This window comes from Ruegeria sp. A5, from assembly GCF_056543005.1.
Map to the genome: position 1 here is coordinate 57,672 of NZ_JBQGAV010000004.1, position 110,932 is coordinate 168,603.

Annotated in this window: 115 protein-coding genes and 1 pseudogene (2 of these 116 only partly in view); 61 read left to right on the plus strand and 55 right to left on the minus strand. The window is 56.9% G+C overall.

The window, feature by feature from the left end:
• The 6 genes from ACR0AY_RS10515 to ACR0AY_RS10540 all read right to left on the minus strand — a co-directional run.
• Positions 1-405, minus strand: partial view of an L-iditol 2-dehydrogenase gene (locus tag ACR0AY_RS10515; RefSeq protein ID WP_170392708.1) — the 5' portion only. Its footprint begins 369 nt before the window's first position; 405 of the gene's 774 nt are visible here — the first part of the coding sequence; the start codon lies at positions 403-405; its stop codon lies off the left edge, out of view.
• Positions 402-1,406 (minus strand): ABC transporter ATP-binding protein, encoded by a 1,005-nt coding sequence (locus ACR0AY_RS10520; protein ID WP_170392707.1) that lies wholly within the window; start codon positions 1,404-1,406, stop codon positions 402-404. Before ACR0AY_RS10520 ends, ACR0AY_RS10515 begins: the two co-directional genes overlap by 4 nt.
• A gap of 11 nt (positions 1,407-1,417) precedes the next feature.
• Positions 1,418-2,248 (minus strand): carbohydrate ABC transporter permease, encoded by an 831-nt coding sequence (locus ACR0AY_RS10525; RefSeq protein ID WP_010443328.1) that lies wholly within the window; start codon positions 2,246-2,248, stop codon positions 1,418-1,420.
• A 12-nt stretch (positions 2,249-2,260) separates the two neighbouring features.
• Positions 2,261-3,127: a carbohydrate ABC transporter permease gene (locus ACR0AY_RS10530; protein WP_170392706.1), complete on the minus strand. Its 867-nt coding sequence runs from the start codon at positions 3,125-3,127 to the stop codon at positions 2,261-2,263.
• A gap of 109 nt (positions 3,128-3,236) precedes the next feature.
• Positions 3,237-4,541, minus strand: a complete 1,305-nt coding sequence (locus tag ACR0AY_RS10535; protein ID WP_170392705.1) for an ABC transporter substrate-binding protein — start codon at positions 4,539-4,541, stop codon at positions 3,237-3,239.
• Between the two features lie 95 nt (positions 4,542-4,636).
• Positions 4,637-5,662 (minus strand): LacI family DNA-binding transcriptional regulator, encoded by a 1,026-nt coding sequence (locus ACR0AY_RS10540; RefSeq protein ID WP_170392704.1) that lies wholly within the window; start codon positions 5,660-5,662, stop codon positions 4,637-4,639.
• Positions 5,663-5,783: 121 nt separating this feature from the next.
• Here ACR0AY_RS10540 and ACR0AY_RS10545 point away from each other — a divergent pair.
• From ACR0AY_RS10545 to rpsD, 4 genes and pseudogenes are all read left to right on the plus strand, one after another.
• Positions 5,784-6,488, plus strand: a pseudogene (locus tag ACR0AY_RS10545) (FGGY family carbohydrate kinase); the annotation flags it as partial.
• 9 nt (positions 6,489-6,497) lie between these two features.
• On the plus strand, positions 6,498-6,983 hold the full coding sequence (locus ACR0AY_RS10550; protein WP_480454202.1) for an FGGY-family carbohydrate kinase: 486 nt from the start codon (positions 6,498-6,500) through the stop codon (positions 6,981-6,983).
• 1,588 nt (positions 6,984-8,571) lie between these two features.
• Positions 8,572-8,886 (plus strand): hypothetical protein, encoded by a 315-nt coding sequence (locus ACR0AY_RS10555; RefSeq protein ID WP_480454129.1) that lies wholly within the window; start codon positions 8,572-8,574, stop codon positions 8,884-8,886.
• Positions 8,887-9,098: 212 nt separating this feature from the next.
• On the plus strand, positions 9,099-9,719 hold the full coding sequence (rpsD, locus tag ACR0AY_RS10560; RefSeq protein WP_170392466.1) for a 30S ribosomal protein S4: 621 nt from the start codon (positions 9,099-9,101) through the stop codon (positions 9,717-9,719).
• A gap of 123 nt (positions 9,720-9,842) precedes the next feature.
• Here the strand turns inward: rpsD and ACR0AY_RS10565 are convergent, their stop codons facing one another.
• Positions 9,843-10,304: an Lrp/AsnC family transcriptional regulator gene (locus ACR0AY_RS10565; RefSeq protein ID WP_170401903.1), complete on the minus strand. Its 462-nt coding sequence runs from the start codon at positions 10,302-10,304 to the stop codon at positions 9,843-9,845.
• A 103-nt stretch (positions 10,305-10,407) separates the two neighbouring features.
• Here ACR0AY_RS10565 and ACR0AY_RS10570 point away from each other — a divergent pair, with 103 nt between their 5' ends.
• The 4 genes from ACR0AY_RS10570 (at position 10,408) to ACR0AY_RS10585 (ending at position 14,708) form a co-directional block, all read left to right on the plus strand.
• Positions 10,408-11,823 carry an aminotransferase class V-fold PLP-dependent enzyme gene (locus ACR0AY_RS10570; protein WP_170512541.1) on the plus strand — a complete coding sequence of 472 codons (1,416 nt, stop codon included), beginning with the start codon at positions 10,408-10,410 and terminating at the stop codon, positions 11,821-11,823.
• Between the two features lie 64 nt (positions 11,824-11,887).
• Positions 11,888-12,973 carry a histidinol-phosphate transaminase gene (gene hisC / locus ACR0AY_RS10575; RefSeq protein WP_480454132.1) on the plus strand — a complete coding sequence of 362 codons (1,086 nt, stop codon included), beginning with the start codon at positions 11,888-11,890 and terminating at the stop codon, positions 12,971-12,973.
• The gene (locus tag ACR0AY_RS10580; protein WP_170512537.1) at positions 12,970-13,890 is read left to right on the plus strand and encodes a prephenate/arogenate dehydrogenase family protein; all 921 of its coding nucleotides are present in this window, start codon (positions 12,970-12,972) and stop codon (positions 13,888-13,890) included. The genes hisC and ACR0AY_RS10580 overlap by 4 nt, the downstream gene beginning before the upstream one ends.
• Positions 13,887-14,708 (plus strand): extensin-like domain-containing protein, encoded by an 822-nt coding sequence (locus tag ACR0AY_RS10585; protein ID WP_480454134.1) that lies wholly within the window; start codon positions 13,887-13,889, stop codon positions 14,706-14,708. The genes ACR0AY_RS10580 and ACR0AY_RS10585 overlap by 4 nt, the downstream gene beginning before the upstream one ends.
• Here the strand turns inward: ACR0AY_RS10585 and ACR0AY_RS10590 are convergent.
• Complete coding sequence (locus ACR0AY_RS10590) at positions 14,705-15,706, minus strand: DUF2125 domain-containing protein (protein ID WP_480454136.1); 1,002 nt, start codon at positions 15,704-15,706, stop codon at positions 14,705-14,707. The two genes, ACR0AY_RS10585 and ACR0AY_RS10590, sit on opposite strands and share 4 nt — an antisense overlap.
• Before the next feature lie 67 nt (positions 15,707-15,773).
• Here ACR0AY_RS10590 and ACR0AY_RS10595 point away from each other — a divergent pair, with 67 nt between their 5' ends.
• The 3 genes from ACR0AY_RS10595 (at position 15,774) to ACR0AY_RS10605 (ending at position 19,234) form a co-directional block, all read left to right on the plus strand.
• On the plus strand, positions 15,774-16,304 hold the full coding sequence (locus ACR0AY_RS10595) for a gamma-glutamylcyclotransferase (protein WP_170512532.1): 531 nt from the start codon (positions 15,774-15,776) through the stop codon (positions 16,302-16,304).
• Between the two features lie 68 nt (positions 16,305-16,372).
• Complete coding sequence (locus tag ACR0AY_RS10600) at positions 16,373-17,551, plus strand: biopolymer transporter ExbB (RefSeq protein WP_170512531.1); 1,179 nt, start codon at positions 16,373-16,375, stop codon at positions 17,549-17,551.
• A gap of 3 nt (positions 17,552-17,554) precedes the next feature.
• A complete protein-coding gene (locus ACR0AY_RS10605; RefSeq protein WP_170512529.1) occupies positions 17,555-19,234 on the plus strand; it encodes a peptidoglycan -binding protein in 1,680 nt (559 codons plus the stop codon).
• 87 nt (positions 19,235-19,321) lie between these two features.
• Here ACR0AY_RS10605 and clpA read toward each other — a convergent pair whose 3' ends face one another.
• Together clpA and gloB are read right to left on the minus strand one after the other, a co-directional pair.
• Positions 19,322-21,646, minus strand: coding sequence for an ATP-dependent Clp protease ATP-binding subunit ClpA (gene clpA, locus ACR0AY_RS10610; RefSeq protein ID WP_170401887.1), 2,325 nt, complete (start codon positions 21,644-21,646; stop codon positions 19,322-19,324).
• A 174-nt stretch (positions 21,647-21,820) separates the two neighbouring features.
• Entirely contained in the window at positions 21,821-22,588 is a 768-nt protein-coding gene (gene gloB, locus ACR0AY_RS10615; protein ID WP_170512527.1) for a hydroxyacylglutathione hydrolase, read from the minus strand.
• Positions 22,589-22,649: 61 nt separating this feature from the next.
• Between gloB and ACR0AY_RS10620 the strand changes: the two genes are divergently transcribed.
• From ACR0AY_RS10620 to ACR0AY_RS10655, 8 genes are all read left to right on the plus strand, one after another.
• Entirely contained in the window at positions 22,650-23,384 is a 735-nt protein-coding gene (locus tag ACR0AY_RS10620; RefSeq protein WP_170401881.1) for a methyltransferase domain-containing protein, read from the plus strand.
• A 302-nt stretch (positions 23,385-23,686) separates the two neighbouring features.
• Positions 23,687-24,247, plus strand: coding sequence for a F0F1 ATP synthase subunit delta (locus tag ACR0AY_RS10625; RefSeq protein WP_170392445.1), 561 nt, complete (start codon positions 23,687-23,689; stop codon positions 24,245-24,247).
• Positions 24,248-25,786, plus strand: coding sequence for a F0F1 ATP synthase subunit alpha (atpA, locus tag ACR0AY_RS10630; protein ID WP_170392443.1), 1,539 nt, complete (start codon positions 24,248-24,250; stop codon positions 25,784-25,786). It begins immediately after the preceding gene.
• A gap of 15 nt (positions 25,787-25,801) precedes the next feature.
• Positions 25,802-26,680, plus strand: a complete 879-nt coding sequence (locus ACR0AY_RS10635) for a F0F1 ATP synthase subunit gamma (protein ID WP_170512526.1) — start codon at positions 25,802-25,804, stop codon at positions 26,678-26,680.
• A gap of 20 nt (positions 26,681-26,700) precedes the next feature.
• On the plus strand, positions 26,701-28,125 hold the full coding sequence (gene atpD, locus ACR0AY_RS10640) for a F0F1 ATP synthase subunit beta (protein WP_039537698.1): 1,425 nt from the start codon (positions 26,701-26,703) through the stop codon (positions 28,123-28,125).
• A 12-nt stretch (positions 28,126-28,137) separates the two neighbouring features.
• Positions 28,138-28,548, plus strand: a complete 411-nt coding sequence (locus ACR0AY_RS10645; protein WP_170392439.1) for a F0F1 ATP synthase subunit epsilon — start codon at positions 28,138-28,140, stop codon at positions 28,546-28,548.
• Positions 28,549-28,665: 117 nt separating this feature from the next.
• Positions 28,666-29,016 (plus strand): H-type lectin domain-containing protein, encoded by a 351-nt coding sequence (locus tag ACR0AY_RS10650; protein WP_170512524.1) that lies wholly within the window; start codon positions 28,666-28,668, stop codon positions 29,014-29,016.
• A 103-nt stretch (positions 29,017-29,119) separates the two neighbouring features.
• Positions 29,120-29,812, plus strand: coding sequence for a nitroreductase family protein (locus tag ACR0AY_RS10655; RefSeq protein WP_170512523.1), 693 nt, complete (start codon positions 29,120-29,122; stop codon positions 29,810-29,812).
• Between the two features lie 52 nt (positions 29,813-29,864).
• Here ACR0AY_RS10655 and ACR0AY_RS10660 read toward each other — a convergent pair whose 3' ends face one another.
• On the minus strand, positions 29,865-30,884 hold the full coding sequence (locus ACR0AY_RS10660) for a ribose-phosphate pyrophosphokinase (RefSeq protein ID WP_170392433.1): 1,020 nt from the start codon (positions 30,882-30,884) through the stop codon (positions 29,865-29,867).
• Between the two features lie 108 nt (positions 30,885-30,992).
• On the opposite strand from ACR0AY_RS10660, the gene ACR0AY_RS10665 reads away from it, so the two are divergent.
• Positions 30,993-31,592 carry a 2-hydroxychromene-2-carboxylate isomerase gene (locus ACR0AY_RS10665; RefSeq protein ID WP_170512521.1) on the plus strand — a complete coding sequence of 200 codons (600 nt, stop codon included), beginning with the start codon at positions 30,993-30,995 and terminating at the stop codon, positions 31,590-31,592.
• Positions 31,593-31,611: 19 nt separating this feature from the next.
• Here ACR0AY_RS10665 and ACR0AY_RS10670 read toward each other — a convergent pair whose 3' ends face one another.
• The 7 genes from ACR0AY_RS10670 to ACR0AY_RS10700 all read right to left on the minus strand — a co-directional run bounded on the left by ACR0AY_RS10670 (position 31,612) and on the right by ACR0AY_RS10700 (position 37,726).
• Positions 31,612-32,646 (minus strand): threonine aldolase family protein, encoded by a 1,035-nt coding sequence (locus ACR0AY_RS10670; RefSeq protein WP_170512519.1) that lies wholly within the window; start codon positions 32,644-32,646, stop codon positions 31,612-31,614.
• On the minus strand, positions 32,646-33,119 hold the full coding sequence (locus ACR0AY_RS10675) for a YcgN family cysteine cluster protein (RefSeq protein ID WP_170512517.1): 474 nt from the start codon (positions 33,117-33,119) through the stop codon (positions 32,646-32,648). The genes ACR0AY_RS10670 and ACR0AY_RS10675 overlap by 1 nt, the downstream gene beginning before the upstream one ends.
• Positions 33,116-34,048: a bifunctional riboflavin kinase/FAD synthetase gene (locus tag ACR0AY_RS10680; RefSeq protein WP_170392424.1), complete on the minus strand. Its 933-nt coding sequence runs from the start codon at positions 34,046-34,048 to the stop codon at positions 33,116-33,118. The genes ACR0AY_RS10675 and ACR0AY_RS10680 overlap by 4 nt, the downstream gene beginning before the upstream one ends.
• Positions 34,049-34,108: 60 nt before the next feature.
• The gene (locus ACR0AY_RS10685) at positions 34,109-34,552 is read right to left on the minus strand and encodes a MaoC family dehydratase (protein ID WP_074736482.1); all 444 of its coding nucleotides are present in this window, start codon (positions 34,550-34,552) and stop codon (positions 34,109-34,111) included.
• Between the two features lie 100 nt (positions 34,553-34,652).
• Complete coding sequence (locus ACR0AY_RS10690; protein ID WP_170512515.1) at positions 34,653-35,528, minus strand: TIGR01459 family HAD-type hydrolase; 876 nt, start codon at positions 35,526-35,528, stop codon at positions 34,653-34,655.
• Positions 35,529-35,725: 197 nt separating this feature from the next.
• Entirely contained in the window at positions 35,726-36,646 is a 921-nt protein-coding gene (locus ACR0AY_RS10695) for a manganese-dependent inorganic pyrophosphatase (protein WP_170512514.1), read from the minus strand.
• 99 nt (positions 36,647-36,745) lie between these two features.
• On the minus strand, positions 36,746-37,726 hold the full coding sequence (locus ACR0AY_RS10700; protein WP_170392419.1) for a TraB/GumN family protein: 981 nt from the start codon (positions 37,724-37,726) through the stop codon (positions 36,746-36,748).
• A gap of 121 nt (positions 37,727-37,847) precedes the next feature.
• Here ACR0AY_RS10700 and ACR0AY_RS10705 point away from each other — a divergent pair, with 121 nt between their 5' ends.
• The 6 genes from ACR0AY_RS10705 to ACR0AY_RS10730 all read left to right on the plus strand — a co-directional run bounded on the left by ACR0AY_RS10705 (position 37,848) and on the right by ACR0AY_RS10730 (position 43,668).
• Positions 37,848-38,522, plus strand: a complete 675-nt coding sequence (locus ACR0AY_RS10705) for a DUF2161 family putative PD-(D/E)XK-type phosphodiesterase (RefSeq protein ID WP_170512512.1) — start codon at positions 37,848-37,850, stop codon at positions 38,520-38,522.
• 174 nt (positions 38,523-38,696) lie between these two features.
• The gene (gene groES / locus ACR0AY_RS10710; protein ID WP_010441779.1) at positions 38,697-38,984 is read left to right on the plus strand and encodes a co-chaperone GroES; all 288 of its coding nucleotides are present in this window, start codon (positions 38,697-38,699) and stop codon (positions 38,982-38,984) included.
• A gap of 55 nt (positions 38,985-39,039) precedes the next feature.
• Positions 39,040-40,683 carry a chaperonin GroEL gene (gene groL, locus ACR0AY_RS10715; protein WP_170392413.1) on the plus strand — a complete coding sequence of 548 codons (1,644 nt, stop codon included), beginning with the start codon at positions 39,040-39,042 and terminating at the stop codon, positions 40,681-40,683.
• 182 nt (positions 40,684-40,865) lie between these two features.
• A complete protein-coding gene (locus tag ACR0AY_RS10720; protein ID WP_170512510.1) occupies positions 40,866-41,708 on the plus strand; it encodes a DMT family transporter in 843 nt (280 codons plus the stop codon).
• A gap of 38 nt (positions 41,709-41,746) precedes the next feature.
• Positions 41,747-42,520 carry an alpha/beta fold hydrolase gene (locus tag ACR0AY_RS10725; protein WP_170512508.1) on the plus strand — a complete coding sequence of 258 codons (774 nt, stop codon included), beginning with the start codon at positions 41,747-41,749 and terminating at the stop codon, positions 42,518-42,520.
• Complete coding sequence (locus ACR0AY_RS10730) at positions 42,517-43,668, plus strand: alpha-D-ribose 1-methylphosphonate 5-triphosphate diphosphatase (protein WP_170512506.1); 1,152 nt, start codon at positions 42,517-42,519, stop codon at positions 43,666-43,668. Before ACR0AY_RS10725 ends, ACR0AY_RS10730 begins: the two co-directional genes overlap by 4 nt.
• Before the next feature lie 62 nt (positions 43,669-43,730).
• Here ACR0AY_RS10730 and ACR0AY_RS10735 read toward each other — a convergent pair whose 3' ends face one another.
• From ACR0AY_RS10735 to ACR0AY_RS10750, 4 genes are all read right to left on the minus strand, one after another.
• Entirely contained in the window at positions 43,731-44,798 is a 1,068-nt protein-coding gene (locus ACR0AY_RS10735) for a 5-(carboxyamino)imidazole ribonucleotide synthase (protein WP_480454204.1), read from the minus strand.
• A gap of 2 nt (positions 44,799-44,800) precedes the next feature.
• Positions 44,801-45,556, minus strand: coding sequence for an NAD(P)-binding domain-containing protein (locus tag ACR0AY_RS10740; RefSeq protein WP_480454139.1), 756 nt, complete (start codon positions 45,554-45,556; stop codon positions 44,801-44,803).
• Positions 45,553-46,038 carry a 5-(carboxyamino)imidazole ribonucleotide mutase gene (gene purE, locus ACR0AY_RS10745; RefSeq protein ID WP_480454141.1) on the minus strand — a complete coding sequence of 162 codons (486 nt, stop codon included), beginning with the start codon at positions 46,036-46,038 and terminating at the stop codon, positions 45,553-45,555. Before purE ends, ACR0AY_RS10740 begins: the two co-directional genes overlap by 4 nt.
• A gap of 76 nt (positions 46,039-46,114) precedes the next feature.
• Positions 46,115-46,339: a YdcH family protein gene (locus ACR0AY_RS10750; protein WP_010441787.1), complete on the minus strand. Its 225-nt coding sequence runs from the start codon at positions 46,337-46,339 to the stop codon at positions 46,115-46,117.
• A gap of 165 nt (positions 46,340-46,504) precedes the next feature.
• Between ACR0AY_RS10750 and ACR0AY_RS10755 the strand changes: the two genes are divergently transcribed.
• From ACR0AY_RS10755 to ACR0AY_RS10765, 3 genes are all read left to right on the plus strand, one after another.
• On the plus strand, positions 46,505-46,918 hold the full coding sequence (locus ACR0AY_RS10755; protein WP_010441788.1) for an Hsp20 family protein: 414 nt from the start codon (positions 46,505-46,507) through the stop codon (positions 46,916-46,918).
• Positions 46,919-46,923: 5 nt separating this feature from the next.
• Positions 46,924-47,148 carry a DUF1150 family protein gene (locus ACR0AY_RS10760; RefSeq protein WP_170392397.1) on the plus strand — a complete coding sequence of 75 codons (225 nt, stop codon included), beginning with the start codon at positions 46,924-46,926 and terminating at the stop codon, positions 47,146-47,148.
• An 83-nt stretch (positions 47,149-47,231) separates the two neighbouring features.
• Positions 47,232-48,110: a PhzF family phenazine biosynthesis protein gene (locus ACR0AY_RS10765; protein WP_170512499.1), complete on the plus strand. Its 879-nt coding sequence runs from the start codon at positions 47,232-47,234 to the stop codon at positions 48,108-48,110.
• 72 nt (positions 48,111-48,182) lie between these two features.
• Here ACR0AY_RS10765 and ACR0AY_RS10770 read toward each other — a convergent pair whose 3' ends face one another.
• The 4 genes from ACR0AY_RS10770 to trxB form a co-directional block, all read right to left on the minus strand.
• Entirely contained in the window at positions 48,183-49,901 is a 1,719-nt protein-coding gene (locus tag ACR0AY_RS10770; protein ID WP_170512497.1) for a bifunctional sulfate adenylyltransferase/adenylylsulfate kinase, read from the minus strand.
• A 189-nt stretch (positions 49,902-50,090) separates the two neighbouring features.
• Positions 50,091-51,746: an adenylate/guanylate cyclase domain-containing protein gene (locus ACR0AY_RS10775; protein ID WP_480454142.1), complete on the minus strand. Its 1,656-nt coding sequence runs from the start codon at positions 51,744-51,746 to the stop codon at positions 50,091-50,093.
• A gap of 102 nt (positions 51,747-51,848) precedes the next feature.
• Positions 51,849-52,307 carry an RES family NAD+ phosphorylase gene (locus tag ACR0AY_RS10780; protein WP_170512493.1) on the minus strand — a complete coding sequence of 153 codons (459 nt, stop codon included), beginning with the start codon at positions 52,305-52,307 and terminating at the stop codon, positions 51,849-51,851.
• Between the two features lies 1 nt (position 52,308).
• Positions 52,309-53,250, minus strand: coding sequence for a thioredoxin-disulfide reductase (gene trxB / locus ACR0AY_RS10785; protein ID WP_170512491.1), 942 nt, complete (start codon positions 53,248-53,250; stop codon positions 52,309-52,311).
• 227 nt (positions 53,251-53,477) lie between these two features.
• Between trxB and ACR0AY_RS10790 the strand changes: the two genes are divergently transcribed.
• The gene (locus ACR0AY_RS10790; protein WP_170392385.1) at positions 53,478-53,978 is read left to right on the plus strand and encodes an Lrp/AsnC family transcriptional regulator; all 501 of its coding nucleotides are present in this window, start codon (positions 53,478-53,480) and stop codon (positions 53,976-53,978) included.
• 118 nt (positions 53,979-54,096) lie between these two features.
• Here ACR0AY_RS10790 and ACR0AY_RS10795 read toward each other — a convergent pair whose 3' ends face one another.
• The 4 genes from ACR0AY_RS10795 to lgt all read right to left on the minus strand — a co-directional run bounded on the left by ACR0AY_RS10795 (position 54,097) and on the right by lgt (position 58,309).
• Positions 54,097-54,879 (minus strand): Hint domain-containing protein, encoded by a 783-nt coding sequence (locus ACR0AY_RS10795; RefSeq protein ID WP_170392383.1) that lies wholly within the window; start codon positions 54,877-54,879, stop codon positions 54,097-54,099.
• 723 nt (positions 54,880-55,602) lie between these two features.
• Complete coding sequence (pgeF, locus tag ACR0AY_RS10800; RefSeq protein WP_170636063.1) at positions 55,603-56,361, minus strand: peptidoglycan editing factor PgeF; 759 nt, start codon at positions 56,359-56,361, stop codon at positions 55,603-55,605.
• A complete protein-coding gene (locus ACR0AY_RS10805; protein ID WP_170512487.1) occupies positions 56,358-57,425 on the minus strand; it encodes an SAM-dependent methyltransferase in 1,068 nt (355 codons plus the stop codon). Before ACR0AY_RS10805 ends, pgeF begins: the two co-directional genes overlap by 4 nt.
• Positions 57,422-58,309, minus strand: a complete 888-nt coding sequence (gene lgt / locus ACR0AY_RS10810) for a prolipoprotein diacylglyceryl transferase (RefSeq protein ID WP_170512485.1) — start codon at positions 58,307-58,309, stop codon at positions 57,422-57,424. Before lgt ends, ACR0AY_RS10805 begins: the two co-directional genes overlap by 4 nt.
• 97 nt (positions 58,310-58,406) lie before the next feature.
• Between lgt and ACR0AY_RS10815 the strand changes: the two genes are divergently transcribed.
• The 5 genes from ACR0AY_RS10815 (at position 58,407) to ACR0AY_RS10835 (ending at position 61,600) form a co-directional block, all read left to right on the plus strand.
• Positions 58,407-58,655: an accessory factor UbiK family protein gene (locus ACR0AY_RS10815; RefSeq protein WP_170512483.1), complete on the plus strand. Its 249-nt coding sequence runs from the start codon at positions 58,407-58,409 to the stop codon at positions 58,653-58,655.
• Positions 58,656-58,969: 314 nt separating this feature from the next.
• Complete coding sequence (locus tag ACR0AY_RS10820; protein ID WP_010441802.1) at positions 58,970-59,470, plus strand: type III secretion system chaperone family protein; 501 nt, start codon at positions 58,970-58,972, stop codon at positions 59,468-59,470.
• Between the two features lie 33 nt (positions 59,471-59,503).
• Positions 59,504-60,319 carry a pyrroline-5-carboxylate reductase gene (proC, locus tag ACR0AY_RS10825; RefSeq protein WP_170512482.1) on the plus strand — a complete coding sequence of 272 codons (816 nt, stop codon included), beginning with the start codon at positions 59,504-59,506 and terminating at the stop codon, positions 60,317-60,319.
• Positions 60,312-60,650, plus strand: coding sequence for a tRNA-binding protein (locus ACR0AY_RS10830; protein WP_170392371.1), 339 nt, complete (start codon positions 60,312-60,314; stop codon positions 60,648-60,650). Before proC ends, ACR0AY_RS10830 begins: the two co-directional genes overlap by 8 nt.
• Complete coding sequence (locus ACR0AY_RS10835; protein ID WP_170512480.1) at positions 60,650-61,600, plus strand: 2-hydroxyacid dehydrogenase; 951 nt, start codon at positions 60,650-60,652, stop codon at positions 61,598-61,600. The genes ACR0AY_RS10830 and ACR0AY_RS10835 overlap by 1 nt, the downstream gene beginning before the upstream one ends.
• Here the strand turns inward: ACR0AY_RS10835 and ACR0AY_RS10840 are convergent.
• On the minus strand, positions 61,597-62,175 hold the full coding sequence (locus tag ACR0AY_RS10840) for a thymidine kinase (protein ID WP_170401790.1): 579 nt from the start codon (positions 62,173-62,175) through the stop codon (positions 61,597-61,599). The two genes, ACR0AY_RS10835 and ACR0AY_RS10840, sit on opposite strands and share 4 nt — an antisense overlap.
• A 355-nt stretch (positions 62,176-62,530) precedes the next feature.
• Here ACR0AY_RS10840 and ACR0AY_RS10845 point away from each other — a divergent pair, with 355 nt between their 5' ends.
• Positions 62,531-62,992: a hypothetical protein gene (locus tag ACR0AY_RS10845; protein ID WP_170392365.1), complete on the plus strand. Its 462-nt coding sequence runs from the start codon at positions 62,531-62,533 to the stop codon at positions 62,990-62,992.
• 93 nt (positions 62,993-63,085) lie between these two features.
• Here the strand turns inward: ACR0AY_RS10845 and ACR0AY_RS10850 are convergent, their stop codons facing one another.
• Together ACR0AY_RS10850 and ACR0AY_RS10855 are read right to left on the minus strand one after the other, a co-directional pair.
• Complete coding sequence (locus ACR0AY_RS10850; protein ID WP_170512478.1) at positions 63,086-63,853, minus strand: hypothetical protein; 768 nt, start codon at positions 63,851-63,853, stop codon at positions 63,086-63,088.
• Between the two features lie 157 nt (positions 63,854-64,010).
• A complete protein-coding gene (locus tag ACR0AY_RS10855; RefSeq protein ID WP_170512475.1) occupies positions 64,011-65,135 on the minus strand; it encodes a beta-ketoacyl-ACP synthase III in 1,125 nt (374 codons plus the stop codon).
• A 154-nt stretch (positions 65,136-65,289) separates the two neighbouring features.
• Between ACR0AY_RS10855 and ACR0AY_RS10860 the strand changes: the two genes are divergently transcribed.
• Genes ACR0AY_RS10860 through ACR0AY_RS10870 form a run of 3 tightly spaced genes read left to right on the plus strand, consistent with a single transcriptional unit; the run spans position 65,290 to position 69,843 of the window.
• Complete coding sequence (locus ACR0AY_RS10860) at positions 65,290-65,757, plus strand: MarR family transcriptional regulator (protein ID WP_170392361.1); 468 nt, start codon at positions 65,290-65,292, stop codon at positions 65,755-65,757.
• A complete protein-coding gene (locus tag ACR0AY_RS10865) occupies positions 65,754-66,791 on the plus strand; it encodes an efflux RND transporter periplasmic adaptor subunit (RefSeq protein ID WP_170512473.1) in 1,038 nt (345 codons plus the stop codon). The genes ACR0AY_RS10860 and ACR0AY_RS10865 overlap by 4 nt, the downstream gene beginning before the upstream one ends.
• Positions 66,792-66,801: 10 nt before the next feature.
• Entirely contained in the window at positions 66,802-69,843 is a 3,042-nt protein-coding gene (locus tag ACR0AY_RS10870; protein WP_170392357.1) for an efflux RND transporter permease subunit, read from the plus strand.
• Here the strand turns inward: ACR0AY_RS10870 and ACR0AY_RS10875 are convergent, their stop codons facing one another.
• Positions 69,844-70,254: a VOC family protein gene (locus ACR0AY_RS10875; protein ID WP_170401773.1), complete on the minus strand. Its 411-nt coding sequence runs from the start codon at positions 70,252-70,254 to the stop codon at positions 69,844-69,846.
• A 102-nt stretch (positions 70,255-70,356) separates the two neighbouring features.
• On the minus strand, positions 70,357-73,701 hold the full coding sequence (gene carB / locus ACR0AY_RS10880; RefSeq protein WP_170512471.1) for a carbamoyl-phosphate synthase large subunit: 3,345 nt from the start codon (positions 73,699-73,701) through the stop codon (positions 70,357-70,359).
• Positions 73,702-73,878: 177 nt separating this feature from the next.
• Between carB and ACR0AY_RS10885 the strand changes: the two genes are divergently transcribed.
• The 4 genes from ACR0AY_RS10885 to aspS all read left to right on the plus strand — a co-directional run bounded on the left by ACR0AY_RS10885 (position 73,879) and on the right by aspS (position 78,131).
• Positions 73,879-75,006 (plus strand): aminodeoxychorismate synthase component I, encoded by a 1,128-nt coding sequence (locus ACR0AY_RS10885; protein ID WP_170512619.1) that lies wholly within the window; start codon positions 73,879-73,881, stop codon positions 75,004-75,006.
• Positions 74,961-75,608: an aminotransferase class IV family protein gene (locus ACR0AY_RS10890; protein ID WP_170512469.1), complete on the plus strand. Its 648-nt coding sequence runs from the start codon at positions 74,961-74,963 to the stop codon at positions 75,606-75,608. Before ACR0AY_RS10885 ends, ACR0AY_RS10890 begins: the two co-directional genes overlap by 46 nt.
• Before the next feature lie 116 nt (positions 75,609-75,724).
• Positions 75,725-76,276, plus strand: a complete 552-nt coding sequence (locus ACR0AY_RS10895; RefSeq protein WP_480454145.1) for a CPBP family intramembrane glutamic endopeptidase — start codon at positions 75,725-75,727, stop codon at positions 76,274-76,276.
• A 79-nt stretch (positions 76,277-76,355) separates the two neighbouring features.
• Positions 76,356-78,131 (plus strand): aspartate--tRNA ligase, encoded by a 1,776-nt coding sequence (gene aspS, locus ACR0AY_RS10900; protein WP_480454147.1) that lies wholly within the window; start codon positions 76,356-76,358, stop codon positions 78,129-78,131.
• A 232-nt stretch (positions 78,132-78,363) separates the two neighbouring features.
• Here the strand turns inward: aspS and ACR0AY_RS10905 are convergent, their stop codons facing one another.
• Positions 78,364-79,080 (minus strand): response regulator, encoded by a 717-nt coding sequence (locus tag ACR0AY_RS10905; protein WP_170512463.1) that lies wholly within the window; start codon positions 79,078-79,080, stop codon positions 78,364-78,366.
• A 134-nt stretch (positions 79,081-79,214) separates the two neighbouring features.
• Here ACR0AY_RS10905 and mce point away from each other — a divergent pair, with 134 nt between their 5' ends.
• Positions 79,215-79,619 (plus strand): methylmalonyl-CoA epimerase, encoded by a 405-nt coding sequence (gene mce, locus ACR0AY_RS10910; protein ID WP_010441821.1) that lies wholly within the window; start codon positions 79,215-79,217, stop codon positions 79,617-79,619.
• 5 nt (positions 79,620-79,624) lie between these two features.
• Positions 79,625-79,900 (plus strand): DUF1467 family protein, encoded by a 276-nt coding sequence (locus ACR0AY_RS10915; protein ID WP_170392343.1) that lies wholly within the window; start codon positions 79,625-79,627, stop codon positions 79,898-79,900.
• Between the two features lies 1 nt (position 79,901).
• Here the strand turns inward: ACR0AY_RS10915 and ACR0AY_RS10920 are convergent, their stop codons facing one another.
• From ACR0AY_RS10920 to ACR0AY_RS10930, 3 genes are all read right to left on the minus strand, one after another.
• Positions 79,902-80,600, minus strand: a complete 699-nt coding sequence (locus ACR0AY_RS10920; protein ID WP_170401754.1) for an EI24 domain-containing protein — start codon at positions 80,598-80,600, stop codon at positions 79,902-79,904.
• Complete coding sequence (locus tag ACR0AY_RS10925; protein ID WP_170512462.1) at positions 80,597-81,175, minus strand: nitroreductase family protein; 579 nt, start codon at positions 81,173-81,175, stop codon at positions 80,597-80,599. Before ACR0AY_RS10925 ends, ACR0AY_RS10920 begins: the two co-directional genes overlap by 4 nt.
• Positions 81,176-81,311: 136 nt before the next feature.
• Positions 81,312-81,560: a hypothetical protein gene (locus tag ACR0AY_RS10930; RefSeq protein ID WP_170392337.1), complete on the minus strand. Its 249-nt coding sequence runs from the start codon at positions 81,558-81,560 to the stop codon at positions 81,312-81,314.
• Between the two features lie 121 nt (positions 81,561-81,681).
• On the opposite strand from ACR0AY_RS10930, the gene ACR0AY_RS10935 reads away from it, so the two are divergent.
• The 5 genes from ACR0AY_RS10935 to ACR0AY_RS10955 all read left to right on the plus strand — a co-directional run bounded on the left by ACR0AY_RS10935 (position 81,682) and on the right by ACR0AY_RS10955 (position 83,614).
• Complete coding sequence (locus ACR0AY_RS10935; protein WP_170392335.1) at positions 81,682-82,383, plus strand: M48 family metallopeptidase; 702 nt, start codon at positions 81,682-81,684, stop codon at positions 82,381-82,383.
• On the plus strand, positions 82,383-82,751 hold the full coding sequence (locus ACR0AY_RS10940; RefSeq protein ID WP_170512460.1) for a YigZ family protein: 369 nt from the start codon (positions 82,383-82,385) through the stop codon (positions 82,749-82,751). The genes ACR0AY_RS10935 and ACR0AY_RS10940 overlap by 1 nt, the downstream gene beginning before the upstream one ends.
• 68 nt (positions 82,752-82,819) lie before the next feature.
• The gene (locus tag ACR0AY_RS10945; RefSeq protein ID WP_170420623.1) at positions 82,820-83,071 is read left to right on the plus strand and encodes a DUF6455 family protein; all 252 of its coding nucleotides are present in this window, start codon (positions 82,820-82,822) and stop codon (positions 83,069-83,071) included.
• A gap of 17 nt (positions 83,072-83,088) precedes the next feature.
• Positions 83,089-83,352: a DUF6455 family protein gene (locus tag ACR0AY_RS10950; protein WP_480454149.1), complete on the plus strand. Its 264-nt coding sequence runs from the start codon at positions 83,089-83,091 to the stop codon at positions 83,350-83,352.
• Positions 83,353-83,356: 4 nt separating this feature from the next.
• Entirely contained in the window at positions 83,357-83,614 is a 258-nt protein-coding gene (locus ACR0AY_RS10955) for a DUF6455 family protein (protein ID WP_170512454.1), read from the plus strand.
• A gap of 3 nt (positions 83,615-83,617) precedes the next feature.
• Here the strand turns inward: ACR0AY_RS10955 and ACR0AY_RS10960 are convergent, their stop codons facing one another.
• Complete coding sequence (locus ACR0AY_RS10960; RefSeq protein ID WP_010441831.1) at positions 83,618-83,860, minus strand: CDGSH iron-sulfur domain-containing protein; 243 nt, start codon at positions 83,858-83,860, stop codon at positions 83,618-83,620.
• 215 nt (positions 83,861-84,075) lie between these two features.
• On the opposite strand from ACR0AY_RS10960, the gene ACR0AY_RS10965 reads away from it, so the two are divergent.
• Both ACR0AY_RS10965 and ACR0AY_RS10970 read left to right on the plus strand, forming a co-directional pair.
• Positions 84,076-84,264, plus strand: a complete 189-nt coding sequence (locus tag ACR0AY_RS10965) for a hypothetical protein (protein WP_255611743.1) — start codon at positions 84,076-84,078, stop codon at positions 84,262-84,264.
• A gap of 135 nt (positions 84,265-84,399) precedes the next feature.
• Positions 84,400-84,756, plus strand: a complete 357-nt coding sequence (locus ACR0AY_RS10970) for a diacylglycerol kinase (RefSeq protein ID WP_170512452.1) — start codon at positions 84,400-84,402, stop codon at positions 84,754-84,756.
• 16 nt (positions 84,757-84,772) lie between these two features.
• Here ACR0AY_RS10970 and rimO read toward each other — a convergent pair whose 3' ends face one another.
• Positions 84,773-86,170, minus strand: coding sequence for a 30S ribosomal protein S12 methylthiotransferase RimO (gene rimO, locus ACR0AY_RS10975; protein ID WP_170512450.1), 1,398 nt, complete (start codon positions 86,168-86,170; stop codon positions 84,773-84,775).
• A gap of 93 nt (positions 86,171-86,263) precedes the next feature.
• Between rimO and ACR0AY_RS10980 the strand changes: the two genes are divergently transcribed.
• Positions 86,264-88,192, plus strand: a complete 1,929-nt coding sequence (locus ACR0AY_RS10980) for an AsmA family protein (protein WP_170512448.1) — start codon at positions 86,264-86,266, stop codon at positions 88,190-88,192.
• Positions 88,193-88,243: 51 nt separating this feature from the next.
• Here ACR0AY_RS10980 and ACR0AY_RS10985 read toward each other — a convergent pair whose 3' ends face one another.
• The 4 genes from ACR0AY_RS10985 to ACR0AY_RS11000 are packed head-to-tail and all read right to left on the minus strand — an operon-like array spanning position 88,244 to position 92,818.
• Positions 88,244-89,740 carry a phosphomannomutase/phosphoglucomutase gene (locus tag ACR0AY_RS10985; RefSeq protein WP_170512447.1) on the minus strand — a complete coding sequence of 499 codons (1,497 nt, stop codon included), beginning with the start codon at positions 89,738-89,740 and terminating at the stop codon, positions 88,244-88,246.
• A 15-nt stretch (positions 89,741-89,755) separates the two neighbouring features.
• A complete protein-coding gene (gene kdsA, locus ACR0AY_RS10990; RefSeq protein WP_170512445.1) occupies positions 89,756-90,589 on the minus strand; it encodes a 3-deoxy-8-phosphooctulonate synthase in 834 nt (277 codons plus the stop codon).
• Between the two features lie 5 nt (positions 90,590-90,594).
• A complete protein-coding gene (locus ACR0AY_RS10995) occupies positions 90,595-92,181 on the minus strand; it encodes a capsule biosynthesis protein (protein WP_170512443.1) in 1,587 nt (528 codons plus the stop codon).
• On the minus strand, positions 92,159-92,818 hold the full coding sequence (locus ACR0AY_RS11000) for an ABC transporter ATP-binding protein (RefSeq protein ID WP_170392311.1): 660 nt from the start codon (positions 92,816-92,818) through the stop codon (positions 92,159-92,161). The genes ACR0AY_RS10995 and ACR0AY_RS11000 overlap by 23 nt, the downstream gene beginning before the upstream one ends.
• Before the next feature lie 208 nt (positions 92,819-93,026).
• On the opposite strand from ACR0AY_RS11000, the gene ACR0AY_RS11005 reads away from it, so the two are divergent.
• Positions 93,027-93,614: a uracil-DNA glycosylase family protein gene (locus ACR0AY_RS11005; RefSeq protein ID WP_170512441.1), complete on the plus strand. Its 588-nt coding sequence runs from the start codon at positions 93,027-93,029 to the stop codon at positions 93,612-93,614.
• Entirely contained in the window at positions 93,607-94,395 is a 789-nt protein-coding gene (locus ACR0AY_RS11010; protein WP_170401714.1) for an SseB family protein, read from the plus strand. The genes ACR0AY_RS11005 and ACR0AY_RS11010 overlap by 8 nt, the downstream gene beginning before the upstream one ends.
• A gap of 9 nt (positions 94,396-94,404) precedes the next feature.
• Here ACR0AY_RS11010 and yghU read toward each other — a convergent pair whose 3' ends face one another.
• On the minus strand, positions 94,405-95,280 hold the full coding sequence (gene yghU / locus ACR0AY_RS11015) for a glutathione-dependent disulfide-bond oxidoreductase (protein ID WP_170401711.1): 876 nt from the start codon (positions 95,278-95,280) through the stop codon (positions 94,405-94,407).
• Positions 95,281-95,523: 243 nt separating this feature from the next.
• Here yghU and ACR0AY_RS11020 point away from each other — a divergent pair, with 243 nt between their 5' ends.
• Positions 95,524-96,042 (plus strand): YHS domain-containing (seleno)protein, encoded by a 519-nt coding sequence (locus ACR0AY_RS11020; RefSeq protein WP_170392303.1) that lies wholly within the window; start codon positions 95,524-95,526, stop codon positions 96,040-96,042.
• 61 nt (positions 96,043-96,103) lie between these two features.
• On the opposite strand, the gene ACR0AY_RS11025 is transcribed toward ACR0AY_RS11020, so the two are convergent.
• Positions 96,104-96,781, minus strand: a complete 678-nt coding sequence (locus ACR0AY_RS11025) for a J domain-containing protein (RefSeq protein ID WP_480454152.1) — start codon at positions 96,779-96,781, stop codon at positions 96,104-96,106.
• Between the two features lie 188 nt (positions 96,782-96,969).
• The gene (gene metF, locus ACR0AY_RS11030; protein WP_170512439.1) at positions 96,970-97,836 is read right to left on the minus strand and encodes a methylenetetrahydrofolate reductase [NAD(P)H]; all 867 of its coding nucleotides are present in this window, start codon (positions 97,834-97,836) and stop codon (positions 96,970-96,972) included.
• Positions 97,837-97,930: 94 nt separating this feature from the next.
• On the opposite strand from metF, the gene ACR0AY_RS11035 reads away from it, so the two are divergent.
• Together ACR0AY_RS11035 and ACR0AY_RS11040 are read left to right on the plus strand one after the other, a co-directional pair.
• The gene (locus ACR0AY_RS11035) at positions 97,931-98,836 is read left to right on the plus strand and encodes a LysR family transcriptional regulator (RefSeq protein WP_170512437.1); all 906 of its coding nucleotides are present in this window, start codon (positions 97,931-97,933) and stop codon (positions 98,834-98,836) included.
• Positions 98,837-98,931: 95 nt separating this feature from the next.
• On the plus strand, positions 98,932-99,717 hold the full coding sequence (locus tag ACR0AY_RS11040; protein WP_170512435.1) for an inositol monophosphatase family protein: 786 nt from the start codon (positions 98,932-98,934) through the stop codon (positions 99,715-99,717).
• A gap of 59 nt (positions 99,718-99,776) precedes the next feature.
• Here the strand turns inward: ACR0AY_RS11040 and bhcD are convergent, their stop codons facing one another.
• From bhcD to bhcA, 4 genes are all read right to left on the minus strand, one after another.
• A complete protein-coding gene (bhcD, locus tag ACR0AY_RS11045) occupies positions 99,777-100,742 on the minus strand; it encodes an iminosuccinate reductase BhcD (protein WP_170512433.1) in 966 nt (321 codons plus the stop codon).
• 72 nt (positions 100,743-100,814) lie between these two features.
• Positions 100,815-101,978, minus strand: coding sequence for a 3-hydroxy-D-aspartate aldolase BhcC (gene bhcC / locus ACR0AY_RS11050; protein WP_170392290.1), 1,164 nt, complete (start codon positions 101,976-101,978; stop codon positions 100,815-100,817).
• Positions 101,979-101,989: 11 nt separating this feature from the next.
• Positions 101,990-102,961 carry a beta-hydroxyaspartate dehydratase BhcB gene (gene bhcB / locus ACR0AY_RS11055; RefSeq protein WP_170512431.1) on the minus strand — a complete coding sequence of 324 codons (972 nt, stop codon included), beginning with the start codon at positions 102,959-102,961 and terminating at the stop codon, positions 101,990-101,992.
• 11 nt (positions 102,962-102,972) lie between these two features.
• Positions 102,973-104,163, minus strand: coding sequence for an L-aspartate--glyoxylate aminotransferase BhcA (gene bhcA / locus ACR0AY_RS11060; protein WP_170512430.1), 1,191 nt, complete (start codon positions 104,161-104,163; stop codon positions 102,973-102,975).
• Positions 104,164-104,366: 203 nt separating this feature from the next.
• Here bhcA and ACR0AY_RS11065 point away from each other — a divergent pair, with 203 nt between their 5' ends.
• Entirely contained in the window at positions 104,367-105,188 is an 822-nt protein-coding gene (locus tag ACR0AY_RS11065; RefSeq protein ID WP_170401678.1) for an IclR family transcriptional regulator, read from the plus strand.
• A 7-nt stretch (positions 105,189-105,195) separates the two neighbouring features.
• Here the strand turns inward: ACR0AY_RS11065 and ACR0AY_RS11070 are convergent, their stop codons facing one another.
• A complete protein-coding gene (locus tag ACR0AY_RS11070; protein WP_170512427.1) occupies positions 105,196-105,939 on the minus strand; it encodes a rhomboid family intramembrane serine protease in 744 nt (247 codons plus the stop codon).
• 42 nt (positions 105,940-105,981) lie between these two features.
• On the minus strand, positions 105,982-109,380 hold the full coding sequence (gene putA, locus ACR0AY_RS11075; RefSeq protein WP_170512425.1) for a bifunctional proline dehydrogenase/L-glutamate gamma-semialdehyde dehydrogenase PutA: 3,399 nt from the start codon (positions 109,378-109,380) through the stop codon (positions 105,982-105,984).
• 103 nt (positions 109,381-109,483) lie between these two features.
• Between putA and ACR0AY_RS11080 the strand changes: the two genes are divergently transcribed.
• The gene (locus ACR0AY_RS11080; RefSeq protein ID WP_170401672.1) at positions 109,484-109,960 is read left to right on the plus strand and encodes a winged helix-turn-helix transcriptional regulator; all 477 of its coding nucleotides are present in this window, start codon (positions 109,484-109,486) and stop codon (positions 109,958-109,960) included.
• Between the two features lie 40 nt (positions 109,961-110,000).
• Entirely contained in the window at positions 110,001-110,561 is a 561-nt protein-coding gene (locus ACR0AY_RS11085; protein ID WP_170401669.1) for a tetratricopeptide repeat protein, read from the plus strand.
• A gap of 61 nt (positions 110,562-110,622) precedes the next feature.
• Here ACR0AY_RS11085 and ACR0AY_RS11090 read toward each other — a convergent pair whose 3' ends face one another.
• Positions 110,623-110,932: the end of a PhoX family protein gene (locus tag ACR0AY_RS11090; RefSeq protein ID WP_170512423.1), read on the minus strand. 1,580 nt of this gene lie beyond the right edge of the window; 310 of the gene's 1,890 nt are visible here — the last part of the coding sequence; its start codon lies off the right edge, out of view — the gene reads right to left on this strand; the stop codon is at positions 110,623-110,625.

Genomic DNA, 110,932 nt, shown 5'->3' on the forward strand with positions numbered 1-110,932 from the left:
GATCCGACCTTTGGTCCCGTGCTCGATCATGTGCCGGGCGACCGCTTGCATCGTGAACAAAGCACCCGAGACGTTGATGTCAAAAACGCGGTTGTAGTCTTCCCGCTCAATCTCAACGATTGGGGCGGCGGTGAAGATTGCCGCATTGTTGATCAGAATGTCGATAGGGCCGAAATGTGTAGCGGCTCTTGCGACGGCCTCATCTATGCTTTGTTGGTTTGTCACGTCCATCTCGATGGCGAATGCAACCTGACCCAATTCTGCGGCGGCGTCTTTCGCACGCTGGATGTCGATGTCGGCGATGGCAACACGCGCGCCTTCTGCAACATAAGCTTTGGCAAAGGCCAATCCGATGCCTCGCGCAGCCCCGGTGATCAGGGCGGTTTTGCCTGCCAAGCGTGTCATTCGATCCGCAAGCCTTTCGCGTCAAACCGATGGATGACATCTGCACGCGGTGTCAGGTGAATTCGATCCCCATGGCGGAAGCCGACCTCACCATCTGCGCGGACGGTAATGGTTTCGGCCAGGCCGGTCTCGTGGACGTGAAAAAAGGTGTCCGATCCCAAGTGTTCTGAAACGCTGACGATCCCGGACCATTCACCTTCAGTTTCCGAAACCGCGATGTGTTCCGGGCGAATACCGATTGTTTGTGCACCGTGTTTCGCCGCCTCTGGTCCTTCGATGAAGTTCATTTTGGGCGAGCCGATGAACCCTGCAACAAACAAGTTGCGCGGCGTCCGATATAATTCAAGCGGGCTGCCGACCTGTTCGATCACACCGGCCTGAAGCACAACGATCTTGTCGGCCATTGTCATGGCTTCAACCTGATCGTGCGTCACGTAAATCATCGTTGTCGCCAGACGTTCGTGCAGTTCGCTGATCTCCAGCCGCATGCCGACGCGCAGCGCCGCGTCTAGGTTTGAAAGGGGCTCGTCGAACAAGAATGCCGCGGGCTCACGAACAATGGCGCGACCAATGGCAACGCGCTGGCGTTGCCCACCGGAAAGCTGTCCCGGGCGGCGGTCGAGATAATCGCTCAGGTTCAGGACGCTTGCCGCGCCTTCGACCCGCTTGTCGATTTCGGCCTGATCCAGCTTGGCCATACGCAAGGGAAAGGCGATGTTCTTGCGCACACTCATATGCGGGTACAGAGCATAAGACTGGAACACCATTGCCAGACCACGTTTGGCGGGTGGTACGTCGGTTGCATCCGCGCCATCAATGTCGATGGAGCCCGAAGTGATGTCCTCTAGCCCCGCAATGAGCCGCAACAGCGTGGACTTGCCACAACCAGAGGGCCCAACGAAGACGGTGAATTCACCGTCCTCGATAGTCAAATCTAGTGGTGGAATGACCTCTACGTCGCCGAAGCTTTTGGTCACTGACTTGAGTTGGATACGTCCCATAGTCGTCTTCCTTATTTCACAGCGCCGAAAGTCAGGCCGCGGACAAGTTGTTTCTGGCTGAACCAGCCAAGGATGAGGATTGGTGCGATCGCCATGGTCGATGCCGCGCTGAGCTTGGCGAAGAACAGGCCTTCGGGGCTGGAATAGCTGGCGATGAATGCGGTAAGCGGCGCTGCGTCAACGGCAGTCAGGTTGAGCGTCCAGAATGCCTCGTTCCAGGCAAGAATGAAGTTCAGTAGCACGGTCGAGGCGATGCCGGGCACGGCCATGGGTGTCAACACATAGAGGATTTCCTCTTTCAGCGTGGCACCATCCATCCGGGCGGCTTCCAGAATCTCACCGGGGATTTCACGGAAATAGGTGTAAAGCATCCAGACGATGATCGGCAGGTTGATCAGCATCAGCACCACGACCAGCCCTCCGCGCGTGTCCAGTAGACCCAACCGGATGAACAGCAGATAGATCGGGTAGAGAACACCCACCGCGGGCAGCATCTTGGTGGACAGCATCCACAGCAGGATGTCCTTGGTACGCTTGGACGGCACGAAGGCCATGGCCCATGCTGCGGGCACTGCGATGATCACGCCCAGAATGGTTGATCCACCTGCGATGATCACCGAATTCCACAGGAACCGCATGTAATCCGAGCGTTCCTGTACGATTGCATAGTTCTCGAGCGTCCAATCGAAGTTCAGGAACAGCGGTGGGCTGGCGATCGCCTGAGCTTCGGTTTTGAAGCTGGTCAGGATCGTCCAGAGGATCGGGAAAAAGATCAGCAGACCAACGGCCCAGGCAAGGGCGGTGTTCAGCGATTTACGACGGGATGTGACGGCGCGGGCCATGGTCGTTCCTCCTCACGCGTCCAGGTTTTTGCCGACGATGCGCATCAGGAAGATGGCAACGATATTGGCAAGGATGATGGCGTAGACACCTCCGGCTGATCCAAGGCCGACATTCTGGCTTTCCAGCACGCGCTGGAATATCAGGTAGGTGAGGGTTCGGGTGCCGAAGGCGCCGCCGGTGGTCACGAAGATTTCGGCGAAGATCGACAGAAGAAAGATCGTCTGGATCAGGATCACGATGGTTATCGCGCGGCTCAGATGTGGCAGGACGATGTGATAAAAGCGTTTCAGGACTGGCGCACCATCCATTTCGGCTGCTTCCAGCTGTTCACTGTCCAGTGACTGAATTGCGGTCAGCAGGATCAGTGTCGCGAAGGGTAGCCACTGCCATGAGACGATCATGATGATCGAAGTCATCGAGGCCTCGGATAGCCATGAGATCGGCTCGGCCCCGAAAAAGCGCCATAGATGGGCCAGCAACCCATTCACAGGATCCATGAACATGTTCTTCCACACCAACGCAGACACCGTGGGCATGACAAAGAAGGGAGCGATCACGAGGATACGGACAACGCCCTGACCCCACATGGGTTGATCCAGCAGCATCGCTAGTAGAATGCCTAGAATTACGGTGATCACCAAGACGCCGCCTACGATCATCAACGTCGCTTGCACCGCGGGCCAGAAGGAGCTGGACGAGACGAACCGGACATAGTTGTCGAACCCGACCCAGCCCAAGTCGCCACCGCGAAGGGGCAGATACTTCTTGAAGGAAAAATACAGCGTCATCGTCAGGGGCACGAGCATCCAGCCAAGTAGCAGGACCACTGCGGGTGCCATCATCAGGCGCGCGACGGATCGGGAATGTTGAGTTGCCATGACGCAAACCCTCTCTGTTCAGGCATAACCAAAGCCTGCGAGAAAAACGCGAGTTGTGGAAGGGTAGAGCGGGGGGCAGACCTCTGCCCGCCCGCCGGGGAGGGATGCCTCAGTAGCCTGCGGCTTCCATTTCTTCGGTGGTGAAGGCCTGCGCTTTGGCGAGTGCTTCGTCCACTGACTGCTGTCCGGCATAAACTGCCGAGAACTCCTGACTTACTTGCGTAGCGATACCGGCAAACTCGGGGATCGCGACGAACTGGATACCCGTGTATGGCGTCGGCTGTGCGCAGCAATTCTGTGGATCGGCCATCAGGATCGACTCTAAGGTCATGTTCGCAAAGGGAACTTCCTTGTAGTTCGGGTTCTCATAGAGCGAGGTTCGCGCACCCGGCGGCACATTGGCCCAGCCTTCATTTTCGGCCACCAACTCAATGTAGTCTTTCGAGGTCGCCCATTCGATGAATTGCTTTGCCGCGTCCTCTTGCTGCGTGCCCGCTGGGATCGCTAGCGCCCAGGCCCACAACCAATTGGCGCGTTTATCTACGCCTTCCGAGTTCGGTGCCAGTGCAAAACCAACCTTGTCTGCCACTGTTGAGTCGTCAGGATTGGTCACGAAGGATGCCGCGACGGTTGCGTCGATCCACATGCCACACTTGCCCTGCTGGAACAACGACAGGTTTTCATTGAACCCATTGGTGGCGAAGCCTGCCGGGCCAGATTCATTCATCATGTCGACGAAGAAAGTGAGCGCTTCTTTCCATTCCGGCTGATCGAACTGGGGCTTCCAATCCTCGTCAAACCAGCGCGCGCCGAAGGAATTGCCTGTCACGGTGATAAAGGCGCCGCCTTCACCCCAACCAGCCTTGCCACGTAGGCAGATACCGTTGATGTCATTGTCCCGATCCGTCATCGCAGCGGCAGCTTCGCGGATGAATTGCCAGGTAGGCGCGTCGGGCATTTCAAGGCCGGCCTGTTCCATCAGGTCAGTGCGGTACATGATCATCGAGCTTTCACCATAGAATGGCGCTGCGTACAGCGTCCCTTCATGGCTTAGGCCCCCCGCCATTGCGGGCAGAATGTCCCCGACATCGTAGTCTTCGGACAAACCATCTAGCGGAACCAACCAGCCATTCGCGCCCCAGATGGGCGTCTCGTACATGCCGATGGTCATGATGTCGAACTGACCGCCCTTGGTCGTGATGTCGGTGGTGACGCGCTGACGCAGCACGTTCTCTTCCAGCGTTACCCATTCGACGTCGATACCGGTCGCTTCGGTGAATTTGTCAGTATAGCCCTGCATCCGGATCATGTCGCCATTATTCACGGTGGCGATCGTGATGGATTGCGCGTGGGCTGCGGCCGTAGCGACGAATGTCAATGCAGTCGCCGCGCGAAGTGCGTGCTTCAGATACATCCCTGTCCTCCCTGAGCTTGGATGTCGTGCAGAGAGCGTAGAGTGTAAATTGTCGCGCCGTCAATAAAAACTTTACGCGCGTTAAAATTATCGAGCTATGCCGAATTCCTTAATACGAGCCGCGCAGGGAAAAGGGTTTCTGTTCGCGCCTCAAATTCTCCCCCGTTTTCAATGAGTTCGAACAGCGTTTCGACACTTCTTCCGGCTACGTTGTCGTAGTCATGCGCAGCTGTGGTCAGAGAAGGGCAGGTGAATTTTGCGAACGGATGATCGTCATTTGAGGCCACGCGCAGCGTGCAATCGTTCTTGCGTCCGACCCGAATCCCCTGTTCGTAACAGGCCGCAAGAAAGCCAATTGCCAGTCGGTCATTGCTGCATAGAACTGAATTCGTCCTCAATTGACGCTCGTCCAGAACTTTCAACGCGCCCCGGTGACCGATTTCTTCAAATGCCCAGCCTATGCCGTCGACTTTGATGATATGAGGCTCGAACCCGAGACGCTCCATCACCTCAACATAGGCTTTTCGACGTTTGTTGGCGTTCGGATTCGCAGGCGTACGCATTTCAAAGAAAGATGGCGGTTCGCCCGTGCGGGTCATGTATTCGACCGTTTGTGACACAAAACTGAAATTGTCCGATCCAACAAAGGCAGCCCCCAAACCATCCAGGTTACTGTCAAATAAGACCGTTGGCACGTTGGCACAGAATTTCTCGATCGCGGATCGGTCCGAGATACGCCCCAAAGGGGCTAGCAAAACCCCGGCGGGTTTCAGGGATTGCAGGCCGTCCAGAATTTCGTTCTCGAGCTTTTGCTCGCCATGTGAGCTGAAGAGAGACGGTCGATAGCCCGCCGCGATGCAGGATTGTTCCAGATACCGTGCGATTTCTGCAAAGAAAGGGTCAGACAAATAGGGTACGACGATGCCGATATTCTTGGTCAGCTTTCGGTTCTGGTTCACCGCATAAATGTTAGGGCGGTAATCAAACCGTTCGAGCGCTTCTTCGATGCGCGCCCTTGTCGTCGGGCGAACACTTTCGGGATCATGGAAATATTTGGATACTGTGGGCCGCGAAATGCCGCTGAGGGCCGCGAACTCTTCCATATTCTTAATCTTGGTCATGCTAGTCTGCCTGCGGATCATAGCCGCCTTGATTTTATCGTATCTTTACATATTCTTTGCGCGCGCTAAAAAATCAATAGCCAGACGGTCTCCGAGTAGTTGAACGGGGCGAGGGGTTTGAGTGTATCTCGGGATCGATATCAGAACTTCGGCTGTCAAGCTTGCCTACGCGGATAGGGACCGGATTCTCGCGACATCTTCGGTGGGGATACAGACATCTTCACCCCAGCCCGGCTGGTCTGAGCAGCACCCGGACCTTTGGTGGAAGGCGACAGTAGACGCTTTGAACCAACTTGTAGGCCGAATTGGATTGTCCGAAATCAAGGCCGTCGGATTGTCCGGTCAAATGCATGGTGCCGTTTTGCTGGACCGCGATCTGCGTCCGATCCGCCCGGCGATCCTTTGGAATGACAGCTGATCAGCACGCGAGTGTGATGAACTGCGTGCGGCCGAACCACAGATTGGACAGATTGCGGGTGTCCTGCCCTTGCCAGGCTTTACCGCACCTAAGATTGCAGGGCTTAGACAACATGAGCCCGAACATTACGGTCGACTTGCCCATATCCTGCTGCCCAAAGACTACATCGGCTTATGCCTGCATGGAGAATTGGCAACCGATACGTCCGATGCGGCCGGAACAATGTGGCTCGATCAGGCGTCGCGCAAATGGAATGCCGCTGTCACCGAAGCCACATTTGTAAAGCCCGACTGGTTACCGCCAGTATTCGACGGTCAAACGGTTGTTGGGAAAGTGACCGCACGTGCTGCGGCAGAGACAGGGCTGAAACCCGGTATTCCCGACGTGGCTGGAGGAGGGGACGCGGCAACAGGGGCGGTGTCATTGGGTGCTACCGAGCCAGGGCGTGGGTTCATCTCACTTGGGACATCCGGTCAGCTATTTGTGGCTAATCGAAGTTATAAGCCTAACCCTGAACGCTATGTTCATGCTTTTGCACACACGCTGCCCGATCGTTGGTATCAAATGGCTGCGATGCTGAACGGGGCAAGGCCCATTTCATGGATTGGGGATCAGTTGGGGCTGACTTCTACCGAAGTTGTCGCGCTTGCTGAAACGGTCAACGGTGATCGCGTTCCGATTTTTCTGCCCTATCTGACGGGTGAACGCAGCCCGCACGGAGACCCAAGTATTCGGGCCAGTTTCTTTGGACTGGAGGATTCAACAACACGTACTGACATCTGCCGCTCTGTAGTTGAGGCAATTGCGTTTAGCTTTGCCGATGCAGCGCTCAGTTTTGGTGACACAATTGACGACCTGCCCGAATTGGCCGCCATAGGAGGAGGCAGCCGATCAGAATTGTAGCTGGTTTGATCGCAACGGTGATTGGAAAACCCATTGTACGATCCGAAGGTGCGGATTCCGGTCCGTCATATGGCGCAGCCCGGCTCGTGGCGTGCGGTGTCAATGCGTTGACCCTATCCGATCTTGGCGATCAGCCTCCAACAACGGACAGGTTTGAGCCCGTCCACATAGCTGGACTGTACGAGCGATTGGCGAGGTTTCGTAGGTTTTACAATGCAGCGAGCGCGGCTGGATAGCTATCTTCTTAGTTTGCTAAGTACCTGCGTCGCCTCTTTCCCTACGGTGGGTGATGCAAGTAATAACTGTCAAGGAAGTTCAAACCCATTTGATCGACACAATTACAAGTTCAAATGCTAAAACGCGAGGGATTCATTAAGCACGTTATCGGTAAAGCCGCATTAAATGGAGTTGCCTCAGCTTGCATCGACTCTGATTCGGTCGATGAATTTCTCAAGTAGCACGATCGCAAAGCAAAACCTGTATCTCTTCTTTTGAAGAGTGTGCGCCCCATATAAAGGCCGCTGATATCTCAACGCGGTCCTCGCGGGAGGTAATCAATTGGCTTCTTTCTGGGGAACTTGAAGAAGCCGAGATTTCGATAGGAACACTTGGGTGTTATGCGGTTCACCTCGGTCCAACATAGATAATCAGGAAGCTTCCAGACTCGAACACCCAATTGAGACGCGAAGAACCGGCGCAAGTACTGAGGTTTAGTCCTATTGCGATGAAGCGGTTGAGCGAAGGAACTTATGAACGACGATCGTATAGTCCTGAAGCCGGTACCAGTAAGCTCGGCAAGCCCAAGAGCTATTCCAACGATGAGGTCGATCAGTCTCATTAACGTATGCGACGTTGGGAGAATGGATCAGGGATTCAGGGCTATGTCATATTTAGTATCTGAAACGATTCCGCGGAAAAACATCAGACAAGTCGGGGATCCAGAGAAGATCATTATACATCTTTTCAAATGAAGGGTCGCATTAGCAGCCTTAAAAAGCTGATAGATTGCCGAAACGAGGTTGGGTTTTGTGAGGCTTCTTGTGTCCGCAGGTTGGATAGTTGCAACATTTTGCTGGTCAAAATTGCAAAGTACTTCGCGTACAACGGCTCATTTGGGCTGAAAACAACGGTTATTGGTAGAGTAGATTGTCTCGAGTTGCACACGGATGCTGGTTTTTATACCGACAGTCATAAGCTGGTCATCTTCGCGGCCTTCGGATCGAAGCGAACACAACACTGTGCGCCAGACGTTCAACAACATTCGACGAAAAGTATCAATATGAGGCTGTTCTTTAGCAACATTTTCGTGATTGCTACATTTCGGTCTCTTTTCCGCCCATTTTTTCGTTGATACACAAGCACAGTTACTTGTGGGATGAGTAAAAGTGCGGGCGGACAGATGAGAACCGGTTGTAACGGTCGGATAGCAATATTTTGGACACAGACGGAAGTTGACGGGCTTGAGGCGGCGCCTTTGGCCCACTTGCGCGTTGGTAGCTCTTGGTCCTGGAGGGGGCGAGGGGTCCAACTCGCCGCAAGTGCTGACCAAGTTGCGCTGCACGCAGGCTCCACCGGTCTGGGATCTATTTTGGCGGCCAGAGCCAGTTTCACCAACCCCGGCGAGATCAACGAATGTGCCAAGATCGAGTTGTCAAACGGGGCTCAGACTTTTGTTGCCGAGCTGGTGCGTGAGGTGAACGAAGCGTCACTGGTGCTTGTGTTTGAGGATGGATACCCTGAGCCTGATCAAGACTTCTGGGTCAGTTCGGCAGCTTCGCATATTGAACCTGTTGAGATTGACAGCGGTTATGACGACAAGGTTGTCGTGTTCCCGGCGGCTCGTGCAAATGCAAGTTCAGTGCCGGTAAGTCTATCAAATACTGCCGGTTGGGCCGCTGAATAACGGATACTTCTCAGAAAGATTCCAACTCTAAGCAGAAATCCTACCCTTTGCTTGCTCTGGCGTGTTGACTCTGGCCGAAGCAGGGATATAAGCGCGGCTTCATTGGTGTTGGTGGCCCCCGCGAGGGGATGCCTGTCATGGGGGAAACCTCAAGAGGACAACGCCCTTCATAGTGGCCCATCGGGGCCTCGATCTAAAGAAGGAGATCAGCCGTGACCAAACGCACGTCTGCCAAGTACAAAATCGACCGCCGGATGGGCGAAAACATCTGGGGTCGTCCGAAATCCCCGGTTAACCGTCGTGAATACGGCCCCGGCCAGCACGGCCAGCGCCGCAAGGGCAAACTGTCTGACTTCGGTCTGCAGCTGCGTGCCAAGCAGAAGCTGAAAGGCTACTACGGCGACCTGACCGAGAAGCAGTTCCGCCGCATCTATGCAGAAGCTGAGCGTGTCAAAGGCGACACCGGTGAAAACCTGATCGGTCTGCTGGAGCGCCGTCTGGACGCAGTTGTTTACCGCGCCAAGTTTGTTCCGACCGTGTTCGCCGCACGTCAGTTCGTGAACCACGGCCACGTTAAAGTGAACGGCAAGCGGGTCAACATCCCGTCCTACCGCGTCAAAGAAGGCGACGTTATCGAAGTGCGTGACAAGTCCAAGCAGTTGGCCGTTGTCCTGGAAGCTGTCGGCTTGGCCGAGCGTGATGTGCCTGACTACATCGACGCCGACCACTCGAAAATGACCGCGACTTTCGTGCGTGCACCGGGCCTGAGCGATGTGCCTTACCCGGTTATGATGGAACCGAACCTGGTCGTCGAATTCTACGCGAAGAACTAATCTTCGCCGACCTGTTGAGTTTAAGGGCCGCGCTTTCAGCGCGGTCTTTTTTGTTTTGATGGGGCTCTGCCCCAGTCGCTGCGCGACTCCCCCGAGATATATTTGGCCAGATGAAGAGGCGGATCAGATAGGAAGCGGGCGACTTTCGGCAATGGCCTCCATTGCGAAATAGGAGGTGACGCTGTCCAGTTCGATCTTATCGATGAGGCGTTGATAGACTTTGTCGTAAGAGGCCATATCTTCTGTAACGACCTTGAGTTGATAGTCATAGTCGCCGCCAATGCGATGGAAATCGACCACTTCAGGAATGGTCAGGACATGACTGCGAAAGGCCTGCAACCATTGGGCAGAGTGGTGGCGCGTGCGCAGCATGACGAAAACCACCAGATTCAGCCCAAGCTTTTCACGCGCGATGCGCGCCGTAGAACCTTGCAGGACACCTGTGTCGTTCAAGGCCTTTATTCTTCGCCAGCAGGCATTTTGGGACAGGCCGACCCTATCTGCCAATTCTCGCTGGGAAAGTGTTGCGTCTTTTTGCAGTTCCTTCAGAAGACGCGTGTCAATTTGATCTAATTTTTTCTCCATATAATCTCATATGACACAAAACTCGGACATATAAAGCATAAAATTGTGAGGTTTCCACAGGATGGATCAATCATATTGGAGTTAGCAATATGGAGCCTGTGTAATGACCTTGTCCAACTTTCGCGCAGAAATTCAATCTGCTGCTCACGGAAATACTCTGCGTGATGGGCTGATCGGTGAGGGGGTACTCATCCCGGGTCTGCATGGGGACGTGCCGCTTGTGTATGCGGACTACGTTGCCTCGGGTCGCGCGTTGCGACAGGTCGAAAATTTCGTGGCTGAGCATGTGTTGCCGTTCTATGCCAACAGCCACACCGAAGCCTCCTATTGCGGTTCCTATATAACCCGTTTGCGCCGCGAGGCGCGGGCCGAGATTGCCCGCATAGTTGGCGCCAAGGAAGAGGACGCGGTGATCTTTACCGGGTCTGGCGCTACAGCGGGTCTCAACCGGCTGGTTAGTCTGCTGGGAGTGCAAGAGGCTAATCAGCCGGTCGTTTTGATCGGTCCGTATGAGCATCATTCGAACATTCTGCCGTGGCGTGAAAGCAAGGCGCGGGTGATCGAGATTTCAGAAGCCGTTGACGGCGGTCCCGATATGCGGGCGCTAAAGGCCGTGCTGATCGAACACGCAGATTCCGATCTTGTGATTGGGTCATTCTCAGCGGCGTCAAACGTCACCGGCATCATCACCGACCCTGATCCAGTGACGCGGATGCTGAAAGAGCATGGTGCGCTTGCGGTATGGGACTATGCGGGTGGTGGACCTTATTTGCCAATGGACATGGGGCCGGAAGATGCGCGGAAGGACGCGATCGTTGTCTCTCCGCATAAGTTTCCGGGTGGGCCGGGGGCGTCGGGTGTTCTGGTCGTTAACCAATGCGTTGTGAAGCGGACGTGTCCGAGTTGGCCCGGAGGTGGGACTGTCAGCTTTGTCTCGCCTTGGCGGCACGACTACAGCGCCGATCTCGCGACACGGGAAGAGGCGGGTACACCAAATGTGATCGGAGACATTCGTGCGGCCCTGGCCTTCATTGTCAAGGATGCGGTCGGAACGGATGAAATCGCACAGCGTGAGGCGCAGTGTAACCGCATGGCGTTGGATGGGTGGTCCGACAACCCACATCTGACATTGCTAGGTGCCGAGAATGCACACCGCCTGCCGATATTCTCGTTCCTCGTGTGTGATCGGAATGGGCAGCCGGTGCATCAGCAGCTGTTTACCCGGATGCTCAGCGATATCTACGGCATCCAGGCACGTGGCGGCTGTGCCTGTGCCGGACCCTATGCGCATCGTTTGCTGGGCATTGATCGGGCAACGTCGGAAGAATTGCATGCGGCCCTGTCGGAGGGTGAGGAAATGAAGAAACCGGGTTGGGTGCGGTTGAATTTCTCTTACCTCATGAGCGAAGAGACCGTTCAGTTCATTATCGACAGCGTTAACGAGCTGTCGCGCCGGACCGAGGAGTTCGTCCCATTCTACAATGCCGATCCGGCGACGGCGCGCTTCAAAGCGGCGTAAGATAATTGCCGCTTTTCTCAACCCGTTGAGAAAGGTATGAGGGGCCAAGCTAGTGGAGCCCCTCATGAACCAGATCACACCTCAACCCGGCATAATGGACATCGCGCTGTATCAGGGCGGACAGTCGCATGTTGACGGTGTTGCGGATGTCATCAAGCTGAGTTCCAACGAAAACCCATTTGGGCCAAGTCCCAAGGCGATCGAAGCGGTGCGCGAAAGTGCCGTTTCGCTGCATCGTTATCCCAGCACCGATCATGCCAGCCTGCGCGCCGCAATTTCTGAACGGCACGGACTGGATGCCAATCGGGTCATCTGCGGTGTCGGCAGTGATGAAGTGTTGCAGTTCGTAGCGCAGGCCTATGCTGGTCCGGGTGATGAGGTGATATATACCGAGCATGGATTCTCCATGTATCCGATCATCGCGCGAATGGCTGGCGCGACCCCGGTCATGGTGCCCGAGAGAGATCGCCGTGTAGACGTAGATAGCATCCTTGCTGCGGTCACTGGGCAGACACGGATTGTCTTTGTGACCAATCCGGGAAATCCTACTTCAACCATGATCTCTGACGCCGAATTGCAGAGGTTGGCGGATGCATTGCCAGCCGATTGCCTGATGGTGCTGGATGGTGCGTATGCCGAATTTGTCGATGGTTTCGATGGAGGCGCAGGGCTGGTGGACCGGTTTAGCAATGTCATCATGACCCGGACTTTTTCGAAAGTGTACGGTCTAGGTGGGATGCGCGTTGGCTGGGGCTATGCGGCGAAAGAGATTATTGATGTGCTGAACCGCGTTCGTCAGCCGTTCAACCTGTCGCTGACGGCTCTTGCGGCGGCCGAGGCCGCCGTGCGGGATGAGGAATATCTGCGGTTCTGCCTATCTGAAAATTCACGCCTCCGGATTTGGTTGTCTGATGAACTGGCGAAGGTTGGCGTCGCATCTGATGTGTCATGCACGAATTTCATCCTCGCCCGCTTTGCTGACAGGGCCGAGGCGGAAGCCTGCGATGACTATTTGAAAACGCAGGGTTTGATCGTGCGGCGGGTCACGGGCTACAACCTGCCAAACGCGCTGCGGATCACCGTAGGTGACGAAATCGCCTGCGGCCGCGTGGTTGCAGCGATTACTGCGTTCAAAGGGGGCGCTGCATGAGCCAGATTTACGACCGTGTTGCGCTGATCGGGTTGGGCCTGATTGCATCGTCCATGTTCTGGGCGATCAAACGGGCTGGGCTTGCGGGGGAAGTGACGGGCTATGCGCGATCCGAGGCAACCCGCGAGACGGCCCGCCGGATCGGCCTTTGTGACCGGGTTTGCGAGACCGCGCAAGAGGCGGTCGAGGGTGCTGATCTGGTGGTTCTGTGTGTTCCGGTTGGCGCAATGGGACCGGTAGCGCAGCAGATTGCGCCGGTTCTAAAACCCGGTACCACCGTGTCCGACGTAGGGTCGGTAAAGCGTCACGTGATTGACGCAGTCTCACCACACATACCTGATGGCGTTCATTTCATTCCGGCGCACCCACTGGCTGGGACCGAGCATTCCGGGCCTGAATCGGGATTCGCCGAACTGTTCGACAACCGTTGGAGCCTGTTGGTGCCGGTCGAAGATTCCGACCCGGATGCGATCGCTCGCCTGCGGGCTTTGTGGGAGGGTCTGGGATCGAATGTCGATGAGATGGACGCCGCGCATCATGATTTGGTGCTGGCGGTCACCTCGCACGCACCTCACCTGATTGCCTATACGATGGTGGGAGTTGCGGATGATCTCCGGCGGGTTACAGACACCGAAGTCATCAAGTATTCGGCAGCTGGTTTCCGCGACTTCACCCGCATCGCGGCTTCGGACCCGACGATGTGGCGTGATGTGTTTCTGACCAACAAAGACGCAACGCTGGAGATTCTGGGCCGGTTCACGGAAGAGCTCTTTGCGCTTCAGCGGGCCATCCGCACAGGTGACGGAGAGCAATTGTTCGATTACTTTACGCGCACAAGGGCGATCCGCCGCGGCATCATTGATGCGGGCCAGGATACGGATGCGCCAGATTTCGGGCGGGGAAAAACATCGACATGAGAAAGATCGGTTGCAGCCATTTGATTTTCTGCGTTGCTTTGGCAGCAACGACTGCAAATGCGGCGGCGCCTGAAACTTCTATTGTGCCGTTGACGCGCCCGGAGACCACCCATGCGATGGTGGCAATCGTCACCCCCAACATCCGGCCGGTGCTACGGCCCGCTTCGCCGCAGGTAACAGCCGCTGCAGCCCGTCCCGCTGAATTACCATTGCTCGGGCCCGAGAATTCGATCCGTCCGTTTGTGCGCCCGGAAGCGCTGGAACAGCGCGTCTTCCTTAAGAAACGCAAGCTGCGCAAGGGTTCGGTCTGTGGCGATATCGACATTCAGGGCAAGGCGGTTGGACGTGTGAAGGGCAAGATCAAAGCCTGCGGGATCAAGGATGCGGTGCAGATCACTTCGGTTTCAGGGGTTAGGCTGAGCCGCCCGGCGACGATGGATTGCGGTACGGCGCAGGCGCTCAACAAATGGGTCGATAAAACCGTCAAGCCCACGTTCAAACGCCGCGGTCCGGTGATCGAGCTGCAGGTTGCCGCGCATTATGCCTGTCGCACGCGGAACAACCGCAAAGGGGCGCGGATATCAGAGCACGGTAAAGGGCGTGCCATCGATATTTCGGGCTTCAAGATGGCCGATGGCGAGGTGGTGACAGTTCTGAATGGCTGGCGCAAAAACCCGTCCAAGAAGCAGCTGACCAAGGTCTGGCGCGGCGCGTGCGGGCCGTTTGGAACGGTTCTCGGACCAAACTCAGATCGCTATCATCGGGATCATTTCCACCTGGATACCGCGCGCTATCGCAGCGGTACCTATTGCCGTTAACGCAGAACCAGCCGCGGGGCGGGGCCAAGGGGCAATGGGCCCAAAGCAACGAATCCGTCTCGGAAATTCAGTTGTAGATCCAGCGCATCTGGGTTGCCCCCCAATCCGGCCATGAACCCCAATGCGCGGGTTACCGGATCGACGGCTTGATCTGGCAGTGCACCTGCGGCGTTTGCCATCGCGATCATATCGCGCCAGTTTTCCGCCTTCATCGCGATTTCACCTGTCGGGATGCCCTGTTCGTCAACTTCCAGTTCTCCGGTGGCGAATAGACGCAGCTCACCCCATTTCATTTCTGCCAAACGCAAATCAATCGCAATGGGTTGGGGGCGGCGCTGCTCAAGTGCGGTGCGGTCCCAGGGTTTGTCGAAAGTGACAAACATATCCATTTCCAGCGTTTCGAACGATTGCGGCAAGGTCGAAGCCGAACGCATCAGGCGGCGAAGATCGTCGCCGGGGGTGAATCCGTCGATCTTAGCCGCGATCCCGTAGCTTTCGGGCGCTCCGGATTGCTCCATCACAAGGCTCAGCGTCTGGCCCCCGGCTTGCGGATCGCCTTCGGTGGTCAGCAGCCAGCGCTTTGAGGTCAGCGCCATTTTCTCAAGCACCAGCGCGACGCCGGGTTGAAGATGCAATTCGGCCTGTAGCTCTTCGGCCTGAACGGTCGTGGTCTGGTCGAAATAGGACAGGCGCTGCGGCGAGCTGGCAAATCGCAGCATCTGGCGACCGGGCCAAATTGCCGGGCTTTGGAATTCGATCCAGTCCGCGCTCCATGCTGTTCCGTTAACCGGATCGGCCAAGGCGGGATTGTTCAGGCGCGTGATGTGCTGAAACGGATATCCGGCCGTCGTGACATCCGAGAAATCGGCCTGCCAGCCCAATTCCTGTTGCCGGTCAAACCAACCGGTCAGGGCGTTTCGCAGCCCATAACCGGCGACAAACCAGTAGGCGCTCCACGCGAGGGCGACAAATACAAAAACGCGTATCAGACGGCGCATGATGAATGGCCCTTTTTCCTGCCTCGGATTTGATGTTTATAGGGCCAAACAGGCAAGGACCAGTGCAATGACGATGTGGGTATTCGGATATGGATCGCTGCTGTGGAATCCGGGTTTCCCGGTAGCCCGCAGTGAACGTGCCACTTTGCATGGCTATGCCCGGTCTTTCTGTATGCGTTCGATCCACCATCGCGGCACCGAGGAAGATCCAGGCCTGGTGCTGGCGCTAGACGAGCAGCCCGACGCGCTCTGCACTGGTTTGGCACTGTCTGTCGAGGCGGGCCACGAAGAGCGCACGTTGGCGGAACTGCGTGAGCGCGAGCTGATCTCATCAGCCTATCTGGAACGCATGTTGGACGTGCATCTGGATTGCGGGCAGATCGTGAACGCGGTGACTTACGTCATCGACGCTCATCACGTTCAATATTGCGGCGGGCTGCCTCTAGAAGAGCAGGCCCAGATCATCGCCCACGCGGTTGGCGGGCGCGGTCCAAATACCGAATATCTCTACAATACTGCCTCGCACTTGACTGAGATTGGACTGCATGATCCTGATCTTGAGTGGTTGTCGCAACGGGTACGGACAATCAGTGCATAAACTCTTGGCGTCACGGGGCGAACTTCGATAGGTTCAGCCCAGAGCAGACAATACCAGGAGCCACGCGCATGGCGCAGGCACAACAGGGCGTGAGACCACATTTCTCACAACCGATCCGTCAGATTTTGATGATGCTGATCGCAATAGGGCTGTCAGGACTTGGCGTGTTCATGGCGTTGCCTTATGTGCTGCCTGTTATTCAGGCCAATCTGTATCTTAACGGGTTCATTCTGCTGGTCTTTGTCATCGGTGTTGCGGCCTGTTTTCTGCAGGTCACACAGCTGATCGGTTCGGTTCGCTGGATCGAAGCCTTTGCCGGAGGGGTCGAGCGTGACGATGTACGCCCACCGCAGTTGCTTGCTCCGCTGGCCTCGCTGCTAAGGGAACGCGGCGCGCGGTCGCAGATCAGTTCCAGTTCCACCCGATCGATCCTCGATTCCGTCGCCGAACGGGTCGAGGAAGAGCGTGAGATCACCCGCTACATCACCAACGTGCTAATCTACCTAGGCCTTCTGGGAACATTTTTTGGCCTGGCCACCACCGTTCCTGCCATCGTTGATACGATCCGCAGCCTGAACCCGCAGGAAGGTGAAGAAGGTCTGGCCGTCTTTAACCGTCTGATGACAGGATTGGAGTCGCAGCTGCAGGGTATGGGCGTTGCTTTTGGGTCGTCATTGCTGGGTCTGGCCGGTTCATTGATCGTCGGCCTGCTGGAACTGTTCGCGGGCCATGGCCAGAACCGGTTCTATCGCGAGTTGGAAGAATGGTTGTCCTCGATCACCCGCGTTGGCTTTGCTGCGGGCGATGAGGGCGGTGCGGAACTGGCCGTGCTGACCCCGGTTCTGGACGCCATGTCCGAGCAGATGGATGCACTGCAGGATATGTTCTCGGCGCAAGAGGTTGATCGCACGAACGTCTCGACCAAACTGGGACATTTGGTCGATGTCATCGGGGAAATGAACCAGCGGCAGGCCCAAACCGAAGGTGTGACGGCTGCGCTTGAGCGTGTGGCGCTGGGGCAGGACGCATTGCTTGATCACATGCGCGAACATGGCGCGGGTGAGGGGATCGATGCGGAAAGCCGCATGCGCCTGCGGTCGATGGATGTACAGTTGCTGCGTATCCTCGAAGAGATTTCCGCGGGTCGCCAGGACAGCATGAACGAGCTGCGCAAGGATTTTGAGCTACTGGTCAAAGCATTGACCTTGCCACGGGGCGCCGTACGTACGCCGCCAGAAGGAGAGTAACCCATGGCGCTGTCCCGCCGCACAGGTCAACGATTCTCGGGCTCGGTCTGGCCCGGCTTCGTGGATGCGATGACGGGATTGTTGATGGTGCTGACCTTTGTGCTGACCATCTTCATGGTCGTGCAATTTGTGCTGCGCGAAACCATCTCGGGGCAAGAGGATGAACTGACGGCCCTATCCGACGAAATCGCCGCGCTTGCCGGGGCGCTGGGTCTGGAAGAGCGGGAGAACAACCGCCTTCAAGCGCGCCTTGGAAACTTGAACGCCACTCTGAATCAGGTCGAAGATGATCTGGCGCAGGCACAAACCCGAATAACCGATTTTGAAGCCCAGGTTGCTGCTTTGCTGGCCGATCAGGCACGCGCGCAGGGCGATATTGCTGCGCTGGAAACGCAACGAGATGAGTTGCTGAATGAACAAGATGCCCTGAATCTTGCACTTACCCAAAGCCGACAGGAAATCGACGCTCAGGCCGAAGCCGCCCGCCTTGCTGCGGCTCGACGTGAAGCACTTGAAGCTTTGGTGGCCGAGCTTGAAACCAATGAAGATGCACAGGCAGCTCAAATTTCCGAGTTGGAGCAGCAACTGACCGAGGAAGAGGCCGCCCGCCTGGCCGAAGCCGCCGCTGCCGAGGCGCTGCGTGATCGTCTGCAAAATGCAGATGCCGAACTGACAGCGATGACCTTGGCGCTGGAGGCGCAGCGAAAGGAAGCCGAGGATACCCTGACTTTGCTTGCTGCGGCACAGGCTGCCAAGGCAGAGCTTGAGCGTCAGTTCGGTGAGATCAATGCCGAAGAACTGAGGGCACAATTGCAAGCCGCATTGGATGCCCAAACCCAGGCGCGGGCAAATGCAGACGAACAAAGATCGCTGGCCGAAGAGCGCGCGGCGCTGCTGGCGCTCGCTCGGGATGCGCTTGCGTCGGAACAGGAAATCTCGACCGAAGCGCAACGTCAGACTGCGCTGCTGAATCAGCAGATGGCCGCCTTGCGTAGCCAGTTGGGATCGCTGCAAGCTCTGTTGGACGATTACGAAGACCGCAACGCAGCCGCTGAGATCCAGATACAGACGCTGGGCCAGGATCTGAACGCCGCTCTGGCGCGTGCGGCCTCGGAAGAGCGTCGTCGCCGACTGCTGGAAGAGGCTGAACGCATCCGGCTGGAGGCCGAGGCCGAGAAATTGGCGGGCCAAAATCAGGAACTTGCGGCGCAGGCTGAGGATTTGCAGCGCTATCGCTCGGAATTCTTCGGACGGCTGCGCGATGTGCTGGGTGATCAGGATGGTGTGCGCATCGAAGGTGACCGCTTCGTGTTCTCGTCGGAGGTGCTGTTTGCCACCGGGTCCGCAAACCTGTCTGCGGAAGGCCGTCAGGAGGTTGCCAAAGTTGCCAATATCCTGCGAAGCGTTGCCGCCGAAATACCCGAGGGTTTGAACTGGGTCATTCGTGTCGATGGGCATACCGACAATGTGCCATTTGCAGGCGGCGGACGATATCGCGACAACTGGGAGCTCAGCCAGGGCCGAGCACTTTCTGTGGTGCGCTATATGGTTGATGCACTGGGCATTCCACCTGATCGGTTGGCGGCAAACGGGTTCGGAGAATTCCAGCCTGTTAATCCCGCCGACACACCCGAAGCGCGCGCCCAGAATCGTCGGATCGAGTTGAAGCTGACAGAGCGGTAAGGCTGGTACGAACCACCTCGGATTACCTGGCAAACATGAAAAACGCCCACCGAGGAGGCGGGCGTTTTTCGTTATAGAAGCCGTGGGTTAGTCCGCTGTTAAAAGCGGGGGCTTGTCGCCCGGAATGCGGGGCTGATCGGGGCCTAGGATTTCCAGGTTCAGCTCGCCCTTCTTCATCGAGACGCGGACCACCCCGCCTTTGGCCAATTTGCCGAAAAGCAGTTCCTCAGCCAGAGGTTTCTTGATGTGTTCCTGAATGACACGACCCAAAGGACGCGCACCCATCTTGTCATCATAGCCCTTGTCGGCCAACCATTCGGCAGCGCGGGGCGTCAGATCGATGGTCACGCCACGATCCAGCAATTGCGCTTCAAGTTGCAGGACAAACTTCTCAACGACCTGCAAAATGACCTCTTTCGGTAGTGGTGCAAATGAGATCACAGCGTCCAGGCGGTTGCGGAACTCCGGCGTGAACATACGTTCGATCGCTGCGGTATCCTCACCTTCGCGCCGGTCGCGGCCAAAGCCGATGGCGGCTTTCGCCTGCTCCTGCGCACCTGCGTTCGATGTCATGATCAGGACCACGTTGCGGAAATTCACCGTCCGGCCATTGTGGTCGGTCAATTCGCCGTGATCCATCACCTGCAACAGGATATTGAATACGTCCGGGTGCGCTTTTTCGATCTCATCAAGCAACAAGACGCAATGTGGGTGCTGGTCGACACCGTCGGTCAGCAAACCACCCTGATCAAACCCGACATAACCCGGAGGCGCACCGATCAGACGGCTGACCGCGTGCTTCTCCATGTATTCCGACATGTCGAAACGCAGCAGTTCAACACCAAGCGTGTCAGCCAACTGTTTCGCCACCTCTGTTTTGCCAACACCGGTGGGGCCAGCGAACAGATAGTTGCCGATGGGTTTTTCGGGCTCACGTAGACCGGCGCGCGCCAGTTTGATCGCACTGGATAGCGCTTCGATCGCTTCATCTTGACCAAACACCACGCGTTTCAGCGAGGTTTCGAGATCTTTGAGAACCTCGGCATCATCCTTGGTGACGTTCTTGGGTGGGATACGCGCAATCTTGGCAACCACCGCCTCGATCTCTTTGACGCCGATGGTCTTGCGACGTTTGCTTTCGGCCAGCAGGTGCTGCGCTGCCCCGGCCTCATCGATCACGTCGATGGCCTTGTCGGGCAGTTTGCGGTCGTTGATATAGCGCGCCGACAATTCGACAGCTGTCTTGATCGCGTCGGCAGTATATTTGATCGAGTGATGCTCTTCGAAATACGGTTTCAGACCGCGCAGAATTTTGACACTGTCCTCGACCGACGGCTCGTTCACGTCGATTTTCTGGAATCGGCGGCTCAGCGCGCGGTCTTTTTCGAAATGCTGACGGAACTCTTTATACGTGGTCGAGCCCATGGTGCGCAGTTTGCCACCCTGAAGCGCTGGCTTCAGCAGGTTCGACGCATCCATCGCACCGCCCGAGGTTGCACCCGCTCCGATCACAGTGTGAATCTCGTCGATGAAGAGAACCGCATCAGGGTGCTCTTCCAATTCGGTCACAACCGCTTTCAGACGCTCTTCGAAATCGCCGCGATAGCGAGTTCCTGCAAGCAGGGCGCCCATATCAAGCGAGTAGATGGTGGTTTCCGACAACACGTCCGGGGCCTCGCCTGCAACGATCTTATGCGCCAGACCTTCGGCGATGGCGGTTTTGCCGACACCGGGGTCACCTACCAGCAGCGGGTTGTTCTTGCGTCGGCGACACAGCACCTGAATACAGCGTTCAACCTCGTCCGAGCGTCCGATCAGCGGATCTACATCACCGGCGCGTGATTTGGCGTTCAGATCAACGCAATATTTGCCAAGCGCGCTTTCTTTCTGCTCGGCGTCACCAGAGGTCGTCTGAGCCTCTTCTTCGGCTTCATCAGCACCCGTAACAGGACGATTCTCTCCATAGGCCGGGTCTTTGGCCACACCATGTGCGATGAAGTTTACCGCGTCATAACGGGTCATGTCCTGCTCTTGCAGGAAATAGGCTGCGTTGCTTTCACGTTCGGCGAAGATGGCCACCAGTACATTGGCCCCGGTCACCTCTGTGCGGCCAGAGCTTTGAACGTGGATCGCGGCGCGCTGAATGACACGCTGGAAGGCTGCAGTCGGTACTGCTTCTGACCCGTCGATATCAGTGACGAGGTTTGACAGATCTTCGTCGATGAATTCGACCAAGGTGCTGCGTAACTCGTCTAGATCGACGCTGCACGCTTTCATGACGCGCACCGCATCGGGTTCTTCCAACAGCGCCAGCAGCAGATGCTCTAGCGTTGCGAATTCATGTCGCCGTTCATTCGCCGCCGCAAGGGCCGCGTGGATGGCTTGTTCAAGTGTGCTCGAGAATGAAGGCACGCGGGTGCTCCTCTGTATTGGGCCGGAAGGGGGCGGGCTGCAGGCCGGATCCCCATCCCAACCATGTCCTCATACTATTAGAGTTTGGTTGATCCCGCCCCGGCTTCAAGGGTTTTCTTTCACTTGACAGTCACATTTGTTGTGACCGTGGCCGTGATTGGGGCTTGAAATGGGTTAAAAGCTGTCTTTTTGGGCTCGAATTTCGGCGAATACGGACACGGGATCAGAGTTTTCCATGCCCAGATGGGCCTGAATCGCCGGATCAGTGGCCCTTAGAAACGGATTTGTCGCCTTTTCCAGGCCTAAAAGCGAAGGCACAGTAGGTTCTCCGGCAGCGCGGGCGCGATTAATATCGGCCACGCGGTCAAGCAAGGCTGGGTTGTCGGGATCGATGGTCAGGGCGAACTTGGCGTTTGCCTGTGTGTATTCGTGGCCTGAGCACACGATTGTTTCATCGGGCAGGGCCGCCAACTTGCTGAGAGAGGCCCACATTTGCGCAGGCGTGCCCTCGAACAATCGCCCACATCCCAGCGCCATCAGGCTGTCAGCGGTGAATACAACGCCAGTTTGGGGCATGTAGAATGCAATGTGCCCAATTGTGTGCCCGGACACATCAAGAACCTCGACCGGCTCACCGCCGATATAAAATGTGTCACCTTCAACCACCGCCTGATCGAGTTTTGGCAACCGATGCTCATCTGCTTTTGCGCCGATCACACGCGCGGGCTGTTTCGCCAGAATGTCGCCCAGCCCGTCCACATGATCCCAATGATGATGGGTCAGCAACACATGGCTTAGCTGCCAGCCGCGCGAATCCAGTTCAGCCAGAATCGGAGCTGCCTCTGGCGCATCGATCAAGGCAGTCTCACCGCTGGCCGGATCATGGGCGAGAAAGGCGTAATTATCGCTGAGGCAAGGAATGGTGACGATCTCAAGAGGCATGGCCTTTTGCCCTTTCATTGCTAGACTGCGCCCAGCTAAGCCGATTGACCGGGTGTCCGCAATGCATCTTGATGTGCAGGATCTGAGGAATTTCTACTATCGCAGCACCCTGGGGCGCGCGGCCCAGGCAGCGATCCGTGGTCGGTTGGTGGATCTTTGGCCCGAAGCCAAGGGGCAAACTGTGGTCGGATTTGGTTTTGCCGTACCTTTATTGCGGCCTTACCTCAAAGATGCGCGCCGTGTGATTGGTCTTATGCCTGGTCCGCAGGGTGTAATGCCATGGCCTGCGGGGATGCCCAATGTTTCCGTTCTGACCGAAGAGACGATGTGGCCAATCGAAACTGGCCATGTGGATAAACTCGTGGTGATGCATGGTTTGGAAACTTCAAACCGACCCAGCCAATTGCTGGAAGAATGCTGGCGCGTTCTGGGGCCCGGAGGGCGTGTGCTATTTGTCGTACCGAACCGGGCCGGGCTTTGGTCGCGCTCAGACCGGACGCCGTTTGGCTTTGGGCAGCCCTATTCAACTACCCAATTGGAAAACCAATTGCGCGCGCACCACTTCGTCCCTGAAAACCATTGCTCGGCGCTTTACCTGCCGCCTTCGTTCCGTCGGTTCTGGCTAAAATCAGGTAGCCTGATCGAGAAGACTGGACAACGCATCCCAACCGTCATGGCCGGAGGCGTGCTTATGGTTGAGGCCAGTAAACTCATTCGCCCGCCTAGCGGGAGCGTTACCAAAGACACAGCGAAGCGCCCGATCAAAGCGTTGGATGGTTTGTTAAAGCCTGCGTGACAGTCCGGCGCATTTTGAACGGAAAAAATGCGGGAAAAAGGTCACAGGAATCGCAAAAACCTGCATATTCGTAACATTTTTCAACTGCCTCAATCGGTCCAAAGGGTCGCAGTTGGGTTAAGTGTATGAAAAATAATAATTTGTGGATAAAACTGTTACCGCTATAGCGTATTGCTTGGTTGGAACACCTCTGCTACATCCCCGGTGATTTTGATCCCCGCCCTAAATGGACGGGGTTTCCTCACGCCCCAAGGTAGCGGCCGCTACTCAAAATCGGGGCCTCAAATATCGGAAGGGTGGACGTGTCCGAACCAGCTTCGATTTCCACTGGCATCGCCGAGCGCTATGCCACCGCGATCTTCGAGATCGCCAAAGAGAATAATGACCTTGCAGGTCTGGAAACCGGAATCAACGATCTGGCAGCAGCATTGGGTGACAGCGCTGAATTGCGCGACCTGATCGCATCGCCTTTGGTTTCGCGCGCCGAACAGGAAAGCGCAATCACCGCTGTTGCGGACAAGATGGGCCTGCATGCCATCCTGCGCAATACGCTGGGTCTGATGGCGCAGAAACGTCGTCTGTTCGTTGTACCGCAACTGGTGCAGGTTCTGCGCGACATGCTGGCTGACGAGCGTGGCGAGGTGACCGCCGATGTCGCCTCGGCCAAGGCGCTGACCAAGACCCAAATGGATAAACTGTCCAAGACGCTGTCCGAGCGTGTGGGCAAGACCGTGACAATCAATGCGACCGTTGATGAAAGCCTCATCGGCGGTCTTGTCGTTAAAGTGGGCTCGAAAATGATCGATAGCTCGATCCGTTCGAAGCTGAACTCCCTACAGAATGCAATGAAAGAGGTCGGATAAATGGGAATCCAAGCTGCAGAGATTTCTGCAATCCTGAAGGACCAGATCAAGAATTTTGGTCAGGAAGCCGAAGTGGCCGAGATCGGCCGCGTGCTGAGCGTCGGTGACGGGATTGCCCGTGTATACGGCCTGGACAATGTGCAAGCCGGTGAGATGGTCGAATTCCCCGGCGGCATCATGGGTATGGCGCTGAACCTGGAAAGCGACAACGTCGGTGTTGTTATCTTCGGTTCCGACCGTGACATCAAAGAAGGTGACACTGTTAAGCGCACCAACTCGATCGTGGACGTTCCGATCGGTGACGAGCTGCTGGGCCGCGTTGTTGACGGTCTGGGCAACCCGCTGGACGGCAAAGGCCCGATCAACGCGACCAAGCGTGGCGTTGCAGACGTTAAAGCGCCGGGCATCATTCCGCGTAAATCGGTTCACGAGCCGATGGCAACCGGCCTGAAATCGGTTGACGCAATGATCCCAATCGGCCGTGGCCAGCGTGAGCTGATCATTGGTGACCGTCAGACCGGTAAAACCGCCGTTGCTCTGGACGCGATCCTGAACCAGAAAGTTTACAACGACGCAGCAGGCGACGACGAGTCGAAGAAGCTGTACTGCGTGTACGTTGCGATCGGTCAAAAGCGTTCGACCGTTGCTCAGCTGGTGAAGAAACTGGAAGAGTCCGGCGCGATCGACTACTCAATCGTTGTGGCGGCAACCGCGTCCGACCCGGCACCGATGCAGTTCCTTGCACCTTACGCCGCAACCGCGATGGCCGAATACTTCCGTGACAACGGCCGCCACGCGCTGATCATCTATGATGACCTGTCGAAGCAGGCTGTGTCCTATCGTCAGATGTCGCTGCTGCTGCGCCGTCCGCCCGGACGTGAAGCCTATCCTGGCGACGTTTTCTACCTCCACTCGCGTCTGTTGGAACGTTCGGCAAAGCTGAACGAAGACTTCGGTGCGGGCTCGCTGACCGCTCTGCCGGTTATCGAAACTCAAGGTGGTGACGTTTCGGCGTTTATTCCGACCAACGTGATCTCGATCACCGACGGCCAGATCTTCCTGGAAACCGAACTGTTCTATCAGGGTATCCGCCCCGCCGTGAACACCGGTCTGTCGGTTTCGCGTGTGGGCTCCTCGGCTCAGACCAACTCGATGAAGTCGGTTGCCGGTCCAGTTAAGTTGGAACTGGCTCAGTACCGCGAAATGGCTGCCTTTGCGCAGTTTGGTTCTGACCTCGACGCCGCGACCCAGCAGCTGCTGAACCGTGGTGCGCGTCTGACCGAGCTGATGAAACAGCCGCAGTACTCGCCGCTGACCAACGCTGAAATCGTCTGCGTAATCTTCGCCGGTACCAATGGTTACCTCGATAAGATCGACGTGTCCGATGTTGGTCGTTACGAAGCTGGCCTGCTGGCGCACCTGCGTGGCAAGCACGCGGATCTGCTTCAGTGGATCACGGACGAAGATCCCAAGATCAAGGGTGACGCTTCCGACAAGATCAAGGCTGCGCTGGACGAATACGCCGCAACCTTCGCTTAAGGGAGAGGCGGGCATATGCCAAATCTTAAGGACCTTAAAAACAGGATCGAGTCGGTCAAATCGACCCGCAAGATCACCAAGGCCATGCAGATGGTCGCGGCTGCAAAACTGCGTCGCGCCCAGGAATCTGCCGAAGCCTCGCGTCCCTATGCCGAGCGGTTCAATGCCGTGATGGCGGGGCTGGCGGCTTCGGTCGGGGGCAGCGACAGCACCCCCAAGCTGCTCCGTGGCACGGGCAGTGATGATGTCCATCTGCTGGTTGTTATGACAGCTGAACGCGGCCTGTGTGGCGGCTTCAACTCGAACATCGCCAAGCTCGCTCGCCAAAAGGCGGACGAGTTGCGCGCCAAAGGCAAGACGGTCAAGGTTTTGACCGTCGGCAAAAAAGGCCGCGACGCGCTCAAGCGTGATTTTAGCGATCTGTTCGTTGGACATATCGACCTGAGCGAGGTCAAGCGTCTGGGGTATTCCAACGCGCAAGACATCGCCAAGGACGTCCTGTCTCGTTTCGACGGGGGTGAGTTCGACGTTGCCACGATCTTCTACTCGAAGTTCGTCAACGTTGTGACCCAGATCCCGACGGCACAGCAGGTCATCCCCGCCTCGTTCGAAGACGAAGCGACGGGTGACGACAGCGGTGCGGTATTCGACTACGAGCCCAGCGAAGAGGCCATCCTGGCCGACCTGCTGCCCAAGGGGGTTGCCACCGCGATCTTCTCGGCTCTGCTCGAAAACGGAGCGTCTGAACAGGGTGCACGGATGTCCGCAATGGACAACGCGACACGCAACGCGGGTGAGATGATCGACAAGCTGACGATCCAGTTCAACCGCTCGCGTCAGGCCGTGATCACCAACGAGCTGATTGAAATTATTTCCGGCGCCGAAGCGCTGTAGAGACATACCGGAGACGAAACATGGCGAATGCAAAAGGCAAAGTCACACAGATCATCGGGGCCGTCGTCGACGTGCACTTCGAAGATCAGCTGCCTGAAATTCTGAACGCGCTGGAAACCACCAACAACGGCAAGCGCCTGGTGTTGGAAGTTGCTCAGCACCTGGGTGAAAACACCGTCCGTACCATCGCGATGGACGCGACCGAGGGTCTGGTCCGCGGCGAAGCCGTGACCGACACTGGCGCACCGATCTCGGTTCCGGTTGGTAACGCCACTCTGGGCCGCATCCTGAACGTGGTTGGCGAGCCGATCGACGAAAAAGGCCCGGTTGAAGCAACCGAAGCCCGTGCGATCCACCAGCCTGCACCGACTTTTGACGAACAGTCGACCGAGTCGGAAGTTCTGGTAACCGGCATCAAGGTTGTTGACCTGCTGGCCCCATACGCCAAAGGCGGTAAGATCGGCCTGTTCGGCGGCGCCGGCGTTGGTAAAACCGTTCTGATCATGGAACTGATCAACAACATCGCAAAAGTGCACTCGGGCTTCTCGGTGTTCGCGGGTGTTGGTGAACGGACCCGTGAAGGCAACGACCTGTACCACGAGATGATCGAATCGAACGTTATTAAACCGGACAACCTGTCGGAATCGCAGGTGGCCCTGGTTTACGGTCAGATGAACGAACCTCCGGGTGCGCGTGCGCGTGTTGCTCTGACCGGTCTGACCCTGGCCGAGCAGTTCCGCGACCAGTCCGGTACTGACGTTCTGTTCTTCGTCGACAACATCTTCCGCTTCACGCAGGCGGGTTCCGAGGTTTCGGCTCTGCTGGGTCGTATTCCTTCGGCGGTGGGCTACCAGCCGACCCTGGCAACCGACATGGGTGCCCTGCAGGAACGCATCACCTCGACCAAGTCGGGCTCGATCACGTCCGTGCAGGCGATCTACGTGCCTGCGGACGACCTTACCGACCCTGCGCCGGCAACCTCGTTTGCGCACTTGGACGCGACCACCGTTCTTAACCGTGCGATCTCGGAAAAGGGTATCTACCCTGCGGTTGACCCGCTCGACTCGACATCGCGTCTGCTCGACCCGGCCATCGTTGGTGAAGAGCACTACAAGGTTGCGACCGACGTTCAGCAGATCCTCCAGCGCTACAAGTCACTGCAGGACATCATCGCCATCCTCGGCATGGACGAACTGTCGGAAGAGGACAAACTGACCGTGGCACGTGCCCGTAAGATCGAGCGCTTCCTGTCGCAGCCGTTCGACGTGGCCGAAGTCTTCACCGGTTCGCCGGGCGTTCAGGTTCCTCTGGATGTGACCATCGCGTCGTTCAAAGCGGTTGTCGCTGGCGAATACGATCACCTGCCCGAAGCGGCCTTCCTGATGGTTGGCGGCATCGAAGAAGTGATCGCCAAAGCGGAGAAGATGGCCGCAGAAGCCGCCTAAGGAGTATCCCTGATGGCAAACACGATGCAATTCGACCTCGTCAGCCCCGAGCGGAGCCTTGCTTCGCTTAGCGCGACGGCGGTCCAGATTCCCGGCGCGGACGGGGATATGACGGCAATGCCCGATCATGCTCCCACTATCACCACGCTGCGCCCGGGCATCCTGAAGGTCGAAGCACCCGAAGGCTCCAGCGAATACCTGGTCACCGGTGGGTTTGCTCAGATCAATGGTGATGGCCTGTCGGTTCTGGCCGAAAAGGCCATTCCGGTTGCTGAAGTAACACGTTCGCATCTGGACGATCTGATCGCTGACGCCCGCGCCTCGCACGAGGCAGCCAAGGCCGGTGACGATCAGACCATCGTCGACGATGCTGCAAAGTTGCTGGCTGACATGGAAGCCCTAGGAACGCATATGAGCCTGTAAGGGTTCATGACATTCTGATCACTTGGAACGGCCCCGTATACGCGGGGCCGTTTTTTTGTCGTGATTTTGCCATTCGCTGAAGTTAAGCTGCAGGAATTGAACAATAAAAGACGATAGATGAAAAAGTTTCAAACCCATCCCATCGGCATTGATCAGGGCGAGGAGGTCTTGTTTTCCGATTTCGCCGATGGTGGCGCGATGTGGACTGGTGAGGGCCCGCGTGAGCGTCGCGTAAGCATCCGTTTTTCAGAAGTGTTCCGCTCTGTGCCAATCGTCCAGATAGGCGTGGTGCTTTGGGATGTGGATACGTCCTCCGCTTTACGCGCTGAAGTTCAGGCCGAAGATATAACGCCGGAAGGATTCAATGCGGTGTTTCGCACCTGGTCTGATACGCGTATCGCCAGAATTCGGGTGAATTGGACCGCAATTGGAGATGTTTCGCATGAAGACGATTGGGATATCTCGTGAAGCAGGCCTGTTCGTGACATAAGATTGCGCACCTTCGCGCGTCGTCCCATAAAGAAGACTGGCCACCCCAAATAGCGGCTAACGCAACCGGAGGATCTTATAGGTGTTTGCACGAGATCATATCGAATACGAAGCCTTGGACCTTCCGGATCGTATGGACTTGTCTGATGAAGAAATGCTGGCCGAAGCGCGAGCGTTCTACGACAAGATGAAACGCCGCCATACCGTGCGTGACTATTCGGACCGGCCCGTCGAGCGCACGGTCATCGAAGAGTGCATTCACGCAGCCGGAACAGCGCCCTCAGGAGCCAATCATCAGCCCTGGCACTTTGTGGCAATCTCGAACCCTGAGATGAAGCGCCGTATTCGGGAAGAAGCGGAAGCTGAAGAGCGCAGGTTTTATGAAGGCGGTGCCGGGGATGAATGGCTGAAGGCGCTTGAACCAATCGGGACTAACGATCAGAAGCCGCATCTGGAAGACGCACCGTGGCTGATAGTGATTTTCGCCCAACGTTGGGGTCATTTCGATGATGGAGATCGGTTCAAAAACTACTACGTGCCTGAAAGCACGGGCATTGCCACGGGCTTTTTGTTGACGGCGCTGCACCATGCAGGGCTGGTATCGCTGACCCACACACCCAACCCGATGAAATTCCTGAATAAACTGCTAAACCGCCCTGATCATGAAAAGCCTATTATGATCGTAGCTGTAGGCCACCCGCAAGACGACGCGAAGGTGCCAAAAGTTGCAAAGATGAAAAAACCGTTGGAAGAAATCATGACGGTCGCCGAATAGGCAGGCCGTCATGAATTCAGACATTATCAATAGTAGTCAGCAGTTTTTTCGATCAATCCATATGATAAAGTGACTCGTAGATCGGCGTCAGTGTCTTGTCTTCGAACAGCGATGATACGCTGGTGCCATTCCAAATGTTCAGGATCGCCTGCGTAAAGATCGGCGCGGTGGGCACGATGCGGATATTGGCGGCCTTGTTGATCTCAGCCGTAGGCTGGATCGTGTCCGATAGGACCAGAGATTTCATCACCGAATTGGTCACACGTTCAACCGCCGGTCCACTCATGACACCGTGGGTGATGTAAGAGTGTACTTCCTTGGCGCCGTTATCCATCAGCACCTGGGCAGCTTTGCACAGAGTGCCAGCGGTATCGCAAATGTCATCGACGATCAGGCAGATTTTGTCTTTCACGTCACCAATGACAGTCATCTCGGCCACTTCGCCTGCCTTCTCGCGGCGTTTGTCGACGATCGAAAGTGGTGCATTGATGCGTTTGGCCAGTTCGCGGGCGCGGGCCACACCGCCGACATCTGGCGAGACCACCATCAGGTCGTCCATTTGGTCTTTGAACTGCTTCTTCACATCCAGGGCAAAGATCGGCGAGGCATAAAGGTTGTCCACCGGCATGTCGAAAAAGCCCTGAATCTGGGCTGCGTGCAGATCCATGGTTAGAATCCGTTCGATACCCGCACCAGTCAGCATGTTTGCCACCAGCTTGGCGCTGATTGGCGTGCGCGCTTTGGTGCGGCGGTCCTGACGGGCGTACCCGAAATACGGAATGACAGCGGTGATCCGGGCTGCGGATGAACGGCGCAGGGCATCTGCGATGATCAGCAGCTCCATCAGATTGTCATTGGCGGGGTTCGAGGTTGGTTGAACGATAAACATATCTTCACCGCGCACATTCTCGAAAACCTCGACGAAAATCTCTCCGTCGTTGAACCGTTCGACCCTTGCATCGACCAGCCCCTGGTCAACGCCGCGATGCAGGCTCATGCGACGTGCAATGGTTTCGGCAAGCGGAAGATTGGCGTTCCCAGCGATAAGCTTGGGTTCGTGAAGTGTCGGCATCGGCTGATTTTCCCCGGGCAGCAGTGGCAATGTGACAGATTCGTGATGTTGACACCGCTTAGCATGGGTCTACCGTCCCGCAAAGATAACGCAGCGGAGAAAGTGAACATGGCCCAGATTGACTACTTTTTTGCGACACTCTCGCCCTATTCCTATCTGGCGGGAATGCGCCTTGAAGAGATCGCGGAAAAACACGGTGCGACGATCAACTATAAACCATTGGATATTGTTGCCCTGTTCGGCCGGACAGGTGGAACGCCACCAAAAGATCGTCATATCTCTCGCATCGAATACCGCGCGCAGGAACTGGTGCGCCAAGCGCGCAATCTGGATATGCCGTTGAACCTGCAGCCTGCGCACTGGCCGACGAACATGGCACCGTCCTCTTACGCTGTGATCGCAGCAGTACAGGATGGATCAGGTGATGTGGGTAAACTTTGCCATTCCTTCTTGCGTGCCTGCTGGGCAGAAGAAAAGGACATCTCTGATGATGGCGTGATCCGGGATTGCTTGGAACAGGCAGGATTTAATCCAAATCTAGCTGATAGTGGCCTGTTGGTAGGTGCGGAAACCTACGCCGCAAATCTGGAAGAAGCCGTGGACCGGGGTGTTTTCGGGGCACCATTTTACATCACACCGGACGATCAGAGGTTCTGGGGACAGGACCGTCTTGATGATCTGGACAAGCATCTGGCTGAGATGAAATAGCCGGGGCAGGGAGGCACGGCTACAAGAGGTTCAGAAACCGATCGATCTGCTCGGTTCCGATGGACCAGTCACAGACAAGGCGGCAGGCCAGCATCTCGTCTTCGTCCTCACCGTCCAACGTATCGCCCCACAGGTGATAGACGGCGCCGGCCTCGTGCAGGCGCTTGTGTTGACTGCGGGGAAAGCTTGCGAAAATCATGTTTGCCTGGGGTTCATGCAGGAATTCTGCCCCGACTGCCCGCAGACCATCCGCCAATCGCGCGCAATTGGCATTCGCCTTGCGAGCTGATTTCAGCCACAGGTCATCCTGCAGATAAGCAGCCATCTGGGCCGACAGATAACGGTGCTTGGAAAACAGGTGCGCCCCGCGCTTGCGCCGCAGCTCGAACTCCCAAGCTTTGCTTTCGTCGAAGAAGATTACGGCCTCGACACCCATCAGCCCGTTTTTGGTGCCGCCAAAGCTGACTGCGTCAACACCAGATTTCCACGTCATCTCTGCCGGTGAGCAATTCAAAGCGACCAGAGCGTTAGTGAAGCGTGCACCATCCATATGCACCGGCAACCCATACTTCTTGGCAACGCCACACAAGGCTTGAAGTTCGGCAAGCGAGTAAACCGAGCCACGCTCGGTCACCTGAGTGATCGAGACAGGCCCGCGCTGCGGACCATGCACGCCGCGGGTTTCTTCCCCCTCAATGGACTTGGTCAATGCTTCGGGGGTCATCTTGTCGCCACCCGGCACCAGAGTCAGTTTCGCGCCGGTGTAGAATTCGGGAGCATTGCACTCATCCTCATGGATATGAGCAACGGGTGAACAGAACACGGTTTCCCACGGCTTGCTCAGCGTTGCCAACGCCAGTGAATTAGCTGCCGTTCCCGTAGCGACCAGATAAACTGCCGCACCCGGTGCTTCGAAAATGCCGCGGATTTGGTCGCGCACTTCGTTCATCAAGGTGTCGGCGCCATAAGCCATCTGATAGCCCTGATTGGCTTCGGCCAATGCGGCCAGAACTTCGGGATGAACAGGCCCGGAATTATCAGAGGCAAAATGCATTAATTCGGCTCCTCGATGATGTAGTCTTCCCACTCTTCCATGGGCGTTTCGAATTCAGATACGGTTCGCCGCTGCACGGAGACTCCGGCGGTGTGAACGCTTTCAGGCGTACCTGATAGCAAAGGGTGCCAGTCGTAAAGCGGTTTGCCTTCCCAGAGCAGTCGATAGGCGCAAGTCTGGGGCAGCCAATAGGCATGGTTGTCGATGTTATCGGGTGTCATGACGATGCATTCGGGCACGAATTGGTGGCGGATATCATATTGGGTGCACCGGCAAGTTTCGTCATCCAGCAGGCGACAGGCAACACAGGTCAATGCGACCTCGCCCGTATCTTCATCTTCCAGCTTGTTCAGACAGCATTTTCCGCAACCATCGCACAGGGCCTCCCACTCACGCTGGTTCATCTTGCGCAGCGGCTTGCGTTCCCAGAATCGGGGCGCGAGGCCAGCTCGATCGATTGGATCCGTAGTCATGTACTGGCCAGTATCTCTCGGGCGCGCGCGCAATCGGCGTCCATCTGCGAGATCAACCCGTCAAGGCCGTCGAATGTCATTTCGGGCCGCAGATAGTCGACCAGACCAACGGACAGCGTGGCACCGTAAAGATCACCTGAGAAATTGAACAGAAATGTCTCGATGTTAGGAACCTCGCCTTGGAACATGGGCCGGGTCCCGACCGATGCCGCCCCGTGATAGCTGCCCTGATGCGGGCCATCCAGGACGTCGACCAAAACTGCATAAACGCCAAATCTTGGAGGGTGCAGTCCTTCGATCGACATATTGGCTGTCGGGTACCCCAACTCTCGTCCGCGTTGCTCGCCTCCGACGACCTCACCCTCAATCCGGTGCCAGTGCCCCAACATTGTTGCCGCATCGCGCGGGCGCCCCTCTGACAGAGCTGTCCGGATCGCAGTCGACGAAACCACATTCTCGGTGCGCTCCAACAGGGGCGCGATGGTCACACCGAACCCCATCTCTTCGCCAAAGCGAACCAGGTCCTGAGGGTTACCGCTGCGCCCTTTGCCAAAACAAAAATCGGCACCCACGACAACATGAGAAAGCCCCAGACCATCGCATATGACATTCCTCGCAAAAGCTTCGGGCGTCATACCCGCGAGCGTTGAATTAAAAGGCAGTTCATAAAGCTTCTGCACGCCGAGTTTTTCCAGCCGGTGCGCGCGTGCATTGCCGCGCATCAGACGAAAGGGCGGTGCCTCTGGGGAAAAATACTCTCGTGGATGCGGCTCAAATGTCATGACCCCCAGCGGCGCGTTCAATTCAGCATTGCGCGCCAACTCGATGACGGATTGATGGCCAAGATGAACACCGTCAAAGTTCCCGATGGCGACACTTGCGCCTCGGTCTTCTGGTTCAACAAACTGGAAGTCCCGGATGATATGCATGCGGCTTGCCTAGCGGGACTGCCCGTCAGGTTCAAGCCGCAGTTCGGTTAAGGTGGATTATCAGTCGAACTTGCGGCTCGGAGCCAGCACCATGGCCTCACCCACCAGCACTTTCTTTCCGTCAACTGCGCAGTGGCAATCCAGCTTAACCCGGCGTTTGGCGAAATCGATATCGATCACCTTGACCTCGGCATAAACCATGTCGCCCGGACGCACCGGCGCCAGAAATTTAAGCGATTGTCCCATGTACACGGTTCCATGTCCGGGCAGCTGCTCTCCGATCACGGCAGAGATCAGGCCGGCGGTCAGCATGCCATGCGCAATACGTCCTTCGAAAATCGTATCGCGGGCATAGTCATCATCCAGATGAACCGGATTCCGGTCGGTCGAAACCTGAGCAAACATCTCGATATCTTCATCGGTCACGACTTTGCGCAAGTGCCGTGACATGCCCATTTCGATGTCTTCGATGCAAATCGTTCCGCGCGGAAGGTTGTCCAACATGCTGCCCTCATTCGAGATCGAAAGAGCAACAAAAGACCATCATCTGCCGCTCGTCGGCAACTTTATTACTTCGCAGTTGCAGAAAATCAAGTCTTTTTTGCTATCTCAGGCGACCAATCGAATAGGTTGGATTGATCTGTTCCTTCTCGTTATGAGCTTTCAACGCGTCTTCGTCTGGATGATGTGATGTTTTGGTTTCTGCGGCTGCCAAACCGCCGGTGATGAAGAGGGTATCAATGCCTTCCCCCATGCCTCCAGCGATATCTGTTTGCGGCCCGTCCCCTATGGCAAGTATTTCAGAATCCGACACATCAACCCCAATCGCCTGCAACCTGCGCCGGGCCAGATCGTAGATGGGCGGGTGTGGCTTACCGAAATATAGGCTTTCACCACCCATCTCGGTATAAAGTCGGGCCAAAGCACCTGCGCACCATTCGCGCGTTTCGCCTCGGTCCACCACGATGTCCGGATTTGCGCAGAGCAGTTTCATCCCTTTCTGCTTGGCATAAAGAAAGTCGGGCCGGTTCACATCTGGGTCCGCCATCGGGTCGAACGGGCCGCAACACACGATGCCTTCGGCCGCGTCCAGCGGAACGCGTTCAATGTGGATCGGATGATCCAGCAGTTTCAGGGGTTCAAAAAAACCGGCATCCCGCTGCCATTCCCCCATGAAGTAGACTTTTTCGCCAATCGCCCCGCGAAACATCGCTGAACGCGCCGAATCACCGCTGGTTGCAATCGTGTCATAGGCAGCCGCTGGCACCTTAAATTGCGAAAGCTGCTCTGCAACGCCAGCACGAGGCTTGGGAGAGTTGGTTACAAGAACCACCGTGCCTCCGGCTTTGCGATAAGCTTGCAGCGCCGCAACGGCCTCGGGGTAGGCGGTTATCCCGTTATGAACGCAGCCCCACAAATCAACGAACAACGCTTTGTAGCGGTCAGAGATTTCGGCGAGTGAAGAAACGATCTGGGTCATGGCGCGCCTCGTGCTGCATGGAATGCGAGATGCCAAAGCCTATGGCAGAGCGTGGCGGGATTGGCCAGAGGTGCAGCCCAAGGCGGAGCGACCGAAATCTGTTTCCCTTGTTCATCTGACCAAAAATATCTCGGAGCGCGAGGCAGAGCCTCGCAAAAAGAAAGGCGCCCGGTTCGGGCGCCTTTGATGAGCAAAATTCAGACCTTGAGGTTCGGAATGATCTGCTTTTTCCGGCTCATCACGCCGGGCAACACAACCGCGTCACCGTCCACGGTTGCACCAAAGCTCTTCTCGGCGACACCTTTGACCAGATCATTTGGAACCAGCAGGGTTGCCTCTTCGTTCAGAATGTCGACCACGAACAACAACACCTGATCAACGCCGTCTTCCTTGGCCACATCAGCCATCGAGCTTACGATGCTGTCCTTGCGATCCAGCACGACACCGGGGGCTGTGGTTTCCAGAACCGAGACCCGGAACTTGGTGCCGTCGACTTCGTATTCCTTGCTGTCCATGCGGATCAGTTCGGCGTCCGAGAATGACGATACATCCGATTTCGCTGCAAACATGTCGGCGGCGTAGGCCGAGACATCCAGACCAAGTTCAGCCGCCAATTTCTCGGCCACGGCGCGGTCGTGGGCGGTTGTAGTGGGTGAGCGGAATTCCAGCGTGTCAGACAGGATGCAGGTCAGCGCTGCGCCCTTGATTGCGTCGGGCATCTTGGCCGCATCGTCACCCATCAGATCGACCATGATGGTTGCTGTGCAGGCCAGCGGGCGCACGGTGATGTCGATCGGGCCTTTGGTTTCAAGCCCGCCAACCAGTTTGTGGTGGTCGATTATGGCGCGGATATCGGCGCTGTTGATGCTGGCGGGCAGCTCGGCCGGATTGTTGGTGTCGACGATGACAACCGGTGCATCCTCGGCCACGTCCTCGATGATTTGCGGCTTGGGCAGGTCCCAACGCTCAAGCATAAAGGCGGCTTCGGTGTTGGGTTCGCCTAGCAAAACGGGCTGTGCCTGTTCACCTTTCACTTCGTTCAGATACCACGACCACAGGATTGGAGAGCCGGTGGAATCGGTGTCGGGAGATTTGTGGCCAAAAACTAGCGTTGTCATGTCTCGTGTCCTGAAGAATATGGATTTGCGCGCCTTATAGGGTGGTCAAACAAGGTTGTCACCCGGAAGCAAACTTGCTGCGACCCTTGGTCTGAAAACCTAGAATTCAGCGCGTTCCAGTGTATATCCGGCTTGCTGTAGCTGGTTCAGTAAGCCGTAGTCGTTGCTCAGATGTCCGGCCCCGACAGCGATCACCGCGGTCTGATCCTTCAGGTCCAGAATCTTTTCCATCCAGTTGGCGTTGCGTTGCACCAGAAGCTGATCCTCGAACCCTTTCCATTCGGCGTTAAACTCTTCTGGTGTCATCCCTGAAGCTTCAAGTCCCTGAATTTTCGCAAGCTCAATGATCGCGGCGTGCTGCTCTTCGATATAGGCGTTCGCCATCGTGATCATTTGGTCGTCCCCGGCCTGCAGCGCCCCAGCGAGCCTGGTCAGTGAGGCCACTTGTTCCTCTAAAGAATGGCTGTCGAACATGGCGATCAGATCCTCGATCCGCTCTAGCGAATACTGGGGTATCCCGTGTTGTTCGGCCAGTTCCGTCAGGCGCGTGTCCATGCCGCGATCAAAGTCTGGGGTATTCATCAGGCAAGGCGGAATGCCCAACATCATGCTTAGAAACCAGGGGCGCATCTTGGCGGCCATCCAGGCGGGAATGCCACGCTCGGCCAGAGTCGCGGACAGCGCTGTCCAATCTTCTTCCGACATCAGGTCAATCAAAGTGGGGCCGGACGTAATCAGGACCGGGCTGAAATCATCGGCCAGATCTTTTTCGAACGCGTCCATTTCGTCCTGTGTGACCTCGAAGAAAAACGCGTCGGCCTGACTCAGAACTGGCTCCAAGCGCTCGACCACGGGTGCCATGCGGGGGTCGCTGGTGTGGAGGGTGCCGATCAGGTGCAAGACGGTCCCGTCTTTTGTCGCGATCCAGTGGTTGCCCTCCGGAAACGGAATGTCACTGATTGTCTTCTCGAGATCAGCTTGACTTTCGGCCGACAGGTCAAGCCTAAGATCTCTCCCTTCGCAGGCCGCATGGGCGGTAATCGGAAGCAAAAGGCCGAGACAAAAGCTGAGCAAGCGCATATGGAACCTTCCGGAAATGGCGAATATGACCAAGACGTACTCCTGCCTTCTTGTAAGTTGCAATGTGGTTTGTCTCCAAGCCGTGGCTGGCAATCCGCGCGAAACTACATAGCATAGCGTTATGAAGCTCGAGCAGGACCTTTACCCACCCATCAAAGCCTTGTTGGAACGTCAGGGATATACCGTGAAAGGTGAAGTTGGCGCCGCCGACATTGTTGCTCTGCGAGACGGGCAGGAGCCGGTGATCGTTGAACTCAAGCTTCGCTTCAGCCTCGCGCTGTTTCACCAAGCTATCACTCGTCTGAAAATAACCGATCAGGTCTACATTGGGGTCTGTAAACCAAAAGGCCGGGCAGCGCGACGGGCGTTGAAGGATAATCTGGCGTTGTGCCGTCGCCTGGGGTTGGGTCTGATCACCGTGCGCTCTGATGGGACGGTCGAGGTTCAATGCGATCCCGGCCCCTATGCGCCGCGCAAGGATAAGGTCAAGGCAAAGCGATTGCTGCGCGAGTTTGAAAGGTTGCAGGGCGATCCGAATGCGGGCGGTGCCACGCGTCATGGGATAGTAACGGCTTACCGACAGGATGCGCTAAAATGCGCGGCACATCTGGCGGAAAACGGAGCGGGCAAGGGGGCCGATGTCGCAAAGGCCACTGGCGTAAGTGCGGCGACACGTTTGATGTACGACAATCATTACGGCTGGTTCGAAAAAGTGGAAAAGGGCGTCTACGCGCTGTCTGAGGCAGGGCAAGAAGGTCTGAAACACTGGGCGTACAGCTGGGATCAGCCAGACTAGGTGCCTTGTTCTTGCCTGCTTATCGCGCCGGGCAAAAAAATCTTTCACATATTGTTGACTCGCTTCCTGCAACTCCCTAGCTATGCGTCGTTATCACTCATGAGACCCGAGTGCTAACGCCTCGTCAGTCGGCGAGGGGAGGAAAACAAACTTTGAGCCCAAGGAGCTGCAAAGATGGCATTGAAACCGCTTCATGACCGTGTGCTGGTTCGTCGCGTAGAAAGCGAAGAGAAAACCGCAGGCGGACTGATCATTCCCGACAGCGCAAAAGAAAAGCCCAGCGAAGGCGAAGTCGTTGCAACCGGCGAAGGCGCGCGCAAGGACAGCGGCGAACTGATCGCAATGGCTGTAAAAGCTGGCGACAAGATCCTGTTCGGCAAATGGTCGGGCACCGAGGTTCAGGTCAACGGCGAAGAGCTGCTGATGATGAAAGAAAGCGACATCATGGGGATCATCGAGTAAGCGCACCCGCTTTCTCTGATCTTCGTTTCAACAGATATTCTCAAGGAGAGACAACATGTCTGCAAAGGACGTCAAGTTTGACACCGATGCCCGTAACCGCATGCTGGCCGGTGTAAATGTTCTGGCCGATGCTGTTAAAGTGACCCTGGGTCCCAAAGGCCGCAACGTGGTTCTGGACAAATCCTTCGGCGCACCGCGCATCACCAAAGACGGTGTTTCGGTTGCCAAGGAAATCGAACTGGAAGACAAGTTCGAAAACATGGGCGCGCAGATGGTGAAAGAAGTCGCCAGCCGTACCAATGACGAAGCCGGCGACGGCACCACCACTGCAACCGTTCTGGCTCAAGCCATCGTTCGCGAAGGTCTGAAGCAGGTTGCTGCTGGCCTGAACCCGATGGACCTGAAGCGCGGCATCGACCTGGCAACTGCCAAGGTTGTCGAAGGCATCAAAGACGCTTCGCGTGAAGTTAAAGACTCGGCAGAGGTTGCTCAGGTTGGCACCATCTCGGCCAACGGCGAAGCCGAAATCGGCCAGCAGATCGCAGACGCGATGCAGAAAGTTGGCAACGAAGGCGTTATCACCGTCGAAGAAAACAAAGGTCTGGAAACCGAGACCGATGTTGTCGAAGGTATGCAGTTCGACCGTGGCTACCTGTCGCCTTACTTCGTCACCAACGCAGACAAGATGATCGCAGAACTCGACGACTGCATGATCCTGCTGCACGAAAAGAAACTGTCCTCGCTGCAGCCGATGGTTCCGCTGCTCGAGCAGGTGATCCAGTCGCAAAAGCCGCTGCTGATCATTGCTGAGGATGTTGAAGGCGAAGCGCTGGCAACTCTGGTGGTCAACAAACTGCGCGGCGGCCTGAAAATTGCTGCTGTCAAAGCACCGGGCTTCGGCGATCGCCGCAAGGCCATGCTGCAGGACATCGCGATCCTGACCGGCGGTCAGGTGATCTCCGAAGATCTGGGCATGAAGCTCGAGTCCGTCACCATGGACATGCTGGGCACCGCCAAGAAAATCGAAATCACCAAAGACGAAACCACCATCGTCGACGGTGCTGGCGAGAAAGCCGAGATCGAGGCACGTGTTGCTCAGATCCGCACTCAGATCGAAGAAACTTCGTCGGACTACGACCGTGAGAAGCTGCAAGAGCGCGTTGCCAAACTGGCAGGCGGTGTTGCTGTTATCCGCGTCGGCGGCATGACCGAAGTTGAAGTGAAAGAGCGTAAGGACCGTGTCGACGATGCTCTGAACGCGACCCGCGCTGCCGTTCAGGAAGGCGTTGTTGTCGGCGGCGGTGTTGCTCTGGTTCAGGCCGGTAAAGCACTGGAAACTCTGGAAGGTGCAAACGCTGACCAGAACGCAGGTATCAACATCGTTCGTAAGGCAATCGAAGCGCCTTTGCGCCAGATCGCCGAGAACGCTGGTGTCGACGGTGCGGTTGTTGCTGGCAAAGTTCGCGAAAGCGACGACGCAGCATTCGGCTTCAACGCTCAGACCGAAGAATATGGCGACATGTTCTCGTTCGGCGTCATCGACCCGGCCAAAGTTGTCCGTACCGCTCTGGAAGATGCGGCATCGGTTGCTGGCCTGCTGGTCACCACCGAAGCAATGGTTGCCGACAAGCCCGCCAAAGAAGGCGCGGCACCTGCCGGCGGCATGCCCGACATGGGCGGCATGGGCGGCATGATGTAAGCTACTTAAGCCTTAGTGCTTAATAGCGGGGTCGCCTTTGGGCGGCCCCGGTTTTGTTTGGAATGTCTGTTGTGCATTCGTATCATTGGCGCTGGTAGGCTCTGGTCCGAGGAGGGTCGGGATTGGCTCGGCAATCGGGAATGTGAGTGTGCAAATCCCTTTGAAACGGCTATGCGGTTGATATGCGACTGTTTCTTCTGACCGCTTTAACCATGTGCGCCTTCGCCGCGAATTCGATCCTGAACCGCCTTGCTATCGACAGTGGCGCAAGTGATCCGGCGGGATTTGCCATCATCCGGGTTTTGGCTGGTGCCTTGGTTTTAACGGTATTGGTGGCGCTTAGGGGCGGCTCGATCCCTGTTTTTGATCGTCGACGTGTTGTTGGGGCCGGGTCACTGTCGCTTTATATGATTGGGTTTTCAGTAGCGTATCTGACGCTTGATGCCGGGCTTGGTGCGCTGATCCTGTTCGGGGTTGTGCAAATTACCATGTTTGCGATTGGTGCAATGACCGGTTCTGCACCCACTTTGAGACAGATATTGGGTGCCGGTATTGCGCTTGGTGGACTGGCTTTTGTTCTTTGGCCTGCTGGGACGGTTCAGGTCGACCCGACAGGGGCCGGCTTAATGACGGCTGCCGGGGTCGGGTGGGCCATATATTCCATCGCGGGCCGGTCCGAACCAGATGCATTGTCGGGAACTGCAGCAAATTTCATCATGGCGTTGCCCGTCACGGGATTTGCCCTGTTCCTGCTGGGAAGCAATTGGCAAATGTCTCCGCTTGGCTATGGGCTGGCTGCGCTTTCCGGAGGCGTCACGTCCGGTCTCGGCTATGCGCTATGGTACCGTGTCGTGCCACAGCTTTCACCGGCGGTGGCCGCGATCGTGCAACTCAGCGTTCCAGTTATCGCAATTGCTGCCGGGGTCATCCTGTTAGCCGAGACGGCAAGTCTAAGGCTTCTGCTCGGCGCCGGATTTGTACTCGGCGGCATCGCACTGGCGGTGCTGCGCCGGAACCGTGGCTAGGGGTTCCCTCGGCCTGGGTTAGGCCTTATCTGGCGTGTATGAAATTTCTTGCTGTTCTCCTCTTGTGCCTTATGCCTGCGGTGGCCAATGCGAAATGCGTGGTCCTTCTGCACGGCCTCGCGCGCACAGAGGCCTCGTTTACCGTCATGGAACAGCTTTTTCATGCGCATGGTTACACTGTGGTTCGTCCAGGTTACCCTTCGACAGACCTACCAATACCAGACCTCGCCAACCAGACTTTACCAGCTGCGTTCGCCGCCTGCGGGGAGGATACGGTTAACGTTGTAGCGCATTCGATGGGGGGCATTCTGCTGCGCTATTGGTTGCAGGACAACGACCCTGAGAATCTGGGACGCGTTGTCATGCTCGGACCTCCTAATCAGGGCAGCCAACTGGTGGACGAGCTTGGCGCCTGGGAGGTTTTCGGCTTTCTGAATGGCCCTGCAGGGCTTGCGTTGGGAACCGGACCAGAGGGTATTCCACGCCGCCTGCCGCCCGTGGACTTCGATTTGGGGGTGATTGCAGGCGAGAACTCATTGAACCCAGTGTTCTCGTCTCTGATCGATGGTCCAGATGACGGCAAGGTATCGATCGAAACCACAAAGGTTGAGGGTATGGCTGATCACATCGTCTTGCCGGTGACGCATACGTTCATGATGAACAACCCGCGGGTCATGGCGCAGACCCTGCATTTCATCGAATTCGGACAGTTCGATCCACAAATCACCTGGCTTGACGGGGTGATGGATATCATCGACCAGATCTGTCTTGGGGAAGATTGCTCGGAACCGGACTCGGAGCCCACTCAATGAACTCATTGGAACTGACATTGACCGGCGCGAATGTTCTGTTGCCCGGCGAAGGGGTGTCGCGTGCTGAACTGACGATCGCCGAAGGTACCATTCAATCCGATAGGGCAGGGCGGCAGATTGATTTGTCAGGATACCTCATCCTGCCTGGCATCATTGATTTGCATGGCGACGGTTTTGAACGTCACATCGCGCCCCGGCGCGGTGCCATGAAGCAGATGGCAGAGGGCATTTTATCGGTTGAAGCGGAACTAGCCGCGAATGGAATAACCACAGCTGTTCTGGCGCAGTTCCACAGTTGGGAAGGCGGCGTGCGCGGGCCCGAGTTTGCTGGTCAGGTTTTTGACGCCATCGCTGCGGTTCGGGATGATGTTGTAACCCAACTGATCCCTCAACTGCGCTTCGAAACCCATATGCTGGACGACTATGACGGGCTGCCCGAACGTATCGCGGATTGGCAGGTGCCTTATGTGGTTCTGAATGATCATCTACCTCATGACCGGCTGGCTGAGGGACGAAAACCACCCCGCTTGACGGGGCAGGCACTGAAGGCGGGACGGAATCCCGAAGTGCATTTTGAGATGCTGAAGGCAATGCACAACCGCAGCGCCGAGGTGCCAGCAGCACTGGACAGCCTTTGCACTGTCCTTGCGAACCGAGGAATTCGGCTCGGCAGCCATGATGATACAACGCCGCAGGATCGTGCTGAGTGGCGCGAGCGCGGGGTGATGATCTCGGAATTTCCGGAAACGCTGGAAGCCGCCGAATGTGCCCGGGCGGGCGGAGATCACATCATCCTCGGCTCACCCAATGTTGTGCGGGGCGGCTCACATAAGGGAAATGCCAGCGCGGTGGATCTGATCTCGATGGGTTTGTGTGATGCATTGGCATCGGATTACCACTACCCCAGCCCGCGCCGCGCTGCGCTGATGTTGGTAAAATCTGGCCTGCTGGATATTGCGGGCGCCTGGGCGCTTGTCTCGTCCGGTCCCGCGCGGGTTTTAGGCCTGAAGGATCGCGGAACGTTACAGCCCGGATATCGTGCTGATCTGGTGATACTCGATGCGGCAACCCACCAAGTCGCTGCCACACTGTCAGGCGGGTGTGTCAGCTATATGTCCGGTAGTATCGCAACACGTTTCTTGAGCTGATCCCGGCTTCATCTGGCTAAAAAATACCTCCGCCGGAGGCATCGCGCGTAAGCGCGATTACCTCATCGCGAAATCCGGTTGAAATGCCCCATCTTGCGGCCGGCCTTGACCTCGGCCTTGCCATAGAGATGCAGTGCTACGTCCCGTTCGCGTGAAAGTTCGGGTACGCGGTCCATGTCATGCCCGATCAAATTCTCCATCACGACGTCCGAGTGGCGCTGACCGTCGCCCAAAGGCCAACCGGCCACGGCGCGAATATGTTGTTCAAACTGATCCACGGCGCAGCCGTTCTGGGTCCAGTGACCCGAGTTATGAACGCGCGGCGCGATTTCATTCACGATCAATCCTTGTGGCGTCACAAACAATTCGACACCCATGACGCCGACATAATCCAGCGCGTTGAGAATGTTGGCGGCCAGCAATACCGCATCTGTCCGCTGCGCCGGAGACAGGCGTGCCGGTATTGTGGTCGTGTGCAATATGCCATCGCGATGGACATTCTCGCCCGGATCGAAACAGGCAACTTGCCCGTCCAGACCGCGTGCTGCGATGACCGAAACCTCGTGGCTGAAGTCCACAAACCCTTCCAGTATGGACGGCGCGCCCGCCATATCAGCCAGTGCCGCCCCGGCATCTTCGGGTGCGCGCAGCCGGGCCTGACCTTTGCCGTCATAGCCGAAGCGTCGGGTTTTCAGGATAGCGGGGGTGCCAATGTCATCAATTGCGGCGCGCAGGCTGTCCAAATCGGAGATGTTTGCAAAGGGCGCGGTTTGCAGGCCTAAGCCTTGTAGAAATGTCTTTTCGGTCAAGCGGTCCTGACTGACCCGCAACGCCTCTCGACCCGGGTGAATGGGGCGGTGTGCCTCAAGCAGATCCAGCGCCTGGGTGGGGATGTTTTCAAACTCGTAGGTGATCACGTCGACCGACTCAGCAAAGGCCTTCAATGCGTCGGCGTCATCATAGGCTGCGGTCGTGACCTGATTTGCAACTTGACCGGCCGGAGGATTTGTGCCCGGCTCGAATATGTGGGACTTGAACCCCAACCGTGCAGCCGCGATCGAGAGCATCCTGCCCAGTTGACCGCCCCCCAATATCCCGATTGTCGCACCGGGCGTAAGCATATCTGACATCGTCATGTCTCCAATCTCTTGCCAATGGCACTCAGTGCAGCACGCAAGGCATCATGCGCGCCCTCGGATTGCAAAATATCCGTCATCTGAAGGCTCAGTGTGCCCTCGGTCGCAAGCGCGTCACGCTCGGCTGCCAGTTGGCCCGCATGCTCTTTGTGCATTGATGTCAGAAACCCTGACACAAGCTGCGTGGTGTAGAATTCGGCCCGGTCTTTGTCACCGGTCTGATCAGCCAACCAGTCGGTGCCTGTTGCCATAAGGTCCAGGATACCTGGCACCATGGCGCAGATGGCAAAGTGGGCGTTCAACGCGGCCTCATTGGCAACTTTGACCACAGGATTTTCGGGCTCGAACAAATCTGCCAAGAGGCGATCTTTGCCGTAAGCGGCCAACGGGCAACCTCCTGTCTGAAGGAAACCCAGCGGAATCGTTTGCACTAAATCCGATGCCGGCGCGCACAGGCCGGATAGCTGCTCCTCAGAGACGGCGGCCATCACCGAAACAATCTTCTGATCTGCGTGAAAGCTTAGCGGGGCCAGAACGTCCTCGGCCACATGGGGGCGCAGGCAGACAAACACGATCTCGGACGCATCAATCACGTCTTGCGGAGTGCCAACTCGGACCCCAAGCTCGGCCTGCAGAGCCGAGGAGACTTGGGCATTGCGCTCGGTGACGTAAAGATCATGACCTTTTGCAGCCATCAGCCGCGCGATTGGCGCAGCGATGTGGCCTGTGCCGATGAAACCGATACGGCTCATTGCTGAGGTTCTTCCGGGATCGAAGCAGAGAGGGCCTCGCGCCAGGCATCCAGCCGTTCCGCAAGCGTGGCATCCTGCAGCGCCAGAATGCCCGCGGCCATCAGGCCCGCATTGACCCCGCCGGCCGAACCGATAGCCATGGTCGCAACCGGAAAACCTTTGGGCATCTGCACAATGGAATAGAGCGAATCTACGCCCGACAACGCGCGGGTTTGCACCGGAACGCCAATCACGGGCACGCGTGTTTTCGACGCCATCATGCCGGGCAAATGCGCCGCGCCACCCGCGCCCGCGATAATGACCTGCAAGCCGCGCGACACGGCGGTTTTACCATAATCCCAGAGGCGATCCGGCGTGCGGTGGGCCGAGACGATCCGCGCCTCATAAGCGATGCCCAGCTCATCCAGAATATCGGCGGCCTCTTTCATCGTAGGCCAGTCCGACTGGCTGCCCATGATGATCCCTACTTTCACATCGCTCATCCGCTTACGCCCCTGCCCTCGGAAAGAGCGCGCACTATAGCCAAATCCGCATATGTGGCAATGCGGTACGCGCGTCTCAGGCGATGATATCGGGGGTCAATCTGTCTTCGATCAGACGGATGATGTCTTTCAGGCGCAGTTTCTGCTTTTTTAGCCGCTTGATCGTCAATTGGTCCGAGGTCCCCTTGGCCTGCAAGGCCTCGATCGCTTCGTCCAAATCACGGTGCTGGCGTCGAAAGACCTCTAATTCCACCCGTAGGACTTCATCGGTTTTCATCGAAAGATCGGTGGGTGCGTTCATGGACGACTCAGTGTTTCAAGTGGTGCTTCTAACACAAGATAGTGTGTCAGGGTTTATCCGGCCAGACCTTGTGGACATCCCTGTATCTTCCCATATTCTATATCACGCGGTTGCCGACATCGGGACCGCAGAATACGTCGCTTTGACAATGAAGGACGAAAATACGTGTCGAAACTTACCTTAGGCTCATACCCGCATCTTTTGGGGTTCGAGCAGTTGGAACGCCTTCTGGAACGGTCTGCAAAGGCCGGAAATGAAGGATACCCGCCCTATAATATCGAGCAGACCTCGGATTTTTCCTATCGCATCACCTTGGCGGTGGCCGGTTTCGCGGAAGAGGACCTGTCGATTACAATCGAGGATCGCCAGTTGGTGATCCGGGGCCGTCAGCGCGACGACAGCGAGGGGCGCATATTCCTGCACCGTGGCATCGCGGCGCGTCAATTCCAGCGCATGTTTGTGCTGGCTGACGGGGTCGAGGTGGGCGAGGCGATCATGGAAAACGGTCTGCTGCATGTGGACCTGACCCGCGCCGTGCCTGAAACCGTGGTTCAGACAATCAACATCAAGAAGGGGTAAGAGCAATGAATACACCGATTGAGATCAACGCCGAAGGCAATCGGATTGTCTATGTAAAGGCCGTTGATGTGGCAGACCTTCCGCAGGATCTGCGAGAGCAGGCAGGCGATCTGGATCAGTTGTATGCTGTCCACGATTCCGATGGGCAGCAATTGGCACTGGTTGCCGACCGCAAGCTGGCCTTTGTACTGGCACGCGAACATGACCTGTCCCCGGTGGCCGTTCACTAGGCCACCAAACATTCCGCCGAATTGACGTGACATTTTCTGCCTCAGCGGTGATCGTGCCGCTGATTGAAACGCAGGAGTGCGCGATGAGCTGGTATGATTTCGATTGGGTGGATGCGTTCAGCGATCAGGCCTTTGGTGGCAACGGCTGCGCAGTTGTGCATGAGGGTGCAGGGCTGTCGGACGCGGTTTGCATGGCATATGTGCGCGAGACTTCTCTGGTTGAATGCACTTTTACCGGGCCATCCGATATCGCTGATATCCGGGTCCGGTACTTCCTGGCCAGCCGGGAAATCCCATTTGCCGGGCACCCGACCATAGCAACCGTTGCAGCGATGCGATCACGGGGGTTGTTTCAGGGTGATGCTCTGACGCTTGAGACCGGAGCAGGGATTGTATCGATCAAACTGAATGGTGATGACATCGAAATGACGCAGGTCGCCCCGCAATTCGGCGATCATGTGCCCGCAGATCTGGTTGCCGCCGCCATCAGCCTGCCGGAAGAGGTGGTAATTTCTCCACCGCAGTTCGTTTCAACAGGTCTGCCCTTTTGCATTACGGTCCTGCGCGATCACGAGGCGCTGCGCGCTGCCAAGCTGGATGTTGCTTTGCTCAGTCATATTACCGAAAAGGCCGGTTTCTCGGGGTCGGACATGGCTGAACCGTTTCTTGTAACACTGAAAGGCGCAACGACTACGGGCGACACATTCTCGCGCCTGATGATGGCGCCCCCCAGCCCGCCCGAGGACCCGTTCACCGGATCGGCCACCGGTGCGATGGCGGCCTATCTCTGGAAACACGGACTGATGGACAAAGAGACATTCATCGCCGAACAGGGCCATGACATGGGCCGCCCCGGTCAGGCGACCGTGACACGCGTTGGACCTTCGGATGCGATGACGGGGATCAAAGTTGCCGGGCGCGGCCATGTCCTGATGCGCGGGCAGGTGAATTTGCCCGACTGAACCAGACCCGCACCTGCGAAAAAGGCCCTCAGAAATCTGAGGGCCTTTGATGTATTTTTTCGTCTTAAGTGATCAGGATGCTGCAATCAGCCCCATGCTTTCCAGCTTAAGCAGAACCTGATGTGCGCAGTTGTCAACCTCGACATTCTCGGTCTCGACGCGCAGCTCTGGGTCTTCAGGGGCGTCGTAAGGGTCGGAAATCCCCGTGAACTCTTTGATCTTGCCCTCACGTGCCAGTTTGTACAGACCCTTGCGGTCTCGGCGCTCGCATTCTTCAATGCTGGTCGCGACATGCACCTCGCAAAATGCACCGAATTGTTCGATCTCTTCACGCACAGCACGACGGGTAGTTGCGTAAGGCGCGATAGGAGCACAGATGGCAATACCGCCGTTCTTGGTTATCTCAGACGCGACATAACCGATGCGGCGGATGTTCAGATCGCGATGTTCCTTCGAAAAGCCCAGTTCCGAAGACAGGTTCTTACGCACGATATCCCCGTCCAGCAGGGTAACCGGACGATCCCCGGTCTCCATCAGCTTGACCATCAAGGCGTTGGCAATGGTGGATTTGCCCGAGCCTGAAAAACCGGTGAAAAACACGGTGAATCCCTGTTGCGAGCGCGGCGGGAAGCGGTTGCGCAGTTCCTGAACAACTTCGGGGAACGAAAACCATTCCGGAATCTCCAGCCCTTCGCGCAGACGGCGGCGCAGTTCAGTGCCCGAGATGTTGAGGATCGTGACGTTGTCCTTGTCCAGAATCTCGTCATTCGGCTCGTATTGCGCGCGTTCCTGCACGTAGACCATATGTTTGAAATCGACCATCTCGACGCCGATCTCGTCCTGACATTTTCGGAACAAGTCTTGCGCATCATAGGGGCCGTAGAAATCCTCACCGGCAGAGTTTTTGCCTGGACCTGCGTGGTCACGACCGACGATGAAATGGGTGCAGCCGTGGTTTGCGCGGATCAACCCGTGCCAGACTGCCTCGCGCGGGCCAGCCATGCGCATCGCAAGGTTCAGCAGCGACATCGACGTAGTCGAGGCCGGATATTTATCCAACACGGCTTCGTAGCAACGCACGCGGGTGAAATGATCCACATCGCCCGGTTTGGTCATGCCAACCACGGGATGGATCAGCAAGTTGGCCTGTGCTTCTTTTGCGGCACGGAAGGTCAATTCCTGATGCGCACGGTGCAAAGGGTTACGGGTCTGGAACGCAACGATCCGGCGCCAGCCCACTTTGCGGAAATAGGCGCGCAGCTCGTTCGGCGTGTCGCGGCGGGCTTTGAAATCGTAATGCACGGGCTGCTGGATGCCAGTGACCGGGCCGCCCAGATAAACTTTGCCCGCTACATTGTGCAGGTAATTCACAGCCGGGTGCGCATCATCATCAGCGCCAAAGACCTTTTCCGCCTCACGCGCCTTGTCTGGTGTCCAGCGGTCGGTCACGGTCATGGTGCCGAGGATCACGCCTTCCTGATCGCGCAGGGCAATATCCTGGCCCAGCTCGATCGATGCGGCAAAATCTTCGTCAACATCCAGGGTGATCGGCATTGGCCACAGCGTCCCGTCGGCGAGGCGCATGTTTTCGACCACGTTGTCATAGTCTGCCTCGCTCAGGAAACCTTTGAGCGGGTTGAACCCACCGTTCATAAGCAGTTCCAAATCGCAAATCTGCCGGGGCTTAAGATCCCAGCTGGTCAGATCAGATGCTTCGATCTTCAGTTTTTGTGCAGATTCATAGGAAACATACAATTCAGGGATTGGGGCCAGATTGCTTAACATCGTCATCGGAAAACTCTTATTGCGTTACTGTTGGCATTTGTTTCAAGGGCGTGTGCCTTGGCCTGAGGGTGAAGTCCATAGACTTGCAGAAACTAAGGATGAAATGTGCGGTTTTTTCCCGAAATGGAACGGTTTTCTGTTTTTTGTTTCAGGTTATTGAAAAAATCCCGACGCTCAAGGTCATTAGGCGTATTCTCAGGCAATCTGTTCCAGGGGTGAGGTCTGCGACTCAAGGTCGGCTGCATGTCTGACGGGCAGGGCGGGGACAGGTTCAGATACACCCCGCAGGCTGAATTCCTGCAGATCGCGCGGATCACATTGCAACTCAGCCGCGTCCAAAACTTTGTCCGATACAAGAAGCTCGACCCCCAGCGCTTTGGTTTCGGCCTCTAGCCGGCTGGCAACATTTACCGCGTCTCCTATGATGGTGCGCGGCGCGTGTTTAGCTGCACCAATTTCGCCCAACACAAGATCACCTAGGTGCAGGCCCATGCCGATACGTACGGGCTGGCTGCCTTCTGCTTCAAGCTGTTGATTGAAACGCTCCAATGCCTGCCCGATCCCAGCCGCCGCCCTTAGACCGGCGCTTGCCGAACTTGCGGCGTTAGCTGTTTCAAACATCGCCAGCAACCCATCGCCCATGTATTTGTCGACAACCCCGCCTTGCGCCGTGATTGCCGGGACAATTGCGTCGAAGAAACGATTCAACAGAAACACGATATCATAAGGCAATTGCCCCGTTGTGCGGGCGGTGAACCCGCGCATGTCCAGAAACAGAACCGCCAGTTGCCGTTCTTGCCCTTGGCTCGCATGCGCACGATCACGCGCGCCGTCAGGGCGGAAAACACGAAACACCGTGAGCGGATCTGACGGCCGCATCTGGCAGGCCAGGCGGGTTCCTTCTGGCGCGCTGATCGCTTCCAGACTGCGGGCTTCAACTTCGGTAGGCGGGTGCAACTGATCGGCACCATCTTCAACCACTACGCGACAGGTCGTGCAGCGCCCCTTGCCACCACACAGCGCGGTATGTGGGATGCCATTTGCGCGTGACATCTCCAAAAGGGTCATGCCTTTCTCCGACACAACTTCTGGACCGTTGACATAGCGCACCCGCACCGAATGCCGCCGCCGCCAAAGCTTGCGCCCGAGATAGACCAAGCCTGTTAGTGCAAGCGCGGCCCAGAATACCCACTGCGTATAGTCTGTGACGGAAAACAATGACTGAAACTCTTCTTGCGAAGGCCAGTTATAGTATTCGATATACTGTTCTCGCAGATCGGGGTCGGCAAAATCGGCCCAGATTCGCCGCCCCTCGGTCAGAAGGCCTGCGAAGGCGAAGCCCGGTACAAAGACGGCGAGACCGATCAGATATGGAACCATCGCACGCCACCATGTGGTCAACCGTAGCCACATGTGTAGCCCGATACATCCGTGGATCCACACCAGCAGAAGCAATAGGCTCTGGAACCAGATCGCAGTGCTGGGCCACATCAGAATGATGATGTAACCCATTTCATCATTCACCCCGAAAATCTCATGCGCGTATCGGGTCTGAACCAGATGTGAGATAAGCTGCAGCGGGATCAACAGCCCAAGAATAACCTGAAGCGCGACGCTGAAAGGCATTCTGAGCGTCCGGCGCTGCGCGAGTGAGATAAGCGCCAGTCCCATGTGCATCAGCAATGCGCCATATATCACGACGCTGCCGATCTCATTACGGCTGATAGCTTTACGTCCGCCCTGCATCCCGTGCAGCAAATCAGTGTGAAACAGACCAAGGCCGATATTGATGAAATGAAAGAACGCAAAGACAAACAGCACGAGGCCGCTTGCGATTCTGAGCCGGCTCATCCATCCGCCGCGCCAAAGAACGTTTTCCAAAAGCTCACCTGTTCTTCGCGTTACTATGGTTGATCCTGATACGGTGCCGGGTGCCGGTCAAGATAGGCGCGGTCACCTTTCGTGGAACCAGTCGCAGGGGGCGCTTGCGGTTTGTATCATCTGGTGTTCTGCGTTGAACAACACCAGATGGCTCAGTTCAGGACGCGAGCGCGAACTGTATAGCAGCCCATCCGCGCCGTATGTGCGGGCCTTGTCCGAAAATCGCCATGTTGGAGAGGGTATGCCGGTTGCCCGCATGTCTTGCCAGACGATCGAGGCAGAAGGTTGCCCCCGCAAATCCAATACTTGCGCCTTGGATATTTTCAAGCGATGGATCGTCCGTGGAGGGTCGCACTGCGAGACATAGCGCCGAATGGCGATCCCGGCACCTTCAGCGCTAAGCGACGCATAAAGCGCGAATTGGCCAGAATGATGAAACCGTCCTTCGGGGGCACGGGCCGATGAGAGCGGGTCACCCGATTGGGTGCGAAACAGAATTCTCCAGACGAGGCCGGAGAATTCTGTGATCATCTCAGTCGTTCTCCGCCAAGAATCGTTCTGCATCCAGCGCGGCCATACAGCCCATACCGGCGCTTGTCACAGCCTGACGGTATACGTGGTCGGTCAGGTCTCCGGCAGCGAAAACTCCCGGAACCGAAGTTTGCGTCGTGCCCGGCTTGGTCACGACGTAGCCACCCATGTGGGTTTCCAGCGTATCTTTGACCAGCTCATTTGCCGGGGCGTGGCCGATAGCGACAAATACGCCTTTGCACGGAATCTCCGTGATTTCGCCGGTCTTTACATTCTTGACCTTGACGCCTTCCACACCCAGTGGGGCATCGGTTCCGATCACCTCATCCAGTTCGTGAAACCAAAGCGGCTCGATCTTTTCGTTCTTGAACAGCCGATCCTGAAGGATCTTTTCAGCTCGCAACTCATCGCGGCGGTGGATCAGAGTGACTTTGCTTGCGAAGTTGGTCAGGAACAGCGCTTCTTCTACGGCAGTATTTCCGCCGCCGATCACAACGATTTCCTGACCGCGATAGAAGAAGCCGTCACAGGTGGCACAGGCTGATACGCCAAACCCTTTAAATTTCTCTTCCGAGGGAATACCTAACCACTTGGCTCGTGCGCCCGTTGCCAGAATCACCGCGTCGGCGGTGTAGACGGTGCCACTGTCGCCTTTGGCTGTGAAGGGACGCTGGCTTAGATCGAGATCGCTGATGATATCGCCGATCACTTCGCATCCCATTGCCTTGGCGTGGTCCTGCATCCGAACCATCAGGTCTGGACCCTGAACCTCGGTGTCACCCGGCCAGTTTTCCACCTCGGTTGTGGTGGTCAGTTGTCCACCGGGTTCGATACCCTGCACCAGGATCGGTTCCAACATGGCCCGGCTTGCATAAACGCCCGCGGTGTATCCTGCAGGTCCCGACCCGATGATCAGAACCTTGGTGTGTCGTGTTTCGGCCATGGTATCCTCACTCAAACTGCCTCGGCGGACATGTTGTCCGGTGCGGATCGATATAGCGACCGCAGGGCAGGGCTTAAAGCCCCTTCATATTGCAGGTCCGTGATGTGCCTAATGATTGGCTTTGCGGCCAATTATGTATCTGAAATAACGAAAATTGCGTGGCTGTGAAATATTATTGCGCCTCCCGGGGCTGCTGATATAACAACTGAAAAACTCAGGAGCATTCGATGGTCACGACCCGGTTGGATGAAATCGACCGCAAAATTCTTGCGGAACTGCAGGCCGATGGCCGTATGACCAATGTTGAGCTTGCCAAGCGCGTAGGAATATCCGCTCCTCCTTGCCTGCGACGGGTGCGGACGCTGGAAGATTCGGGGTACATTCGCGGCTATCATGCCGAGGTGAACGCCCGCGAGCTTGGGTTTGAAGTGCAGGTCTTTGCCATGGTCGGACTTGAAAGTCAGGCCGAATCCGAGCTCAGCGCTTTTGAAGACCGGTGTCGGGAATGGCCATTGGTTCGCGAATGCCACATGCTGAATGGCGAGGTTGACTTCATCCTGAAGTGCGTCGCACCGGATCTCAGCAGTTTTCAGCAATTTCTGACAGGCGAGTTGCTGACCACGCCAAACGTGGCCAGCGTCAAGACTTCGCTTGTTATCCGAGGCGCAAAAGACGAGCCAGGCGTACCATTTGACGTACTGGAAGACCGGATGAACCGGACGGCCTGAACCTACCTCTTGTTTGATCCACAGGACAGGGTGGCAGCATCGCTGCCAGTGCAAGGGTTAAAACCCAACTCAGTAAAATCTGCATAATGCCCCACGCTTGCAGTAATAGTTAACCAGTTCACGCTGTCATAGCGTCAATTTCACCATCTCCGGCTCTTGGCAAGAGCAACGGCCCAAAATCATTCAACGATTCGATATGTGAGAATAGATTCAAATAGATCGAACGCAAAGAGTGACTGATCATTCGGACTGCGTTGATGCCCGGATGATAGGTCTCGAATTGCAGGCCATCGACCCGAATCACGGAATGCCGGGCGACACAGATATGAAACAGCTCGACCGGAGTCGGTGGCAGCGTTTCAATGATACCCATTCCATCCTGAAACTCACTGACGGGTGTCAGCATGGGCTGCCCGCCGTTCAAATGACGCATGTGCGTAGGCGTACCCAGCAGACGTGCGGCGGGGCCCGTGATGACGCCCGACATCGGTTTTTGCATCCCGAACGTGTCGGCCATGATCCGTGTCAGCGGCCGGGTTCGCCCGCGCGTATCCTCGCGTCCGGGAATCAGTGTGACAGACCCTTTCCAAAGTACGGTTTCCGATGATCCGTCTTGAGTGAGGACATCATCACCCGGCAGCAGATCTTCGATCGCCATCTGGCCCTGTGGCGTCTCGACCAACGATCCGCGTGTGAACGCACAAAATGCATCTTCAAACATCGGTAAAGCTGGCGCGATATGGCGTGTCTGTGAAATATCCCCGTTTTTCAGCAGACTGCACACTTCATAGCGTCGAAGCTGTGCTTTTTGCTTTGTCGCGGGACGAGGCGCATCGCGCAATAGCGCTGACGTTTCGACCGCGTTTCTGGCAGCGCGGGCCAGAGAATTTGGAATAGTCATGGTATTCCGTCCCCTCTAAATTCCGTCCGACGGCTTGAACCCCCGTGCAATATCGCCGGACGACCTTGTTCTTTGTCTGTAATCAGATGGGTAAACACAGGCCGGTCGCCGCGAATGCACAGCGCCGCATCAGAAAACACCAGTGTTTTGGTCAAGTTCTTGACCCCCCAGACAAACTCGTAAACCGCAGGCTGCAATTGCCTGCACACACACGCTCCGAACCCTGGTCGCAGTCCTGATTGCGACCCCACACACCGGACCGGAGCTTCATCCGGTATGCGTTTGCCCTCCGAGACCGGCAGCTGGTCTCTTGGGGTTGCTGTGTCAGCGTCGCGCCGCCAGACGGCGTGCAACTCTGACTGAGTGACTTGAAACCCGCTTCCAGGGCATTTCTGGTTCTTGATCCCTGACAGCCGCAAAAACGGCGCTGAGAAAGCGTGATTTCGATTTCATATCCATTGTCCTGCTTCGATAGGGCGGTCGCCCTGTTCCCGTTTATGAAGCCAATGTGACGCTGATTTGCGGCGCCTATAAGGCTGATCCGGGTTGAATTGAGGACAAATTGAAGGTTTCAGGTACCTCTTAGTTGCTTCCGCCCATGCCATGACGACCCCACTTGGGGTAACCGTCTGTGCATTGGCGAAAATTTGAGACGATTCTGACTCTGATAAACACAAGAAATGTGGCAGAAACTGGGCAAAGCTGCCTTAATCTGGGCCAGATTTACAACCTGATAGCGGAAATCAATCTGCCGTAGTCGGCCTCGTTGGCATGGGTCGATCGCCGGTATGAATAAAACCTGTCGGGGTCGGAATAGGTGCAGTGACGGACCCACTCGGCCTTGCCGATACCAGCTTCGCGCAGACGATGCAGGCCAAAGGCGGGCAGGTCGAAATGCATCCGGTCACCTTTGCCATTTGCAAAAAAACGCGCGTTCTCTGGCGTGTCAGCAAGGAAGTCGTCCAGAAACTCTGAGCCGACCTCGTAAGCGCGTTGTGAAATCGTGGGGCCGATTACGGCAACTGTGTTATCCCGGCTGGCTCCCAGCGCTTCCATCGCGTCGAGTGTTGATTCCAGCACACCGTCCAACGCGCCGCGCCAACCGGCATGTGCGGCCCCGATCACATTTGCGCCAGGATCGGCGAACAGCACTGGCTGACAATCAGCGGTTAAGATTGTAAGCGCCAAACCCGGCGTTGATGTGACAACCGCGTCAGCTTTGGGTTTGTCACCCGTCATCGGACCATCGACTGCAATCACGGTCGGCGAATGCACTTGATGCACACCGATCATCGCCTCAGGTGCCACTTCCATCGCGTCGGCGACGCGCCGACGGTTCAAAGCTACGGCCTCAGTCAAATCTGTCGACCCGGTTCCGCAGTTGAGTCCTTCGAAGATACCAGAAGATGCGCCACCGCGGCGGCTGAAGAACCCGTGTCGTACGGGGGACAGCATGTCTGAGGTAATGATTTCCAGTGTCATGGTTCCAGTCCCGGTGGCGGCGTGGCGTTTGGCGGATAAAGGCCCAGTACTTTGAACAGGTTTCCCATTTCGTCGGGGTGCGTCAACCGTCGATGTGCAGAGACGAGCGCCTCAAGCTGTGACCCGCTGAGAGGGGCGGCAAGCGATTGCGCGCGCGCAGTGATCCCGAGCCGTTCAAGAAACACCCCCTGCGGGGTCAGTTTTGTATATGCGCAGCCCGAAGCATGAGACGCCTTCGCCAAGACCTCAAAGTCGACATGTGTGGTCAGATCCGCCTGACCGGGCTGATCCAGGGGATCGACACGTTCATGCGCTTGCAACGCCTGCAAAGTGTCGCCAAGCGAGCGCCAGTCACCATAATCGATGATCAGCGCGGCTCCGCCGTTACGAGCGATCTGCCCGGCAACAGAGTACATAATGGAACTGGCAGCAGCGCACAGTTCTACCAGATCTCCGTCCTGCGTATCCTCGACACGTCCGCTGAGCGCAGCTTGTGCCGATTGCGCACCAAGACCGAACGCAAGCGATGCACCATTTTTGCCAACTAACCTCTCGCGCCAACCTTCGCCTTCGCGCAGGAACTGGCGGATGGGCAGGGCATCAAAGAACTCGTTTGCCACCAGAAACAGAGGAAGGTCTTCAAGATCAGAAATTGCCTCGATCCACTGAAGTTCATACCCTTGCAGTGCCTTGGCTTGTACGTCGCGCAAAACAGGTGAAGCTTCGAGCAACGCGATCTCGGCCGCTTTGTGAAAGCCAGGAACACTTTGAGTGGCGCGCAGGATGTCTGCCATCAGGGTGCCACGACCAGGGCCAAGCTCGGCCAGAACAAACTTTTCGGGTTTGCCTTGTACCAGCCAGCATTGCGCCAGACACAGTCCTATTAGCTCTCCGAACATCTGACTGATTTCAGGCGCTGTAATGAAATCGCCCTGAGCGCCCAGCGGATCGCGGGTTATGTAGTATCCATGTTCCGGATGCATCAGACACTCGGTCATGTAGTCAGCGATGGTCATAGGGCCATCATTCTGGATGCGCAGGAGCAGACGATCCTTCAGGTTCATGATCTGCGTTGTGCCCGAAATGCGAACCAAAGGCCAAGTGCAATCATTGGTAGCGACAAGAGTTGCCCCATCGTCAATCCATATCCGCCAACATGCCACGCCAGCCCTAGCGGATTACCGGGCGATACAAATTGCGCATCGGGTTGACGGAAGAATTCGACAAAAAACCGCGATGCGCCGTAGCCAGCCAGAAATACGCCCATAACCAGACCTGGTTTTTGAAACGCGCCGCGCCGGTAGGCCAGCCATATCAGAATCGCCCCGAGGATCAGACCCTCGAGTGCTGCCTCATACAGTTGCGACGGGTGGCGGGCGCACATCCCCGCAACAACGCCGGGACAATCCTGGGCCGCAGTTCCGGGAAAGATCACCGCCCATGGCAATTCACTGGGTCGACCCCAAAGCTCGGCATTAGTGAAATTCGCCAATCGTCCCAGCAACAACCCGGGCGGCACTGTGTAGGCAACCAGATCTCCCAGCGAAAGAATCGGTATAGCGTGGCGCCTGCCGAACAGATAAGTGGCGATCACCACGCCCAACAGGCCGCCATGGAAGGCCATGCCACCCTGCCAAACCATCAGAATTTCCAGTGGATACGCAAAATAATATGCGGGTTGATAGAAAAGGACGAACCCCAATCGACCACCAAGAATTACACCCAGTATGATCCAGGTGACCAAATCCTCAAGCTGATCGGGTTGCATCGGTGGTGTGTCATCAGCCCAAAGCATAGGCCGCCTGAGCGCCATCAGCGCCATGCGCCAAGCAATCAGGATGCCGACGATATAGGCCAGCGCGTACCACCTGAGAGCAAACTCCATCCCGAACAGAGAGATCGAGAAAATTTCGGGTGACAGATCGGGGAAATTCAAAACAGCCTGCATGTGCGTCTCATTGCCCGGGGTTTGCGTGGCAAGTCAACCTTGAGCCCGGGCCAATCTTTACCCATATAGAGAGCAATCGCGAAATCGGAGAAAGCCCATGCAAACCCGTAACAAGATTCTGGACGATATGTCTCAACTGATGACCAATGCCATGGGTGTGGCGCAGGGGGCACGAGAAGAGGCCGAAAATGCGATGAAATCAATGATGGATCGCTGGCTGGCCGACCGGGATTTCGTAACCCGTGAAGAATTTGATGCTGTGCGTGCCATGGCGCAGAAAGCGCGCGAAGAGAACGGTGCACTTGAACAGCGAATTGCCGCGCTCGAGGCGAAGCTGGACAAATAACGTACGCAGGAATTTAAGATTTTGGGTAAAAGCATCCGCCGCGCAATCCGAACTTGGATTGTGCGGTGTTGTGCATTTTGCCGCTCTGCAGAAATTTATCAAGACAAAGCTGCATCCATTGCCAATATTTTGATCGGCGTTGCCAACTGTCCACAACTTATTGCTGTTATCCCCAATAAATAGGGTTGCCAGAGCTGTGCTCACATCGCACCATATTTAGTACAGGCAGACTGGGGAAGCCCGGCTTGTAGAGCAGGCAACTAGCGCTGGGGCGCTGCCAGCCCCAAAATGCTAGAGATTAGTGAGGTGGCATTATGGCCCTTTCCGAGCAGTATCTCGAAGAAGACCTTCATCCGATCGACATTGTTGAACATCTTGCAGAACATCACGACTGGGATTTTGACCGGATCGGGGATGATCAGATTGCCATGGCTGTCGAAGGACAGTGGCGCACATATTCGATAACTTTGGCCTGGTCGAATTACGATGAAACGCTCCGCATGGTGTGTTCCTTTGAGATGGAGCCTCCGGCCGAGCGCGAAACCGAGCTTTATGAGCTACTGAACAAGATGAATGATCAGTGTTGGGCCGGGGCGTTTACCTACTGGGCCAATCAGAAATTGATGGTCTATCGCTATGGCTTGGTGCTGGCCGGTGGTCAGACGGCCAGCCCGGAACAGATCGATACCATGATCACCGCAGCGGTACTGAGCGCCGAGCGCTATTACCCCGCGATCCAACTGGTGACCTGGGGAAACCGAGACCCCGAAGAGGCGATGCAAGTCGCCATTGCAGAGGCCTACGGCCGCGCGTAAAGCTTTGCCCCGAACCATAGGGGAGGGGCAATCATGGATATCTCGCGAGTTGCGGAACAGGGGCTTGTGCTTCTGGGATGCGGCAAGATGGGCTCAGCGATGCTTGCAGGCTGGTTGGAACATGGCCTTCCTGCCGCATCGGTCTGGGTGATCGATCCATTTCCCTCGGATTGGCTGAAGGCGCAGGGCGTCAACATCAACACTCCTCTCCCCGAGGCACCCGCAGTTGTACTCGTAGCGGTCAAACCACAGATGATGGGCGAAGCCCTGCCAGCCATTCAAGCTCTGGGCAATGGTGACAGTCTTTTCATATCGGTCGCAGCGGGTACATCGCTGGCCACTTTCGAGAACGTCATTGGGGCAGATACGCCGATCATCCGTGCGATGCCAAATACGCCTGCGGCGGTTCGGCAGGGGATCACGGCGCTGATTGGGAATGCCAACACCTCGGACGCGGATATCCTACTGGCTGAAGACCTGCTTTCGGCCATTGGTGAGACGGTTCGATTGGATGATGAGACGCAGATGGATGCCGTCACCGGGGTCAGCGGTTCGGGCCCGGCCTATGTATTCCACCTAATCGAAACACTGGCGCAAGCTGGCGAAGCGCACGGCTTACCGCCGGAACTGGCGATGAAGCTAGCCAAATCAACCGTCGCTGGGGCAGGGGCGTTGGCGATGGCCGCTGACGAGCATCCGTCTCAATTGCGGGTCAACGTCACCTCTCCCAACGGCACCACTCAGGCCGCACTGGAGGTGTTGATGCATGAAGAAGAGGGTTTCCCAGACCTGCTACATCGTGCCGTCAAAGCTGCAACCGACCGATCTAAGGAGTTGTCTCGTGAGTGAGATTTCATTCGACGAATTTCTCAAAGTCGACATTCGTGTAGGTGAGGTGATACGCGCCGAGCCGTACCCGGAAGCCCGCAAGCCCGCGATCAAGCTGTGGGTCGATTTTGGCGATGAGATCGGTGAGCGCAAAACTTCGGCCCAGATCACCGCGCACTACGATCCGGCGACGCTGGTGGGCAAGCAGGTGATGGCCGTGGTCAACTTTCCCCCGCGCCAAATCGGTAAATTCATGTCCGAGGTTTTGGTGTTGGGTCTTCCCGACGAAAACGGTGAGATCGTGTTGATAGGCCCCGATGGCGCTGTGCCCATCGGTGGAAGGATGCATTGATGAAACTGCTGATTGCCCGACCGATGACTTCGGCTGTGCAAGTGCGCGCCCGTGCCGAATTCGATGTGGAATTCCGCAGTGAAACCACGCCTATGACGCATGAAGAAATGTTGCGGGCGCTGACTGAGTTTGACGTTGTGGTCCCAACGTTGGGCGATCAGTTTTCGGCAGAGATCTTTGCTAAGGTGCCAGAGCCTCGCTGTAAACTGCTGGCAAATTTCGGAGTTGGTTACAATCATATCGACGTGGACGCCGCGCACGCTGCCGGGGTAGCGGTAACCAACACGCCGGGTGCCGTCACCGATGCCACCGCCGATGTTGCCATGACACTTTTGCTCACGACGGCCCGCCGTTCAGGTGAGGGGGAAAGGTTGGTCAGGTCAGGCCAGTGGCAGGGGTGGCATCCTACACAGATGCTAGGCCAACATGTGACCGGCAAAAAGGTGGGCATCATCGGAATGGGCCGCATAGGTCAGGCCATCGCCCGGAGGTGTCATTTCGGATTCGACATGACCGTTGCCTATCAATCACGCAATCCAAAGCAGCTGGACCTCCAAGCAGAGTATATTCCGGATCTCAGTGCATTAGCTGCGGCAGTGGATTTTCTTGTCATAGCCGTCCCCGGAGGAGCTGAAACACGACACTTGGTCAACGCGCAGATTTTGGCTTCGATGAAGCCCTCGGGCATTGTGATAAACATTGCGCGCGGTGAAGTTGTGGACGAAGCCGCCTTAATCCAAGCGCTTAATGCTGGTCGGATTGCTGGCGCTGGACTGGATGTCTACGAGTTCGAGCCCAAGGTGCCGCAGGCCTTGTGTGACATGGGAAATGTGACTCTGCTGCCCCACCTCGGCACCGCGACCGAAGAGGTGCGCACCGATATGGGTCACATGGCGTTGGACAATGTCGCGGCGTTCGTGGCCGGGCGAACGTTACCCAACCCGGTTTAGGAACCCACCGCCTCGCGCCAGTGTTTGCGGCAGAGCGAGACATAAGTCTCGTTCCCTCCAATCTGTACCTGCGCCCCTTCAGTGATGGCGTTTCCGTTTTCATCCTGACGAATCACCATCGTCGCCTTTCGCCCGCATTCGCAGATGGTGCGTACTTCGCGCATCTCATCGGCCAGAGCCAACAATGCTGCCGACCCGGGGAACAGTTTACCCTGAAAATCCACCCGCAACCCGTAGGTCAACACTGGGACCTTCAGATCATCTACGGCGCGCGCAAGTTGCCAGACCTGCTCTTCCGAAAGAAACTGGGCTTCATCAATGAATACGCAGGCGATGCCCCCTTGTGTCAGGCGGTTTTCGATCATGGCAAACACATTGTCGTCGGGACGAAACATGTCCGCTCGTTCCGAGATTCCGATTCTTGATGCGATCCGCCCCTCACCGGCGCGTCCGTCAATGGCGGCTGTCATCAGGTAGGTATCCATGCCGCGTTCGCGATAGTTATGCGAGGCCTGCAGCAACACGGTCGATTTGCCAGCGTTCATAGTCGAATAGTTGAAATAGAGCTTTGCCATGCCGTGGGTCTAATTCGCATGTGCTGCCTGGGCAAGCCGTCTCATGGGGGTAAATCGACGCCACCATCGCTACAGCTGAGGTTGAGCAAATGCTCTTGGGGATGGATTACCTCGCCTTCGCGACAGTGGCGTCGTCGGCCTACAAGTGGCCTATACAATGCAAGGCTAAAATCCTGCCCCGCATACACTCTTTACCGGCTCGAACAGCCGCCACTCACTCACAAAATCCCTGCATATCTGAGGGATAGTCAATTATTGCCATTTCAATTATGAATCGAATATGGGAAATTTCCCTACCCTTTCCCCCAGCATGGACAGGCAGAGGGGGCAGGGCGCAGGTAACAAGGGTAGCAAAATGGCAGATATCGGGGCCTATCTGAAAAAGCATACCGAAGCATTGGTTAAGGATGTCGGAATCGAAGCAGCGTGCGAGATCACCGGGAAATCCAAAGCCACGCTTGGCAGGTACTATTCAGACAACGCAGAACATTCTGACCGGTTCATGCCGGTGGATGCTGTTGCCCGGTTGGAAAACGCGGCTGCCTATCCACACGTGACTGCGGCATTGGCGGATTTGAAGAATATCACGCTTTCTTACGATGGACGAAACTCGGACAGCCCACGTACGGGCGGGGTAAATTCCGATGTCATTGCGCTGAGCCAACGTTTTGCCATGCTGATGACGGAATACCAGTCGGCGATAGAAGATGGCATCATCACGGTGAACGAGGCGAAGCGGCTGCTGAAAGAAACCAGTATGCTGCAACAGGTTCTGATCGAAATGAAGCTGCATCTGGAAGAGGAAAGCGTCAGTTAAGGTGTCATGTCCCTGTACTGAATTGTTGTGAATGCGCAAAATAAAGGCGGCCCATGTGCCGCCTTTTTGTTTGTCTGCTGGGCAGATTAATATTCAGCGTTCATCATTGTTGGCGTTCTTGCCGCGCCCGGGGCTTGCCCCCTCTGGTCCGTTGCCGCCACCGTTATTGCCTTTGGCACCGCCTTTGCCTGGCTTGTCACCACCGTCGTGGCCACCTTTACCACCGCTTTTGCCGGGCTTATCACCACCGCCGTGACCGCCTTTACCACCGCCTTTGCCGGGCTTGTCACCACCGCCGTGACCGCCTTTGCCGGGTTTGTCACCACCGCCGTGACCGCCTTTGCCGCCGCCTTTGCCGGGTTTGTCACCTCCGCCGTGGCCACCTTTGCCACCGCCTTTACCGCCGCCATCGCCAGGACTGCTTCCACCATCACCCGGATCACCGTTGCCGCCGGAACTCCCGTCGCTGTTGCCTGAGCTACCGCCGCCGTTGCCCGAGCTTCCGTTTTCACTCGAGCCAACGGAATTGGAGGATGGATCTCTGCTGCGCTCTTCATCGGCATTGGTGTTGGAAATCGACGCAGTGGGCAGATCGCTCAACAACTGAGTCAGACCGGGGCATTGCGCCGAAGTGTTCTGCAGGATCGAAGCAAAATCAGATCGTTTTTGCAGATGTGATACAAACCCTCGCGTGACCTGCGAACAGCCGCAGAGCGTGTCAAAATCGCCTTCATTGGCGGCAACACGCGCGGTGTTGACCGTGCAGGTTTGCGGTTCTGCGATTGCCGCGCCGGACGCCATGACCCCAATGAAAGGTGCGGCGACCAAGGCGGCCAGTCCAACGCGAGTATTATTTCCCATAACAGCGGGCTCCCATAACTACATCACTCGGATGCACAGGGCATCCGGATCTTGATGTGTCGGTCAGAGATGAAGGAGCGGTTGAGCCCGTCTGAATAATTCTTGAGAAAGCGGTTTGGTCTTGCAGCGATTCCAGCAGCGCAGTTAAGGCGCGCGCTTATTGATGCCGTTTGACGATCACAGAACCCACCGAATACCCGGCTCCGAACGAGCAAATCAGGCCCACATCGCCCGCATCCAGATCATCGGAATGCTTTGAGAAGGCGATAATCGACCCGGCGGATGAGGTATTGGCGTAGTCTTGCAGAATGTTGGGTTGCTCACCCGGTTCTGGCTCACGCCCCAGAACCTTCTTACCGATGAAGTCGTTCATCGTCTTGTTGGCCTGATGCAGCCAGAGGCGTTTTAGATCATCACTACTGATGCCCTCTGCCTCCATATGGTCACTGATATGTTTACTGACCATGGGCAGGACCTCTTTGAACACCTTGCGACCATTCTGCATGAACTGCATGTCGCGGCGATCCACCAGACCATCGGGGCGCGATCGGCGGAGGAAGCCGTTATTGTTGCGGATATTGTTGGAAAACGCAGTTGCGCACCGGGTCGAGACAATCTCGAAATGTGGGCCTTGGGCGTCTTCGATCCGCTCGATCAGCGTCGCGGTCGCGACATCGCCAAATATGAAATGGCAATCCCGGTCGCGCCACTCGAGATGACCCGAGCAGATCTCGGGGTTGACGACCAGCGCCGCCCGGACCGAGCCCGAGCGCACCATATCCGCCGCCGCCTGAATGCCGAATGTGGCCGAGGAACAGGCCACGTTCATGTCAAACCCGAATCCGCTGATCCCCAATGCCTGCTGAATCTCGATCGCAATTGCAGGATAAGCACGTTCATGGTTCGAAGCGGCGCAGATCACCAAATCGACATCCTCGGCGCTGCGCCCCGCTTGTGCTAGCGCCTTAAGGCACGCATCCACCGCCATCTCGGTCATGATCCCAGGCTCGTCGTCGCAACGCTGGCGCAGCGCGGGATGCATGATCTCGGGGTTCAAAACACCGGTCTTGTCCATCACATACCGGTTCTCGATCCCTGAGGCCTTCAGGATGAACTCTTCCGAGGAATGCTGCATCGGTTCCATGTCGCCCGCTGCAATCGCATCCGCGTTTTCGACGTTCATCCGGTCGGCATAGGCATTGAACGCTTCCACCAGTTCAGCGTTGGTGATTATGTTTTCTGGTGTATAGACACCGGTCCCGGTGATGGCAGGAGTGTACATGGCTGGCCCTGAGTTCATGATCTGCACAAAATGCAGTCCCTATTCGTATTGATCAAGACGTGTTGACCTAAGGGAATGCACCGCCTCTCGCTTCATAACTTGAATAGTTCAAAATTCGAAGTATATTTCGCCGCGACTCGCACGGAAAAGATTCATGTCAGACGATATCAGCATGCGGTTAGGACGCCTCAGCCCTGAGATTCAGGCGATGATGGGGGTCTACGCGCTTTATTGGAAACTGGAAGAGAGCTTTGACAGCATCGAAACAGACCTGAGCCATCAGGAATGCCACATGCTAATCAAGCTCGATGCGCCCAAACGTATGGGAGTGCTGGCCGCAGATATGTTGACAGTGCCGTCAACGATTACGGCGACCGCCGATGCACTTGAACTGGCGGGGCACCTGACCCGACAGCGTGATCCCGAAGACCGTCGCGCCTGGCTTTTGGTGCTGACCGAACAGGGCGAAGAGGCCCGCAATATGCTGGTGGCCGTGGCGGGTGAGCTTTTCCACAGCGCATCGGGTCTGAACACCGAAGAAACCGCCGAGTTCGCACGGCTGGCTCACAAAATCCGTGACAACATTCTGAAAACCGGAATTCCCGAGGGATTGACGAAATGAAACTCCTGACCTCTGTTTGCCTCGCACTGTCCTTGTTGACTGCGCCTGCCATGGCGCAAGAGCCTGCCAAGCCTGTGAAACTGATGCAGGTAAGCGAAACCTCTCCCGGCTTTTCGCGCCAATTCTTTGGTCGGATCGCCGCTCGTCAGACAGTTGATCTGGCGTTTCAGGTCGCAGGGCAGATCGTTGAGATGCCTGTGACCGAAGGCTTTGTAATCCCAAAGGGTGAGTTGATTGCCCGCCTCGATCAGGAACCGTTCGAACTGCAGCGCGACCGGACGCGCTTGCAAAAAGATCAGGCGGATCGAACACTCGCCCGCCTGTCGCGTCTGCGTGGAACCGCAGCCAGCCAGGTTGCCGTCGATGATGCCGAAACAGCTGCGCAACTGGCTGCGATTGCGGTTCGAGATGCAGAATATGAGTTGGAACATGCGACGCTGACCGCTCCGTTCGACGCGCTGGTTTCAAGCCGTGCAGTTGAGGCGTTTACAACTGTTTCTGCGGGTACTCCGATCGTGCGGATTCACGATATGTCTGAACTGCGTATTGAGGTGGATGTGCCCGAAATCCTATTTCAGCGGTCCGGACAGCAGGACGACATTACGATTACTGCCAAGTTCCCTGTCAGCGACGAGATCTTTCCGCTGGAAATAAGGGAATTCGACGCTGAATCCTCAAGCGTGGGCCAGACCTTTCGCATCCAGTTCGGTTTGACACCGCCCGAGGGATTGCAGATTCTTCCCGGTTCCTCCGTGACCGTCACGGTGCGGGTGCAGGATGAACGCACCGGTATCATCATCCCGCCAACGGCTGTAGTTGCTGATGCCAGCGGCGCGCTGGGCGTTCTGGTCTTCTCGCCGGCTGGCGCCGACGAAGGCACCGTCCGCCGGGTTCCCGTGACTGTTGAACCTACGCAGAGCGGCGATGTCCGCGTACTCACCGGCTTGACGGATGGAGACGAAATCGTCGTTGCCGGTGGGGGTGCATTGTCCGATGGTCAAACTGTCCGCCGCTTTGTCGGCTTCTCGAACTGAGGGCGGTTTCATGAGCATCGCACGCGCTTCGATCGACCGGCCTCTCTATACGTGGCTGTTCATCCTGATCGCCCTGTTCGGCGGCATTTGGGGTTTCACGTCGCTAGGTCGCCTTGAAGACCCGGCCTTCACCATCAAACAGGCGGTGATCGCCACGCAATATCCCGGTGCGACTGCCGAACAGGTGGCGCTGGAGGTTTCAGAACCGCTGGAATCTGCCATTCAGCAGATGGGCGAGGTGGATGTCATCACCTCGGTCAACCAGCCGGGACAGTCGCTGATCGAGGTTGAGATTAAATCCACCTATGACGGCAGTGAGTTGCCCGACATCTGGACCCGTCTGCGCGCCAAGGTGCGCGATGCAGCACGCGGTCTGCCTTCGGGCGTGGGTGCGCCTTATGTGAATGACGGGTTCGGGGATGTGTTCGGCCTGTTCTATGCCGTTACGGCAGAAGGGTTTTCTGACGCCGAGAAGCACGAACTGGCGACCTTCCTTCGCCGCGAATTGCTGACGGTAAGCGGTGTTGCAGATGTCGAGGTTCAGGGCTTGCCGGATGAGGCGATCTTTATTGAGCCGGACCTGTCGATCTCGGTCAATCAGAACGTTCCGCTGCAGGCGATCAACGAAGCTATCGCAAACGCAGACTCGGTCAACGCTTCGGGTTCGCTGCGATCCAATAGTGACCGCACCACGATCTTGACGGCCGAGGGCTCGGACAGCGTGTCGGCGATCGCCGGCCTGTCGGTTGGATCGCAGGGGCAGGTGATCAATCTGTTTGATATGTCAGATGTCTATCGCGGGCGGCAGAATGATCCCGATATCATGATCCGATTCAACGGCGCTGAAGCTTTCACGCTGGGTATCGCTGGGCTGGCCACTGAAAACATCGTCGAAGTCGGGCAGCGTGCAGATGCCAAACTGGCCGAACTGGATTCCGAAATCCCCTTTGGTGTCGAAATCCTGCCCATCTATCAGCAGCATGTTGTTGTCGATGAGGCCTCGAACGCCTTCCTGCTGAACCTCGCCATGTCAGTCAGCATCGTGGTCGCGGTTCTGGGCATTTTCATGGGCTGGCGCGCGGCCATCGTCGTGGGTTCCACACTGTTGCTGACCGTTGTGGGTACTTTGCTCTTCATGTCGATGTTCTCGATCGAGATGGAACGGATCTCGCTGGGCGCTCTGATCATCGCCATGGGGATGCTGGTCGACAACGCCATCGTGGTGGCCGAAGGAATGCAGATTTCGATGTTGCGGGGAAAATCCTCGCGCGATGCTGCGGAAGAGGTTGCGTCAAAAACGCAGATCCCACTTCTGGGCGCGACGGTGATCGGGATCATGGCTTTCGCCGGGATCGGGCTCAGTCCTGACGCGACCGGGGAATTCCTGTTCTCGTTATTTGCCGTGATCGGCATTTCACTACTGCTGAGCTGGGTTCTGGCCATCACGGTGACACCTTTGCTTGGGCACTATTTCTTCAAGCAGGGCAAAGAGGGTGAGGTGGATGCCTATGGCGGCATCCTGTTCCGCGTCTACGGTGCAATCCTGAACTGGGCGCTTCGGTTCCGATGGCTGGTAGTGGCCGGGTTGATCGGGGTCACAGTCGTCTGTTTTGCGGGCTTTGGACTGATGAAACAGCAATTCTTCCCAAACTCGAACACGCCGTTGTTCTTCGTGCACTACAAGCTGCCACAAGGCACGCCGATCGCCCGCACGGCGGAAGATATGGCCGTATTCGAGGACTGGCTGGCCGAACGTGATGACGTCGTCTCGGTTGCCACATTCGTCGGGCAGGGTGCCACGCGGTTCATGTTGACCTACGCTGCCGAGAAGCCAAACCCAAGCTATGGACATATGATCATCCGCACCGAGGCTTTGGACGACATTCCTGCCTTGCAAGCCGATCTTGAGGAGTTCGGTTCAGCCCAGTTCCCCGAAGGCGAGTTCCGCACCAAACGCCTGATTTTTGGTCCCGGTGGCGGCGATCCAATCCAGGCTCGGTTCTCGGGTAGTGATCCGGTTGTTCTGCGTCAACTGGCCGAAGAAGCGGTACAGCGCATGTCAGCCGCATCTCCGAATGCGCTACATGTGCATCACGACTGGCGTGAGCAGGAATTGGCCGTGCAGCCGATCTATGCCACGGAGCGCGCCCAAACAGCAGGCGTATCGCGCGAAGACATTGCGGCTACGTTGCAGTTTTCGACCGATGGCATCACGGGCGGCGTTTTGCGCGAGCGCGACCGCCAGATCCCGATCATCTTGCGCCGTCCGGCGGATGGGGACTATTCGATCGTCGATCAGGTGGTTTACTCCGATCAGTCGGAACGTTTCGTTCCAATCGAGCAGATGGTGGATGGCTTCGACTACAAGGCGCTCAATACGTTGGTTCACCGCCGTGACCGGGTGTTGACCATCACGGTTGGAGCGGACATCCCCCCTGACATGACCGCCGCGCAGGTCCACTCCGAAGTACGCAGTGCCATTGAAGCGATGGAACTGCCGATCGGCTATCGTATGGAATGGGGGGGCGAGTTCGAGGATTCAGGCGACGCGCAGGCCAGCCTTGGGCGGCAGTTGCCACTGAGCTTGCTGATTATGGTGTTGATTTCCGTATTGCTGTTCAATGCAATCCGGCAACCGGTCATTATCTGGCTACTGGTCCCGATGTCCGTAAATGGCGTAGTTATCGGTCTGCTTGGAACAGGCCTGCCCTTCACCTTCACAGCGCTATTGGGGCTGTTAAGTCTGTCAGGGATGCTGATCAAGAACGGCATCGTACTGGTCGAAGAAATCGATCTGGTCCGCGCTACTGGTAAAGCCCTGCGTCCTGCGATTGTTGAAGCCTCTGTCTCGCGTCTGCGCCCGGTAATGTTGGCGGCGATCACGACGATTCTGGGGATGGCACCGCTTCTGACGGATGCGTTCTTTGTGTCCATGGCAGTCACGATCATGGGCGGTCTGGCCTTTGCCACGATCCTGACCATGGTTGCCGCACCTGTCTTCTACATGTTGTTTTTCAACCGTGAAGAAAAGCGACGTCTGGCTGCTGGTTGATCATCCGCCCGAATCCTCCTTTGGATCATAATGGTAATAAAAACAGGATAGCTTGTTGCCATCGGGGTCGCGCAGATAGGCCACATAGAATCCGGGCTCGTAATGGGGGCGGACACCAGGTTTGCCTTCATCTGCACCGCCGTTTTTCAAACCCGTGGCATGGAAACGCCGGACCTGATCGGCACTTCTGGCGGGAAAGGCGATCATCGTGCCATTGCCGGTACTGGCGGGGGCTCCGTCAAAAGGTTTGCAGATCCAAAACCCGGTGCCGCTGTCGGGGTCGGAACCCCATCCGGCCCAGCCATCAATCCAACCGGGCAGGCGCGGCTGGCCAAGAACCGCGAAGATCGCATCATAAAAGCGGATAGCCCGAGGCAGGTCGTTGCTTCCGTATGTGGTGTAGAGGTCCATGAGCACTCCTTCCCCGCCCATCATGTGGGCGATGGGCAATGAGGGGAAGAAAAAAGACCCCGGCCGAGGCCGGGGTCCATTCATTCATACCGTTGCCGGGGCTTAGCCCTGCAGCGATTTCACCTCAACATCGCCTTCGGCCTGCGCCTTGATCGCCAGCGCGGCGGCATAGCTTGCTGCGGCTGTGGTGTAATAGGGGATCTTGTCATACAGCGCGATCGACCGGATTGATCGGCTGTCTTCCACCGCCTGTGCGCCTTCGGTCGAGTTCATGACCAGCTGCACGCCGCCGTCCTTCATCAGGTCGGTCACATCCGGGCGGCCTTCGTACACTTTGTTGACCACGCCGCACGGCACACTTTCTTCAGTCAGCCAGGCTTGTGTGCCGCGGGTCGCAACAAGCTCAAAGCCTTGCTCAACCAGAACACGCGCTGCTTCGAGCATATCCGGCCCTTTGTCAGCATCCTTGATCGAGATAAACGCACGACCTGCGCTGGGCAGCACCATACCGGCCCCCATTTGTGCTTTCAGGAAAGCGCGCGGGAAGTCGCGATCCCAGCCCATGACCTCTCCGGTCGAACGCATTTCAGGGCCCAGGATGGTGTCAACGCCGGGGAAGCGGGCGAAAGGCAAAACGGCTTCTTTTACCGAGAACCACGGCATGTCGGGGTCGGCCAGCGTCATCTGGTCAGCGATTTTGGTGTCATCGACAGTTTTGTAAGGGGGGCGTTTCGGGAAATTCGCCAGTTTCTCACCGGCCATCACACGCGCAGCGATAGAGGCAATCGCGCTGTCAGTGGCTTTGGCCACAAAAGGCACGGTGCGGCTGGCACGAGGGTTGACCTCAATCAGGTAAATCTCGTCATCCTTGATGGCGAACTGCACGTTCATCAGGCCGACGACATTCAGCGCCTTGGCCAGCTTGAACGCCTGATCCTTAATCTGTTCGATGATCTCTTTCGACAGCGAATAAGGCGGTAGCGAACAGGCCGAGTCGCCCGAGTGCACGCCGGCCTCTTCGATGTGCTGCATGATGCCTGCAACATGCACGTCGTTACCGTCGCACAGCGCGTCCACGTCCAGTTCGACCGCACCGGCCAGATAGCTGTCCAGAAGAACCGGGCTGTCGCCCGAGACCACCACGGCCTCGTTGATGTAGCGCCGCAATTGATCCATGTCGCGCACGATTTCCATCGCGCGGCCGCCCAGAACATAGGAGGGGCGGATGACCAGCGGGAAGCCGATTTCTTCGGCAATCTCCAGCGCCTTTTCGTCGGTCGAGGCGATGCCGTTCTTGGGCTGCTTCAGGCCCAGTTCATTGACCAGCGCCTGGAAACGCTCACGATCTTCGGCGAGGTCGATCGCGTCGGGCGTGGTACCGAGGATCGGGATACCTTCAGCCTCCAACGCATTGGCCAGTTTCAGCGGGGTCTGCCCGCCAAACTGAACGATCACTCCATGCAGCGTGCCGGCTTCCTGTTCCTTCGTAAGGATTTCCATGACGTGTTCGAAGGTCAGCGGCTCGAAATACAAACGGTCCGAGGTGTCATAGTCGGTCGAGACCGTCTCGGGGTTGCAGTTGACCATGATCGTTTCATAGCCCGCCTCGGTCAGCGCGAAACAGGCGTGACAGCAGCAGTAGTCGAATTCGATGCCTTGACCGATCCGGTTCGGGCCACCGCCCAGGATGACGACCTTTTTGCGGTCGCTTGGACGCGCCTCGCATTCGACCTCACCCATCATCGGGGCTTCGTAGGTCGAGTACATATAGGGGGTCTGCGCCTCGAACTCAGCCGCACAGGTGTCGATGCGTTTGAAGACGGCGTTCACACCCAGATTGCGGCGGGCGCGACGGACGTTGTCTTCGTCACGGCCGGTCAGATTGCCCAGACGCGCGTCGGTGAATCCAAGCATTTTCAGTTTGCGGATACCGTCCTCGGTAACCGGCAGACCATCTTTGCGCACCTGACGCTCGGCCTCGATGATCTCGCGAATGCGGGCCAGGAACCACGGGTCGAACTTGGTGACGCCGAAAATCTCATCGTCGGTCAGGCCGTGACGCATGGCCTGCGCGATTGTGCGCAGACGATCGGGGGTCTGCTGGCTGATCGCCTTGATCACGGCGGCCTTGTCGTCGGCTTCTTCCCAGACTCCGACGTTCAGACCGGGGATTTCGATCTCATCAAAGCCTGTCAGGCCCGACTCCATCGAGGCCAGAGCCTTTTGCATCGATTCGTGAATGGTGCGGCCGATGGACATGGCCTCACCCACCGACTTCATCGCGGTGGTCAGGTAGGGTTCCGAGCCGGGGAATTTCTCAAAGGCAAATTTCGGGATCTTGGTGACAACATAGTCGATGGTCGGCTCGAACGAGGCCGGGGTGACCTTGGTGATGTCATTGTCTAGCTCGTCCAGCGTGTACCCAACGGCCAGTTTTGCGGCGATCTTGGCAATCGGGAAACCGGTCGCCTTCGAAGCCAGCGCAGATGAGCGGGACACACGCGGGTTCATCTCGATCACGACCATGCGGCCATCAACCGGGTTGATCGCCCACTGCACATTTGACCCGCCGGTTTCGACGCCGATTTCGCGCAACACGGCAATCGAGTGATTGCGCATGATCTGGTATTCTTTGTCGGTCAGCGTCAGGGCAGGGGCCACGGTGATCGAGTCACCGGTATGCACGCCCATCGGGTCGACGTTTTCGATGGAACACACGATGATGGCGTTGTCAGCGGTGTCGCGCACCACCTCCATCTCGTATTCTTTCCACCCCAGAAGACTTTCATCGATCAGGATCTGACCGACGGGGGACGCATCCATACCCGAGCGGCAAATATGGATATAATCCTCGCGGTTATATGCGACACCGCCGCCGGTGCCGCCCAGCGTAAAGGCGGGGCGGATGATGGCGGGCAAACCAACTGTTTCGAGGGTTTCAAGCGCCAGTGCCACACCGGCGTCGAGATCTTTCTTGCCGTTCTCATCCTTGGGGGCCGTCACGATCTCGGCCTTGGGGTTTTCGATGCCCAACCTATCCATCGCCTCGCGGAACAGGGCGCGGTCTTCGGCCATTTCGATCGCGTCTCGCTTGGCGCCGATCATCTCGACGTTGAACTTATCCAGCACGCCCATCTCTTCCAGCGCCAGCGAGGTGTTCAGGCCGGTCTGTCCGCCCATAGTGGGCAGTAGGGCATCGGGGCGTTCTTTTTCGATGATCTTGGCGACAACTTCGGGCGTGATCGGCTCGATATAGGTCGCATCGGCTAGCCCCGGGTCGGTCATGATCGTTGCAGGGTTCGAGTTCACCAGAATGACCCGATAGCCCTCCTCGCGCAGCGCCTTACATGCCTGAGCGCCGGAATAGTCGAACTCGCAGGCCTGACCGATAACAATGGGGCCTGCCCCGATGATCATGATCGACTGGATGTCGGTTCTTCTCGGCATGGCTTGGCCCCTTCAATTGTCCGCGAGTCAGGGCACCGCCCCAGCGCCCAAATTGTCCTGCGTTATAGGGACCGCGCGAAAAGGTGCAAGAGGTATCGGAAACGGGTTTGAAATTGCCGCTTTCCCCTCTTTCCCTTGGCGCGCTATTCTCTATACCGCGCAGCACGGCAAATGAGGATGCAATTGCGTATTCGTTTCGATCAAGGACCAGCTGGGCGCGGAACCCGGTTTGAGCGTCCGTCCCGGATTATTCGCGCGGATAACGCGGCGGAGGTGCCCCAGGCTCTGGCGGCGCTGGATCAGGCGCGCGCGGATGGGGCCTGGCTGGCAGGGTACGCAAGTTATGAGCTGGGCTACGTGCTAGAACCACGTCTGGCAGACCGGCTGCCAGAAGGACGACGCCTGCCACTACTGTGTTTCGGTGTGTTTGACGCACCGGATCGCGTTGGACTGCCAAAGGCGTCGGGCAGTGTCACTGCGTTTCAGCCCCGCTGGGACGAGGCGCGATATACGCAGGCCTTTCGTACAGTGCATGAGGCGATTGGTGCGGGTGACATTTATCAGGCAAATCTGACCTTCCCAATTGATCTCGATGTAACCGGAGACAGCGTCGCGCTTTATGCGGCGCTTGCGGCTGGTCAACCCGTCGGCCACGGCGCCTTGGTTGAGCAGGAGGGGCTGCCTGATCTGCTGAGCCGTTCGCCGGAACTTTTTTTCCGAACCGACGCCGAGGGCCGGATCGAAACGCGCCCGATGAAGGGAACTCAACCGCGCAGTGAGGACCCGGTCGAAGACGAGCGTCGACGCGCTTTTCTGTCTTCGGATGAAAAGAACCGGGCCGAAAATCTGATGATCGTCGATCTGCTGCGCAACGATATTAGCCGGGTCGCGCTGGCCGGATCGGTGAAAGTACCCGAGCTGTTCAAGGTTGAGACCTATGCGACTGTCCATCAGATGGTCTCGCTTGTGCAGGCGCAGTTACACCTTGGCGTAGGCCTTTCTGATATTCTGACCGCCCTGTTCCCGTGCGGATCAATCACCGGAGCGCCAAAGATTCGCGCGATGGAGATCCTGTCCGAACTGGAACCTTGGCCTCGCGAAGTTTATTGCGGAACCATCGGTTGGGCGGCCCCGGACGGTCGGTCGGAATTCAACGTGGCCATCCGGACCCTCATGGTTGAAGGTGGCAAGGCGACCCTTAATGTAGGCGGCGGGCTGGTCTGGGACAGCACCGCGCCATCGGAATATGAGGAGGCGCTATGGAAAGCCCGCTTCGCCCACCAACTGAGCCTGATTTCCGTCTGATCGAAACTTTGTCCTACAGGCCGGGGCAGGGGTTCGTCAGGCTTGATCGTCATTTGGCCCGCATGGCGCGCACAGCACAGAAGTTCGGCATTGATTTTGACCGAACCGCCGCTTGGACGATTTTGGATGCGAGTTTGGGTGAGATTGCATTGCGCTGCCGTTTGACCTTGGACGCGGATGGCAAATTTGAACTGACGTCCGGCGAATTGGCTGCCAATCCGTCCGTCTGGCGTGTGGATTTGGCCAAACAGAGACTATCATCATCGGATATCTGGCTGGGTTACAAAACGACCCGACGGGCCGTCTATGACATGGCGCGGGCGGGCTTGCCGCTAAGAGTTGATGAGCTTTTGTTTTTGAACGAACGGGATGAGCTTTGCGAGGGCACTATCACGAACCTGTTCCTGACCATGCCCGACGGCAGACGACTGACGCCCTCACTGCGATGCGGATTGCTTCCCGGGGTTTTGCGCGAGGAATTGTTGGATAATAAAGAAGTTACCGAATCCGTTCTGACCTTGACCGATCTAAAAAACGCGCAATCTATCCACTGTGGAAATTCCCTTCGGGGGCTGATCCGTGCCGAGCTTGTGGCACCTTGAGCAAAAATACCGAATGGGTGGAGACCCCTGTTACCAACTCACGCCTCAGGATTGAGTTTGTGCTCTTTTTTGTGGCGGTTCCCATAGCCATCGCGACATTGTTCCCGCCAAACTGGATGTTCCCCTCGCTTTTTGCGTTTACCGGACTGGGCATACTGCTGCTGCAGGATACGCCCGGTTTTTCCTGGGCGGAGCTTCGGTATGGCTGGCGAAACTGGTCGTGGACCGAAGTCTTTGCATTTACCCTGTTCATGGCTGCCTTCTGTTCCGCCCTGGTGCTGTGGGCGCGACCGGATGCAGCCTTTGTTTTGCTGCTGCATCGGCCAGAGATGTTGATATTCATCTGTATCGGCTACCCGTTGTTGTCCGCTCTGCCACAAGAGCTGCTTTTCCGCTCTCTCTTTTTCCGACGCTATCACGCGATCCTACCTGAAGGGCGGGCCGCATACCTTTTGAACGCTGGCCTGTTTTCGCTTGCGCACCTCATGTACTGGAGCTGGGTAGTAGCCATCATGACTTTCATCGGAGGCCTCCTGTTCACCTGGGCCTACCGCAAGCGCGGATCATTCTTTTATGCAGTTCTTCTGCACGCAATTGCCGGTAATATTATCTTTGCGGCAGGGCTGGGCGTCTATTTCTACTCGGGCAACGTGCAAAGGCCGTTTTGACGGCGCGACCCGCCTTGACTTTCCAAGCCTGACGGGGTGTATCGGCGCGACGAATTCTGCGCCCGAAGGGATATGATCCATGCACGCCTATCGCAGCCACACCTGCGCCGCTCTGACCGCCGCCAATGTCGGTGAAACCGTCCGCCTGTCCGGTTGGGTGCATCGTGTCCGAGATCACGGCGGCGTACTGTTCATCGACCTGCGCGACCATTTCGGTGTGACCCAGGTTTTGTGCGACGGCGATAGTGCGGCATTTGCTGAACTGGAAAAGGTACGGTCCGAGTGGTGCATCCGCATCGACGGCACTGTCAAAGCCCGCGACGCTGATCTCATTAACCCGAAATTGCCGACAGGCGAGATCGAGGTTTATGTGCGTGAGCTGGAGGTTCTTGGTGCTGCCGACGAATTGCCGTTGATGGTGTTCGGCGATCAGGAATACCCCGAGGAAACACGTCTGCGCTATCGCTACCTCGACCTAAGACGCGAGGCGATGCAGCAAAACATGACCCTTCGCTCGGACGTTGTCGCATCTATGCGCCGCCGGATGTGGGATCAGGGATTCCGTGAATATCAGACACCGATCATTACCGCATCGTCGCCCGAAGGCGCACGCGACTTTCTGGTCCCCTCGCGACTACATCCGGGCAAGTTCTACGCCCTACCGCAGGCCCCGCAGCAATTCAAACAGCTGATCATGGTGTCGGGCTTCGACAAGTATTTCCAGATTGCACCCTGCTTCCGCGATGAAGACCCGCGTGCAGACCGATCGCCCACCGATTTCTATCAACTCGATCTAGAGATGTCGTTTGTCGAGCAGCAGGATGTGTTCGACACCATCCAGCCCGTGCTGACCGGTGTGTTTGAAGAGTTCGGGGGTGGGCGCAAGGTCGATCAGGAGTGGCCGCAGATTTCCTACAAGGACTCAGCCCTGTGGTACGGCACCGACAAGCCTGACCTGCGGAACCCCATTAAGATGCAAGTAGTCTCTGACCACTTCCGCGGTTCTGGCTTCGCGATATTCGCGAAACTGTTGGAGCAGGAAGGCACCGAAATCCGCGCCATCCCAGCACCGACCGGTGGCAGCCGCAAATTCTGTGACCGTATGAACGCATTTGCCCAGAAAGAAGGTCTGCCCGGTATGGGTTACATTTTCTGGCGTGATCAGGGCGAGGGTATGGAGGCCGCAGGTCCACTGGCCAAGAACATCGGCCCCGAACGCACCGAGGCGATCCGTCAGCAATTGGGTCTGGGCGTCGGTGATGCCGCGTTCTTCCTGGGTGGTAAGCCAAAAGCCTTTGAGAAGGTGGCCGGTAAGGCCCGTGATGTGATCGGAGATGAACTGAATCTCACCGAGAAAGACCGCTTTGCCTTTGCCTGGATCGTCGATTTCCCGATCTACGAGCAGGACGAAGAAACCGGTGCGATTGATTTCGAACACAACCCCTTCTCGATGCCGCAGGGCGGGATGGAAGCTTTGCAGGGCAACCCTCTGGACGTACGCGGGTACCAATATGATCTGGCCTGTAACGGCTACGAATTGGTTTCGGGTGCCATCCGGAACCACAAACCCGAGATCATGCTGAAAGCCTTTGAACTGGCGGGCTATGGTGAGGACGAAGTGAAGTCCCGCTTTGGCGCACTGTTCAATGCCTTCCACTACGGCGCCCCGCCGCACGGCGGCTGTGCCGCAGGGATCGACCGGATCGTGATGCTGCTGGCGGATGAGGCCAACATCCGCGAGGTCATGATGTTCCCGATGAACCAGCGCGCCGAAGACCTGATGATGGATGCGCCATCCGATCCGACCTCGGATCAGTTGATGGAACTGGGTCTCAGGATCATCCCGCAAGACTAAATCTAGCCGCCCGCCCTGAGCGGGCGGTTTACGTTTGGGGCAGTGCAATACAATCGGTGTATTCGCCGCGCCACGCAAATCGGAGTTGCGTGGTGGTCTCAAAACAAGCTCAACTCAATCCAGTGGATTTGCGGCATCCCGACGATTGCGGATGCTCCTGGCCGTCTGTCGTGTCAGGCGGTAGACCCAGATGCAAAGGATCGATGCGGTAATAAAGTACGCGGTCAGCATCTCAGATCGCCTCTTGCCGCTCGAGCCGATCCTGAACCAGACCCGCAATCCGTGCAGCCTGGGCGGTGACCGGTGTCCCCTGCGCACGAGATTGGGCAAGGTCCCGGGCTGCTTCGGCAAGCACAGTATCTTCGGCGTCTCGCGCAACGCTTTGCAGGAATTGTACCGCATAATCCAACGTGCGCTGATCAGTGGGGCCGGTAAGCACGTCGGCGATATGGGCCATGTCGTCCCGATAGGCCAGCGGATCGGGCTGAACGATATTATCCCTGACGGAATCCAGACCTCCTGGGCGGCGATCTTCGGGCAGAAGTTCAAGTATGGAGGTCTGGAAATAAGCGACCGAGGTCAGGGGTTTGGCCAGAAACCCATCTGCACCTGCGCGTCTGGCGATAACCTGCATGCTGTCATCGCCAGACAGCCCGAGAATGACACCGATGCGGGGTACAGCGTGGGTCATTTCGGCTATCAGGTCAGCGCCGGACCCGTCAGGAAGACCCATATCGACGATCAGGACCGAGGGACGATAGATTTGCAGATGGCGCCGCGCTGATTTCAGACAATCCGCACGACGGATACGCGCACCGCTATGCAAGCACATCAATCGTACTGCATCGCACGCATAGCGGCTGTCTTCGACCACAAGGATTGTTTGGCCCAGCAGCGGTCGCATCTTGGTGGCCAGCGCTGGAGAGGCGAAAGGTCCCGAATCGTCCATGGCAGAACTCCTGTTTAGCAGATGCCTCACGCTAGGAACTTCTGGCTAATACAGGGTTAACGACGATTTGGCGCACTTGTCCTTTGGGTATACTGCCCCCATAACCGCTGCAACGCAGAAGGAAGGAGAGTCCCATGATTGGTCGCCTGAACCACGTAGCCATTGCTGTTCCCGACCTGGAGGCCGCATCGGCCCAGTATCGCAATGCGCTTGGCGCCAAAGTCGGCGCTCCACAGGATGAGCCGGATCATGGGGTCACCGTGGTCTTTATTGAACTACCCAACACCAAGATCGAATTGCTGTATCCGCTGGGTGAGAACAGCCCGATCAACGGATTTCTGGAAAAGAACCCATCAGGCGGTATCCACCATGTCTGCTATGAGGTCGAGGATATCATCGCAGCCCGCGATCATCTGAAAGAGACCGGTGCGCGCGTTCTGGGATCGGGTGAACCCAAGATCGGAGCGCATGGCAAACCGGTGTTGTTCCTGCACCCGAAGGATTTCAACGGATGCCTCGTTGAGCTGGAGCAGGTCTGAAGTCGATGACCATTACCGCCGCTCTGGTTCTTTTCGCTGTAATTTGGTTTCTGACCTTGCTGATTGTTCTGCCTGTGCGCATCAAAACGCAGGGGGATCTGGGGGATATTGTTCCGGGCACTCATGCGGGTGCGCCGGAAGTCCATCACATGAAGAAGAAGCTGTGGATTACCACCGGGATATCGGTGGTGCTGTGGGCGATCATTGCAGGCATCATTATCTCCGGCGTAATCAGCGTGCGCGATTTCGATTGGCTGAACCAACTGGAACCGCGCGAGTAGCTCAGGTTCGGCTACCCGACAGACCGTGATAAATATGCGTGAAAGTCGCCGCTCCTAGGATCGGGATCAACAGGTTGACCAATGGAACAGAGAGCGGGACCGCCATAAGAATACCGGCGACCCAAATGGTTGTCGCGTGCTTCGCGCGCAGCTTTCGCGCCCCCTCGCGCCCCAGTCGGCGCATCGCAGCCAGGGTGAAATATTCTCTCCCCAAAAGAAACCCGTTCATACCCCAAAAGATAAACAACGCGAATGGCGTGAAGAGTGCATAGAGGATCAATGCCAACAGGTTGGCAACGATCAGTACTCCCAGAAAACTGAGCGTATCCCTTAGCGCATCGCCAAAGGGGATGCGCTGAGCCGGCGGCAGACCGGGGTAATGCTTATCCTCAACCGCCTGTGCGACCTCATCCAGAAACATCGAGGTGATGGCTGACGCAACGGGGACCATCAGAAACACCGACAGCACCATCATCAGTAGGAATGATGACACGCTGAGCAGGTCGTTCAACCATGTCACCTCACCCAGTATTGGCAAGGTGGCCTGATCGCCGACCAGCGCGTTGATCAGCCACAAAAATCCGGCATAGGCAGCCACCAACAACGCGAATGTCAGGCCAACACCCAACAGAAGTACCTTGCGGAATCTTGGGTCGCCGATCTGTCCCAGCGCCTGTAGAAACGACTGGATGATGATCATTCGGAAACCCATTGGGTTAGTGCCGCCACATTGGGGCGCGGTCGTTCGGGAGGGGTCGTACCTTCGGTTGCGATATGGATAAAGCCTGCAATCTTCTCGTTTTCGGCCAAGCCAAGCCCCTGTTCGCAAAACTCGCGATCATGCGATTGCCAGCCGGACAACCAATTGGCCCCCCAACCTGCGGCCAGCGCTGCGTTCAGAAGAGCCAGACATACCGCACCCGCTGAATAGGTCTGTTCAATTGCCGGTATCTTGTCAGAAGGTTTCTGCACCTCAATAACAGCAACCGCCAAATGGCCCATTTCGAATTGGCTGCGCGCCTTGGCGATATCTTCGGGCGATTTTCCCAAGGCGAGACCACAAGTTTCTGTAAGATCTGCAAGGCGTTGCATGGCCCCATGCTCGACAACAACAAAACGCCAGGGTTCCAGCTTTCCATGGTCCGGGCTGCGCGCTGCAGCAGTCAGCAGCGGCCTCAGCTCTTCCCGGGTCGGGGCCGGGGATACTAGCGTTTTGGCCGGACGAGACCGGCGCGCGTGCAGAAAATCCAGCGCAGCTTGGTTCTTCAGGGTCATATGTTAACTTCCTTCACATGGCAGTCTGTATGTCGGAGGCATACTGTTCTCTTTCAAGGGCAAACTGCTCATCAAAAGGCGACAAATTCAATCTGAATTGCTGCTTGTGATCAGACGCAAGATCCAAAAGGAACCACTAGTCTTTGGTGCTCTCGGACTCACGTATCTGATAAACGCCCTCGGGCAAATCCAGCGCAGCGGCCAGATCGCGTACCTGCTCTGGTGACAGGGTAATCTTCTGAATCTGATCGGTCCGCGGGTCCAACTGCTCAAGTGTGACGCATTCAGCGAAGTTGTTGATGACGACATCCTCTTGTAAAGGCTTTGCGCCTTCGTCCACCAGCGTAATCACCGTCGAGTCGAATTCGTGTTCAATTGAAAACATATGTGCAGAGTGCAGGGCATAAGATCGCAATGCAACCCGTTGCAAGCTGTAATCGGCTGTGGCCCGGCCTTAAATGCCGCGCTATGCTTGTCTGCCGACAGAGTGACCGAAAGGAATGTGAATGCGCCGTCTTGCCCTGTTGCTGGTGATGCTGTTGGCGGCTTGCGATATGTCGCCTGTTATCGCGATCCCGGCCGATCAATGGCAGCCATCGTCATCAGAACAAAAGGACAGGGCGCGCGTATTCGAGCAGGTCAGCCGGGCTGTCGGAACGACCGCAAGCCGGGAATGCCGCCGCCAATCGAGGACTGCCAATTGTGATTTTGTGATTTTGGTTGATCTCTCGTCAAAGGCCCCAGCGAATGCGTTTCAGACCTTGGACAAGGATGGGCGGCCGCTAGTCGTTTTTACACAGCCGATGATCGATGCAACGCAGAACGCGGACGAGATGGCCTTTGTCATGAGCCATGAGGCCGCCCACCATATTTTGGGTCACATCGCCCGGCAGGCGCAGAACGCCAAAGAGAGCGCGCGGATATTCGGTGAACTCGCGCGCAATCAGGGCGCGGACGATGCAGGGATTGAGCGCGCACAGGCGCTGGGTGCTGAGGTCGGGGTGCAGAACTACACGCGTGAGTTCGAATTGGAAGCGGATCGTCTGGGGACACAGATCACTTACGCGGCGGGGTATAATCCGCTGGTCGGGATGGCTTTCTTCCAACGCATTCCTGATCCGGGTGATCGTTTCCTTGCCACGCACCCTCCCAATGCCCAGCGGGTCGAAGTTGTGTTGCAAACGGCGCGGGAACTGGGATTACGATAATGGTCAACTTAACCCGATTGGGTGTCGTTCTCAGTGATCGCGGGTCGAAATATGCTGTGACGGGCGCGGGGGTCACCAGTCGTGCTGATGTCGATGCGGTACTGGCGGAACTGAAATCCGACAAGGCATATGCGAAGGCAACTCACAACACTTGGGCGGCCATCTTGCAAAACGGTGCGCTCAAGGCCGATGACGGAGAGTCTGGCGCGGCAATGGTCATTTTGCGGATGATGGAGCGGGCCGAGCTGACGGATCACGTAATCATCGTGACACGCTGGTACGGTGGCAAGAAGCTGGGCGGGGACCGCTTTCGCCGCGTGCAGGACGCCACGCGGGCCTATCTGGACCAGCTGGCAACCGGGCATTGACCTGAGTCAAGGGCACTGTGCGGGGCATGCGTTACCCTTTCCATAGAGTGAATGGAAAAGGAAACCGCATGTCTGATCGTGAAACGCTGCGACGTCACGCCGACCTTGTAGATCGGATGGCCACGACGCTGGGCGTAGATTTGCAAGAAGTTGCCATCGAAGGGGCCTTACAGTTCGACGAAATCTCGGACGCGGTATTGCGGTGTACGGAATGCCCGAATCCGGGCCATTGCAAGGCCTTTCTGGCCAAGAACCTGACAGCGCCCGACACACCTGAATACTGCCGCAATCACGAGCTGCTGAACAGGCTCAAGCCGTAACGCCAAAGGGGGGTACCGTGCCACGACTTGGACGGATCATGACCCATCTTCGCCTTGTATTGCGAATGGCACAGGCGACGGGAACCGACCTTGCCACCGCACATCGCGACGGGCACCTGAGCCAACAGGAATGGGCAGATATGGTTCAGCTCTGCCGCGGGTGCGAATGGGCGCGGGCATGCCCAGACTGGTTGAACGAGAACGAAACGGCGGAAAGCGCGCCCTGCACCTGCCCAAACCGGCACAAGTTCGCCACCTTGAGGGTCAGCAAGCAAAGGTGATCAAATGGATCGAACATCACTGGGCGAGATCGAAAAACACTTTTGGCTGACACGCTCGGTCGCGCGATCCTTAGGGATTTCTCTGACCGAAGCAATGGCCGAAGGGAAACTGACACCTGCCGACTACGCTCAGATGGTGACCCGATGCCGGGGCGCAATATGCGACGAACGTTGTCAGATATGGCTTGCCGCACAACAAGGAATGGCTGAGAAAGCACCTGATTTTTGTGCCAATGCTCAGGTTTTGAACGACTTGACCTGACTTTCAGAGCTTATTGTGCGTTCCGTCGCACAACGGAGGATTGGCGCAGTGCTTACAGCCACAAAAAAACACCTTTTTGCTGGCCTCAGCCGTATATTTTACGGGTTCGAACGACGTATCTTTGTGCGAACCGTCGCAAAATGGTTGCCGCTTGGACTTGCCACAGGCGCACCAGAAATAGGTTTTTCCTTCGGTCACTTCGACCGGATAGGGCGATTTCTGGGCGATGATCGGGGCGTCTGACATGTGGCTACTCCGTCTTTGGCTGATGTCGAAGTCAAAGTTTAGGGCTCTTTGTCAAAAAAGGTAGACTGCGAATGAAAACCCGCCTTCCAGCGTGGTTTCGCCTTTATTCACGAATGCGTTATCGATTCGGTTGCCATATGAAATTCTTGGTCCTATTCTGATACCGGCCCCGAAAAACTGGGCAATATCAGAAAAGTAATAGAGGATTGATGGACATGAAACTGAAATTTGCTGCTATCTGCGCCACGGCCGTTGTATTGACTGCGTGCTCGCAGCAAGAGGAACCGACCCCGGTTTACATCCAGCCCGACTATGACAAGTTTGGTACACCCAGTTGCTCTGCAGGCTATGAACTGGCCACAACCGAAGCAGGCCAGACCGTATGTAACCCGGTCACCCAATAAGTATTAAGCAGGCGGTTCTGATCGCAGGGCCGCCTGCACACCTCTAAAAAGAACACCGCCCTCGAGGCGGTTTTTTCTTGCCTTTCTGCTGTGGGTCGCGGACGTCTTCTTGCAGGACGACTGATCGGAAACCCCATGCGCAAGTTCTTTGACTACCTAAAGGATCGTACCCGCTGGAGCTGGCAGGGCCTGGCTGCAACCTGGCGGCAAGAGTATTCGTTTCGTGGGTGGGTTTGGGCCAACCTGATTTCTGCTTTATTGGCGCTTGCACTCCCCCTAGGTACGGCAGAACGGGCGCTGATCCTTGCTCTGGGCATTCTGGTCTTGGTGGCCGAGCTATTTAATACGGCCATCGAGCGTGCCGTCGATCACACCTCGACCGAGCACCACGCGTTGGCGGGGCAAGCCAAGGATGCAGCAAGTGCAGCGGTGGCGTTGTCTGCAGTCGCTGCCGGAGTGGCGTGGATCGTGATTTTGATCGGCTTGCTCTAGGGACAGACGCCTTTCGTTACGCCGAGGGGTGCAAACGCCCCCACAAGTCGTATTCTCCGGCTTCATCTACCTCGACCGTGACGATATCCCCGGGTTTCAGGCCTTCGAAGCCTTCGTCGATAAACAAGTTACCATCGATTTCTGGAGCATCGGCCTTGGTGCGGCAGGTCGCGGCCTCTTCATCCACCTCGTCTACGATGACATCGAGTTTTTGGCCAACCTTTGCTGCCAGCTTGGCCTCAGAAATGGCCTGAGCTTTCTCCATGAAACGCTCCCATCGCTCTTGCTTGACCTCGGCCGGGACATGATCCGGCAGGTCGTTCGAGCGGGCGCCATCGACATTTTCGTACTGGAAACAGCCGACACGATCCAACTGCGCTTCGTCCATCCAGTCCAGGAGCGTCTGGAACTCTGCCTCGGTTTCGCCGGGGTAGCCGACGATGAACGTGGACCGCAAAGTGATATCCGGACAAATAGCGCGCCAGTTGGCAATCTCGTCCAGAGTTTTTGCCCCGGCGGCAGGGCGGGCCATACGTTTCAGAACATCGGGATGCGCATGTTGGAATGGGATGTCGAGATACGGCAGCACATTGCTACCCGCATCTGCCATCAGCGGGATCAAATCGCGCACATGGGGGTAGGGATAGACGTAATGAAGCCTGACCCACGCATCGAATTGGCCGAGTTCCCGTGCCAGATCGGTGATATGGCTGCGCACCTCCCGATCTTTCCATGGGTTCACGTCATACTTACGATCCAGCCCATAGGCCGAGGTATCCTGTGAGATCACAAGCAGTTCGCGCACACCGCTGTCGACAAGTTTCTCAGCCTCGCGCAGCACTGCATGGGCCGGGCGGCTTGCGAGTTTACCGCGCATGTCGGGGATGATGCAAAACTTGCACTTATGATTACAGCCCTCGGAAATCTTGAGATAGCTATAGTGGCGCGGGGTAAGTTTGACGCCCGAAGCGGGCAGCAGATCGACATAAGGGTTTGGATCGGGTGGTACGGCTGCATGTACTGCGTCCAGTAACCGTTCGTACTGATGCGGTCCTGTAACCGCCAGAATGCGCGGATGGTGTTCCCGGATATAGTCAGGCTCAGCCCCCAAACAGCCGGTCACAATGACCTTGCCGTTTTCAACCAATGCCTCGCCAATTGCGTCCAGCGACTCGGCCTTGGCGCTGTCCAGAAACCCGCAGGTATTCACAATAACGGCATCAGCACCCGTGTAGTCCGGCGAAATGCCGTACCCCTCGGCCCGCAACCGGGTCAGGATGCGTTCGCTGTCAACCAGCGCTTTTGGACAACCCAGCGACACCATTCCAAGGGTCGGTTGGCCACGGCGGGGCGTCTCGGCGATCCGGGCCTCTGGGGCTAGATCGGGGCGGAGGTTCGGTGGGTTCGTGCTCATGGCCGGGCATATAGAGGGGAAAGCTTCCCCTTGCAAATCCCGCCCGCTCGGGGCTGACTTGAAACAGAGCAGAAAGGCCGGAAAGGCAGACCCATGAAGTGGCTCATTCGTTTTCTATTTCTCATAGTTGCAGCCTTCGGGCTGGTCATTGGTGCCTTGCTGCTGATGCCAGGCGAAAAACTGGCGACAATACTTGCTGAACAAGTCAAGGCGCAAACAGGCCGCGATCTCGCGTTGACCGGTGACGTCAAACTGTCATTTTGGCCGGTATTGGGGATGGAAACCGGCCCTGTGACATTTGGCAATGCGCCTTGGGCCGGGCCGGAACCGATGCTTAGCGCCCAAAGCCTCGCGGTTGGGGTCGATGCCTCGGCGTTGTTGTCTGGGAATATCCGGATCAAACGGGTGTTGGCCGATAGCCCGGTTCTACGCCTTGAACGCGCCGATGGGCGCGGCAACTGGGAGCTGCATCAGCCAGGTAACTCCTCGCAAACGGGCGCTACGGCGCAAGCCGTTGAAAGCCGACCCATCACGCTCGAGCGGTTGGAACTGACCAATGCGCGCCTAATCTATCTTGAGAATGGCGCGGTTAGTATGGATTTTGCCGATGTCGATCTTTCGGCCCGCTGGCCTGACGTAACGGCCCCAATGGAAATGCAAGCCAGTATGACCGTCCCCGGAGGCAGCGTCGCAGTGGACCTTACCATCCCCGACTTGCCCGCGTTTTCCAGCGGCGCTGTCACGCCGTTGCAGCTGAGCCTAACCGCGCCTGGCGGAGATATTCAGTTCTCGGGCCGGGTGAATCTGGCCGGCGAAATGGATGGCAAGACGACGGTCACGGCCAAGGACACTCAAAAGATGCTGGCCGCGTTTGGTCAGGGAGGAGTCACCGTTCCGGAGGGACTAGGACAGGTCGCGAGCGTATCCGGGCAGATGACCTATACCCGGGACGGGCGGATTTCATTGCGCAACATGATCGCGGTTCTGGATCAAAACCGGCTTGAGGGCGAAGCTGATATCCAGATTTCAAATCCGCCCCAGATGACTGCGCGTCTGAACGCAGGCGATCTCGACTTATCGAAGGTAAGCGGAGGCAACGCTTCTGACGGCACCTTAGATACGGAAGGGTGGTCAAAAGCCCCAATTGATGCGTCGTTTCTGGCGCTGGCAAATGGCAAGATCCGCTTGCAAGCGACCTCGATTGCAGTTCCGGGTATGACCTTTGGGAAAAGTGATCTGACACTCAGCCTTGATCGGTCGCGGGCTGTATTGCAGATGCACCCGGCCTCGCTGTTCTCGGGGCAATTGAACGGCCAGGTGGTCGCCAATAATCGCAACGGTCTGTCGGTTGGTGGAAATCTGAAAGCCGCCAATATCGATATCAACGAAGCGCTCGAAACGCTTGGGGATATCAAACGGCTTTCGGGCACCGGTTCAGGCAATCTTGAATTTCTGGGCGTCGGACAGAGCGAAGATCAGATCATGCGATCGCTCAGCGGTAAAGGAGATATCGAGGTCGGGCGGGGCGTTATCTCGGGGCTGGATCTTGACCGCCTTATGGGGCGGGGAAAGGGATCGGGTGGTACGACCGTATTCAACAGCCTTACGGCCAGCTTTACGATGAAGAATGGCGACTTGACCAACAAGGACCTGTTGATGCAGCTGGATAATTTCCGGGCGGACGGTACGGGCCGCATCGGCTTAGGAGCTCGCGATATCGATTATCTGTTCACACCAGTCGCCCTGCGCGCCAACTCAGGGCAGGGGATATCGGTACCCGTCCGAATTAAAGGTCCGTGGAGCGACCCGTCGATCAAGCCGGACCTTACCAAAGTCATTGAGGCGGCAGCCGAAGGCAAAGTTAAAGAACTGGAAGACGACGCAAAGAAGAAGGTTTTGGAAAAGGTTGGTAAAGAACTGGATACCACGGTGACGGATTCCGGTCACATCGAAGACGCGCTGAAGAACAAGCTTGAGGATGAGGCCAAGAAAGGCCTGCTCAAGCTGTTTGGCGGGGATTGATCTGAGCGCGATAACAAAGGGCGCCGAAATGGGCGCCCTTCATAGTGTCATTTAGATTGTCTGATCGTATTCGCCCACGCCGGGTTCAGTTCGAATGACGGCGTCGATATCTGCGAAGATCGCGCGCATTTCATCCTCGCTTTCGCTGCTTTCGCAGACGACGACCAGATTGGGTGTATTGGATGATGCGCGAACGAGGCCCCAACTGCCATTGTCCAGAATGACCCGGGCTCCATTGACGGTCACGACCTCTTTGATAGCCCGCCCTGCGAAGTGTTCGCCGGCGTCGGCCTTGGCAACCAATTTGCCGACCAGGCGCTGCAGTATATCGTATTTTTCTGTATCCGCTGCGTACGGAGACATGGTGGGTGTCGACCATGTCCTTGGTAGTGCTTTCCGAAGGTCTGACATGCTTTTGTCCGGGTTGCGGTCCATCAGTTTGCAGATTTCCACCGCCACGCGCATTCCGCAGTCGTATCCGCGCCCGACCGGTTCCGCCAAGAAATAGTGTCCCGATTTCTCAAACCCAGCCAGCGCACCGATTTCCTTGACCCGGCGCTTCATATGGCTATGGCCGGTTTTCCAGTAGTCGGCTTTGACCCCAAGCGCTTGCAACTCGGGATCGCTGGCGAACAGCCCAGTGGATTTCACATCGGCTACAAAGGTCGAACCTGGATGCAGCTTGGCCAGATCACGGGCCATGATGACGCCGACCTTATCGGCAAATATCTCTTCGCCTTCGTCATCCACAACACCGCAACGATCGCCATCACCATCAAACCCTAGCGCCAGGTCCGCGCCGCTGGATTTGACTGTATCGGACATGTCATGCAGCATTTCCATGGCTTCCGGGTTCGGGTTGTAATTGGGGAATGTGTAATCCAGCCGTGTGTGGCTGGGCACAACCTCAACCCCGATCCTTTCGAAAATCTCGGGCGCGAAGGCGGCGGCGGTGCCGTTTCCGGTGGCGCAGACCACTTTCAGCGGACGTGACATTCTGAAGTCACCGACCAGATCGTCGATGTAGGCTTCTTTCACACCGTCGACGAATTCATATGACCCGCCCGGGCGCGCGACGCCTTCCCCATTCAAGACGATGTCGCGCAATTCCGACATTTCGTCAGGGCCGTGGGTCAGTGGGCGGTCAAAGCCCATTTTGACGCCGGTCCAACCGTTCGGGTTATGGCTTGCCGTGACCATCGCAACCGCCGGTACGTCCAGATGGAATTGCGCGAAATACGCCATCGGGCTGAGCGCTGGGCCGATATCTTTCACCTGAATACCCGCCTGCATAAGTCCAACGATCAGCGCGTTTTTGATCGACAGGGAATAATCGCGATAGTCATTTCCCACTGCAATCACGGGTTCGATCCCGCGTTTGAGCATCTGTGTGCCCAGACCCAAACCCAGGGCCGTCATGCCTGGCAGATTGATCTCATCGGGGTATTTCCACCGCGCGTCATATTCGCGAAAGCCCGTGGGCTTGATCATCGGATCGCGTAGAAAGCTCCAGGTGTTTGGGGTCACCTCAGGCAAAGGCTTGGTCATCACAAATCTCAATCGTTAAATCTGAATTGGGTTTTCTTTGGCCAGCGCATCAAATCGCATCAATGTGTCAACCAGATGGCCCATTTGATCCAGAGGGATCATGTTCGGCCCATCTGAGGGGGCGGTGTCGGGATCCTGATGGGTTTCTATGAAAACGGCTCCGACGCCCAGAGATACAGCGGCGCGCGCCATCACCGGCGCAAACTCACGCTGTCCACCCGAGGAACCACCTTGGCCGCCGGGCTGTTGCACCGAGTGTGTCGCATCCATGACGACCGGATATCCGGTTTGCGCCATCTGCGGCAGCGATCGCAGGTCCGCGACCAGCGTATTGTAGCCAAACGAAGTTCCACGCTCGGTCAGCAGGATGTTCTGATTGCCGGTGCTTTCGATCTTAGTGACGATATTCGGCATTTCCCACGGGGCAAGAAACTGCCCTTTTTTTACGTTGACCGCTTTGCCGGTATTGCCCGCCGCCAGCAGCATGTCCGTCTGACGACACAGAAACGCAGGGATTTGCAGAATATCGACGGCCTCAGCCGCAATCGCGCATTGCGCTTCGGTATGGACATCGGTCAGTACCGGTATGCCCATGGTTTTGCGGATATCTTCCAGCACCTGCAGCCCGGACTCAATGCCCATGCCGCGCTTGCCGGACAGCGAGGTCCGGTTGGCTTTGTCATACGAGGCCTTGAACACATATTGCGCACCTACGGCGTCGCATGCCTCTTTCATGGTGCCGGCGATCATTTGGGCGTGATCGGCGGTTTCAAGCTGGCAAGGGCCGGCAATGATGGTCAGCGGAAGGTCGTTGCCAACCGTCAGGTCGGCTATTTTTACATGTTTCATGAGTCTTACGAGGATACCTGTTCACGAAGGACCGACGCGGTAAGCGAGATCATCAGGTAGATACCAGCAAATAACAGGAATGCCAAAATCGTATTTTCGAACTTGCGCGGATAGCTGGGCTCCTGGCTGGCGACCGGGTTCACCGAGACGGTCAGATACCGCACTTTTCGATTGGCCTCGGTCCGTGTAGCTTCCATTTGCTGCATTGCCGTTTGCAGCATCATGTCACGCGCCGCCAGATCGGCCTGAGCCATCTGGATTCGCACGCTCAAACGCGCCAGCGAATTTTCGCCCGCCGACACATCCAGCATCTCGGCATTCAACTCATCAAGGACCGCTTGCAGCCGCGCGATATCCGCCCGTGTACCATCCACCTTGGCCTGGTTGGGGCGCGTATTATCGAGAAGCGCGGCCAATTGTAGTTCTTTGTCCTGCAGCTCGAATTCGAACTGATCGATCCTTCCTCGCAGGCTGGCGATCACACTTTGCGGGTCCAGTATCGCACCTTGCAGCTGCAGTTCGATCAGGTCTTCCTGAGCCTGTCTGCGTGCCTCTTGCGCAGCCTCAAAACTCGCCAAGGCATCGCGCATCTGGTCTTCGCGTTTCAATTCAGTCAGACCATTGATGGTCTCTTCCGCGTAAGAGATAAGCCGCCTGGACAAATCGACCGCTATCTCGGGGCTCGGCGCTGCGACCTCCATTCGGATGACGCCGTCACTAGGATCATATCCGATTGTGATCATACGCTTATAAAGCTTGTAGGTTTCTTCAAGCGTCGCATCAGCCGGCAATCGTTGGATCGGGTCTATCCAATCCTGCCGAAAAAACTCAGTAAATCCGACATCACGCTCAAGCCGTTCCAATGCATCCTTGGATTCCAGAAATTCCTGAGTGGACACGGAATCCTGCGCCGTCGCAAACTGCGTGCCCGCCAGAAATCCACCGAATGAGGCACCGCCGCCATCCGCTTGCAGGATCGAAAACACCGAGTCGCTGGCATACATCGGTGTCGCCACGCGATAGAAATAGTAGCCCACGATGAACGTTGGAATGAATACGAACACCGTCAATCGTGCGAATAACCCGGCAAGCTTGCGGCGTCGGCGGCGGGCGATGTCTTTCTGAATCTGCCCGATTTCATATTCACGGCGTTCAGCCGGGCTGAGTTCCGGCCCCGGCAGGTTCTTCTGCGAGTCCCTGGTCGTTTGCGGCAGGTGAATCTTTATATTGTCTTGCGCGGCGTCATCACCAGTTGGCTTGCCTTTGTCGGGAGCTGCCAGATCAAGCAGGTTTGTGCGCTGAAACGGATCAATTCCTTTCTTTCGTAACAGCCGGACCGCATCGTAGTCAGACGTCGCCGCCAGCCCGTTCTTGTGCGCCAGACGCCGCGCGACGCGCAATTGCCTCCCTGTCAGACCTTCGCGTTTGATCGCATCCAACTCGTTGCCCGGTTGCTGAGTGTCGTCAGCCGAGTCTGTGCCTTGGGTCGCCTTTCGGATGCGCGAAATGGCGTCCGAGCGTGCCTCGGCAGTGCCAGAACCGCGTGCCGTGCGGTCGGGATTGTATTTCCTAGCCTTGGGTTTGGTAGTCATAGAGCTGCTTTGCCTCTTCCAAGGTTTCAAACATGTAAAGCTGGCCGTCTACCAATACCGCAGCCTGCCGCGCGAATTTTTCAAGAAGCGAAGGGTTGTGCGATACGATCACCAAGGTTGTCGTGCGCAGCTTCTCTTTCAGAATGTCGCCCGCCTTCTTGTTGAACTCGACATCGGTTGTCGAGGGCATCCCCTCGTCAATCAGATACATATCGAAATCCAGGGCCAGCATCAGTGCAAATGTAAACCGGGCCCGCATTCCGGACGAATAGGTTCCGAGCGGCTGGTCGAAATACTCACCCAAGTTGCACAGCCATTTGCAGTAGGCTTCGACATAGTCGGGATCCATGCCGTAGATCTTCGCGATATAGCGTGCGTTCTCCAGCGCGGACAGGCGCTTGGCCACACCTCCTGCAAAGCCCATGGGGAAGGATACGCGGCAGTCGCGCCGAATCACGCCTTCGTCGGGCTTTTCCAGCCCTGCCATCATGTTGATCAACGTGGTCTTGCCGGTTCCGTTCGGGGCCAGCACGCCAAGAGATGTTCCAAGCTCGACCCGGAACGAGACCCGATCCAGAATCACCTTGCGGCGGGTTCCGGTCCAGAAAGACTTGCTGACATTTTCGAATTCCAGCATGTGCGGCCTGCAGATCGCTCGGGGTTTTGACGGTTTGAGGATCGGTGTGCTACCGATCCATGTTGGCCACATTATGTCGAAATATGAAACAAATGATCAATGCGCATCCGCGTTCATGACATTGATGTGTTGCAAGGACGGTTTCATTGGCTCGAGGGTAGATGATGCCTATCCTCATCGATGAACATTGCGAAAGCCTGTTGATCCGATGAATTCGCTGATTGAGGACATCCAAGCCTGCCGTTTGTGCGCGGATAGGTTCGCGCAGACCACGACTGCGCACCAGCCGCGCCCGGTGGTCTGGTTTCGCCCCGGTGCGCGCATTTTGATCGCAGGTCAGGCACCGGGCGCGCGCGTCCATGCTTCAGGGAAGCCTTTCACCGACCCTTCGGGTGACCGGCTACGGGATTGGCTGGGACTGGATGAGAACGCATTTTATGACCGTTCGCGCGTATCCATCGTGCCGATGGCGTTTTGCTTCCCCGGATACAATGAGCGCAAGGCCGACCTGCCTCCGCCGCCGATATGCGGGCGCACCTGGCATGACAAGGTGATGGCTGCGTTGGGAGAAGTACCGTTGACGATCCTCGTCGGGGGTCATGCCCATAAATATCATCTTGGCGTGAACACACCGGTCACCGAGACTGTTAGTCTTTGGCGAGACCATGCGCCGCGCGTCTTTGCCTTGCCTCACCCGTCCTGGCGCAATACGGCTTGGCTGAAGAAAAACCCCTGGTTCGAGGCCGAGCTGTTGCCGGTGCTACAGAAACGGGTGCACGAGGTTCTGAATGACTGAAGCCACAGCTTTGGATGCTGCACATGACGCCATGCAGGCGGCCCCGGAAGACGACAACGCTCGACTACGCTTTTTCGAAAGACTGGCCGATAGCGAGCTGTTCCTGATGCTCACCGAGGAAGCGAAGGATGAAAACATCTCGCCCGAGCTGTTCGATGTGGCGGATGGTCGTTTTGTTCTGGTGTTTGATCTTGAAGAACGACTGGCGGCATTTGCGGGTCGGCCGGTCCCCTATGTCGCTCTGTCGGGTCGTGTTCTTTCAGGGATGTTGTCGGGGCAGGGGGTCGGGCTGGGTCTGAACCTTGATGTTGCACCGTCGTCGATGTTGATCCCCGCTGAAGCGCTCGGTTGGTTGTCTGACACGCTGCAGCATGGTCCTAAGGAGGTGCAGCAGCGACTTGCCGAATTCTATCCGCCCTCCGGTCTGCCAGATGTTCTGTTGACCGCGCTTGATGCAAAGCTGGCGACGGCTGCAGGTCTGGCTGCGGCGGCGTTTCTGGTTGGGACAAAGACTGAAGATGGGGGGCAGGGCCATTTATTGGGTTTTGTTTCAGCGGTCGAAGGTGCGCAGCCAGCGCTTGCACGCGCCGTATCCGAGGCATTGACCTTTTCGGGGATCGAGGCCGGAGCGCTGGATGTTGGCTTTTTTGAAGTGCAGGATCCGGCTACTTCTGCCTTGGCAAAGGTTGGGCTGCGGTTCGATTTGCCCCAGCCTCAAGCGCCCAAAATGGAAAGGGCCGCGCCGGGCAGTGATCCCGAGCGGCCCCCAATATTGAAGTAGCGCAGGACGTTAGTCTGCCGCTTCCAGTTTATCCTGCGTGCGCGTCTCAAAATCGCTGGCGTCATGGCGTTCGTGCAACTGCGTATGCGGCTCTCCAAACGCACGATTGACCATCCGGCCGCGCTGAACGGCGGGGCGAGCATCGATGGTTTTGGCCCAACGCATCACGTTTTCATAGCTTTCGACATCCAGGAATTCTGCCGCATCATATAGACGGCCCAGAACAAGCTGCCCGTACCACGGCCAGATCGCCATGTCGGCGATGGTATAGTCCTGACCTGCAATATAAGGCTTATCGGCAAGTTCCAGTTCCAGCACATGCAACTGGCGTTTGGCCTCCATCGCGAAACGGTCGATCGGATATTGCCATTTCTCAGGCGCATAAGCGTAGAAGTGGCCAAAGCCACCGCCCAGATATGGCGCGCTGCCCATTTGCCAGAACAACCAGTTCATCACTTCTGTCCGCTCGGCACCGCTGGCGGGCAGAAACTCACCGAATTTCTCAGCGAGATGCAGCAAGATGGAGGCGCTCTCGAAAACGCGCACAGGTGTTTCACCTGAATGATCCCACAGCGCCGGTATCTTCGAGTTAGGATTGGCCCCGACAAAGCCCGAGCTGAACTGATCACCTTCACCGATGTTGATCAGCCACGCATTGTATTCGGCCCCGGAATGGCCCAATGCCAAAAGCTCCTCCAGCATGACCGTAACCTTGACGCCGTTTGGGGTGGCGAGCGAATACAGTTGAAGCGGGTGCTTCCCGACCGGAAGATCCTTTTCGTGGGTCGCACCGGCTATGGGCCGGTTTATATTGGCAAAGCGTCCTCCGCTTTCGCTGTCCCAAGTCCAGACCTTTGGGGGTGTGTAAGTGGATTGTTCGCTCATCTTTTGCCTTTCTGCATCATTTGGCCAAAACGCCGCCGCCTTCACAGCTAATATTGCAAAACTCAAAGTCCAACCCCGGATGTGGCGAGATATTTGTAACATTGCACCTCGTTCACCTCACAAAACCCCTCTGGTTTTCACAGCGGCGCGAGGGGGTCTTCGCGCCGGGCCAAAATTACCTATTGTTTGACCAGACCCGCAGTTCGGGTGACCAGAAACCGTAAGGACATGAGGACCAATCACATGAAACGCTTTGCGCTGACCCTTGCCGCGACGATGGCTTTTGCCGTGCCCGCGTTCGCCGGAGAACAATATGTTGATGGCACCGGATTTGCAGTATCGGGATACGACGTTGTTGCTTACCGCAGCCTGGATCAGGTTCCTGTAGGCCAGTCGCAACCCGAGGCCGTTCGCGGTCGGGCCGACATCACTGCAGACTATAATGGTGTAACCTGGGCGTTTGCGACCGAAGAAAACCGTGACAAGTTTTTGGAGAACCCGGCCTTTTACGCTCCGCAATATGATGGCCATTGTGCATACGGCGTGTCGAAAGGCGGCAAGGTTCCGGGCAACCCAAATCTGTGGCGTATTGTCGATGACAAGCTCTATCTGAACATCACTGATGTTGTTGTTGGTTTCTGGGAAGAGGATGTTCCGGCCAACATCGACCTGGCGGAAGGCAACTGGCCCGGAATCGAAGGGGATGCCGCTTCGACCAGCGTGATCCCGAAATTCACATCAGAAGGCCCAATTTCCAACTGATTCCGATTAATGAAAGAAAGCCCGGCCACTAAGGCCGGGCTTTTTTCGCTGGCGGGTTCTCTCACCCCGCCAACTCGAACATATCCCGCATGTGTTGATCCGCTTCGAACCGTATTGTTACACTCTTGGCACCGGGAAATTTCCTCTCGCGTATCGGGTCAGGAATGACAATCTCACCGGAGCCCGAGCCCTTGGACCGAAAGGTCAGAATCTCTGTTTCTGACTTGCGGTAGCCGGAAAGTACCGAGGTTGGCAATGCAACGCGGTTAGACCCTTCGCAGACTGACGATGCGACGAAGTAGGTAAGATCGCGCCCGAAGCATCCGATTGCATCAGGAACATGGTCCGAAGATTCGCGGGCGCTTTTGGCGGCGTCCGGTTCACCCAGTTCCGATAAATCCTTCAGCGCGCGTTCAGGTTTTAACAGATCGTGACAAGCTTTGATTTCATCTGCGGCCAGTTCGATTACGCGTTTCTTCAAACGAGGACGACGCGGTGTAGAAGAATCTAAACCGTTTTTGCGTGTCATCCCTTCTTTACGCAAAAAATCATAGGCTGATTTAGCATCCGAAAAACCGGAATAATCACCGTCGGTATGATCAGGATGATCGTGGAACGCGATTTTGCGCCAGGCTTCACGAATCTCGTTTGCGTTTGCATTTGGGGGCAGACCAAGAACCTGCAACGCTTCGGCCCGAGCCTGTACCTTGCTCACTGGCTTCATACTCAAAACACTCATTAAAACTACAACCGGGTCAGATTGCCATTGATCACATTTTTGTCAAATTTTTTCAGGAATTAGACTGAGGTAGGGCAACAGTTGACGGGTGCATATCGAGATTGTCGCCTGCGCAGCGGTTGTCGCAAATGAGCATGGCAGACGACTGCCACGCCCGGCGATACAGGGCAAACGCAAAAACTGTGGGATCAGGCGACGTTCTGCAATTCGGTCTGGGGTGTAATGCCCAGGGCAAAGCAGACATCTCGAGTAAGCTCAGGTCGGTTGAGCGTATAGAAATGCAGTTTGTCCACGCCGCCTTCTATCAGGTCCGAGCAGAGTTCGGTGCATAGCGCCGTCGCCAGAAGATCTTCGCGATCGTCCCGGATTGCTTTGTCAAATGCGTTCTCGATCCAGTCGGGAATGTGGGCGCCACAGCGTTTTGCAAAGTTACGCGCACCCTTCCAGTTCTCGATGGGAAGAATGCCCGGTACGATAGGCTTGTCGATCCCCGCTTTTTCGCAGGCATCGCGAAACCGGAAGAAGGTTTCAGCCTCGAAGAAGAATTGGGTCAACGCCTCGTCCGCGCCCGCATCCAGCTTGGCCTTTAACCAATCCACATCAGCGCGGGCATTGCTTGCTTCTGGATGTTTATCCGGATAAGCGCCGACACGGACGCTGAACATCTCGGTCTCGGCTAGTGCAGAAATCAGTTCTACCGAGTTGGCGAAGCCATCCGGGTGGGGGGCAAACCGGTCTTGACCTTTGGGGGGGTCGCCACGCAGGGCAACGATATCCTGAACGCCTGCGCGCGCGAATGTGTCTGCAATCTCAAGCGTCTCCTGACGCGAGGCATCGACACAGGTCAGATGCGCAGCAACAGGCAGCCCCGAGGATTTGTGTAAGGTTGCAACTGCATCACGCGTCAACTCACGTGTTGTACCACCAGCACCATAAGTCACCGATACAAACCGCGGGTTCAGCGGCGCCAAGGTCTGGACCGTATCCCAAAGGCGAAACGAGGCCTCCAGAGTCTGCGGCGGAAAGAACTCGAATGAAATTTCAGGCTTGGTCATAGTGGCCTCGTAGCTGTCATTTATACCCTTGTGCCATTATGTGTAGTGTGAGACAAACTCATATTGTTCAACAACAACATGAGTCACGTGAGTAATGCATATCGAATTTCGCCACTTACGGACGATCAAAGCCATCCACGAATGCGGTGGGCTTGCGCGTGCAGCTGATCAGCTAAACATCACGCAATCCGCACTAAGTCACCAGATCAAGGGGTTGGAAGATCAGGCCGGGGTCGAGCTATTTTTACGTCGATCCAAGCCGATGAAGCTGTCGGCAGCTGGTTTGCGGCTGCTGCGGCTCGCTGAACAAATTCTGCCGCAGGTCGAGGCGATGCAGGATGAGTTTTCATCGCTGCGCGACGGTCGAACCGGTCGGATGCACATTGCGATCGAATGTCACGCTTGTTTCGAGTGGCTGTTTCCGGTGCTTGAAGCTTTCCGTAAATCCTGGTCAGACGTTGATGTGGATATCCGCCCGGGCCTTGCATTCGACGCATTGCCCGCCTTGCAGAAAGAAGAGGTTGATCTGGTGGTGTCCTCAGACCCCGAAGATCTGCCGGGTGTCGAATTTGTCGAACTCTTTGACTACCAGGCCGTATTTGTCGCGGCGTCTTCGCATCCATTGGCTGAAAAGCCCTTTATCGAAGCTGAAGATTTCAGAGGTCAGACACTGATAACCTATCCAGTCGAACGGACGCGTCTGGACGTGTTCAGCCAGTTACTCATCCCAGCGCGGGTCGAGCCGGCCACGATCCGGCAGGTTGAACTGACCGCCGTGATCCTGTTGCTGGTGGCGTCCAACCGGGGTATCTCGGTGCTGCCTGATTGGGTAGTGCGTGAAGTGAAGTACAGTTCCGACTACGTCACGCGCCCGCTTACCAAAGATGGGATTACCCGCAGGTTATATGCTGCGGTCCGCAGCGAAGACCTTGAAAAACCCTTTGTGCAAGAGTTGGTGAAACTGGCGCGCGCCGAGGCGCGTAAGCTTCAGACACAATAGCGCCGGACGCAGATCAGCCATGCGCATCATTCCTCTTGGCAAGGGCGCGTTGCCCCAGTATACGCGCGGCTTGACCGGACAGGAGCCTATGGAAAATGGTTGGCAGTGCAAATCTCAACATCATGATCAAGGCCGCGCGCAAGGCGGGGCGTTCTCTGGTCAAGGATTTTCGTGAAGTCGAGAACCTGCAGGTGTCGATGAAAGGTGCGGGCGACTTTGTGTCGAAGGCTGATATCGCGGCCGAAGCCATCCTGAAAGAGGAATTGCTGGGTGCCCGTCCGACCTATGGTTGGCTGGCCGAAGAGGGCGGCGCGATTGACGGTGAAGACCCGACTCGTCGCTGGATCGTCGACCCGCTGGATGGGACCACCAACTTCCTGCACGGGCTGCCGCACTGGGCCGTTTCTATCGCGTTGGAACATAAGGGCAAGATCGTTTCGGGTGTGATCTATGACCCTGCCAAGGATGAGATGTTCTTTGCCGAAAAAGGCGAAGGTGCGTGGATGAACGACATGCGCATCCGTGTGTCGGGCCGCCATCGCATGATCGAGTCGATCTTCGCGACAGGTCTGCCATTCGGTGGCCGTTCGGACCTGCCTGCGACCTTGCAGGACCTGGCCCGTCTGACGCCTACCTGTGCAGGTGTTCGTCGCTGGGGTGCTGCCGCGCTGGACATGGCCTATGTGGCCGCCGGTCGTTACGAAGGCTTTTGGGAGCGTCGCCTAAACGCCTGGGATCTGGCCGCAGGCATCATCATCGTGAAAGAGGCGGGCGGCTTTGTTCAGGCGCTGAACCCCGAAGGCAGCGTGCTTGAGGATGGCGAAGTGATCTGCGCCAATGAACCGATCTTTGACAATTTCGCAAAGGTAATTCGGGGCTGATACTCAACCCCGGTCTTTTGATCATGGTACGCGCGTCCGGTCCGGGCGCGCGTTTTGGTTTAGAAGTCGACCTCAATCGCGATCCCTTGCTGGACCGCCAGATCAACTGCCGCGCTGGCAACCGCAAGATCCTGCAGCCCCACGCCAGTACCGTCGAACACGGTCACCTCTGCCTCGGATACACGTCCGGGATGGGTGCCGTTAATGACCTCTCCGATCTGCCGGATTTCGCCTTCGGTTTTGGTTCCGGCAGCCACGGCATGCTGGCTTTCACCAAGTGTCACGGCCTGCGCGACCTCGTCGGTAAAGACGCTTGCCCGCGCGATCAGGTCTGTGGCGACCTCTTGCTTGCAGACGGTATCGGTGCCCATGCAGGCGATGTGTGTGCCGTCGGAGACGTGCTCGGACATCAGTGTTGGCGCGAAGGAGGAGGTGATGGTGACAATCACGTCCGCCTGCACCATGCCGGGCAGATCCACAGCCTCAAAAGGCAGCCCCGCTTCAGCCGCGACCTTTTCGAGATTTGGCAGCATTTCTGGATGCAAGTTCCAGCCTATGACTTTCTCAAAGTTTCGCTGTTCCAATGCCGCGCGCAATTGGAATGCCGCCTGATGCCCAGCGCCAACCATTCCGATCACCTTGGCATCCTTGCGTGCCAAATGGTTGATCGAAACCGACGAGGCTGCGGCCGTGCGCAGTGCGGTCAGCAGGTTGCCCCCAACGATGGCCCGAACGCGACCCGTATCTGGATCAAACAAAAACACGGTGGATTGGTGATTGATCAGCCCGTGCGTTTCCAGATTGTTTGGCCAATACCCGCCTGCTTTCAGGCCAAGGCTCATGCCTGTGCGATCAAACCCGCCCTTGAACCCATAGAGCGCATCCGCATGACCTATGGCCTCGCGCACGACCGGGAAGTTGTAGGCGTCCCCAGCCGCCATCGCGGCAAACACCTGCTCAACCGCAGTATAGCTTTCCTGTCGGCCTAACAGAGCGCCGATTTCCTTTTCAGGAACGATGATCATCGCGTTTGTCTTTCTTTTTGATGGCATTAGTAAGGGCGGTGCTAAACGTCCGCCCTTGCATTCATCTGTAATTCAATAGGCCTTGCCACGGGCAGAGACCGGCCAAAGCGCTTCAACCTTGCCGCCGCGCACACCGACGTACCAGTCATGAACGTTGCAGGTCGGGTCACAGTGGCCGGGCACCAGCCGCAGCTTGTCGTTAACCTTCAACACCCCATCCGGGTCACCAATCACGCCGTGTTCGTCCGAACACTTTAGGTATTCCACATCGTCCCGCCCAAAGATGAAGGGCAGGCCGCTATCGACGGATTGCGCCTTCAGGCCCGCATCGCAGATTGCCTTGTCCGCTTTGGCGTGGCTCATCACGCTGGTCAGAATGAACAAGGCGTTTTCCCATTCACCCTGATCGATCCGTTGACCGTCCTTGTCCAGAATCCGACCGTAATCAGCATCCATGAAGGCATAAGAGCCGCACTGCAGCTCGTTATAAACGCCCGAGTTGCTTTCGAAATAATAAGACCCCGTACCGCCGCCTGAAACCAGCTCGCAGTCGATCCCTTCAGCCTTCAATCCGTCGACGGCATCCTTGACCATGGCGATTGCGGTATCCAGTTTTTCTTTGCGTGCCTCATACGTATCCAGATGCTGCATCGCGCCTTGATAGGCCTGAATGCCGGTAAATTTCAGGTTAGGGGCGGCCTCAACAGCCTTGGCGATTTCGATCACGGCGGGGGTCGTGGTGACACCACAGCGGCCCGCGCCGCAGTCGATCTCGACAAAAACCTCCAATTCAGTGCCATGCTTAGCGGCAGCAGCAGAAAGGTCAGCGACGTTGTCCACATCGTCGACGCAAACGATTGTGCGTGCACCAAGCTTCGTCAGGCGCGCCAGTCGGTCGATCTTGGCCGGGTCCCGCACTTGGTTCGAGACCAGAATGTCTTTGATGCCGCCGCGCGCAAACACCTCGGCCTCAGACACTTTTTGGCAGCAGACGCCGACTGCGCCGCCCAGTTGTTCCTGCAATTTCGCGACGTCCACGGATTTGTGCATTTTGCCATGCACCCGGTGCCGCATCCCATGTGCCTTGGCATAGTCGCCCATCTTCTTGATGTTACGCTCGAGCGCGTCCAGATCAAGGATCAGGCAAGGCGTCTGGATTTCGGATTCATCCATGCCGATCGCGGCAGGAATGTCATAGCCAACTTCGAATTGATCACTGTTCATCGGTTTGTTCATCCTGTTTCTCCTTACCCTTTCAGCCAGGGCAGCTTGTCCAGATCCACGTTGCCGCCGGTGATGATGACGCCGACGCGCTTGCCCCGGAAGGTGTCGGGGTTCTTAAGAATGGTGGCCAGAGGAACGGCCGAAGACGGCTCCATCACCACGCGCAAGTATTTCCAGGTGAGTTTCATTGCGTCGATGATCTCTTGCTCGGACGCCGTGAAGATGTCGGTCACATTGTTCGACACAAAGTGCCATGTGTTTTCCTTGAGCGGGACCAACAGCCCGTCCGCCACCGTTTTGGGGGCATCGTCCGCAATGATATGACCCGCTTTGAAGGAACGGTACGCATCGTCCGCCTGCTCAGGCTCAGCCGCATAGATCGCGGTTCCTGGTGCCAGGTTCGAGACCGTCAGACAGGTGCCCGAGACCATCCCGCCACCGCCGATTGGCGCGATCACTGCATCCAGCCCATCGGTCTGCTCAAGCAATTCAGCCGAACATGTGGCCTGACCAGTGATAACACGAGGGTCGTTGTACGGGTGCACGAACTCTCCGCCTGTTCGGGCCTGCACCTCGGCAAACGTTGCCTCGCGGGAAGAGGTGGATGGCTCACATTCAGTGATCGTACCACCAAAGCGTCGTACCGCGTCTTTCTTGGCCTGCGGCGCGGTGCGCGGCATCACCACATTGCATGGAATGCCCCGGCGACCAGCCGCATATGACAGCGACAGGGCGTGGTTCCCGCTTGAGTGGGTGCAAACACCCTTGGTCGCCATTTCATCGCTTAGGCCGAAGACCGCATTACTGGCACCGCGCACTTTGAATGCGCCTGCTTCCTGAAAGTTCTCGCATTTGAAGAACAGCTGTGCGCCGGTCAATTCATTCAGATAGTCCGAGGTCATTACCGGTGTGCGTCGGATGTGCGGCCTGATCCTTTCGTGCGCAGCCTGCACGTCAGCATAGGTCAGTTCGGCGACGGGGATTTGATCCAACATGACTGTCCTCCCTAAGCTGCGGCTTTTGCGTGGCTGGTTGAGCTGGCGCGATAGAATTCCTGCGCCGCAGCAACCCCGCTGCCAAGCTTCACTGGGTAGTTCAGATCGGCCATGGCCATCTCGACCGTGGCCAGCCCCGACAGGACCATAACATCGGTCAGGCTGCCCAAGTGGCCAATACGGAACGCTTTGCCATTCAACTCACCCAGACCAATGCCGAAGGATACCCCATAGGTGTTGAAGGCATGGTCAGTCAGTTCGTTGCTGTCGAAACCTTCGGGCACAAAAATGGCGCTGACGGTATCCGAGTAGAGGTCAGGAGATTGTGCGACCAACTTCAGGCCCCAGGCCGCAGTCGCGTGGCGCACACCTTCGGCAAGGCGAGTGTGGCGGGCATAGACATTGTCCAACCCTTCCTCGAACAACATCTTAAGGCTTTCGCGCATGCCGTAGATCAGCTGCAGCGGCGGAGTATAGGGAAAGCCGCCAGACGCATTAGCCGACATCATATCACGGAAATCAAAGAAGGTGCGTGGCAGTTGCGCGGTCTCTATCGACGCCAGTGCCTTGGGGCTAACGCATAGGATTGCCATGCCGGTGGCCAGCATGAACCCCTTTTGCGACCCCGAGACTGCAATATCCACGCCCCACCGGTCAAGCTCGAACGGCATTGAGGCCAAAGAGCTCACGCAATCCACAAACATCATGGCCGGGTGATGTGCCGCATCCATCGCATCGCGCACAGCGCTGATATCGGAACGCACACCTGTCGCGGTTTCGTTATGCGTCACCAATACGGCCTTAATTTCATGCGCTTTATCCGCGGACAGGATGGCCTCGAACCTGTCGGCTGGCGCGCCTGTTCCCCATGGACATTCAACAATCTGAACGTCCAACCCGTGTCTTTCGCACAGATCGATCCAGCGATGGCTGAAGACGCCGTAGCGGGCGACAAGAACCTTGTCACCGGGGCTGAGCGTATTTGTAATCGCTGCCTCCCAACCGCCCGTTCCGCTGGCTGGAAAAGTGATTATCTGGCCTTCGGTGGTGCCGAAAACCTGTTTTGTGTCTTCCAGTACCGGGGCGAAGGTTTCAACGAAATCCGGGGCGCGATGGTCTTGCGTCTGAACCTGCATGGCAAGGCGCAATCGATCAGGAATGTTGGTTGGGCCTGGGATAAAGACCGGGTTTTGATGCGACATAACTCAATCCTCTGCTTTGGACCCAAGTGTCGCTTGAACGGTTGTGTGTTGCAATTTTCTTGAAAAATATTTTCATTTTATCCGTTAAATTGATAAGGTGCTGAAACGGATAGGAATTCAGTTTATCAAAATGATCTCGGAGAATTCCGGGCCAGAAAAATTGGTTCGGGTTTTCGGGGGAAAGTCCGAAAGCCAGGTGAGAAATGGAAACGCAAAAGCGACCGCGCGGCAGACCCAAATCGCTGTTTAAAGAAAGTTCGGCCGGGACCATGCAATCATTGGATCGGGCGCTGGGCGTACTGACCACTGTTGCCCGGCTAGAGCGCGTCGCGCTAAGCGATCTTGCCCGCGAGGTTGATGTTCCGACAGCCACCACGCATCGCATTCTGGTGACACTGCAAAAACACGGGTTCGTATCCTTTGATGAGGAACGGCAGGAATGGCTGGTCGGAATCGAAGCCTACCGGACCGGTGCGTCTTTTCTGCGGCGCAACAGCGTTCTGGAAATCGGCAGGCCGATCCTGCGGCGTCTGATGCAAGACAGCGGTGAGACCGCAAATCTGGCCGTACCCGATGGAGCAGAGGTGGTCTTTGTCGGGCAGGTCGAAACTCAGAACCCCATCCGGGCCTTCTTTCCACCGGGTGCGCGGACGCCCATGTATGCGTCCGGTACAGGAAAGGCTATTCTCGCTGCGTTGAGCGAAGAGAGTTTAGGCAAAGTTCTGGGCCGGATTGATCCGGTTGCATTCACTGAAAATACGCAGTTGCCCGCTTCGGGCCTGTATGCAGATCTGGCTGAAACTCGTACCCGAGGTTGGTCTTACGATCACGAAGAAAGGTATGAAGGTATGTCTTGCATTGGTGCGGCCATCTTCAATGACAGGGCTGAGCCTTGCGCCGGTATCTCGGTATCCGGACCGACCGTAAGGTTCAGCCGCGAACGCGCGCCCGAGTTGGGCGATCTGGTCATGCGCGCGGCGCAAGAGATCACCCACCTGAGCGGCGGTAGGCTACCCAAGAGCTGACGCTTGATTATTTGCGCGGCACTCTGGGGATGCGCGATTGCGAGAGTTTGTACTTGTGTTCCGGATGCGGTGGATGGCCGTGGGTGCGGTTCCAGAATCCAGTCCCTCCGCGCCTGAGCCATAGGGGGATGCACAGGATCAAACCAACAAAGAACCCTCCGGTATGCGCCCAATAGGCAACGCCACCTTCATCGGGATTGCTGGAGAGGCTGCCAAGGAATTGCAGGCCCAGCCAGACACCCAGCATGATAAAGGCCGGGATGGTAAAGATCCGGATATAGACGATCAGAATCAACAGGATATCTACGCGCGCTTTTGGGAAAAGCAGAAGATAGCCGCCCATGACACCGGCTATCGCTCCGGACGCGCCAATTGTTGGCACCACCGAATCCGGTGCCGAAAAGACGTGAATCAACCCTGCTCCGATTCCTGCCAGCAGATAGAACACGAGAAACAGCACATGCCCCATTTCGTCTTCGAGGTTGTCGCCGAATATCCACAGGAACAGCATGTTTCCCGCCAGATGCATCCAGCCCCCATGCAGGAACATTGACGTCACGAGTGTCTCGAATCCATAGCCGTCAGTTATCCGAGCAGGAATGACCGCGTAGTCAATATAAAGCTGATTGATCAGCCGCGCATCCTCCATGACACCCACATAGCTGAGGAAGATCAGGATGTTCGCAGCCATAAGGGCATAAACAACAAACGGAGTACGCCCCGAAGGGTTATGGTCTCGGATCGGAAACATGGCGCGACGCTGGGCTTTTCGCCGCCCAGCGTCAAGGTCCGGTTATGCCGCACCTCCCAGAAGGGCGGCGTTGCCTCCGGCGGCGGTGGTGTCGACACAGACATGGCGTTCCCCCAGCACCCGAGCACGGTCGGGCTGCCCGGGGATCAGCGGGATGATCGGGCCATCGCGCCGGGCCAAATGCTGCTCGATCTGGCGGGCAGTGTCGTCGTCGCCCCACCACAGAACACCCGAGAAACCGGTCAGGTTTTCAAGCCGGTGCAGATCCAGCATGCCCGTCATACGGATCGCTGTGCCGCCCAACGCTTTGACCGCATCCGCCTGAGCCTTGGCGGCCTCGTCCCCCGGACCCATGCACAAAAGCGGGGAGCGGGAATATTCGGTCAGGCGGTTTGATTCGCCGGTGGGACCGGGCAGAGATTGGGTGCTGGGCGTTGCAGGTTGCCCTTCGGGCGCACCTGGTTCAGCCGAACTGTCCCAGCGTCCCGAAGCATTCTGCCGATCAGGCGCGCAGAACCGTGCCATATAGTTCGGGCCGCCCGCCTTGGGGCCGGTGCCGGACAGACCTTCGCCGCCGAAGGGTTGCGAACCGACGATCGCGCCGATCTGGTTGCGGTTGACGTAGATATTACCGGCATGGATCGCCTCGGTCACATGCTGCACCCGGTCGTCGATACGCGTGTGCAGGCCGAAGGTCAGGCCGTAGCCCGTGGCATTGATATCCGCGATGACCTTGTCGATCTCTTGTGCCTTGAACCGGGCGACGTGCAGCACCGGGCCGAACACCTCGCGCTCTAGCGCCGAGATGCCGGGTATTTCGATCAGTGCCGGTGCGATGAATGTACCCTCGGGAGGCGTTGTCATCTCTTTCAGCACCCGTCCTTCGGCACGAGCGCGAGCCACGTGGTCCGCGATGGTTTGCCGGGCTTGCGCGTCAATGACCGGACCACAATCGGTCGAGATCAGCCAGGGATCATCCACCTGCAAAGCGTCCATCGCCCCTTGCAGCATGGTCAGAACGTCATCGGCAATTTCCTCTTGCAGATAGAGGCAGCGCAGGGCCGAGCATCGCTGGCCTGCCGATTGGAACGCGCTTTCGATAATCGACTGCACGGCTTGTTCCGGCAACGCGGTGCTGTCTACGATCATCGCGTTCAGGCCGCCGGTCTCGGCGATCAATGGCGTGCCCGGACGCATATGCTGTGCCGTGGCGGATCGGATTTTCAACGCGGTCGCGGTCGAGCCGGTAAAGGCCACGCCCGAGACGCGTTCATCCGACGTCAACGCCGCGCCCACTTTCGGCCCACCCGGAAGCAGTTGCAGCGCATCGCGTGGAACACCTGCTTCGTGCATCAGCTGAACTGCGCGATGGGCGATCAGTGGCGTTTGCGGGGCAGGTGCCGCCAGCACGGCATTGCCAGTGGCCAACGCAGCCGATATCTGCCCGGTGAAGATCGCCAGAGGGAAGTTCCACGGGCTGATGCAGGTGAATATTCCGGCGGGTTTGGCGGCAGGAATATTGGCAGCGTAGTAGCGCAGGAAATCAACCGCTTCGCGCAGCTCGGCAACTGCATCGGGCACAGATTTTCCGGCTTCGCGGGCGAGCAGGGCAAACAGCTCTCCAAAATGCGCTTCGTAGAGATCGGCTGCTTTATTTAGAATGTCAGCGCGCTTCTCGGCTGAGGCCTGCCATGGGCAAGCGCTGGCCAACGCCAGTTCCACGTCTTCGGGGCTGGCCGCAGCAACCGAACCGGGGCGATCCTGCGGTTGCGCAGGATTGATCACGGGAGTGTCTGCCAAAGGCTGTGCATCATCCGACAATAAGGGGCGGGCGTACCAATGATGGGCGCGGAAGGCGTCGCGTGCGATGTCAATCTGGTCCAGCGTCGGCGTATGGTGCAGATCAAAGCCTTTCGAGTTTGGGCGTTCCGGTGCGAACAACTCAGGCCCGGTTGGCAGCGGTTTGCCAGGTGTTTGAACGGCCACGAACGGATCTGCGGCAACGGTTTCTGGGGCGACTTCCTCATCAACGATCTGATTGACGAACGAGGAATTTGCCCCGTTTTCCAGAAGGCGACGTACCAGATAGGCCAACAGATCCCGATGCGCGCCGACCGGAGCATAGATACGGCAGCGCGAGGTCCGCTTGTTGCGCACGATCTGATGCAGGGTCTCACCCATCCCGTGCAGGCGCTGGAATTCGAATGGCTGGCCGTCCGCCATATGTAGGATGGCGCTGACCGTATGGGCGTTATGCGTGGCAAATTGCGGATAGATACGGTCGGTCATTCCCAGCAGTTTGCGGGCGTTGGCGATATAGGACACATCCGTCGCCGCCTTATCGGTGAAGACCGGAAAACCATCGACGCCCTCGACTTGCGCGCGCTTGATCTCGGTATCCCAATAAGCGCCCTTTACCAGCCGCACCATCAGCTTGCGGTCGTGCCGCTGAGCCATCTCGTAGAGCGTATCCAGCACCAACCCGGCGCGTGGGCCGTAGGCTTGCACGACGATGCCGAACCCGTCCCAACCGGCCAGTGCAGGCTCTGCCATAACTTCTTCGATCACCTGCAGCGAGAGCGACAGGCGATCGGCCTCTTCCGCGTCAACGTTCAGCCCCATGCCCGCTGCCTTGGCCAGCAAAGCCAGCGCGCGCAGCCGGGGCACCAGTTCGTCCATCACCCGTTGTTCCTGTGCCAGCTCATAACGGGGGTGCAGGGCCGACAGCTTGACCGAGATGCCCGGATTTTCGCGAATGTCTTTATGGGTGCAGGCCTCGGCAATAGCGGCGATCGCGCGCGAGTAAGACAGGTGATAGCGGGCAGCATCGGCCTCGGTACGTGCCGCCTCGCCCAGCATGTCGTACGAGTAGGTATAGCCCTTATCTTCCATTCCTTTGGCGCGCTTCATGGCGGATTGAATGGTTTCGCCCAAAACGAACTGACGCCCCATTTCTTTCATCGCACGACCAACGGCGGTGCGGATCACTGGTTCACCCAGCCGCTTGATGGCCCCTCGCAGCGCGCCGACGGGCGAGGATTTGTCTTCGTCCAGGACCCGGCCTGTTAGCATCAACGCCCATGTCGACGCGTTCACCAGTGACGAGGATGATTGTCCCAGGTGTTTTCCCCAGTCTGACGGGGCGATCTTGTCTTCGATCAGTGCGTCAATGGTATCCGCATCTGGTACACGCAACAGCGCCTCGGCCAAACACATAAGCGCAACGCCTTCATCTGTGGACAGGCCGTATTCAGCCAGAAACACTTCCATCATGCCAGGCGACGTGCTTGAGCGGATGTCGCGCACCAGCTGTGCTGCAGCCTCACAAATGGCCGTTCGGTCGGCCTCTGACAGCTTGGCCTGAGAGATCAGCGCGTCCAGTACAGTGGACTGGTCGGCATAAGTCTGAGTGTCGATTTTGGTGCGTAGGCTGTGTGACATGTGTACTCCGGGGCTTTTGCCTAATATAACCGCCTATAGTCAGGAGAATGGACCGAATTTCCTCGAATTCTGGTCGAATTGACTGAAATATAGGAGCCTGATTATGCAAAACGACTTATCCAGCCTTGATCGCTTTGACCGTGCGATCCTTACGGCATTAGCTGAAGATGGCCGCATCTCAGTGACGGACCTTGCGCGCAGGATCGGCTTGTCAAAATCGCCGACACAGGCGCGGCTCAAGCGGCTTGAGGCTGACGGGATCATCACAGGCTATCGCGCCATGTTGGACCCGATCCGTCTGGGCCTTGACCATGTGGCCTTTGTCGAGGTGCGTCTCACAGATACTCGTGAAAAAGCACTGGCCGAGTTCAATGCAGCGGTGCGCAGAGTTGCTGAGATTGAACAGGCTCATATGATCGCGTCCAACTTTGACTATCTGCTTAAAATCCGGACCCGATCGATGACAGAATACCGCACGGTGCTAGCCGAGAAAATCTCATCCCTGCCGCATGTTGCCAACACCTCCACCTTCGTTGCGATGGAGGCGGTGAAAGAAACCGGGTTGCTGGCTCCGCTATAAAGCAGTTGACCTAAACGCCTGATGGATCAGGTTAGAGAGGATGAAAAACGTACTTATCGTTGCCATACTCGCTGGTTCTGCCGCTCAGGCTTCTGCAGATTGCCCGGTTGCGCCGGATCATATTTCTGGCGTCGACGCCCTGATTGCGCAAGCCCAAACCGCGTCGTCTGAGCGCGAGGCGCGGGGCATTTCGGGACGGATGTGGCAACTCTGGACCGATGCGCCGGACGCCCGATCTCAAACCCTGTTGGATCGCGGGATGTCTCTGCGCGAGTCTTGGGATTTGACCGGTGCGCTGGCCGAGTTTGACGCTCTGGTCGCTTATTGCCCGGATTATGCCGAGGGGTACAATCAGCGGGCATTCGTCAACTATTTGCAGCAGGATTACGGTGCGGCCCTGATCGATCTGGATCGGGCCATTGAGCTGTCCCCGAACCATGTAGCGGCGCTTAGCGGGCGGGCATTATCGCTGTTGGGTCTCAAGCGGCTGGACGAAGCGCGAACGGCGCTGAACCATGCACTCGAACTGAACCCGTGGCTTTCAGAACGTGCCTTGCTTGCGCCGGGCGGGCTGCTTGATCCACCGGGTGAGGATATTTGAATTGAGACGAAAAAGCGGCCCGGAACCGAAGTTCAGGGGCGCTTTTGATGCAAGGGCTTGATTAGCCGACCAGCCCGTTGTCGGTGCGTTTGATCGCAATCACCGACGAACGCGGCGTACCGCCATCGGGCCAATTGCTGCCCGGATGCTGGATGCCAACAAACATGGTGCGCAGGTCGGTCGACCAGGCCAGACCGGTGACTTCACAGCCATTCGGGCCGGTCATGAAGCGCACCATCTCCCCGGTCACGGGATCGCCAACTAGCATCTGGTTATTGCCGTTTCCTGCGAATTCTTCCTCGTTGTCATCATTCCCGTCTGTCTGAATCCAGACCAGACCGGTCGAATCGATGGCCATGCCGTCGGGTGAG

Excerpts from the sequence above, each read along its gene's own strand:
- ACR0AY_RS11005 (WP_170512441.1), top strand. The coding sequence starts at position 93,027 with ATGAATTCGCTGATTGAGGACATCCAAGCCTGCCGTTTGTGCGCGGAT.
- ACR0AY_RS10945 (WP_170420623.1), top strand. The coding sequence starts at position 82,820 with ATGTCTGATCGTGAAACGCTGCGACGTCACGCCGACCTTGTAGATCGG.
- ACR0AY_RS11040 (WP_170512435.1), top strand. The coding sequence starts at position 98,932 with ATGGTTGGCAGTGCAAATCTCAACATCATGATCAAGGCCGCGCGCAAG.
- ACR0AY_RS10660 (WP_170392433.1), bottom strand. The coding sequence starts at position 30,884 with ATGCCGACACTTCACGAACCCAAGCTTATCGCTGGGAACGCCAATCTT.
- ACR0AY_RS10530 (WP_170392706.1), bottom strand. The coding sequence starts at position 3,127 with ATGGCAACTCAACATTCCCGATCCGTCGCGCGCCTGATGATGGCACCC.
- metF (WP_170512439.1), bottom strand. The coding sequence starts at position 97,836 with ATGACCAAGCCTGAAATTTCATTCGAGTTCTTTCCGCCGCAGACTCTG.
- ACR0AY_RS10670 (WP_170512519.1), bottom strand. The coding sequence starts at position 32,646 with ATGCATTTTGCCTCTGATAATTCCGGGCCTGTTCATCCCGAAGTTCTG.
- ACR0AY_RS10720 (WP_170512510.1), top strand. The coding sequence starts at position 40,866 with ATGCGACTGTTTCTTCTGACCGCTTTAACCATGTGCGCCTTCGCCGCG.
- ACR0AY_RS10675 (WP_170512517.1), bottom strand. The coding sequence starts at position 33,119 with ATGACTACGGATCCAATCGATCGAGCTGGCCTCGCGCCCCGATTCTGG.
- ACR0AY_RS10820 (WP_010441802.1), top strand. The coding sequence starts at position 58,970 with ATGGCCCTTTCCGAGCAGTATCTCGAAGAAGACCTTCATCCGATCGAC.
- ACR0AY_RS10985 (WP_170512447.1), bottom strand. The coding sequence starts at position 89,740 with ATGACCAAGCCTTTGCCTGAGGTGACCCCAAACACCTGGAGCTTTCTA.
- rimO (WP_170512450.1), bottom strand. The coding sequence starts at position 86,170 with ATGAGCACGAACCCACCGAACCTCCGCCCCGATCTAGCCCCAGAGGCC.
- ACR0AY_RS10725 (WP_170512508.1), top strand. The coding sequence starts at position 41,747 with ATGAAATTTCTTGCTGTTCTCCTCTTGTGCCTTATGCCTGCGGTGGCC.
- ACR0AY_RS10850 (WP_170512478.1), bottom strand. The coding sequence starts at position 63,853 with ATGGGAAATAATACTCGCGTTGGACTGGCCGCCTTGGTCGCCGCACCT.
- ACR0AY_RS10790 (WP_170392385.1), top strand. The coding sequence starts at position 53,478 with ATGGTCACGACCCGGTTGGATGAAATCGACCGCAAAATTCTTGCGGAA.
- ACR0AY_RS10970 (WP_170512452.1), top strand. The coding sequence starts at position 84,400 with ATGCGCAAGTTCTTTGACTACCTAAAGGATCGTACCCGCTGGAGCTGG.
- ACR0AY_RS11070 (WP_170512427.1), bottom strand. The coding sequence starts at position 105,939 with ATGTTTCCGATCCGAGACCATAACCCTTCGGGGCGTACTCCGTTTGTT.
- ACR0AY_RS10735 (WP_480454204.1), bottom strand. The coding sequence starts at position 44,798 with ATGTCAGATATGCTTACGCCCGGTGCGACAATCGGGATATTGGGGGGC.
- ACR0AY_RS11080 (WP_170401672.1), top strand. The coding sequence starts at position 109,484 with ATGCAAAACGACTTATCCAGCCTTGATCGCTTTGACCGTGCGATCCTT.
- groES (WP_010441779.1), top strand. The coding sequence starts at position 38,697 with ATGGCATTGAAACCGCTTCATGACCGTGTGCTGGTTCGTCGCGTAGAA.
- carB (WP_170512471.1), bottom strand. The coding sequence starts at position 73,701 with ATGCCGAGAAGAACCGACATCCAGTCGATCATGATCATCGGGGCAGGC.
- ACR0AY_RS10605 (WP_170512529.1), top strand. The coding sequence starts at position 17,555 with ATGGCGCTGTCCCGCCGCACAGGTCAACGATTCTCGGGCTCGGTCTGG.
- purE (WP_480454141.1), bottom strand. The coding sequence starts at position 46,038 with ATGAGCGATGTGAAAGTAGGGATCATCATGGGCAGCCAGTCGGACTGG.
- ACR0AY_RS10870 (WP_170392357.1), top strand. The coding sequence starts at position 66,802 with ATGAGCATCGCACGCGCTTCGATCGACCGGCCTCTCTATACGTGGCTG.
- ACR0AY_RS10875 (WP_170401773.1), bottom strand. The coding sequence starts at position 70,254 with ATGGACCTCTACACCACATACGGAAGCAACGACCTGCCTCGGGCTATC.
- hisC (WP_480454132.1), top strand. The coding sequence starts at position 11,888 with ATGAACCAGATCACACCTCAACCCGGCATAATGGACATCGCGCTGTAT.
- ACR0AY_RS10700 (WP_170392419.1), bottom strand. The coding sequence starts at position 37,726 with ATGCGCTTGCTCAGCTTTTGTCTCGGCCTTTTGCTTCCGATTACCGCC.
- pgeF (WP_170636063.1), bottom strand. The coding sequence starts at position 56,361 with ATGACACTGGAAATCATTACCTCAGACATGCTGTCCCCCGTACGACAC.
- ACR0AY_RS10520 (WP_170392707.1), bottom strand. The coding sequence starts at position 1,406 with ATGGGACGTATCCAACTCAAGTCAGTGACCAAAAGCTTCGGCGACGTA.
- ACR0AY_RS10805 (WP_170512487.1), bottom strand. The coding sequence starts at position 57,425 with ATGAACCTGAAGGATCGTCTGCTCCTGCGCATCCAGAATGATGGCCCT.
- ACR0AY_RS10620 (WP_170401881.1), top strand. The coding sequence starts at position 22,650 with ATGCATCTTGATGTGCAGGATCTGAGGAATTTCTACTATCGCAGCACC.
- ACR0AY_RS10940 (WP_170512460.1), top strand. The coding sequence starts at position 82,383 with ATGGTCAACTTAACCCGATTGGGTGTCGTTCTCAGTGATCGCGGGTCG.
- ACR0AY_RS10665 (WP_170512521.1), top strand. The coding sequence starts at position 30,993 with ATGGCCCAGATTGACTACTTTTTTGCGACACTCTCGCCCTATTCCTAT.
- ACR0AY_RS10835 (WP_170512480.1), top strand. The coding sequence starts at position 60,650 with ATGAAACTGCTGATTGCCCGACCGATGACTTCGGCTGTGCAAGTGCGC.
- ACR0AY_RS10580 (WP_170512537.1), top strand. The coding sequence starts at position 12,970 with ATGAGCCAGATTTACGACCGTGTTGCGCTGATCGGGTTGGGCCTGATT.
- ACR0AY_RS11020 (WP_170392303.1), top strand. The coding sequence starts at position 95,524 with ATGAAACGCTTTGCGCTGACCCTTGCCGCGACGATGGCTTTTGCCGTG.
- ACR0AY_RS10860 (WP_170392361.1), top strand. The coding sequence starts at position 65,290 with ATGTCAGACGATATCAGCATGCGGTTAGGACGCCTCAGCCCTGAGATT.
- bhcA (WP_170512430.1), bottom strand. The coding sequence starts at position 104,163 with ATGTCGCATCAAAACCCGGTCTTTATCCCAGGCCCAACCAACATTCCT.
- ACR0AY_RS10635 (WP_170512526.1), top strand. The coding sequence starts at position 25,802 with ATGCCAAATCTTAAGGACCTTAAAAACAGGATCGAGTCGGTCAAATCG.
- ACR0AY_RS10865 (WP_170512473.1), top strand. The coding sequence starts at position 65,754 with ATGAAACTCCTGACCTCTGTTTGCCTCGCACTGTCCTTGTTGACTGCG.
- ACR0AY_RS11025 (WP_480454152.1), bottom strand. The coding sequence starts at position 96,781 with ATGAGTGTTTTGAGTATGAAGCCAGTGAGCAAGGTACAGGCTCGGGCC.
- ACR0AY_RS10585 (WP_480454134.1), top strand. The coding sequence starts at position 13,887 with ATGAGAAAGATCGGTTGCAGCCATTTGATTTTCTGCGTTGCTTTGGCA.
- bhcD (WP_170512433.1), bottom strand. The coding sequence starts at position 100,742 with ATGATCATCGTTCCTGAAAAGGAAATCGGCGCTCTGTTAGGCCGACAG.
- trxB (WP_170512491.1), bottom strand. The coding sequence starts at position 53,250 with ATGGCCGAAACACGACACACCAAGGTTCTGATCATCGGGTCGGGACCT.
- ACR0AY_RS10905 (WP_170512463.1), bottom strand. The coding sequence starts at position 79,080 with ATGGACGATTCGGGACCTTTCGCCTCTCCAGCGCTGGCCACCAAGATG.
- ACR0AY_RS11035 (WP_170512437.1), top strand. The coding sequence starts at position 97,931 with ATGCATATCGAATTTCGCCACTTACGGACGATCAAAGCCATCCACGAA.
- ACR0AY_RS10915 (WP_170392343.1), top strand. The coding sequence starts at position 79,625 with ATGACCATTACCGCCGCTCTGGTTCTTTTCGCTGTAATTTGGTTTCTG.
- ACR0AY_RS10695 (WP_170512514.1), bottom strand. The coding sequence starts at position 36,646 with ATGACAACGCTAGTTTTTGGCCACAAATCTCCCGACACCGATTCCACC.
- ACR0AY_RS10925 (WP_170512462.1), bottom strand. The coding sequence starts at position 81,175 with ATGACCCTGAAGAACCAAGCTGCGCTGGATTTTCTGCACGCGCGCCGG.
- ACR0AY_RS10570 (WP_170512541.1), top strand. The coding sequence starts at position 10,408 with ATGACCTTGTCCAACTTTCGCGCAGAAATTCAATCTGCTGCTCACGGA.
- ACR0AY_RS11010 (WP_170401714.1), top strand. The coding sequence starts at position 93,607 with ATGACTGAAGCCACAGCTTTGGATGCTGCACATGACGCCATGCAGGCG.
- ACR0AY_RS10765 (WP_170512499.1), top strand. The coding sequence starts at position 47,232 with ATGAGCTGGTATGATTTCGATTGGGTGGATGCGTTCAGCGATCAGGCC.
- ACR0AY_RS10525 (WP_010443328.1), bottom strand. The coding sequence starts at position 2,248 with ATGGCCCGCGCCGTCACATCCCGTCGTAAATCGCTGAACACCGCCCTT.
- ACR0AY_RS10845 (WP_170392365.1), top strand. The coding sequence starts at position 62,531 with ATGGCAGATATCGGGGCCTATCTGAAAAAGCATACCGAAGCATTGGTT.
- ACR0AY_RS10890 (WP_170512469.1), top strand. The coding sequence starts at position 74,961 with ATGGAAAGCCCGCTTCGCCCACCAACTGAGCCTGATTTCCGTCTGATC.
- ACR0AY_RS10885 (WP_170512619.1), top strand. The coding sequence starts at position 73,879 with ATGCAATTGCGTATTCGTTTCGATCAAGGACCAGCTGGGCGCGGAACC.
- ACR0AY_RS10685 (WP_074736482.1), bottom strand. The coding sequence starts at position 34,552 with ATGTTGGACAACCTTCCGCGCGGAACGATTTGCATCGAAGACATCGAA.
- ACR0AY_RS10760 (WP_170392397.1), top strand. The coding sequence starts at position 46,924 with ATGAATACACCGATTGAGATCAACGCCGAAGGCAATCGGATTGTCTAT.
- ACR0AY_RS10815 (WP_170512483.1), top strand. The coding sequence starts at position 58,407 with ATGCAAACCCGTAACAAGATTCTGGACGATATGTCTCAACTGATGACC.
- ACR0AY_RS11000 (WP_170392311.1), bottom strand. The coding sequence starts at position 92,818 with ATGCTGGAATTCGAAAATGTCAGCAAGTCTTTCTGGACCGGAACCCGC.
- ACR0AY_RS10780 (WP_170512493.1), bottom strand. The coding sequence starts at position 52,307 with ATGATCACAGAATTCTCCGGCCTCGTCTGGAGAATTCTGTTTCGCACC.
- ACR0AY_RS10965 (WP_255611743.1), top strand. The coding sequence starts at position 84,076 with ATGAAACTGAAATTTGCTGCTATCTGCGCCACGGCCGTTGTATTGACT.
- ACR0AY_RS10680 (WP_170392424.1), bottom strand. The coding sequence starts at position 34,048 with ATGCATATCATCCGGGACTTCCAGTTTGTTGAACCAGAAGACCGAGGC.
- ACR0AY_RS10540 (WP_170392704.1), bottom strand. The coding sequence starts at position 5,662 with ATGACCAAGATTAAGAATATGGAAGAGTTCGCGGCCCTCAGCGGCATT.
- ACR0AY_RS10775 (WP_480454142.1), bottom strand. The coding sequence starts at position 51,746 with ATGAGCCGGCTCAGAATCGCAAGCGGCCTCGTGCTGTTTGTCTTTGCG.
- ACR0AY_RS10650 (WP_170512524.1), top strand. The coding sequence starts at position 28,666 with ATGAAAAAGTTTCAAACCCATCCCATCGGCATTGATCAGGGCGAGGAG.
- ACR0AY_RS11085 (WP_170401669.1), top strand. The coding sequence starts at position 110,001 with ATGAAAAACGTACTTATCGTTGCCATACTCGCTGGTTCTGCCGCTCAG.
- ACR0AY_RS10955 (WP_170512454.1), top strand. The coding sequence starts at position 83,357 with ATGGATCGAACATCACTGGGCGAGATCGAAAAACACTTTTGGCTGACA.
- ACR0AY_RS10590 (WP_480454136.1), bottom strand. The coding sequence starts at position 15,706 with ATGCGCCGTCTGATACGCGTTTTTGTATTTGTCGCCCTCGCGTGGAGC.
- ACR0AY_RS10645 (WP_170392439.1), top strand. The coding sequence starts at position 28,138 with ATGGCAAACACGATGCAATTCGACCTCGTCAGCCCCGAGCGGAGCCTT.
- ACR0AY_RS10980 (WP_170512448.1), top strand. The coding sequence starts at position 86,264 with ATGAAGTGGCTCATTCGTTTTCTATTTCTCATAGTTGCAGCCTTCGGG.
- ACR0AY_RS11065 (WP_170401678.1), top strand. The coding sequence starts at position 104,367 with ATGGAAACGCAAAAGCGACCGCGCGGCAGACCCAAATCGCTGTTTAAA.
- ACR0AY_RS10705 (WP_170512512.1), top strand. The coding sequence starts at position 37,848 with ATGAAGCTCGAGCAGGACCTTTACCCACCCATCAAAGCCTTGTTGGAA.
- mce (WP_010441821.1), top strand. The coding sequence starts at position 79,215 with ATGATTGGTCGCCTGAACCACGTAGCCATTGCTGTTCCCGACCTGGAG.
- bhcC (WP_170392290.1), bottom strand. The coding sequence starts at position 101,978 with ATGAACAAACCGATGAACAGTGATCAATTCGAAGTTGGCTATGACATT.
- atpD (WP_039537698.1), top strand. The coding sequence starts at position 26,701 with ATGGCGAATGCAAAAGGCAAAGTCACACAGATCATCGGGGCCGTCGTC.
- ACR0AY_RS10840 (WP_170401790.1), bottom strand. The coding sequence starts at position 62,175 with ATGGCAAAGCTCTATTTCAACTATTCGACTATGAACGCTGGCAAATCG.
- ACR0AY_RS10795 (WP_170392383.1), bottom strand. The coding sequence starts at position 54,879 with ATGACTATTCCAAATTCTCTGGCCCGCGCTGCCAGAAACGCGGTCGAA.
- kdsA (WP_170512445.1), bottom strand. The coding sequence starts at position 90,589 with ATGAAACATGTAAAAATAGCCGACCTGACGGTTGGCAACGACCTTCCG.
- lgt (WP_170512485.1), bottom strand. The coding sequence starts at position 58,309 with ATGCAGGCTGTTTTGAATTTCCCCGATCTGTCACCCGAAATTTTCTCG.
- ACR0AY_RS10740 (WP_480454139.1), bottom strand. The coding sequence starts at position 45,556 with ATGAGCCGTATCGGTTTCATCGGCACAGGCCACATCGCTGCGCCAATC.
- groL (WP_170392413.1), top strand. The coding sequence starts at position 39,040 with ATGTCTGCAAAGGACGTCAAGTTTGACACCGATGCCCGTAACCGCATG.
- ACR0AY_RS10995 (WP_170512443.1), bottom strand. The coding sequence starts at position 92,181 with ATGACTACCAAACCCAAGGCTAGGAAATACAATCCCGACCGCACGGCA.
- ACR0AY_RS10935 (WP_170392335.1), top strand. The coding sequence starts at position 81,682 with ATGCGCCGTCTTGCCCTGTTGCTGGTGATGCTGTTGGCGGCTTGCGAT.
- ACR0AY_RS10535 (WP_170392705.1), bottom strand. The coding sequence starts at position 4,541 with ATGTATCTGAAGCACGCACTTCGCGCGGCGACTGCATTGACATTCGTC.
- ACR0AY_RS10600 (WP_170512531.1), top strand. The coding sequence starts at position 16,373 with ATGGCGCAGGCACAACAGGGCGTGAGACCACATTTCTCACAACCGATC.
- ACR0AY_RS10690 (WP_170512515.1), bottom strand. The coding sequence starts at position 35,528 with ATGACCCAGATCGTTTCTTCACTCGCCGAAATCTCTGACCGCTACAAA.
- ACR0AY_RS10595 (WP_170512532.1), top strand. The coding sequence starts at position 15,774 with ATGACGATGTGGGTATTCGGATATGGATCGCTGCTGTGGAATCCGGGT.
- aspS (WP_480454147.1), top strand. The coding sequence starts at position 76,356 with ATGCACGCCTATCGCAGCCACACCTGCGCCGCTCTGACCGCCGCCAAT.
- ACR0AY_RS10730 (WP_170512506.1), top strand. The coding sequence starts at position 42,517 with ATGAACTCATTGGAACTGACATTGACCGGCGCGAATGTTCTGTTGCCC.
- ACR0AY_RS10960 (WP_010441831.1), bottom strand. The coding sequence starts at position 83,860 with ATGTCAGACGCCCCGATCATCGCCCAGAAATCGCCCTATCCGGTCGAA.
- putA (WP_170512425.1), bottom strand. The coding sequence starts at position 109,380 with ATGTCACACAGCCTACGCACCAAAATCGACACTCAGACTTATGCCGAC.
- bhcB (WP_170512431.1), bottom strand. The coding sequence starts at position 102,961 with ATGTTGGATCAAATCCCCGTCGCCGAACTGACCTATGCTGACGTGCAG.
- gloB (WP_170512527.1), bottom strand. The coding sequence starts at position 22,588 with ATGCCTCTTGAGATCGTCACCATTCCTTGCCTCAGCGATAATTACGCC.
- ACR0AY_RS10855 (WP_170512475.1), bottom strand. The coding sequence starts at position 65,135 with ATGTACACTCCTGCCATCACCGGGACCGGTGTCTATACACCAGAAAAC.
- ACR0AY_RS10920 (WP_170401754.1), bottom strand. The coding sequence starts at position 80,600 with ATGATCATCATCCAGTCGTTTCTACAGGCGCTGGGACAGATCGGCGAC.
- yghU (WP_170401711.1), bottom strand. The coding sequence starts at position 95,280 with ATGAGCGAACAATCCACTTACACACCCCCAAAGGTCTGGACTTGGGAC.
- ACR0AY_RS10770 (WP_170512497.1), bottom strand. The coding sequence starts at position 49,901 with ATGACGATGTTAAGCAATCTGGCCCCAATCCCTGAATTGTATGTTTCC.
- ACR0AY_RS10565 (WP_170401903.1), bottom strand. The coding sequence starts at position 10,304 with ATGGAGAAAAAATTAGATCAAATTGACACGCGTCTTCTGAAGGAACTG.
- atpA (WP_170392443.1), top strand. The coding sequence starts at position 24,248 with ATGGGAATCCAAGCTGCAGAGATTTCTGCAATCCTGAAGGACCAGATC.
- ACR0AY_RS10750 (WP_010441787.1), bottom strand. The coding sequence starts at position 46,339 with ATGAACGCACCCACCGATCTTTCGATGAAAACCGATGAAGTCCTACGG.
- ACR0AY_RS10930 (WP_170392337.1), bottom strand. The coding sequence starts at position 81,560 with ATGTTTTCAATTGAACACGAATTCGACTCGACGGTGATTACGCTGGTG.
- ACR0AY_RS10895 (WP_480454145.1), top strand. The coding sequence starts at position 75,725 with ATGTTCCCCTCGCTTTTTGCGTTTACCGGACTGGGCATACTGCTGCTG.
- proC (WP_170512482.1), top strand. The coding sequence starts at position 59,504 with ATGGATATCTCGCGAGTTGCGGAACAGGGGCTTGTGCTTCTGGGATGC.